Source organism: Rothia sp. HMSC061E04 (assembly GCF_001813685.1).
GTDB lineage: Bacteria > Actinomycetota > Actinomycetes > Actinomycetales > Micrococcaceae > Rothia > Rothia mucilaginosa.
Genome location: NZ_KV813705.1, coordinates 1,432 through 116,774 on the forward strand (window position 1 = coordinate 1,432; position 115,343 = coordinate 116,774).

A 115,343-nucleotide genomic window follows, 5' to 3' on the forward strand; every position below is an offset into this window, starting at 1 on the left:
CTTTATGCATCAAATATCTCTGCACCCGCGGAGGCGCCACCCCTGCAGAATTTGTACCATGGTTTAGTGTCTTCGACCATGGTTTTTAACTACGACCAAAGACGCTAACCTATGGCACGAATCCGTAACTCATGACCGGATCCCCATCTGTGACAGGTGGGAGGGCTACACGGCGAGCGCATACATATCGCGAAGTGCCTCTTCCGCCTCGTCGAGGGCGTATCCGCTCTGGCAGAGAGCGTCACAGCCGTTACCGTAGCGGAGGCCGGCGAGGAACTCGCGGTCGGCCACCTCCGGCAGGTACACCATGAGGTATTCGCCGTTGTCAGTGAAGAAGTCGTCAATGTTGGCGGCGTCCTGGCCGGAGTAGAAGGCGCGGAAGTCTTCGTCATTGTAGTAACCAACCGTGTACATGAGGGGCTCCTTTGGTCGCTCGGCGGAGTGGGTGAGAACGCGTCGTTGTTCTCTACCACCAAAGGTACGGGGCAGCCCTGACAAGATAAGGGGCTGCACCACCCTGTGCCAGAAAAACACCAAAAAATATTGGGTGACAAGGGGCTTTCTGGAGGCGCACTCCCCCGCCAAACTCCCCCGCCGCGCGGAAGATTAGGTGCGATGGGCCTGCTTCCCGTGCGCCGTTGCCCCGCCTCCCACACACCGGGCGGAAATTCGGTCATGAGTTACGGACTTCGACCATGGGTTAGTGACTCTGGGCTGGGGTTTTAACCCCCACCAAAGTCACTAACTCATGACCGAAAATCGGCGCTGTGCAGAGGGGCTAATCAGTAGCGTAGAGCCGGGTTGATGCTGTCCACCCCTTCCCCCGCTTAACGGCGAGAAGCCACATGTGTTTCGAGAAGCCACCAAAGAAGTGGCTTTTCGAAACACATGTGGCTTCTGGGCGAATTACCGCTGGTTACCGCGGACTACCACTGATACAGTAGGTTAGCGGCCGCCGAGGAACGGCATGAATCGGCCAATGTGCTTCTCCAGTTTATTCTGTACGCGCTGGCGTTTAACTGCGGCATCTTCAAGGTCAGGACCTCCCAAGGCGCCTCCAAAGAACGACATCTTACTCTTAATGAGACGACTAACCTTACCGATAATGCTTCGGTTTCCTTCACGCAACGCACGATTGACTACACGCCGAGTTTCTTCGCGCTTTAGCTCTTCCTCCTGAACGATGAAATCTTCTTCACTAACTCGACGTTCAGTTACGTAGATACGGAACCGCTCATGTACGTCTTCCGACCCTTCTGCGTCTACAGTCGGTTCAGTAAGGTACTTTTCAAAATAGTCTTCAATAATATCGCCGCTATTGCGCAGCTCATTATCACTGCGGACAGCACGATGAACTATCTTGCGAAACTCTTCAATGCGACGTTCAGTGTATTCCTGCGATTCTTTCTGATCCCTAGCATTATCACGCTCAGCACGCGCTTTGGCGACCAGCTCCAAGATAAAGTAGACGTCCATGTTCTGCTGTTTAAGCAATTCCACTTCAAAGGTTATCTGGTCGTACCAAGGATCAGGACCTAGCTCATCCCCTCCATCTGGGTTGGTAAGTTCGCCGTCATAATCACGTGCTTCACGTGCTTCTTCACGAATATCGTTATATTTACCCAGATAGCCTTGCATATCGTAGTCACTAATTAGCTGAGCACTTCCATCCCGAATAAATTCATCAAAGACTTCCAACTCATTCTGTAGGGTAAGTACCTGGTTAATGAGTTCAACGTAGCGTACTTTTTGTTCCGGAGTATCCGCAATAATATTTCCTCCAGTGTCTACAGGGAATTCTTCACGGAGCTCATCTACGACCTTACAGTACTCAATATGGGCTTCCTTATATGGGCGGGTAAGCACAATATTCCACGGAGTTTCCAAGCCACTTCCAGTATTCGCGCCAGCAGTATAGTCACCGTAGAGGGCAAAAGCATCATTCGTAGCTTCTTCCAAATCACGGAAACATACAATGTTTCCGGAAGGCTTAAGAGAGTTCAGAATTCTGTTCGTACGGCTAAAAGCCTGGACCAAACCATGACTCTTGAGATTCTTATCGACCCATAGAGTATTGACGGTCTTAGAATCAAAACCGGTCAGGAACATATTTACTACAATGAGCATGTCTAATTCGCGTGTCTTCATACGGCGAGAGACGTCTTTATAGTAATTGTCAAAGGACTTACCCTCAGCGCTGAAATTCGTGCTGAACATAGTGTTGTAGTCTTCGAGAAAGCCTGCCATACGGTTCTGTTCTGCGCTACCCGCGGTGGGAAATTCATAGTTTTCTTCCTCGCCGAAGGTGTCGAACAACTGCGAACCGTTGCCCTGCGTGTAGATGATGGCAACCTTCAACTTTTTGGCAGGGTCGAGTACACCGTCTGCGATACGTTCTTCTTGCAGGGTGTTGATGGTGTCGTAGTAGGTGCAGGCAGCATCGATTGAGGAGGTTGCCAGGATTGAGTTAAAACCGCGAACTGTTACAGTATAGTGTTCCCTGGATTTTGCACCAGTAACAGGATCAGTGATATCTCTAATCCGTTTAAGGTCATAATTACGACCTGCACGCTGATTAGTTTTCCGGTCATAGTTATCCAGAATGTAGGTTGCAATAGCCTCAATTCGTTGAGGGTTTTCAAGAGCTTCTTTAGATTGGAGGTACTTCTCGATATCCTTTGGATTTGGTTGCTCACTGCCCTCCATAATGCACTCTAATTGGTATGCGCTTTTCTCTTCATCGCTGTAGGTTGCATTTGTGATGGTGTACTCCATATGGAAAGGCAGTACATTTTTATCGTTGATAGCGTCCACAACGGTGTATGAATGTAGCCGGTCTCCGAAGATTTCTACGGTAGTGGTACCGGGGCCTCCTGCGGAATTTTCGTCGAAGATGGGGGTACCGGTGAAGCCGAACATGCTGTATTTAGTAAAACGCTTACGAATAGACCGGTGCATTGCGCCGAACTGAGAGCGGTGGCATTCGTCGAAGATGATAACTACACGCTGACGGTAGACAGGGTGCTTGGGTTCAGCAGAGATTAGGTTAGACAGCTTGTGGATGGTGGTGACGACAATGCCGGTTCCGCTGTCGGCGAGGCGTTCGCCGAGTTCACGGGTACTACCGGTGGAGCTAACGGAGTCTGCCTGAAAGTTATTGTATTCGAGCATAGTCTGGTAATCGAGGTCCTTGCGGTCCACGACAAAGATGACCTTTTCGACGAGCCCGGTTTCTGCCAGGCGGCGTGCAGTTTTGAAGCTCGTGAGGGTCTTACCGCTGCCGGTAGTATGCCAGATGTAGCCGCCGGCTTCCTTGGTACCGAGGCGCTTGGGGTCATTGTTGGCGATTTCGACACGGTTGATGATTCGCTCGGTTGCCGCAATCTGGTAGGGACGCATAACGAGCAGGTCTTCATCTACAGTGAGAATGCAGTATCGAGTGAGGATATTTGCAATAGTTCGCTTATTCAGGAAGGTACGGGCGAAAAGCATCAAATCACCAATACGGTTATTTTTTGAATCCGCCCAATAACTAGTGAACTCAAAACTCTTGCCCGCGGAGCCGCCGGAGGCTACCTTGCGGCTGGCTTTCCGCTGATCTTCGATGTGCTTGTGACGTACGGTGTTGGAATAGTACTTAGTGTCTACACCATTGCTAATAATAAAGATTTGGGCGTATTCGAAAAGACGGTAGGTATCTTGTTGAAAACCCTCTCCCTGGTAGCGTTCAATCTGTTGAAAGGCGCGGCGAATGGAGATGCTACGCCTTTTGAGCTCGATATGTACAAGGGGTAGACCGTTGATGAGGATGGTTACATCGTAACGGTTCAGGGTTTTGCCTTGGTCATCGGGTACACGGTACTGGTTGATGACCTGCATGCGGTTGCGTGCAGGGTTAACGGCATCGATGAGTATTATATTGCGTGGGGTACCGTCGTCGAGATAGAAGTTGATACGACGTTCCTCCTGAATGAGCTTAGCCTTCTCCAGGATGCCATCGTTATAGCGAGCAATATGCCGGTTAAGCAAGCGGTCAAATTCTTCGTCACTGAAGTGGAATCCGCTATTGGGGCCGTAAGCACCTTCTTCGGGGCGGGTGTTGAGGCGTTCGAGCTGTTCGCGCAGGTTGCGGATGAGTGCGGCTTCGTCGGTGAGTCGCGGTAAATATTCATATCCCTGGGCCCTAAGAACCCTAATAAGTTCGCGTTCAAGTTGAGATTCAGTTTGAGCTGAACTATGGAGGGTCTGTGCAGTCTTCCATTCATCATAACCAGGAGCCTTTTCACGGTCACCGATAACAGTATAGGTGTCGCTAGTGAGGACCCGGTCACGGCTACCTTCAGAGAGATAGGGGTAGTTGGGTACAGTTTCCACGGGGTACTCCTTTGTGTAGGGGTGGAATATGGACGGTTGGGCTCGGGGTTGGTGAGTGCGATTGAAGTGCGGAGCCCGCGCAGGGGTGGCGGGGTGCCGCCCCTGCACGGGGTGTGCGCGTGATGCGCAGTTTGATGCGCGGGTGGCTACTGGTTGTCGCCCTTGCGGGGGAAGGTAAGTAGCTGGTCACGGTAGTACTCGTACTGACTACGACGTGCGGCGAGCTCTGCGGGTAGACCCTCGGAGAGGCTCGTGGTTAGAGAGTCGAAGCGGTCGAGAATATCGACAATGCGCTGCTGCTCTTCCAGAGGCGGAACCGGAAACTCGATTTTCGCAAGGTTCTTAGGCGCAACATCAATAACCTTCGTACCGAAAGCATGACGCCTTTTATCCTTATTGAACCGGCCGGTTGCCATGTAATAAGAAATAAACTTTGCGCTCTGCTCGGGAGCCTTAATAACCGTTGCGTGACCGCCAGTAACGATGTCAGATTCTCCAACCCAAGCTACAGCCTTGCAAACATCTTCAAGGTTTTCACTCGTATTAGCCACAATGACATCACCGGGGTTAACTACAGCAAGCTTTTTCGCTTTGTCTTCCGGAACGTGCGCAATAACTTCTGCGGTTGCAGTACCAAATTTGGTGTAAATCTGACCGTAGTGAATTGCTCCTACACCGGATTCGGAAAAATCGGTTTTCGGCATACCTGAACCACGCACAAGCCGCGCAAAAGAGCCCAAAGGAACGCGGGGGCAGTCGAGGGCTTCGAAGAGCGAATCACGGTAGTACTCGTATTGCAGAGTACGCGCTTCCAGCTCCGCTTCCAGCTCCGCTTCCAGGTTCGTGAATTTGTCGAGAATTTCAACAAGCGCTTCCTGAATCTCCAGCGGCGGAACAGGAAACTCAAACTTCTTGAAACGCTTCATATCCACGCTGGCAAAGCTGGACTGCGTAGTATTCGAAAGGCACCAACGATCCAGAACAAACGAATAGTAGTAGAGGAATTTAGGCAACAGAAGGCTCTTGAACTCTTCCTTAGGGGTCAGAACAGTGAACCTCTGATTGCACAGAAAATCTACGTTGATTAGCGCATGCTCACCAATCGTTGCAGAAGTTGCCACGATGATTGAACCAGCGGGGAACATGCCACCCTTTTTCAAAGCGCTTTCATGAACGGACTGCATGGCTTCTGATAGGACTCCACCATTTTCACGGATGTCTTCCATGCGGAACCAGGGAACAGTTCCGTTCTCCCAATAGCTGCTGTTGGACTTAGACGGAGTATAGCCGTTACGGGTAGTGAATAGCTCCTCAATGGGGTAGAAATCCACCCCGTCCGGGCAGAGCTCAGCCACCAGGCGGTCAATATAATTCATCACGTCCGCCACGACTACTCGCCGCCTTCCAGGCGCGCCACAATAGCGTCAATCTCCACGCGCAACTGAGCCTGACGAGCCACAATACCCTCAATACGGGAATTCAGCTCGACAATATCCACGCGCTCACGGGTATCCTCCGGCTCAACCCAGCTCGACACCGCCAGGTTCGCCTCCTGCTCCAGCAGCTTCTCCACCGGAACCAGCGCTGAGAAGTGCTCACGCTCCTCACGAGCCGCCAGCACCTCCAGAATCTTCTCACGGTGCGCCTTACCCAGAATGTTCTGGTTCGTGCCCTTATCGAAGAGGTGCGAAGCATCCACGAACAGTACCGAATGGTCCTTACGGGCACTCTTCTTCAGAACCAGAATGCAAGTCGCAATACTCGTGCCGTAGAACAGGTTAGGGGGCAACTGAATTACAGCGTCCACCCTGTCCTCTTTCAGTAAATATTCACGAATCTTGCGCTCGGCATTGCCACGGTACAGCACACCTGGAAATTCGACAATCGCAGCCGTACCCGTTTCTTCAAGAGAAGCCAACATGTGCATCGTAAACGCCAGGTCAGCCTTCGACCTAGGTGCCAGAACTGTTGCCGGGGCATAACGTTCATCGTGAATTAGGGTCGGATCAGAATCGCCCTTCCACTTCGTGGAATAGGGCGGATTAGACACGATAGCATCGTAGAGGCCATAGGCCTTATCCCCAGCATTCTCCCTCGCTTCGAGGTTCCTGCGATGCTTCGGATTTATCAAGGTATCACCATGCGCAATGTTGAAACCGTTCAAATCAAGACCATGAAGAATCATATTCATGCGACACAGGTTATAGGTCGTCAGGTTAATCTCCTGTCCTACAAAAAGTGGCATCTCAACCTCGTCACCACGTTCTCGCAGGATGCGGGCAAACTTTAGCAACAGCGAACCTGAACCACACGCCGGGTCATACACGGTACTAATATCTTGGGGATTACGCCCGTCCATAGCAATCTCTGCCAGGAGCTCTGAGACTTCCTGTGGAGTGTAGTACTCACCTCCGCTCTTACCCGCATTCGCCGCGTACATACCCATAAGGAACTCGTATGCATCCCCGAAAGCGTCATTTGAACTCTCCGAATAATCAGAGCTAAGGTCCATCTTTGCCACAGCGTCCATAAGTTTTTTTAGAGTCTCATGACGAGCAGTAGCAGTCGCTCCCAATTTATTAGAGTCTAATACAAAATCATCAAAAAGACCTTTTAGGTTATTCTCAGAATAAATCTCCTCAGCTGAAGACTCGATTGATTTGAAAACCTTATGAAGGGTCTCATTGAGGTTATCATCACGCTGTGCAGCAGCATGTACTGAGGAAAAGAGCTCTGAGGGTAAGAGGAAAAAACCGAGATTCTTAATGACATCACGCTTACCCTCAGCGTCAATAAAACTATCGGAAAGCGCTGCATAATTGCCGCCGGACGAAGCATCGCTGAGATGCTTCACCAGACGCTCAGAGAGGTAACGGTAGAAAAGCATACCGAGCACGTACTGCTTAAAGTCCCAGCCGTCTACCGAACCGCGCAGGTCATTCGCAATACGCCAAATCGTAGAGTGCAGCTGCGCACGCTCCGTATTGCGGTTACGGTGTTCGTCAGTGGTAGCGGAAGAATCCGTAGACTGCGTCGTCATAGGGGCGGTCAACCTCTCATCAGTAATCGTTTCTACAGTCGAAGAAACGTCAAAAGTTCGGAACCAGTGCGGCCCCGGTCGTACACATGCGCCAGCGCCGGTCTAGATGCTGTACTCCGTGGGAGCGTTCGTAGCTTCAACAAGCCGTTTCGTACCCGGCGGCGCGAACTCTTTCAGTATACGGGTTCCTCAGACCCCGCACTCGCCGGTTCGTCATTATGGAACCCAACCCGTTTAACGGCGAGAAGCCACATGTGTTCAACACATGTGGCTTCTGGCCGTAGAAAAGTATTTATGCCTCCGAAGGTTTCGCGCCGGTCAGGCGGTACGCCTTGTACACGCCCGTCACGTTACGGACCACGTTCAGCACATGCTCCAGCATGAAGCGGTCACCCAGCTCCAGGGCGAAGCGGTCCACCACGGTACGATCCTCCGAAGTGTGTACGCGCGCATCCAGAATGTTCACGCCCGACTCAGAAATAGCACGAATCAGGTCGCTCAGCAGGCCCTTACGGTCCAGCGCCTCCACCTGAATCTGCACACGGTACGTAGCGGTCGGCGAAGACGCCCATTCAACCGTCGTCACGCGCGGCTCCTCGTCAGCGTTACGCATGTTCGGGCAGTCGCGGCGGTGCACCGAAATGCCGTTATAGCGGGTCACAATGCCGATAATGTCATCCGGCGGGACCGGGGTGCAGCAACGCGCAATCTTCGTCAGCACACCCTCAGCGCCCGGCACAATCACGCCGTTATCACCAATCGCCTTGCGGGTGGACTTCAGCAGCGTCTCGTCAAAGTCGCTGACCTCAACCTCGGGTGCCGGCTCGTCGCCGCGGTGCACCTCAACGAGGGTGTCAATGACCTGCTTCGGCGCAATCTCGTGCTCACCAATCGCACGGTACAGCGACGCCACATCGTTCTTATGCAGCAGCTGAGCCACCTGAGTCATAATCTCCGGGCTCATCATCTTCTGCAGCGGCAGCTCACTGTTACGCATGCTCTTAGTGAGCATCTCGCGGCCGGCGAGCAACGCCTCCAGGCGGCGTTCCTTCGCGAAGTACTGGCGAATCTTCGTGCGAGCGCGTGAGGAGCGAACGAACTTCAGCCAGTCCTCGCTGGGTCCGGCGTCTTCGTTCTTCGTGGTCATAATCTCCACGGTCGCGCCGGTGGGCAGGACCGTGTGCAGCGGCACGAGGCGGCCGTTGACCTTCGCGCCGACGGTGCGGTCGCCGACTTCACTGTGGATGGCGTAGGCGAAGTCCACGGGGGTGGAGCCGTTGGGCAGGGCGATTGCCTCGCCGTTGGGGGTGAGGACCACGATTTCGTCGGTGTCGAGGGTGTCAGCGAGCGACTCGTAGAACTTCTCCGACTCCGGGTTGGAGTTCGAAATCTCGGCAATGGACTGCAGGATGCCGACGTTCATCATTGCCGAGGTCTGAGTGCCCGGCTCCTTCGGGTCCTTCGCGGGCGCGCCGCCACGAGCTACGACCTTCTCGCCGCGCGATGCCGCCTTGTAGCGCCAGTGCGCCGCCACACCGTACTCAGCTTCTTCGTGCATCTTGTAGGTGCGGATCTGAATCTCAAGCGGCAGGTTACCCGGACCGTACACGGTCAGGTGTAGCGACTGGTAGTTGTTGTTCTTCGGGTTCTTAATGTAGTCCTTGAAACGGCCAGTCATCGACGGCCACAGGGACAGCACGTGGCCGAGCACCGTGTAGCACTCCGCCTCTTCCTCAACCATGATGCGCACGGCGAGGATGTCATTAATCTCGTCGAAGCTGCGGCCCTTCGTCTTCATCTTCTGATGAATCGAGTAGTAGTGCTTCGGGCGGCCCGTCACGGTCGCGTCGATGCCCACCTCTTTCAGGCGGTCCGTAATCTTGGTGCGTGCCTCGTTCAGGAATTTTTCGAGGGCGGGGGTGCGTTCGCCGACCATGCGCACCATTTCGGCGTAAATTTCCGGGCTCATGGCGGCGAAGGACAGGTCCTCCAGCTCCCACTTGATCGTGTTCAAGCCCAGGCGGTGCGCGAGCGGCGCGTAAATCTTCAGGGTCTCTTCCGCCTTCTTCGCGGCGGAAGCCTGCGGCACAAAACGCCAGGTGCGGGCGTTGTGCAGGCGGTCGGCAAGCTTGATGAGCAGCACGCGGATGTCCTTGCTCATGGACAGCACGAGCTTGCGGATCGTCTCAATAGAGGCGTTCTCGCCGTAGGTCATCTTGTCCAGCTTGGTCACGCCGTCGACCAGGTAGGCGACCTCCTCACCGAACTCTTCGGTGAGCTGCTCCATCGTGTAGTCGGTGTCTTCCACCGTGTCATGCAGCAGGCCGGCGGCGAGCACGGGGCCGGTCGCGCCCATCTCCGCAAGAATCGCGGTCACAGCCACCGGGTGGGTGATGTACGGGTCGCCACTCTTACGCTTCTGACCCTCGTGGCAGCGGTTCGCCACTTCGTAGGCGCGCTGCAGCACCTGGATGTCTTCGTCCGGGTGGTAGCGGCGCACGGCACGTACGACCGGCGCGATCATCGGGGAGAAACGGATGGTGCCGCCGTTCGAGTCGGAGGCTTCCATCTTGCTGCTGCGGCTACCGAAGACGAGGCGGTTCGGCACACGTCCGCCAGCAGCCATGACGCGGTGCGAGCCGCGTTTCTTCTTTGCGTCAGACGAATCAGTTTCAGGCAGAGGAATCGGGCCAGCGGGCCGAACCGCGGGCTTCTCGGCGGTCCCTGCAGGGTTCTCAGCGTTGGTGTTCACGGCAGGTTCTGCACTCATTCCAGGCTCCTTCGGGCTCAAGATAATCAGCCGCACACTCAGGTTCCTCATCGTTGAGGGCTATACCGGCCAAACCAGCCATCAGCAGGCTCAAACGCGAGCGCACAGTATCTTCACTTCTTATCCTACCCAGCGGTCTGGAACGCGCCAAACTATGCGACGTTTTAACACACCAGAGCGCGTTGTTTAGGAAATAATTGAGCACGCTAAAGGGGAGCCGACACCTTTCGGTATCGACTCCCCTATCGTTAGTAACGCCAGTAGCGCTGGCGGAACGTTGGCTAACCGTTCAGGTTCACGCGGTGAATCTCAATGGTTGCACGTGCCGGCTTCTTAGCGGGCTTCTCGGTTGCCTTCTCATCCTCGGTCGCCTTGTCAGCAGATTCCTCAGACTTGCTGGACTTTGCAACCTTCTCAGCCTCGGCGGGCTCCTCCGAAGAGTCACCCTCAGCATCGTCAGCATCCTCAGCGTCCTTGAAGCTGCCGCTCTCCACCTTCGCGGTGTGCTCACGAATCTGGGGCTCACCCAAACGCAGCGAAGCATACAGCGGCGCAGACACGAACAGCGTACCGAACATGCCCACCAGAATACCCACGAACAGCGACAGGGACAGGTCCTGCAAAGTACCCGCACCCAGGATGAACGCACCAATGAACAGGATCGCGCCCACCGGCAGCACACCCACAATAGCGGTGTTAATCGAACGGACCAGAGTCTGGTTCACCGCCAGGTTAATCTGCTCGGCAAAGGTCGTGTCACGGCGTTCCAGCACATCCTCGGTGTTCTCACGGATCTTATCGAACACCACCACCGAGTCGTATAGCGAGTAGCTCAGAATCGTCAAGAAACCAATAATCGCACTCGGAGTAATCTCGAAGCCGAACGCGGCGTACAGGCCAACCGTCACCACCACGGTGAAGAACAGACCTGCAATCGACGCCAGCGACATCTTCCAGGTACGGAAGTAAAACGCCATACCAATCAGCGCAAGCACCACAAACGCGACCAGACCCCAGAACGCCTGACGGGTCACATCCGCACCCCAGGTCGGGCCCACAAACGAAGAGGTCACGTCATTCTCAGAGACGCCGTAACCCTCCTGCAGAGCCGCCTTCACCTGCAGAGTCTCATCATCGCTGAGCTTGCTCATCTGGGCACGAATCGTACCCGGCGCAATATTGGTCACGCGAACATCCGAAGCGTCCTTCGCCTTCTCGTGAATAATGCGCTCACCCGTAGCAGTATCAACGTGCGCGGTCTTCGAGACCACGAACTCCGAACCGCCACGGAAATCAATACCCAGGTTGAAGCCGCCACCAACAGCCGGAATCAGAACCGAAACCGCCATCAGCACAGTAGCCAGCAGCAGCCACAGGCGGCGCTTACCTACGAAGGGGTACGAGCGGGCACCCGAATGCAGGTCATTACCGAAGCGGGCAAAAGCATTAGGTTTCACATCGGTAGCCATGCTTAGCTCTCCTTCTTCTCATCAGAAGCAGACTCGTCAGCCTCAGCGGCAGCACGCTCTGCACGGCGACGCTCAGCAATGCTCAGCTGCTTCTCCTCCGGGCTGCGGAGGCGACCGGCACCACGGTACAGCGGCGTAGCACCCAGCGACTCAGGCGACAAGCCCGAGTGGCGGTGACCCTCACCAAAGTAGCGGGTATTCGCCAGCAGAGTCAGCATCGGGTGGGTGAACAGGTACACGACCACAAGGTCAGCAATCGCAGTCAAACCAAGGGTGAACGCGAAGCCCTTCACCGAACCAACCGACACCACGTACAGCACCACAGCAGCCAGCAGATTCACAGCCTTCGACGCCAAAATAGTGCGGGATGCACGCTGCCAACCGTGGTTCACCGCCGACGGGATCGTGCGGCCCGCACGGATCTCATCACGGATACGCTCAAAGTAGACGATGAACGAGTCAGCCGTAGCACCAATCGCCACAATCAGACCCGCCACACCAGCCAGGGACAGGCGGTAGTTCAACGCCCAACCCAGCAGCGCAATCGCCTCATACGAGATGATGCCCGCAACAATCAGCGACGCAATCGTCACAAAGCCCAGCAGACGGTACTGGAACAGCGAGTACACAAACACCAGCAGCAGACCAATCAGGCCGGTCAGCAGACCCACACGCAGCTGCTCCGAACCCAGAGTCGCAGAAATCTGCTGCTCCGACTGGATCGTGAAGCTAATCGGCAGGGCACCGTACTTGAGCTGATCAGCGAGAGCCTTCGCCTCCTGCTCGGTGAAGTTACCGGTAATCTGCGGCTTACCGTCAGAAATCACTGCCTGCGACACCGGCGAAGACAGCACCTTGCCGTCCAGCAGAATCGCGAAGCGGGCACGCGGATCATTTGCGTTCTGTGCACGAATCGCGTTCAGGCGAGAAGTAATGTTCTGGAACTTCTCACGAGCCTCATCGTTGAACTGAATGTTCACAGCCCAACGGCCCGTAGTCACGCCCTGACCGGTCGTCTCCTGCGAGTGGCTTGCGGTAGAAATATCGCTACCGCTCAGCTCCACAGGACCCAGAATGTACTTCTCCTGACCGTCAGTGGAGCACGCCACCATCGGCTTAGTCGGGTCCGTACTATCGGCGTCCTCATTACGTGCCGCGGTGCAGTCCTTCGCCTCATACTGCTTGTACAGGTCCGCAGTAATCCAGTTACGGTCCGAACCATCAGTCGGCTCCGCAGAGGGCTTGGGCAGCTTATCGTCCGCAGTGCGGGCATCCTCAGCCACCGCAGTACCGGCGCCAGACAGCAGCACCGGGCGGAACGTCATATTTGCAGACGCCTGAATCAGCTGACGAGTCTCAGCGCTAATCGTTCCGGGAACCGAAACAACCACGTTATTACCCGAGCCGAAGGAGGTCGTAACCTCCGCCTCCGAAACGCCGGCACCATCAACGCGCTGACGAATAATCTCAACCGCCTGGTTCAACTGCTCCTGGGAGACGTTCTCATCCGAAGAGCCATTGACCTTCGGAGAAAGAATCATCTGAGTACCACCCGAAAGGTCCAGGGCGAGCTTCGGTGCCCAAGAACCTCCCGCGTAGGTGGTGCCGAAAATACCGGCAGCCATAACAGCCATGAGCAGGACCATCGAGAGGAGCGCCCCTCGCGCGGCTGCAAGCGGTGAACGCTTAGCCATAATGTTCCTTCTTCGTGTGAATAGTATTGAGTGTTCTACAGATTCCGTAACGCGAAAACCCGACGCCGCTCACTGGGCGCCGGGCTCATACGCTCTGAATTACTTAGCAGTATCAGAAGAGGTATCGGAAGCGGGAGCTTCGGATGCGGTAGCCTCGTACACGTCCTCGGTCAGGGGCGCTGCGGGGGCTTCCTCCTCGACGACGGCCATAATCGCGTTCAGTGCCAGGGTGATAACAACACCGTCCGCAATCTGAAGCTGCAGCTTGTTGTTCTCAAGGTCAGTGCTGACAACGGTACCGTAGATGCCGGAACCAGTCATCACCTGGGCGCCGGGGACGAGAGACTGCTGCATTGCGCGCAGTTCCTCCATCTGCTTACGCTGACGCTTCTGGGCAGAGAACATCATCCATGCCAGCAGCGCCATCATGGCGATCATAATCAGGAGGTTAAAATCCATGGTCTCACTTTCACATCCGCACCCGTGCCGCTCACCGCGAGGGTTGAGCGTACCAGAAGGTGTGGAATCGTAGATACAGTACGTATCCATCCTACGCGAGAGCATGAGCTTTAGCGCCCCGAACCAGCGTTTTTGTGAGGTTAACCTGAGTTTTGGACTCTCTCGGCGTAATTTTATGTCGCCAACAGAGCCGGGCAGAGCTCGATGGAGCCTGCAGAACCGGTAGAAGAGTGCCGCCCCTGCAGAAGAGTTGCCGCGCCTGCAGAAGAGATACTGCCCCTGCAGAAACCGGGGTACAGAGAAGCCCGCAGGAGGCGGATACCTCCCACGGGCTACTACAGTGTTATCAGCTAATGCGCATCTAGAGCTGAATCTCCGGGGCTTCCAAGCCGAGGTGCTCCCACGCCGCGGGCAGAGCCACACGACCGCGCGGGGTACGACCAATCAGGCCTTCACGCACCAGGTACGGTTCGGCAACCGTCTCCACGGTCTCCGTCTCTTCACCCACCGCAATGGCGAGGGTGGACAGACCCACCGGGCCGCCGCCGAACTTGTGAATCAGCGCCTCCAGCACGGCGCGGTCCAGACGATCCAGGCCGCGCGAATCCACCTCGTACATGTCCAACGCGGTTGCGGCATCGGTCGCGTTAATGCGGTCCACGCCGTTCACCAGCGCCCAGTCACGCACACGGCGCAGCAGGCGGTTCGCAATACGCGGCGTGCCGCGGGAACGACCGGCAATCTCGGTGAAACCCTCGGAGGTAATCTGCATATCCATCAGACCCGCACTACGGCGAAGCACCAGCTCCAACTCCTCCACCGAGTAGAACTCCAGGTGACCGGTAAAGCCGAAACGGTCGCGCAGAGGGCCGGGTAGCAGACCCGCACGGGTCGTCGCACCCACCAGGGTGAACTGCGGTAGCTCCAGCGGAATGGAAGTCGCACCCGCACCTTTACCGACCACAATGTCCACACGGAAATCTTCCATCGCCATGTAGAGCATTTCCTCAGCTGGGCGGCTCATACGGTGAATCTCATCCAGGAACAACACCTCACCGGGGGTCAGCGAAGACAGAATGGCCGCCAAATCACCCGAATGCTGAATCGCCGGGCCGGAGGTGATGCGCAGCGGCGCCTCCATCTCTGCCGCAATAATCATTGCGAGCGTGGTCTTACCTAGACCGGGAGGGCCCGACAGCAGCACATGGTCGGCGCTACGGCCACGCATCTTCGAAGCCTCCAGCACCAGGGACAGCTGCTGACGCACACGGCGCTGACCCACAAAGTCATCCAGGGACTTAGGGCGCAGTGCCGCCTCAATCATCTTCTCTTCAGGCTCTTCTTCCATCGCCACCAGGCGCTGGGCGGGAGCTGAAGACGCCTGAGTGCCGGGCACCTGACCGGGAAAATACCCGCCGGAAACCAGGGACGCCGCGGGCTGCGGCTCATAGGGATTCTGGCTCATAGAATTCTTCTTTCACAAAAGTTTGAGTGGGATACATCGAACAGGGCGCGCCGTTTAGTGGCGGCCCACCGTGTTCTGAGTACCCAAGGAGGCGAGCACACCGCGCAGAGCCACACCCACCGGCTCAGTCTCTGCGGCAGGGTTGTGCTGCACGTAAGCGTCAATAGCGGCGGAAGCGTCCTTCTCGCTCCAGCCCAGGGAGGTGAGAGCGTCAAGCACCTGCGGCTTCCAGATAATGCCCTGGCTCAGCGGCAGCTCATCGGTCTGGCCATCGCTGAGAATCAGCTTGCCGGCAAGCTCCAGCACAATACGGCGGGCCCCCTTCGGACCAATACCGGGAACCTTCGTGAACGCCTTATCGTCACCGGTCGCCACGGCGCGCTCCACCTCAGCGGCAGTGTGAACACTCAACACCGCCAGGGCAATACGCGGACCAATACCGGAAACCGAAAGCATCATATCGAACACTTCACGCTCGGCAGGCTCCGAAAAACCGTACAGGGTCATCGACTCTTCACGCACAATCATGGTGGTCAGCACGGTAGCTTCCTCACCGGTGCGCAGCTTGGAGAGAGTACGCGCGGTAGCGTACACAAGCATGCCGAAACCGTTCACGTTAATCACCGCATGATCAAGGCCCACCTGAACCACACGACCGGTCAGGGATGCAATCATTTCTCTCCACCTTTCAACACCGCGCCCAGGAATGAGGCTCGCGGCAGTGTGAGGGCACCGGGAACTCCGGCACCCACAGAACGCACTCCCCCAATTCAACGGGGAGACACTACAAGTATATTAGAATATTTCTTCTGAAATCAAGCATATATTCGAACTTCTTAGCGAATACATGCGAGCCAGCAGGAGAGGGCGCCAGAGCCCGCGAAGGCACCTTCTAGCGGCGGCGCCTCTAGCGGCGGGCGCGCGCCTCCGCCTCCATCCAGGCACGCTGCGCCGGAGTCAACGACCCACCACGAGGCGACTGCGCCGGGTGTGAACCCTGGTGAGTCTGCGTCTGGGCTGCCATATTGATACCCGAACCGATGCCGCCGCCACGCCAGCCGTGACAGATCGCAATCGCCAGGGCATCGGCAGCATCGGCGGGCTTCGGCATAGAATCCAAACCCAGAATGCGGGTCACCATGCGGCCCACGGATGCCTTATCGGCGCGGCCACTACCGGTCACCGCCGCCTTCACCTCCGAAGGGGTATGGAAGAACACCGGCACGCCGCGCATCGCCGCAGCAGAAATCACCGCGCCCGAAGCGTGCGCCGTACCAATCACCGTGTTCACCTGCTCCTGAGCGAAGATACGCTCAATTGCCAGGGCATCCGGCTTATAGGTGTCGAGCCAGTGGGAGGCGGCATTGAAAATCCAGAGAATACGCTGGTCCAGGGACTCCGCCGGGATCGTACCGGCAACACCCACGTTCACGAAGTGCGCCTTACGGTCGGCGGTCATATCGAGCATGGAGAAGCCGCAGCGGGTCAGGCCCGGGTCAACACCCATGATGCGGGTTGCGCCCGGCACACGCTCCACGGCGGCGGCGGTACGGTTCTCGCGCATGCTATCGCGTGCGGCAGTTTGAGCGGCGGCCATCATCTCCCCTTTCGACAAGCTCCCTCTAGAATCTCTAGATTCTAGCCCTTCAGAATCCTAGCACCCGGCACCGGGGCGTGCTACGAGAACGGCCATCACAAGCGCGGTCACCGCGTGAACAGTCACCGCGCGCCCCGCGAAAAGTACCCAGCGCATCCCCAAAATAGCCCCAGACGCTAAGAAGCCACTCCCCCAACCAGCCACCCTACGGCGGCTCGGTTAAAGGAGCGGCTTCTTCAAGCATCAGATATCAGAATCCGAGTGATTACTCAGCTTCCAGCTCTGCCATGACCTCAGCAGAAACGTTAGCGTTCGAGTAGACGTTCTGAACGTCGTCGAGCTCTTCAATAGCGTCTGCCAGCTTCATGAACTTCTTAGCACCCTCAGCGTCCAGGTCAACCTGCATGGTCGGGCGGAAGACCGGGTCGTCGTTGTTGTACTCCAGGCCAGCCTCGTCCAGTGCCTTACGGATCTCAGGCAGGTCGGTCGGTGCGGAAACAACGGTGAACACGTCGCCCTCGTCCAGAACCTCTTCGGCACCTGCATCCAGAACAGCCATCAGAACGTCGTCCTCGGTCAGACCGTCAGTCTTGGTGACCTCAGCAACGCCCTTACGCTCGAACAGGAACGCAACCGAACCCTGGTCAGCCATGGTGCCGCCGTTACGGGTCACAGCCAGGCGAACCTCAGACGCTGCACGGTTACGGTTATCGGTCAGACACTCAATGTACAGAGCGGTACCCTGCGGGCCGCGTGCTTCGTACATGATTTCGGTGTAGTCAATGGTCTCACCGGTCAGGCCAGCGCCACGCTTGATTGCGCGGTCAATGTTGTCGTTAGGAACGGAGTTCTTCTTCGCCTTCGACACAGCCAGGTCAAGAGCGGGGTTACCAGCAATATCAGCGCCGCCCATACGTGCTGCAACTTCAATTGCCTTAATGAACTTCGCGAAAGCCTTCGCGCGCTTGGCGTCGATAGCAGCCTTCTTGTGCTTAGTAGTCGCCCATTTAGAGTGACCGGACATTCGTATCTCCCTTAGTCAAAACCTCCGTGCGGGCACGGCGAAACGTCCCACGCACCGTACTGTACTCACATAACTATACCGTAGCGGAGGCGCACACCACTTCAGAAAGTGCACGCCACCGCCAGGAATAGGCTAGCGGGGGCGAGACGCAGCCGAAGCGCGCGCCTTCTCCACCAGCGAGTCGTCAATCGTGTTCGGCGTGAACTCGCCAAACTTACGCTGAGCCGCCTGCTCAATCAGGTAATCCGAAATCTTCGGGTTCTTCGGCAGAAGCGAACCGTGCAGGTAGGTGCCAATCACATTGTGCACGCGCGCACCCTCATGCGCATCGGTCACGTTGTTACCCTCACCCTTGGTGACGGTAGCCAGCGGGGTGCAGCCGGAACCCAGGTAAGTCAGGCCCGAGTGGTTCTCAAAACCAATCACGGTGCCGAACTCCTCAGACTCCTCAACAATGTTGCCGATCAGGCGGTCATCGCCGCCGACCGTGCGCGCATCAAAAATGCCGATACCCTTCAGCACCTCACCCTCACGGGTGCGGAATTCCTTGCCGAACAGCTGGTACAGGCCACAAATGACGAGCATCGGCACACCAGCCTCAGCCAGCGAGCGCAGCGTGTCACCGTTCGCGTGCAGGTCATCCTGAATCACGGACTGACCCGAGTCCTGACCGCCGCCACCCAGAATGATGTCAACATCTTCCGGGAAAGGCTGACCGGGGTTGTGGTCCAGAATCTGCACGTCAAAGCCGTGCGCCTGCGCGCGACGAGCCAACGCCAGGGTATTGCCCCAGTCGCCGTAAATGTTCATGTCGAGCGGGTACAGCTGCAGAATACGCAGAGTCTTACCGTTATTGGGGCCGGAGGCGGGGGTGCCCTCAAAAGTGTGAGTTGCCGTCATTAGGAAACCCTCTCAACGTCAGTGATCTTTGCGAGCTCTTCACGCAGAGCCAGCATTGCGGTGTAGGTGCAGAAAATACGCATGGGCGCGTTACCGCTGGAGGCGATGAAGCCCTTGAGCGCATCGACGAGGTTCTCGTTGACCTCGTCAACCTTCACGCCGTCATGCTCCAGGCGCAGCGCCATATCCCAGGCGCGCACACCCGAAACCATCTGCACGCCGGTCTTCTTCAAGCTGTCGAAGTCAACATCCCACAGCCAGGACACGTCACGACCGTCAGCGTACTGGTCGTTAATCGTGATCATGGTGGCGTAGTCGTCAGCGTTCGCGCTCGCCAGGGACAGGCGGAAACCGCTCGGGTTCTTCACGAGCAGCAGCTGCAGCGGGCGGCCGTTCACGTTCAGGGTCTCACCGCGACCGAAGGCGGGGGTAATCTTCGCCAGCTCCGCGATGAGCTTATCTTCGTTGAGCTTTTCGCCCATGACGGCGCGGGTCAGCGCCATAGCGCCAGCCGCGTTGAAGATGTTGTAGATGCCGTAGAGGTTGATTTCGCCGACTCGCTCTACGCCCGCCAGGTCGAAGGTTGCGGAGGTGCCGGAGAAAGCGGTCAGGGTGACGTCTGCGTCGGGCAGGGTTGCCTTCGCGACGGTGCCGCCGCGCATCTCATCGTCCGAGGGGAAGTACGAACGCAGGGACTCATCCAGGCCGTAGTACTTGACGGTCACGCCAGGCTGCACGTTCTCAGCGAGGGAGCGGATGCGCGGGTCCTCACGGTTGAGCACCACGGTGCCGGTCGTTGCGGAGGCGACGGTCGCCAGCATGCGGCGGGTCGTGTCAATCTCACCGAAGCGGTCCAGCTGGTCACGCAGAACGTTCAGCAGCAGAGCGTAATCGGGCTTGACTGCCTTCACGAAGTGCACGGCGTGCGCCTCGTCCAGCTCAAGCACAGCAATATCAGCATCAAGCTTGCCGCCGAGGGTCATCTCGCCCAGCAGTGCCGCAGCGACACCGCGCACAAAGTTCGAACCGGTGCGGTTAGTGAAAACCTTCAGACCCTGAGCTTCAAGCAGCTGCACAGCCATCTTCGTGGTGGTGGTCTTACCGTTCGTGCCGGAGACAACAACCACGCCGTAGGGCAGCTTCGCGAGCTCTTCAGCGACGAAGTCGGGGTGCAATTTTTCCATGACAAGGCCGGGGAAGGCGGAGCCGCCGCCGCGAAGCTTAGTCGCGGCGCGTACGCCCTGGCCGAGAAGACGAATGAGGGGTTTGGACATGCTTACCATTTTAGTACACGCACGCCAGCGGCTGAATGGCCCGCCGGGCTCGTTCGCTCATGCCGGACGGGGCGGGGTTACTGGGGTTTTGGTGCGGGGTTTGGTTCGGGCGGGGTGGGGTTTGGTGCGGGGCTCCGGCTAGGGCGAAGCGCCGGGGGTATTAGAACAGCGAGCCCGCTTAGAAGAGCAAGCCCGCTTAGAACAGAGAACCCTGCACCCTCACCCGCGTGAACTCCTGCGCCGGCTCCACCAGCACATTCCGCCACGCGGCAGTATTCACCAGGAACGCCGCGTCAGCATCGCCGGTGTGGGCGCTCAAAAACTGACCCGCCGCGCCCGTGCAGAAGAAGCCAGCCGCCCCGCTCTCAGTACCGGAACCACCCAGACCAGATTCACAGGGCGCCAGCGGTTCGGGCGATTGCGCGCGCAGAGCCGCATACGGGCGGTTCATGGCAAGCGACGGAATCCACGGCTCATCCAGGGCGGTGAGCGGCACCTCCGGGTCGGTACGTGCTAGTTCGGCGAGCGCTTCGCGGGCGCGGGCAACCGCCTCCTGATGGGCAACACGAAGCTGCGCACCGGGCAGCGGGTTCGTCCAGGCGCGGTACTTGCTCGCCACCTGCTTGACCTGCGGAATCTTCGCGAGGGCGGTCACGGCGTCCTCGGCGCGGCGAATGGCAAGGCCGTCAGGTGCAAGCGCAATGTAGGTGGCGGTGGCGACCGCCTGCTCATCCAGGCGGCGCGGGGTCGAATGCAGGGAGCTCGTGCCGACCTTGTGCGTGCCGTCCGGGAAAGTCGCGATGTAGAGGCGATGCTCCAGCATGGCGTAGGCGCGCATGGATTCGGTGAGCGTTCCGGGGTACAGGTGCGCGCTGTGCAGGGCGGTGAATTCGTCGCGGGCGGTGCAGCGCGGGCACTGCTGGCCACGCTGGATGCGGGTGCCCTCGGGGCAGGGTACGCGGCGGATTCCCGCAGATTCGGGGGCGGCGTTATTGCTCGTGCCGGTGGTGTATCCGGCGCAGTAGCGGTAGAGTTCCCCCTCGCTATCGCGCGGAATACGCAACCCCAGGTAGGCGCCGGGGGTCAACGGAATCTGGATGCGAACCCCGCTTGGAACGCCACGCTGCGCGGGGCTGCTTTCCTGATTAGGGGCACTCTCCCCCGTCATATGGGGCGCCCCCGCCGCTTGAGATGCCCGGTTATGAGCTCCTTCAGGGACCCCGCCGGGCACGACCGGTTCCACCTCAATGAGCGGGCGGCGGTTGGACCAGCGGATCTGCCTCCAGATGAGTAGTTGCGGCGCGCCTGCAGAATCACCGGCGGCGGGCACAGCGCTAAACTCGTCGAAAGCAGTCTCAAGCAGGTTGGGGTAGTCCATAGCATTCCACTCTAGCGGGTCTGGCGGGTTCTTTCTCCTGGGTTCTTTCTCGAGGGGTGCGGGTGCATCCGGGTATCACGTCTTCGGCGGCGCATCCTGGCGCAACGTCCCTGAGGGGCAAAAGCAGTGCCCTCAAAAAGCAAAAAAGAGGCCAGCGTCCTTCACGCTAATCCGCACCCCCGCAGTGTTGCCGTGCGTTCACGCACGACGGGGTGGATTCTCAGCTGAGGCGCTGACCTCTGTGGTTGAGGCAGGGCGTTCACCCTGCCAAGCCCGAAAGCGATCGGTGACCGCTATTTTTCGGTGAGCTATGCGGTGTTCATGGAAGCCGGAAGCTTCCCCGCAGCGTCGCTGCATTTAAAACTTTGCCATACATAGCAGACGTAACATCATTCAAATGAGCGTTAAACACCTAATCTACGCATTTATGAAGCAAATTTTTTCTGCACTGGTTTGCAAATTAAAGCAATTAGTGCAGATTCGCAAACTCACCAAGCCTCTCAACCAGTGCACCGAGCTATCTAGCTGAGGCGGGCAAACCCCTCCGCAATGGCCACACGCATATCATCCAGCGTGCGTGACATGGTCTTGGTGTGAGCGATAATCGGCAGGAAGTTCGTGTCCCCACTCCAGCGCGGCAGAATGTGCTGATGCAGGTGATCAGCAATGCCCGCGCCGCCCACCTTGCCCTGATTAATGCCAATGTTGAAGCCATCATTATGCGACACCTCACGCAGAACCTTCATGGCGAGCTGAGTCAGCTGCGCGATCTCAACGGTTTCCGCCTCGGTTGCATCATCGTAGAACGGGATGTGGCGGTACGGGCAGACCAGCAAGTGACCGGGGTTGTACGGGTAGAGGTTGAGAATCACGAAGGCATGCTTGCCGCGATGCACAATCAGCGACTCCTCATCACTGCGGCTGGGCGCAGTGCAGAAGGGGCAGGTCTTCTCGGTGTAGTCCTTCTGGCCACCGCTCACGTAAGCGGTGCGGTGAGGGGTCCACAGGCGCTGGAACTGGTCCGGTGCGCTGGGCAGCTCGAAGGAATCCTGCACCGAGGCTGCGGTGCCGTGCTCGGGGGTCATGTTCTCGCTCATAGTCCCATTCTATAGCCCGCACGCGGCAACGGGAACGCCTCATCCGTCATGCATGCCAGATATGAGATGACTCCCCCGGCAGTGCGCTTAGCCGTGAAGCTTTTCCAGGTGAATGATGCGGGTGGCACCCTCAAAGGTCATGGGTAAGCTCAGCACGCCGTCCTCCATGGTGAATTCCTTAGTTTCCTTGTTGGAGGCATATGGTGCGCGGGTCAGCTTCACACGGTCCACGTGAGAAACGTGGGTGAAGTTACCGTCTTTCGCTTCGAAAGTACCAAACCAGAAGGGGGTTGCCAGCTCTTCGTGGTTCAGGTGGTAGGTGACTTCAATAATGCCGTCGTGGATGACGGCGTCCATGTAGTTCTGAAGGTCGGCGGCACCCTGCTGAATCCAGGTGCCGTCCATGATTTTCTGCGAGCGCGCAACGGCTACCGAGGAAGGCATGGGTGCCGCGGTGGAGATGGTCTGCTCCTGAGCATCCGGCGTATAGCTACCGGCACCCGCCGGCGCGGGGGTCTCAGTGGGCTGAGTCGCGGTCGGGTGAATCGACGGGTCATGCGAGGCATTAACCGCCGCCTTAATTCCGGTGCTGTCATCGCCGGGGGCGGAAACGGCACTAGGCTCGACGGTTTCAAAAGCTGCGGGGTCAACAACCGCACTTGCGGAGGCGTTATTCGGTGCGGATGCGCACGCGGTGAGGGAGAGCGCGCCGAGTAGTGCGAGCGCGCTCAGAGTTGACTTAGGTGCCACGAACGTGTCCTAACAGAGTATGTGTTTGAGTGAGTTTGTGAGTTGAGTGGTGCCTCCCCGTGAGTGAGGTGGGGATACGACGACACCCCGTAGCGCATTGAGGCTACAGGGCGTTCGATAACCGGCACGGTAGATAGTTTATAGGCTCTGGCTAGGAGTTTCACCAGTAGCGGTCATTTTTAAAAAGATAGTTTGGTCACATTAGACCTTAAGTTGAGGGGTTTTTCACGCACATGAGCCCCAATTTGCACTCCGCGGGCTAATTTTGCCTCGACAAGGCGAAATATCTCGCACGGTGGCGTGGGTGGCAGTTTTCTTGCCTTCGTCTTGCCTTAACGTGGGCTCGGCACCCAAACCCACCGCCACAACGGGTATGCGGTGTGGGTTTGAGTGCCGAGCCTCAACCAAACTGTCATATCTGCGCTACCGCAACCGAGCCGCTACAGCCCGGTTACTGTCCGCAGGGTATTTGCGAGCGGACTACTGCTTGCGGGAACGTAGCGAGAACTTCTCACGAATAATCGTGAACGTCTGGCGGGTCTCCTCCAGCAGGGCGACCGGCTCCTGCTCGCGCACCGCAACCTCATGAGATGCCGAGGAGTCGGCAGGTTCACCAGCCCGCGCGGCGCCGGGCGCGGTGTTCGGGGTAGCCTCCGCAGAAGCTGCCGCAGCAGCACCCGGAGCGCCAGGAGTACCAGGGGCAGTAAAGCCCGCGGCGGCGCTGAAACCGGCGCGGCGTGCCGCCTCCGCCTCCGAAGGAACGGGGTGCACGCCCTCCTCATCTACGACCTCACGCAGCCTGCAGTCGTGGGCTTCACGGCGCGCATACTCACGAGCTAGCAGGGCGCGCAGCTCAGAAATCTCCTGGCGAAGATCGTCCACGTCAGCCTTGGTTGCGGGGTACTCCTGCTCCTCCCTGCCACCAAACTTTTCGATAATCCAGCTCGCGAGCGCACCGGTAGCAACCGCGACCAAGCCCCCGCCGTACAGCATGACGATCACGGCGATGACCCTGCCGATACCGGTGACCGGGTAAACGTCTCCGTAGCCGACCGTGGCGAGGGTCGTGAACATCCACCAGTAGGCGGTGGGCAGGTCACGAATCATCGCGCCCGGCTCGGAGGACTCCACCGAATAGATCGACAGGGCAAACATGATGATGAAGATCGCGGTGTATCCGAAGAGCTTCACCGCCAGCTCTGAGAGCCTCTTATATTGGCGGTTGGCGGTCATATAAATCATGGAGAGGAAGCTGACAATACGCCACGCGGGCAGCAGCACAATCGCCAGGTTCATCAGGTTATGCGTGATGAAGTAGAGTCGCCGCGGCGCCAAGTACAGGCGAATGCAGTAGTCGGCGGCGAATAGGCCCCACAGGATCATCTGAATGATGTTGAGGTACGCGTCGTACGGCTCCTGAATGCGTGTGCTCATGATGGGCGCGGCGAACGCGAGCAGGTACAGTACGGACGCCACGAACATGGGCGTGGAGGAGCGTTCCTCCCACGCCGCCAGGTTCTTCTCGCCGCGGTACTTGCTGAGCGTGCGGAACAGGCGGGTGCGCGGGGCGCGACGCGGCGGGTCCGTGACGGTGCGGGTGACCGTGCGGATAGTCGTGGTGTGCGTTTCAGGTTCGCCTACATCAATAATCTCGGCGTCACCATCGGGGTTACCCTGGGTGCCCGCTTTCTGGTCGCCCTTGCCGTGCGGGTGATGCGTGGTGCGGGTGATGCGACGCTCCTCGCGGTGCGTACCGTCCGGCGCGTCGGTGGTGGCGTATTCTTCGACGACCTCTTCGTAGTCGTCGGGGTCCAGGTCGGTGGAGTAGACGGAGTGGGTGCTGTCCAGGCGGGCGCTATCAATCTGCACGGCATCAACCTGTACTGCCTCCATGCCGGGGGCGGTAGCCTCTGCGGGGCTACTTGCTGCAGCACTAGTTTTGGCGGCACTGGATTCTGCCGGTGCCGACTGGGTATAACCAGCCTTCGTGGTATTCTCAGCGGCGGCTTCAGATGCGGTAGTTTCAGATGCAACAGTTTCAGGGCGCGCAGACGCACCCACCGGGCTGTTCCCCGGAATATTGCCCGAGGTATTCCCCGAGGTATTGGGTGCTGTGCCGTTCTTTACCGTGTTGTCTGTCTGGTTCTGTTCTGCCTTATCCATAGTGTGAATGATACTCCACGCCGTTGCGTTTGCGTTTCTATTTCGTTGCACTGTGACCTTGTGCTGTGACCTTTGGGCGGCGGTCTTTACACCGCGGTTTTGTGCACGATACTGTGTCGAAATCGGGCGGCGGTTCGGTTGCGGTGGAGAACCGTTCGGGTGCGAAGATGACGGTGTATTGTGCGGGTGTGGATCGTAAGGAGCGTAGTGTGCCTGCGGGTGGCCGCGTGTTTGTGGAGGATTTGGGGGTGCGTGCTTCGGCGGGTTCTCCCCTATTTTGTGGTGTGGTGACTTCTGATAGTACTGCTAGCTGGAATGTTACGGCCCTCGGCGGGCGTGCCTAAGAGCAGCTGCGGCGCTAATAAAGCCTGCACAAGGGAAAACAGGCACCTCTGGTAACGATTATCTTTTGTATTAGAGGTATATTAAGAACGGACTACCCGCCGTTATTAACCAGCCGTTATCAATCAATGGAGATACACCGATGACCGCTCAGTCGCCTGATACCACTGAGGTTGAACTTCCCAAGTTCTACGAATTCATTCCCGGTATTCTTGGCTATCTGTCTGACCGCATCCCTCGCACCAATAAAGAGATTTATAGCGCTGTAGCGGAGCGCTATCCGCTTTCTGATGAGCAGCTGCTACCCTACCTGCCGAACGGCAAGCGTCCCGTTTATGTGGACCGTATTAGTTGGGGTTTGACCTATCTCAAGATGTTCGGTGCAGTTGATTCCCCGCGCCGCGGTCAGCAGGTTATTTCTGACGAAGGCTTGAAGCTGATTGAAGCCCATCCTGGGGGCATCCCTGATGATGTCGTCGCACATATCGTTCGTTCCGCCCGCAGCACGCGTGAGCGTTCCCAGTCTGATAGTTCCGAGCAGGACCCGCAGGAAACCCCGAAGACCGTTGCCAAGACCGTTACCGTCACGACTGCCCCCTCTGAGGTGTCTGATAGCACCCCGCAGGAACTCATCGACGAAAGCATCACTCAGATTGAGTCCGCGCTGACGCACGACATTTTGGAACGCGTCCGCGCAATGTCTCCGACTGCTTTTGAGCATCTGGTGGTGGATGTTCTCTTGGCGATGGGCTACGGTGGCCCTGCAGGACGCGGCACCGTTACTCCGGCTTCCAATGACGGCGGCGTGGATGGAATCATTGACCAGGATGCGTTGGGTCTTTCAAAGATTTATGTCCAGGCTAAGCGTTACGCCAAGGACAATGTGGTGAGCCGCCCCGACCTTCAGAACTTTGTGGGCGCGCTGCACGGCAAGGCAACGCAGGGTGTGTTCATCACGTCGAGCTCCTTTACGTCTGGCGCACGCGGCTACGCGGAGGAACTTGGTAGCGGAATTTCTCTCGTTCTGATTGATGGTGAGCACCTGGCACGCTTCATGATTAAGTACGGTGTTGGTGTGCAGGTGGCACGTACGTACACCATCATGAAGCTTGATGAGGACTTCTTCGACGAAGCCTAAACATTACATAAGCGTGGGGTGGAAAGCATGTAGCTTTCTGCCCCACGCTTTCTTTTGGGTTAGCCGCTGGAATGTTACGGCACTCGGCGGCCGCGCCTAAGAAAAACTCAAACCAGGTTGAGGGAGGCGAGCGCGCCTCCACAGATGCGCGCGGGCAACCCCGCGAAACACCCCGGGAAGCCCGCCAACACGCGGCACACCCCGCCGCTCGCTTCGGTGTAAAACCGACACCCAGTATGGTGACAAGTAGTCGCCAAGCTTAGCCATAACTAACCAGAAAAGACGGCGTTCAAAGGAAGATACTGGAATAAAGACAGCATTCACACACCTGTCACCAGTAAGGAAGCAAGATTATGACCGTCGTGTCAAACACGTCCGAAGCACTCAAGTCCCCCTACGAAGACACCCTCAAGCGCCTGCTCTCTGACGCGCGCGCCGAGGCAGTCGAATCCAGCGTCTCCGAACTCGAACGCCTGGCAATCTCGCACGACGCATCCCACTACCTGCTCGTGCCCGCAGGCCTCATCCGCCCCGACTCCGCCGAAGACGTCGCCAACATCTTCCGCGCAGCCGGCGACCTCGGCCTGCCGCTCACCTTCCGCTCCGGCGGCACCTCCCTCTCCGGCCAGTCCAGCGGTGACGGCCTCATGATCGACACCCGCCGACACTTCAAGAAAATCGAGGTCCTTGAAGACGGCAAGAAGGTGCGTGTGCAGCCCGGTGCGACCATCATGATGGTCAACAACTACCTGGCGCCCTACGGCTATAAGCTCGGCCCCGACCCGGCATCCTGGTCCGCCTGCACCATCGGTGGCGTGGTCGCGAACAACTCCTCCGGCATGTCTTCGGGTACCGCCTACAACACGTACAACACCCTGGACTCCATGGTGTTCGTGCTCCCCAGCGGCACCATCATTGACACCGCAGAACCGGACGCCGACCAGAAGCTACGCTCCCTCGAACCTGAACTTCACGAGGGCCTGCTACGCCTGCGTAAGCGCGTCACCGAGAACCCCGAATCCATGGCGAAGATTCGCCAGCAGTACTCTATGAAGAACACCATGGGTTACGGCCTGAACTCCCTGGTCGACTTCGAAACCCCCGTGGACATTCTGCAGCACCTGCTGATTGGTTCGGAAGGCACCCTCGGCTTCGTCGCTTCGGCAACCTACCGCACCCTGCCGATTCTGAAGAACATTTCCACCGGCCTGCTCGTGTTCGACAACCTGATTGATGCTGCACGTTCCGTGCCTGAACTGGTTGCTAACAAGCTCGCTACCGTCGAGCTGATGGACGCCACCAGTATTCGTGTGGCTCAGCGTACCGGTCAGGCTGCGGAGGCGCTCGCCGCCATTGACGTGAAGGATCACGCCGCTCTGCTGGTTGAGTTCCAGGGTAACTCCGAGCAGGAGCTGAGCGACCTTGCCGCCGCTGCGGCACCCATGTTTAAGAGCCTGCCCGTGGCATCGCCCGTGTCGATGACCAGCAAGCTGTCTGAGCGTAACGCCCTGTGGGCGGCACGCCGCGGCCTGTACACCACCGTTGCGGGTAACCGCCGCTCCGGCACTAACGCACTGCTGGAAGACGTGGTTGTTCCTGTTGAGGTTCTGGGCAACACCTGTAGCGACCTGACCAAGCTGTTCGACGCACACGGCTACCAGGACTCCGTGATCTTCGGTCACGCGAAGGACGGTAACATCCACTTCATGCTGAACGAGCAGTTCCGCGACCCGAAGCAGCTGGACCGCTACCGCGAGTTCACCGAAGAAATGGTTCAGCTGATCCTTTCCGCTGACGGCTCGCTGAAGGCTGAGCACGGTACCGGCCGTATCATGGCTCCGTTTGTGAGCCGCCAGTTCGGTGAGGAACTCTTCGACGTGATGCGCCAGATTAAGCGCCTCATTGACCCGAAGGGCTTCATGAACCCGGGCGTTCTGCTGGTTGAGCCGGGCACCGACTACGTGACCGATCTGAAGGTCGCTGAGACCGTTGAGGAAGAAGTCGACCGTTGTGTGGAGTGCGGCTACTGTGAGCCGGTCTGCCCCTCCCGTAACCTGACTTTGACCCCCCGTAAGCGTATTGTGCTGCGCCGTGAGATTGCTGCCGCTGAGGCGAACGGCGACCACGAGCTCGCTGAGCGCCTGCGTAAGGAGTACGAGTACTACGGTATTGAGACCTGTGCTGTGGACGGCATGTGCCAGACCCGCTGCCCCGTGAACATCAACACCGGTGACCTGATTCGCCGCCTGCGTTCTGAGAACCAGGATAAGCTGGCCGCTACCGGCTGGAAGGTCGCCGCGCAGCAGTGGGGCGTCATGGACAAGGTCGCCGGCAAGGCCCTGACCGTGGCGAAGAAGCTGCCGTTCCCCGTGGTGCACGGCACCACCAACATTGCCCGCAAGGTCATGGGCGACGACATGGTTCCTTCCTACAAGAAGGACCTGCCGGTTGGTGGCCCGGCACGTAAGCCGCATAAGGACGCAACCGCTGAGATTGTGTTCTTCCCCGCCTGCGTGAACTCCATGTTTGGCGGCGTGGACGGCGACGGCAAGCACGACCCGGTCAACGCAACTCAGGCGTTCATCCGCCTGTGCGAGCGTGCGGGCGTGAAGTACCGCATCCCGGACAACATTGGTGAGATGTGCTGCTCCACCCCGTGGAAGTCGAAGGGCTTCACTGACGGCTACTCGATCATGAGCGACCGCGTGCTGAAGTCCCTGTGGGAGGCTACCGACGGTGGCCGCCTGCCGGTCGTGTGTGACGCTTCGTCCTGTACTGAGGGCCTTGAGGTGATGCGCGAGAAGGTTATTAAGGCGCTTGAGCACAAGATCGTGAACGGTCTGAAGCCGGGTGAGCCGGACTACTCGCGTCTGCGCATGTACGATGCGGTTCAGTTCGCCGCCGATAACATGCTGGACAAGCTGAGCGTGTCCGCTCCCCTGCCGTCGGTTGCTCTGCACCCGACCTGCTCCATGACTCACCTGGGTACTCAGCCTGCGTTTGAGAAGATTGCGAACGCGATGAGCGACGACGTGTACGTGCCGAAGCGCTGGGGTTGCTGTGGCTACGCGGGTGACCGCGGTATGTTGCACCCGGAGCTGACTGCGAGCGCTACCGAGGCGGAGGCTGCGGAGCTGAGCGAGCAGAAGCAGTTCGCCGCATACATTTCGGCTAACCGCACCTGTGAGCAGGGCATGACGGAGGCGACCGGCCACAGCTACCAGAACGTGCTGCAGCTGCTGGAACGCACCACCCGATAAAAGACTGAGCGCATAGCAACGATATAAAGAAGGGACCCGGCGGACTATCTTATGTGATAGTCCGCCGGGTCCCTTTATGCCTGCTTCCTTCTAGGCTGTCTTTAGGCAGTGACCAGGTGGGTTCCCAACGCGTTATGCGCAACTGCCTGCACCGGGCTCAGGTCGCTTTCTAGGACAACTGAGCCGGTCGGAATCATCTGTGCGTACTGCAAGAAAGTGCCGATTGTCAGGTCTTCGTGTGCGGTTTCTGGCTGGGTAACACCGGATGCGCTCGCAACGGTTGTTACACCGCGTGAGTCTTGCCCGAGGTTTCGGACGCGTTCGGCTTGGATAATCTGGGAGTAGAGCGTTCCGTTGATTTCGGTGACGATGATGACGGCTGATTCTCCAGCGATGTTACGGGAGCGGCGGAAAACGTCAGCGACTTTCTCGCCGGGTGCAGCGGGGATGACGTGGCATTCTCCTCCGGCACGTTGAGCCGCTAGGGTTACGAGTGCGCGGTGTTCTGGATTGCGGCGGGCAGACAGGTTGAAACGACCCGCAATACGAGCCCGCTCCTTCATCACTTCGATGCTTGCCATTCTTCATCCTTTCAAATGCGCCTTCTACGATAAAGGCTGTTGCTTCTTCGTAAGCGACGTTGCTTTCCATAATACTATTCAGGGGTCGGTTCTCTTCGACTATGTAATAGCGAAGGCACGGGTATACCCGCGCAAGCACCGTGCTTGACCGCCGCCGTCGCGCAAAAAGATTGGGAACAACTAGGTGCGAGTACAGGATTTCAAACGAACCCTAGTGCGCTACCGTAGACACACCATATGCACAGACACACAAAAGAGAGGTAGGGCTGACAATAGCCCTACCTCTAAGATGTTTTAAGATAGCACGGTTGACTAGTCATGATTCCTGAATGCAAAGAAGTACATGGTAGCCGATACCAAACCCATACCTAAGGAAATCATAAGAACGTTTGGTGAACAAAGATTTCCCATTCCCTGAATCACTGTCAAGAACAGACAGGAAAGAGAAAATACGAGGATAAAAGCACCGATGCTCTGAAAAATAATACTTTTCATAATATACCTCCTTGGTTGCTTATAATGCACCTCGGCAACTCCATGCAGCTACTGCCAGCTGAGCGGCCAAACCGGGAAGACCCCCAGCCCCCTTTTCTCAGTTGCAGCACCTATTTTCGACTATTAGATAGTCCAATAATCAATACCGCTATTGAGATGCCGTAGAGAATTCCAAGTACTAGGTCGCTGACAGTTGACACTGCGTTCAAGATAATTGCCAGGATCAAGAACAGCATCCCAACAGGAACATACTTATTCGACTTCATACGCTCGTGCTCCCTCAATAATCAACAGCGATACATCATTTTCAGGACCATCCAGCTACCCATTTTCTGAATGACTATGGACGTTCGCCTTACTACCAAGCTAGCACTCTGGGGCTAAAAACTAGCCCGCGACACAACCTTCTGCACTCAACCACGTTCCCCGCCCGCGCCTCCTCAAGGCACACAAAAACCACCCCCTCCGCAGCTTGTCGCCGAAAAGGGGGTGGTTTCTATATATAGGGTAAGTACAAGTCCGCCGGCTTAGCTAACCGCGGTCAACCGCAGTCAGCATCGCCGGCGAACCCGCATCCTAAACCCTTATTACTCAGCAACCTCGGTGCTGGGCTTGGGGTCTTCGTTCACGCGGTTGCGGATATGCTCCACAATACGTGCCACAGCCTCATCCACGGGCACGCCGTTCTCCTGCTTGTTGCCGCGGAAACGGAACGAAACAGCGCCGTGCTCCGCATCCTCACCGCCAGCAATCAGAATGAACGGAACCTTCTCAGTAGACGCAGTACGGATCTTCTTCGTGAAGCGGTCCGAACCGTAATCCACCTCAACACGCACGCCGTGCGCACGCAGCTTATCCGCGATCTCGGTCATGTAGTCGTTGAACGCCTCAGCCACCGGCACACCAATGACCTGGACCGGCGAGAGCCACGCCGGGAACGCGCCCGCATAGTGCTCAGTCAGCACGCCCAGGAAGCGCTCAATCGAGCCGAACTTCGCCGAGTGAATCATGACCGGCTCCTGCACGGTGCCGTCCGCAGCCTGGTACTCCAGACCGAAACGGCTCGGCTGGTTAAAGTCGTACTGCACGGTCGACATCTGCCAGGTACGGCCAATCGCGTCCTTTGCCTGAACCGAAATCTTCGGGCCGTAGAACGCAGCACCACCCGGATCCGGGACGAGCTCCAGGCCGGTCTCCTTCGCAACCTGCTCCAGAACCGCGGTAGCCTCCTCCCACTGCTCATCAGTACCGATGAACTTATCCTTCTTATCGCCCTCAGTGTCGCGGGTGGACAGCTCAAGGTAGAAGTCAGTCATGCCGAAGTCCTCAAGCAGGCTCAGCATGAACTTCAGCAGGTGACGCACCTCGTTCGGTGCCTGCTCCTTCGTCACATACGAGTGGGAGTCATCCTGGCTGATCATGCGCACGCGGGTCAGGCCCTGCAGCACGCCGGACTTCTCGTCACGGTACACGGTACCGAACTCGAAGAAACGCAGCGGCAGCTCACGGTACGAACGGCCACGAGAACGGTAAATCTCGTTGTGCATCGGGCAGTTCATAGCCTTCAGACGGTAATGACCGTTATCCAGCTCCATGGGCGGGAACATGCCGTCCGCATAGTACGGAAGGTGACCGGAAGTGTAGAACAGGTCTTCCTTCGAAATGTGCGGAGTGCTGACGTACTGGAAACCCTCCTGAATGTGGCGGGTACGCACGTAGTCTTCCATCTCGCGCTTAATCACGCCACCCTTAGGGTGAATCACCGGCAGGCCGGGACCAATGGTCTTCGGGAAGGAGAACAGATCCAGCTCACGGCCCAGGCGGCGGTGGTCGCGGCGCTCCGCCTCAGCGATGCGCTCCTTGTACGCCACCAGCTCGTCCTTAGTCGGCCATGCGGTACCGTAAATACGCTGCAGCATGGGGTTCTTCTCAGAACCGCGCCAGTACGCGCCACCGGCACGCATCAGGGCGTAACCGTTAGCGATCAGCTTGGTGTTCGGCAGGTGCGGGCCGCGGCAGAGGTCCTTCCAGACGGTCTCGCCGGTCTTCGGGTGCACGTTGTCGTAAATGGTGATTTCACCCTCGCCGACCTCCACGGATGCGCCCTCGGCAGCATCCGCACCAGAACCGGGGCCCTGGGTCAGGGAGAGCAGCTCCAGCTTGTACGGCTCGTTCGCCATCTCGGCGACAGCCTCGTCGTGGGTGACCACGCGGCGGCGGAACAGCTGACCGGACTTGATGATCTTAATCATCGACTTCTCGATCTTCTTCAGATCTTCCGGGGTGAACGGCTCAGCCACATCAAAGTCAAAGTAGAAGCCGTCAGTAATGTACGGGCCAATGCCCAGCTTGGCGTCCTTGCGGTACTCCTGCACCGCCTGCGCCATTACGTGCGCAGCGGAGTGGCGCAGAACGTTCAGGCCGTCCGGTTCGTGAATGAAAACCGGCTCAACGGAGTCGCCAGCAGACAGCTCGTGGGAGAGATCAACCAGCACGCCGTTCACGCGTGCCACAACGATCTTCGGGTCGTCAGCGAACAGCTCAGCGGCAGTCTTCGCGGTGACCTCGCGCTCCTCACCAGAAACGCTAATAACAATTGCTGAAGAATCAGCGGCAGACATAAGTCTCCTTAACTCAGGCGCAGCGTGCCACTCGGGGCGCCGCGGGTGCGCATACTATTCCGCACTGTACTGGTGCACGGACACACACCATCTTACAACGGCTCCCAGGCAACGCTCAGCTTGAGGGCAAACTAGTCCGCATGATGCTCACGCGTATGCTCATACACGTCAACCACAATGTGGCTAATATGGTCGTCTTTCAGACGGTAAATGGTGGTGCGTCCCTGCTGCTCACGGTCAATCACGTGAGCCTCACGCAGGATGCGCAGGTGGTGCGAGGCGAGCGGCTGCGAAATGCCCAGGCAGGTGTGCAGTTCGCTCACGCTGTGCGGGCGGTGCATCAGGTGGTGCGCAATCGCCAGGCGTAGCGGGTTAGCGAGCGCAGAGAAAATCGCCACGGACGGGCCGAACTGTTCCTCCCAGTCTTTGGGGCCGCTGCCTTCGAGGAGGGGCGCGTTGGTGGGCACCTCGTGGGCGTGCTCCGCGGTGTGCTCGGCTACGTGCTTCGCTACCTGCTCGGCGGCGTAGTGAGCGTGGGTGGTTTCGGTCTGGTCTGTGTGCTGGCTCTGAGTCATAGTATTTTCACCTTATGTACAGGAAAGGGGGCACGTCAAGGAAGTGACGCCTGTGCGGCGTGCTTTCTTGAGCGTGCCCCTCTCCCCTATGTGCACTAATACTGCAGGTGCGTCCGGCTAGCGGTTAGCGACTGCTACCTGCAGGTAACCTTCAGCGGACTTTACGCCCTTGTCGGTCACTGCGCGGTAGCGGACCAGCGGCGCGAAGCCCTGCTTATTCTTAGCGGATACCGCGATGCCCTGGGTGCGGTCAGGCAGGGTCACCACACGGTAGGTGCCGTATTCGTCGCTGTATGCGCTGACGGCCTGGCCGTGCTGGTTGAGCAGCTCCAGCTTCTTCACGGTCTCGCCGCGGCGGTACGCACCGAAGGATGCTTCGTCATTGTTCAGGACTGCCACGTTCTGGGTGGTGCCCGAGTACAGGGAGACGAAGTCCTCACGTGCGATGGGGCTGTTCTTGTCGACCACGTGCACCTTCAGCGGGATCGAGTACAGCTGCGCGGCTGCGCCCTTCTTCGCCTTCACATCGGACATGCGTGCGGGTGCCTTGCCGGTGCGGTTCACGGTGATGTTCGTACCGTTGTCGCGGCGCAGGTCCCAGGTGGTGCCGGTGACGTCGTGAGTGTTCAGGTCGATCGAGTAGGTGCCGGTCTTGCCGTTGGAGGCAAAACGGATGCCGGTCTCCGCGCTGGAGAACTGGCCGCCAGCAGTGTTGACCTTCTCCTTGTTGACCCAGCGGCTGGGGCGGAAGTTCGGGGTCTGCTGGATTTCCTGGAAGTTGTAGTCGCGGGCGTAACGGTAGTTCGGGGAGACCTTGTGCGACTGGTGTACGCTCTGCGCGACTGCGGTTTCGCCGGAGTAGACGGTAGCGTGGTGTTCGGCGGGCTGGTAGATCATGCCGGAGCCGGTACCGGTCTTACCGTAGGAGTCTGAGGGATACTTGAACTTCACGCTGGTATCTGCGCGGGCGGTGTTGCGGCCTGCACTGTTTTCAGCGGACTCGGTGTAGTTCACGGGCATCCACTGCACCTGCTGCCAGGGGAACTGAGTGCCAGTGAAACCGCTGGGCACAAAGTTCGCGAACATTGCCGCGAGCTTCGGGTCTTCCTTGTACACGTTCTTACCTTGGCGGGCGTAGGGCGCGTAGGAGCTTGCCGCCTCCAGGTTGAATGCGTTGGTGAAGAGATTACGGTCAGCGATGATGAAGCCGTATTCCTTCATGGCGGTCAGAATCATGCGGGAGAGCTGGTCATCGGCGTGGCCGGTGTTGCGCAGGTGCTCTTCCACGTCAAAGTTTGCGGGCAGGAAGCCGCGCTGGCCCGCACGGGGTGCGTTCGGGTGCTTGTTTACGTCGATCTTGCCGTCGGTGCCCTTCGCCGGGAAGGAGGAGGTCAGCGCTGCATAGTCAGCCGCGGTGATGGACACCATGTGGTTGATCTTGCCTGCCTTGAGCTCGTCCACACCGATCTGGGTGAGCTCGTTTGCCAGGCCCACCACGGAGGAGGTGCCGTTCTTGAGGGTCAGCCAGTAGTTGTCTTCGCCCACGCCGCCGAAGTTCGGCTTAGCGAGCATGTAGCCGCCGGAGGACACGTGGTAGGTCGCCGGGTAGTCAACCGCAACGGGGATGTCCACGGTACCGCGGGTGCCTGCGGGAATCTTGTAGGTAATGATGCCGGTGTTCGCGTCGATGGACGCGCCGGGTACGTTCTTTGCCAGGCGGAACTTCGCGCCGCGAGCAATCGGGTAGGAGGTGCGGGCGTTGCCGTATTTCGCGTCGATGCTCACGGGTGCGTTGATGGTGACGGTCTGGCCTGCGTTGCCGCGGCCGACGTTGTCGTACTGAATCTTTGCGCTCTTGGGGGTGGATACGTTGCCGCCACCCACCTGCACGCGGGCGGTGCTGGTGTAGGTCTGTGCGTCCGCATCCTTGACGAACTTGAAGTAGGAGCGCCAGATGCCGGTCGCCTCATCGTAGAGGGCGACGGACTGGTCGCCGGAGAGGCCGTGATCCTCGGCAAGCCACTTCGGGATCGGGACGCCGCCGGTGAGGATACGCTTGTTCTCTGCGTTGGCGTTGACGCGGTTGTCACGGGAGACGACCTCGACGTATTCCTGGTGCGGGTTGGCGGAGTTCACGGCGAGGGTCGGGATGTTCTCGTGGCCGCCGACGGTCTGGGCGCGGTCCTTCTTCACGGTGCCCGCGTTGATGGCGGTGGTGACGGGGTGGTTGCCCGCATCGCCGGTGTATTCGAGGAAGGTGCGGCTGATTTCGCTGCTGTTAGCGGCGACGGCTTCGGTACCGGTGAGCTTCTTGGCGGCGAATGAATCGCGGGCGAGCTTGCCGCTCAGGGGCGAGGTGTTCTCGGTGGTGGTCAGCTGCGCCTTGGTGAGGGAGGAGTTGACCGGTGCGAGGGTCGCGATGATCTTCGCCTGCTGGTCGGGGGTCCAGTGGCAGGTCGGGCCGGGTGCGACGTTGGTGATGTTCGCGAGGGTCGGCACGGTGCGGTAGCCTGCGTCGACGCAGGTGGTACCGGCTACGTTGCGAGTGGAGGCGGTTGCACCGAAAGTCGCGGGGAGGTTCGCACCGGTGATGACGGTTGCCAATGCTGCGGAGGCAGCGATGGTGGCACGGCGGCGGTTTGCCGGGCGCTGTGCCGGGTTTTTGAATGCAGTTGCGGTCATGTTTTTCTTCCGTTCGTGTCGGCTTGTTTGAGTGAGTGCGTTTGCATGAACAAACACGGACGTGAGTGAAATATTCATCTGAGGGTGTGCCCGGGTGGGTCCTGATCTTCTGGCAGGAATTCTCAGGAAACTCTCAGATAATCCCCATACCCTACATAGTCTTTGGGGTGACCGCAAAACGAGTTTGTGATTTTGGGCACCGATTTTTTGCTAAAGGTTCAGGTTTAGACTCATATTTCCTTACACTTTTGTGCATTTATTGGCGGTTGAAAACATAGAATTTGCGCCCAGGTGCTCAGGCTTTACTCCTAGTCAAGCGAGGGTGACGTGAAGAAAACGAAAAATGCGTACGGGAAACTAAACTTTAAACCTTGAAGTTCCCTGAAAGACGCACCAAAACCCCTGTTGAATTTCTCACACGTGACCACAATCTGGGATTCTGCACTGAGAGCAGATAGCATCTCATGCACCAGAATGAGCACCCAGCCACCCCTCAAGGAGCATTTTTCAGGCAATCACCACCCCGCAAGGGCACCCCTCACTTCACCTGGCGACCGCTCAAAACCCACTCAAAATCCTAAAATTTACGTAAAAGTTTAAAGTTTCTGTGTGTTTGACAGCATGTAACCATGCAAACGCGCCACTCCCCCACCTCGGTGCCGAATGCAGCTCCCAACAACGAATCCAAGCCGCCCACCGGGGGGATTTATCGACGCAAAAAGTACTCCGCATGTGCCTCAAAAACACATGCGGAGTGCATATATATTCACTTATAGCTGCCGCGGGTACACCCCGTAGCTGGTATCGGCAGCTCCCAGCGTGGGTTCACGTGGGTTCATTCGCACGAGGCGACCTCCACCCACCCGCTGGGCTACCCAGCTGCATGCCAGCCATCTGCTGGGCTACCAGATAGCTACAGTGCGCCCGCCTCCGAGCAGACATTCACCAGCTCACCAATGCCCTCAATGCGGGTGCGCACCGTCTGACCCGGCTTCAACCACTGACGCGGATACAGCGACAGGCCAACCCCGGCGGGGGTACCCGTCGCCACCAGGTCGCCCGGCTCCAGAGTCATGAACCGCGAAATATAGGACAGCAGCTGCGCCGGGGTGAACACCATATCCGCCGTCGTGCCGCGCTGACGCACCACGCCATCCACCTCGCAGACCAGTTCCAGGCCGGCAACCGGGTCAACCTCATCGGGGCTCACAATCACCGGACCGAACGGGGTCATCGCATCCCAGTTCTTGCCCTGGAACCACTCCGAGGAACGGCCCTGCCAGTCACGCACCGACACATCATTCATGACCGTGTACCCCATCAGAGCCTCAAGTGTCTGCTCCTCCGTGGCGTTACGCAGGCGAGCGCCCACGACCAGGCAGAGCTCAACCTCCCAGTCGATTTTCGTGCTGCCGGTGCCGTCATCGGCGGGCATACGGATCTGTTCACCGGGACCAATCAGCGCGTTCGGGAACTTCGCGAATAGCGCCGGGTGCTCGGGTACCTCAAGGTTCATTTCCGCGGCGTGGTCGCGGTAGTTCAGACCGGCGCACACAATCTTGCCGGGCTTATCCAGCGGGCGAATAAAGGGCAGGGAGTTCCACAGTTCCTCGCCGTGACCCATGACGGTCGCGCCGTTCTCCTTCAGGATTGCCACGGAGTTCTTTGGGTCGCCAAAGTTCAGGCGGAACCGGCTGTAGAAATTCAGTAGCGGGCTGAGCTTCGCCGGAAGCTCGTACACGGTCTCTTCGAAAAAGCAGACCGCGCGGCTGCCCTTCGAGTCTTTAATCTGCGCCCAACGCATGGATGCTCCTTCGCTTCAGGTGGGGGTAGTTCAGGGTGGGTTAGGGGTAAAAGTCAGGGATAAAAATGAGCGAAATCCGCCCTGCGAATCGCTCCAGCGAATCGTTCAGTGAGCCACTTCAGCGAAAACCGTTTTGGGCGTACACCTCAACGATGGCGTCTTCCAGGTCTTCCATGAGCAGCTCGGGGTTCGCATCCTGCGCCGCGCCAACCGTGGCGGGGTCCAGTTCCATGCCGAGGGCACGGTACACATCCGCTGTGACAGCCCGCAGGGGTGCAGAATCAGAGACCACGATGCCGGTGCTGAACCACCAGCCGCCGGTCACCACACGCTGGGCGGTGCCGACCAGTTTAATGCGGCCGCCACCTGCGGAGGCGGGAAGCTGCGCGTGCACCGAATACTCACCGGGGCAGTACTCCCCCGGAATTTCGCCCATGCGCGCATCCACGCCGACTTCGCGTAGCGCCTGCGCGTACATGGATCCGAACAGTTCGTAGCGTAGAGTGTTGCCGCTGCGGGCGTCGGAGGCGGGCTGAAAATGGTCCACAACCAGGCACCCCTGATGGTAGGCGGCGGCATGCCCGCCGACCTTGCGCACCAGCACCTCAAAACCGTGCTCGGCACACGCCGCGGAGGCAGCCGCGAAGCCGGGGTTCAGTTCGTCACGGCGGCCGAACGCGACCGTCGGGTTCGGCTGATACATGCGTAGGGTGGCTTCACGCTGCCCGCTTGCCACCTCGCGGAGCATCTGCACCGTCTGATCGTGGTGGATGAGGATATCGCCGGATTCGGGGCCGGTCTCTCGAATAATCTGCACGCTCCTATTCTACGGTTACGCCCGCCACAGCTCCTACGCCTCCCCACAATACGGAAACGCCCACCCGAGTAGCTAAAACCTAGCAATCCCCTACCCCCTCCGCTAGGGTAGAAGAAAGACCCAAAACACCTTGGAGGATGCCGTGCATCAGGACCAGCACATCACCGCCCAAACCACCGCGCTACCGCGCGTCAGCACTGAACAGCACACCAGCGCGGCGCTGACTGAGCCGCAGCCGCTCGACGCGTTCCCAGACGGTTTCCTCTTCGGAGGCGCCACCGCCGCCAACCAGTTCGAAGGCGCATGGAACGAAGACGGCAAGGGCCCCAGCCTGCAGGATGTGCTGCCCGCCGGCGGCCTGTACCCGCGCACCGCAGAACCCACCGAGGACAACCTCAAGCTGGAGGGCATCGACTTCTACCACCGCTACCGCGAAGACATCGCCCTGCTCGCGGAAATGGGCTTCAAGGTATTCCGCTTCTCCATCGCCTGGTCGCGTATCTTCCCCCGCGGCGACGAAGAAACCCCGAACGAGGCGGGCCTCGCCTTCTACGACCGCGTGCTCGACGAGCTCGAAAAGCACGGCATGGAACCGCTCATCACCCTCAGCCACTACGAAACCCCGCTGCACCTGGTCGAGCAGTACAACGGCTGGACCAGCCGCGAGCTCATCGGCTTCTACGAACGCTACGCCCGCACCGTGTTCGCCCGCTACGGCAAGCGCGTGAAGTACTGGCTGACCTTCAACGAAATCAACTCGATGCTGCACCTGCCGTTCATGTCCGGCGGCATTAACACCCCGGCGGATCAGCTCAGCGACGCCGACCTGTATCAGGCGATGCACCACGAGCTGGTCGCCTCCGCACGGGCTACCGCTGCGGCACGCGAACTGGCACCGGGCGCCCAGGTTGGTTGCATGATTCTTGCCATGCCCACCTACCCGCTCACCCCCGACCCCGCCGACGTACTCGCCGCCATGCAGACGGAACAGGCGAACTTCGCGTTCGGTGACGTGCACGTGCGCGGCGCATACCCCGGCTACTTCCTGCGTGCTCTGCGTGAGAAGGGCGTGGAGCTGAACATCACCAAACAGGACCGCGAGGACCTGAAGAACACCGTGGATTTCGTGTCGTTCAGCTACTACATGTCCACCTGCGCGACCGGCGACCCGGCACGAGGCGAGCGCGGCGAAGGCAACATCCTCGGCGGCGTGGCGAACCCGACCCTGCCCTCCAGCGAATGGGGCTGGCAGATTGACCCGACCGGCCTGCGCGTGGTCCTCAACCAGTATTGGGACCGTTGGCAGAAGCCGCTGTTCATCGTGGAGAACGGCCTGGGCGCCCGCGACGAACTGGTCGAGGTGAACGGTGAGCTCACCGTGGAGGATGACTACCGCATCGACTACCTGCGCCAGCACCTGCACGCGGTACGCGAGGCGATTGAGGACGGCGTGAACGTGCTTGGCTACACCACCTGGGGTTGCATCGACATGATTAGCGCCTCCACCGCGCAGATATCCAAGCGCTACGGGTTCATCTACGTGGACCGCAACGACGACGGCACCGGCACCCTGGCGCGTTACCGTAAGAAGTCCTTCCACTGGTATCGCGAGGTGATTGCCAGCAACGGCGCGGAGCTGTAACTGGTAAGGCTCTAGAAGTTGTTCCTTATACGGCGAGTCTAGACGCTAAACCCCGCGAAAATCCCTGCACGCTGAACCCCGCGCGGCTAACACGCGAAACTCAGCAGCAAAAAGCCCCCGAGATTCTAATCTCGGGGGCTTTCGCGCATATGCTGTTTGTCTAGTGCCTGTTATACCTAGCGCGGGCGGCTCTAGTCTGTAGGCAAATCTAGTCCATGGGTAGGTCGTTCAGGCTGGTGGATACGTACTCCCACCAGGTCGGCACCAACCCGGCATTCATCGCAACCCTCTGCGACAGCATGTGCGACGGGCTCGTACCGTAGAACGGCAGGTACCCTTCCGCCAGGGTCAGGCGTGCCGCATCACGCACCAGCACGCTGGCGATGCCTGCGCCACGCCAGGCGGGCAGCACATCAATACCAATCTGGCGCATAATCGGCGAATCGTCACTCAGGCCAACCATAGCAATAGGGTCTGCGAGCGCGGCGCTCTCCCCCGCCGCGGGTGCATCAGGTGCCTTAGATGCGTTCTCATCCACCGGGTATGCGGCGAGCACCAGCACATCCGGGCGGGTCACGCTAAAGCCCAGCGCGTTCGAGTAGCGTTTATCCCCGCGGAAGCGCTCAAACTGCTCAGCGTCCAGCAGCTCCACGCGCAGGTGGGTTACGCGTGCCTGCGCGTCCTGCGGGTCAACCTCAAGCGCACCCGCGGAGGCATTCGCCTCCCTGCGGATGGTGCGCTCGCTGGTGATTTCGGCGAGCAGCGCCGCCTTCAGCTCGGCGGGGTCAACGCGGCGCATCATACCCACACCGGGCACGGCGCACTTGACCTCCTGTGCCTGCACGCCCTCGGGTATGACCGAGTTCAGCAGGGCGCGGCCGGGCGTGTAGTAGATGCTCGTACCGCTAACCTGCTGGGTGTAGGGGGTGAGCAGTTCGTTGAGCTGGCGCAGCTGCGCGTAGTCGCCCAACCAGTTCGACTGGTCGCCGAGCATGTAGTCGATGGCCTTGTCCAGCACACGCGGATGCTTGGCGCAGAGAATGCCGACGCTCGCGTAGTTGGCGACGCGCAACTCCCAGATATCGTCGTTGCGGCGGCGTGCGGCACCCATCTTCTCGGAGGGAGGCTGCACGGTGGCGAGCAGCGGCAGACTTTCGGCTTCCGGGTAGTCGCGTAGCTCTTCGAAGGCGCGGCTAATCGAGCCGGGCGCCTGGCAGAAGTCCGCCTCAAGCTGGGTGTGCAGGATGTGCCGCGCACGGTCCGCGGTGGTCACAGCGCCACGGTTCGCAGCACCCCGGTTCACGGCGCCACGGGTTGCCTGGGCTCCCCGAGTGGGTTCGGTTCCTTGAGTTTCAGTCACGTAGGTTTCCTCTAGATCAAGTTCTTGACTAGTTCAGGATCTCAGCAAGGAACGCGCCGGTGTGCGAGCCCTTCACCTGAGCCACCTGTTCCGGGGTGCCCTCTGCGATGACGGTGCCGCCGCCGCTACCGCCTTCGGGGCCCATGTCGATAATCCAGTCGGCGCACTTGACTACGTCCAGGTTGTGCTCGATGGTGATGACGCTATTTCCCTTGTCAACCAGCGATTGCAGCACGGCGAGCAGCTTGCGGATGTCTTCAAAGTGCAGGCCGGTGGTCGGCTCGTCCAGCACGTAGATGGAGCGACCGTTGGAGCGCTTCTGCAGTTCGGTTGCGAGCTTCACGCGCTGCGCTTCACCACCGGAGAGGGTGGTTGCGGGCTGGCCCAGGCGAATGTAGCCCAAGCCCACATCCACGAGGGTGTTCAGATGGCGCGCAATCGGGGTGAATGCGGCGAAGAACTCTGCTGCCTCCTCCACGGGCATTTCGAGTACGTCGGCAATGGTCTTGCCCTTGTAGTGCACTTCGAGGGTTTCGCGGTTGTAGCGCTTGCCGTGGCAGGTTTCGCAGGGCACGTACACGTCCGGCAGGAAGTTCATTTCAATCTTCAGGGTGCCGTCGCCGGAGCAGTCCTCGCAGCGGCCGCCCTTGACGTTGAAGGAGAATCGACCCGGGGTGTAGCCGCGCATTTTCGCTTCGCTGGTCTCTGCGAACAGCTTGCGGATGTGGTCGAACACGCCGGTGTAGGTGGCAGGGTTCGAGCGCGGGGTACGACCGATGGGCGACTGGTCCACGTGAATGACCTTGTCCAGATGTTCCAGGCCGTCGATGCTCTTGTGGCGGCCGGGTACCTGCTTGGCGCCATTGAGCTTGTTCGCCAGGGAGGTGTACAGAATGTCGTTGACGAGGGTGGATTTACCCGAGCCGGACACGCCGGTCACCGCGGTGAACACACCCAGAGGGAAGGATGCGGTCACGTTCTTGAGGTTGTTTTCGCGGGCACCGTGCACGGTCAGCTGACGCTTCTTGTCCACGGGGCGGCGGGATGCGGGCACCTCAATAGTGCGGCGGCCAGCCATGTAGTCGCCGGTAATGGACTTGGTATTCTTCAGCAACTCCTCAAAACTGCCGGAGTGCACGATTTCGCCGCCGTGCTCGCCTGCGCCGGGTCCTACGTCCACGATCCAGTCAGCTTCGCGCATGGTGTCTTCGTCGTGTTCAACCACAATAAGCGTGTTGCCCATATCGCGCAGCTTGGTGAGGGTTTCGATGAGGCGGCGGTTATCGCGCTGGTGCAGACCGATGGAGGGCTCGTCGAGCACATAGAGCACGCCGACCAGACCCGAACCGATCTGGGTTGCGAGGCGGATGCGCTGCGCCTCACCGCCGGAGAGCGTACCGGCGGAGCGTGAGAGGGTCAGGTAGTCCAGACCCACGTCCAGCAGGAATTGCAGGCGCGCGTCAATTTCCTTGAGGACCTGCTCGCCAATCTTGGCTTCGCGGGCGCTGAGATGCAGGCCGCGCACAAAGCTAAGTGCGTCAGCCAGGGACAGGTCAGTAATGTCTGCGATGGACTTGCCGCCGACCTTCACGCCGAGGATGGTCGGGTTCAGGCGCGCACCACCGCAGGAGGGGCAGGCGACCTGGCGCATGTACTGTTCGTAGCGGTCGCGGGCGAAGTCCGATTCGGTTTCTTCATGCTTGCGCTTAATGTACGCCTTCACGCCTTCGAATCCGGAGGTGTAGCGGCGTTCGCGGCCGAATCGGTTGCGGTAGGACACCTCAACCTTGTAGTCCTTGCCGTCCAGAATGGCGGCGCGGGTCTTGGCGGGCAGGTCCTTGAAGGGGGTGTTCAGGTCGAAGCCGAGCTCCTCCCCCAGGCCCGCGAGCAGGCGCAGCCAGTATTCGGTGGTTGCTTTGCCCTGCGACCAGGGGGCGATAGCGCCCTCACCGAGGGTCAGGTCGGGGTTGGGTACGAGCAGTTCGGTATCTACTTCAAGGCGCGAGCCGATGCCGTCGCAGGCGCTACATGCGCCGAACGGCGAGTTGAAGGAGAAGGCGCGCGGCTCGATGGTGTCGATCTGCAGCGGGTGGTTGTTGGGGCAGGCGAGGTTTTCGCTGAAGGAGCGGGTGCGTTCGGGGTCGTCCTGCTCGCGGTCCACGAAGTCGATGAGTACGCGGCCGTCGGCGAGCTTGAGCGCGGTTTCGATGGAGTCGGTGAGTCGCTGGTGAATACCGTCCTTAATGACGATGCGGTCGACGACCACCTCGATGGTGTGCTTGTACTGCTTGGCGAGCTTGGGCGGGTCGGAGAGCTGCACGGTTTCGCCGTCCACGCGGGCACGCGAGTAGCCCTGGGTCAGCAGGTCCTTGAAGAGGTCTACGAACTCGCCCTTACGTGCGCTGACGACGGGCGCGAGGATCTGCAGGCGGGTGCGTTCGGGATACCCCTGCAGAATGTCCACGATCTGCTGCGGGGTCTGCTGGGTGATTTCTTCGCCGCATTCGGGGCAGTGCGGGTGGCCGATGCGTGCCCAGAGCAGACGCATGTAGTCGTAGATTTCGGTGATGGTACCGACAGTTGAGCGCGGGTTTTTGGAGGTGGACTTCTGGTCGATAGACACCGCCGGGGAGAGGCCCTCGATGAAGTCTACGTCGGGCTTGTCAACCTGTCCGAGGAACATACGCGCGTAGGAGGACAGCGACTCGACGTAGCGGCGCTGACCTTCCGCAAAGATGGTGTCGAAGGCGAGGGAGGATTTACCGGAGCCGGAGAGGCCGGTGAAGACGACCATCGCATCACGCGGAATGGTGAGGTCTACGTTCTTGAGGTTGTTTTCGCGGGCACCCTGAACCCGGATACTGGTCAGGTCGTTCGCTTTGAGTGCGGTGCTACCGTGTGCCGGGCGGGGTGTCATCGAAAATCCTTTCGTCTTATCTTCGAACTTAAATTCTACACCCTCACGCCTTTCACCAGCGGGATTATGCGGCGGGTGAAGGCATGAGGGTGCAGTACTTATATGAGGCGGACTGGCAGGCGCGGTTTACCAGCCGCGGGTTCCCCACTCTTCAAGGTCGGGGCGCTCGTCGCCGAGGGTGGTGGAGCGACCGTGGCCAGGCAGCACGATGGCGTCATCTTCAAAGCCACCGAAGAGCTTTTCGAGTACGTTGGAGAAGAGCTCACCGAACTGCTGCGGGGAGTCGGTCTTGCCCACACCGCCGGGGAAGAGAGTGTCGCCGGTGAACAGCAGGGTTGCGGGGGTACCGTCTTCCCAGGTGGTTTCGAGGGTGTAGACGATGGATCCGGGGGTGTGGCCGGGCACGTGCAGGGCGCGGATGACGGTGTCAGAGAGGTAGAAGTCGAAGCTTTCGCCGCCGGCCAGCTCCTCTTCGATGGTGTAGTCTTCCTGCTCCTTAATAGCGGCTGCATCAGCTGCACCCGCGGAGGTCACGGCACCGGTGAGGTGGTCGAGCTCCTTAATAGCGCGGATGTGGTCCCAGTGGCCGTGAGTAACGAGGATGCCGGTCAGACCGATCGCACGGGGCCTGATGGAGTTGAAGTCCTCTTCCTTCTCCATGACGCGCACGCGGCGTTCTTCGCCGTCTGCTAGTTCGAGCTGCGGGCAGTCCTTCAGGAGCGCATCGAGAGTGAAAGCGTAGAGTTCTTCTGCGTCGTCTGCGGGGTCGATGAGTACCTGCTCGCCGGTGGCGCGCATGGTGATGAGGTAGACACTGTTGTCCATCTCGGAGACACTGAACGCACGGACAGTCAGTTCGGGGTTCTCAAAGATGAGGGTGGGTTCGGGGTAAGTAGTCATAGTTCCAGTGTAGGGGTTGTGACCACACAGCATGCGCCTATGCGGTTCGCTCCCCTATCAGCGCATTCGGCGTTGAACGTGCGGGATACATGTACGGGTTGCATGTGCTGGATGCATGTATGGGATGCACAGGGAACAGATTCTGGAGCACACTCGGTACGGATTGGGTTCAGCGCGGATTAGGTTCCGACTGGACCCCGCCCGGTTGAGGGTTCAGTGAGATTCAAAAGTTAAACAGAGAAGCGACTGCGCATCGATACACAGTCGCTTCTCATGACACCCAGGGGTATCTATCACTCACTCAAACACAAGCAACCCGAGGACTTTGGAAATCTCACGATTACTTGATGACTCAATAGTAGCGAACTTTTTGGGGACTGTTTTACCACCCAATTTGGTACGGAGAGCCAGATTTGGTGACCTGCGCCTCATTGTAATCATTCCGTAATAAAAACAGGTGTTTTTTTAGGGTATCCATACATACCAATTTCATTTTTTTCGAATTTGTATGTGATTTATTTCACTCAAAATAATTTTAGAATTTCCCCCTTTTGGCACTTCGGTGCACCTTTAACTCAAGCTTCACGCTCGGCAATCCCAAAGGTTCAATACCCGGTTTTAGCCCGGTATTCCGCAGAAGTAGAGGGTTAAGGTGAAAGTACTTTCAAGTACTTGCAACTTCATAAGCAGGAAAAAATGCACCGCCCACTGTTCAAAAAGTGCACAAATATACACTTGGGGGAAAAATCAATTGGTCTGTTTCACCCCCTTTGGGAACCTTTGAAGATAGGGCTTTTATAACAAAACAATAACAATACCTCATCCAAAAGGGGTCCTAGAGCCACCCAAAAAAACATCTTTCAAAAAACAAAGCACCTAGTCAATACCATATTTTCACAAAATGTAAGACAGTGTGTCACTAAAAAATCAACCTCTACAGATTGTTTAATAAAACCTCACTTTCAAGCATAAATAGAGCCCAATTATTAACCAGCACGTACCAATCCCACCCTCAAAACAGGCGCACTAGAAGCCTCAATGAAAGGTTGAGAGACTCCTCCACTAGGAGTTTCAGGATCCTTCACTCCCCCGGTTGCAGCCCGGTTGCAGCCTAGTTTCACTCTGTTTTCAAGAGCTCCGCTCCCCAGCCCTCAAGCGTTGCACACCTCGTATTCGCCCCTCATGCTTCCATATATCTGGGGCAGAGCACTCCACAAAAGCACCATAGAGCACAGCAAAGGCGGCGCCCCTCCCTCACTGTGGGGAAGGAGCGCCGCCTCCACTAGCTATAAATCAGCTGGAACAGCTGCCTTAGGACAGGCCGACCATCACGCCGTTCTCGTCGAATCCGATGCGCTCAGCTGCGGGGCTCTTGCTCAGACCCGGCATGGTGCGCATGGTGCCGCAGATAGCGTAGACGTAGCCAGCACCTGCAGCCAGGCGAACCTCGCGCACGGGCAGGGTCCAGCCGGTCGGTGCGCCCTTCAAAGTGGCATCCGAAGAGATGGACAGGTGGGTCTTCGCGATAACCACGGGCAGGTGCGAGTAGCCCAGCTCAGCGAAACGCTTCAGCTGCTTAGCAGCGGCGGGAGCAATCGAAATGCCGTCCGCGCCGTAGACCTTGGTCGCAACCTTCTCGATCTTGGTCTCGATGGAGTCCTCAAGATCGTAGGTGTACTTCAGATCCGAAACGTCGTCACATGCCTCAGCAACCACGTCTGCCAGGTCGGTGGTGCCCTTACCACCCTCAGCCACACCGCGGTGGATAGCGACGCGAGCGCCAGCCTCCTCAGCGATACGGCGGATAGTCTCGTGCTCGGACTCGAAGTCGGTCGGGAACGCGTTGATTGCCACGACCGGCTGAACACCGAAGTTGCGCACAATCTCGATGTGCTTCTTCAGGTTCTCTGCGCCCTTCTCCACGTCGGAGGGGCTTTCCTGCAGCATGCCTTCGGGCAGGGGCTTACCCGGAACGATCTTGTACAGGCCGGAGTGGGACTTCAGGGAGCGCACGGTCACGACGAGCACTGCGGCGTCCGGCTTCAGGCCGGAGACGCGGCACTTGACGTTGAAGAAACGCTCCGCACCCATGTCGGCGCCGAAGCCAGCCTCGGTAATCACGTAGTCGGAGTACTCCAGGCCAACGTAGTCGGCGACCACGGAGGAGTTACCGGTTGCGATGTTGCCGAAGGGGCCCGCGTGAATCAGTGCGGGGGTGTGCTCCAGGGTCTGCAGCAGGTTCGGGTTGATTGCGTCTGCCAGGATGACGGACATTGCGCCGTCAGCCTTCAGGTCGGCTGCGGTGACGGGCTCGCCGTCGTAGTTCAGGCCGATGACGATCTTTGCCAGGCGCTCACGCAGGTCCTTGAAGGAGGTTGCCAGCGAGAGAATCACCATGATTTCGGAGGCGCTGGTGATGTCGAAACCGGTCTCGCGGACCACGCCGTCCATCCGTTCGCCCAGGCCCACGACGATGTTGCGCAGGGAGCGGTCGTTCATGTCGATAACGCGGCGCCACTCGATTGCACGCGGGTCGATGCGCAGCTCGTTGCCGTGGTGCAGGTGGTTGTCAATCATGGCGGCAAGCAGGTTGTGCGCTGCGGTGACGGCGTGGAAGTCGCCGGTCAGGTGCAGGTTCAGCTTCTCCATGGGAACGATCTGGGAGTAGCCGCCGCCTGCTGCGCCGCCCTTGATGCCGAAGGTCGGGCCCATTGCGGGCTGGCGCAGAGCCAGGATTGCCTTGCGGCCGGTCTGGGCGAAGCCCTGTGCGAGGGAGACGGAGGTTGCGGTCTTACCTTCACCGAGCGGGGTGGGGGTGACTGCGGTAACCACGATGTACTTGGAGCCGCGCTTGCGGGCGGTCTCTGCGTTGGTGGTTTCGTCGAGGAGGACCTTAGCGACATACTTGCCGTAGGGTTCAAGGCGATCTTCGCTGATGCCGTTGTCTGCTGCGATCTTGTTAATAGGCCAAAGATCGGCGGCAAGTGCGATTTCGAGGTCGGAAGGGAAAGGCTTCTTCGTCATTGTCATCCTTCGAGTTGTACGAATCATGCTCTTTTATTCTATGCCTTGGCTCACTCATTTGTCCCTCACCTCGCCGAAAGGTGGCAAATAAACTCAATTTTTAATGCACTAATCCCCGCAACCGGTGACCTCCGCTCACGTGGAGCGGCAGGGTCGGTGCGGGGATTAGTAGCGCATACACGCCGGGCTACCGGTACAGGAACCGGCGATACGACCGGCTATTACGGCATGGTCAGCAGAACCTTGGTGGCGGTACGCTGGTCCATTGCCTCGTAACCCTTAGCCGCCTCGTCGATGGGCAGAACCAGGTCGAAGACACGGCCGGGCTCAATTTCGCCCTTGTAAATCAGGTCGATGAGGGTCGGCAGGTACTTGCGCACGGGGGCGGGGCCACCCTCCAGGTGAACCTGCTTGCCGAAGAGCTTATCGGTGCCGATGGAGCTGTCGTGCGGCACGCCCACGAAGCCGATGTAGCCGCCGTGGCGTACGCAGCCGAGAGCCTGGTCGAAAGACTGCTGGGTGCCGACAGCCTCCGCAACGCCGTGTGCGCCCACGCCGTCGGTGAGCTCCATGACCTTGGCGATGCCCTCTTCGCCGCGCTCTTCCACGATGTGGGTTGCACCGAATGCCTTAGCGAGCGCCTGACGTTCGGGATTGCGGGACATGATGATGATCTTCTCCGCGCCGAGCTGCTTGGCGCCGATGACTGCGCTCAGGCCGACTGCGCCGTCGCCAACAACGACGATGGTCTTGCCGGGGCCTGCCTGCGCTGCGTCTGCTGCGTACCAGCCGGTGCCGAGCACGTCGGATGCCGCCATCAGGTGCGGGATCTGCTCTGCGGTGGGTGCGGCGGGGGTCTTGACGAGGGTGCCGTCTGCGAAGGGTACGCGGGCGTATTCTGCCTGGGTGCCGTTGGAGCGTGCGCCGATAAAGGCGTCGCCTGCTGCGATTGCCTTGAGGCAGCGGGAGGGGTAGCCTGCGGTGCAGGTTTCGCACTCGCCGCAGGAGATGCAGAAGGAGCCTACGACGAAGTCGCCGGGGGCTACGGTGGTGACCTCGGAGCCGACCTCGACGACTTCGCCGATGTATTCGTGGCCCATCGCCCGGTGGTCGACGGGCTGTGCGCCGCGGTAGGGCCACAGGTCGGAGCCGCAGATGCAGGATGCTGCGAGCTTGATGATGGCGTCGGTGGGTTCGAGGAGGGTCGGCTTCTCAACTTCGTTGACGACAACCTTGCCGGGAGCTTCCATAACAACTGAACGCATGATGTTCCTTTCAAATCTGCGTTGATAGTTAGTCGTATCAGAGTACGCCCCGCGCCCCGATATATCAATAATTTTTTATGCTACGGGGTGAAGGTAAAAATTCCGGCCATCGGAACAGCCAGAACCGGCAAAACCGCTCCCACTCCCCTGCTTCTCTGCCGATTTCACGCCAGATTACACCGGGGAAGCCTGGGCATCCCGGCACGCTAAATAGCCCGGTTAAACGGCGGAACCCCCGCGCATCCACAGTGGACACGCGGGGGTTCCGCTCGGTTTATCTCAGCCTCATAACTAAAGGCAAGAAAGGGGGCTCAGAAGTCCCAATCCTCACCCCCCTCTAAAACCCTGCCCAGCAAAGGCTTTCACCTGATTTTAAAATATTTTTGACCATAGTTACCCAAACAAAGCACCGGCAACTTTTTCGACGGCGTCTTGCTCCATCTCATCAAGCACATGCTAATACCGCACCAGAATGGATGTGGAAGACCATCACATAATATCTACCGCCATCTACAGACTAACACCCATAGCAAGAAACACAGTTCCGCGGTAGGCCTAGCACCATGCCCCTGCACCTCTTCTATAACTTTGCGAGACGGTGAATTTGTTCCAACATTGCAAGTCTACATTGAGCATAACGAAGTCATCGCGGTCGACGGTAAAGGCTACCCCCATTTCTGCCATAGGCATCAAAGCCTCAACCCTTTTAGATCCTGTCACTAGACGCAACTGTCTTTGTTGTTTGCAGTGTTCTCGTAGCATTGCCAGGAATGGTGAGGCAGTAGGATGATGCGTATGCTGGCTTTGTTTTTGGGTGGTTCTGTGCGCATGCCCCGTGTCTTTTGGGGCAATGTTGGGCGTGTACTTTTCCGCCGCTGGGGTGGCCAACAGTATCCTGTTCGCCCCCCCGTTGCGACAGGGTCTAATGATAATGACAGATGATTCTTTCAAGGAGGGGTGCAGTAGGTTGAGCCCGCTACAGGTTCAGGCTGGTGTGGTGGTAATGCGGGCGAGCCAAGCTTCGTTTGGAATCAGCTAGAGATTGTGTACGCGGGAGCTTTGATTTTCCCATCTTCTAAAGAAACCCGAAGTTTTGGCATAGGAAATCCTTTTCCTATTACAGTATTTAGGCCATTGTTTCTTCCTTGCAGAAAGTTCAGGGCGCTTTCATATACTTCGGCGTCGGATAGCTGGTCTGTGACTAAGTATCCTTTTATGGTCGGTCCCGCTAACAGATTCCTGATGTGATACACGTATTAGGCGACCTCTTGCCTTCGCCCACTGGTTTGCAAAGCTAGCGATTAGGGATCAAGGATAGCCAGAATAACCTCTGACATAAAAACTAACCTAACCCATCACCTTTAAGGTAATCTAGAAAAAAGTAATCATGAGACCTGGTGCACTTTGTGCACTCAAAACTCCTCTGTTGCGGTGTGCAACAGGGACAAAACATGCACGCCACGTACAAGAAAGGAGTGAAATCAATGACTGGTACAGCACCTGAACCAGTTGCGCACCCCGCCCCGAGACAGGAAGAACCTCTTGTCTATCAGGCCGCGCGACAAGAAGCAGACAAAATACTAGCAAGCTTCGGGGATGCTCTCACATTCCCCGTTGATCTCGGCGTTGTCTCTAATCTCATGTACGCACGCATGCGTCTTGATAACCAAATGGATGACATGTCAGGCATGATTGTCAAGAATCCTGGCATGCCCGCAGAAATTCTCATAAACTCCTACGACCACCCAACACGGCGCCGTTTCACTTGGGCACACGAGCTCGGTCACCTAGCCGAGCGCACAACCGTGGCAAGAGACTTTGAGTATTCCTTCGTTGACTGGCGTTCCACTAGCGGCGTTCGGAACTACACTGTTCACGAATTCTACGCCGATGAATTCGCTGGCGCCCTATTAATGCCAGCGTTTAAAGTGAAAGAGCTAAAAGAACAAGGAAAAAGCACCGTTGAGATGGCACGCTTCTTTGGTGTCTCCCCTGCTGCTATGGACATGAGACTCCACCGACTCAGCGTAGACCCAGAGTAAGGAAGATAAGCATATGGTAGCCGCTAAATCAGGATTCTTACAATATCACGATAGTGTAGCGAGACAGCCCATTTCGCAAGGTAGCACAGCCGATGTGTTACCAGATGAGCAGGCCCAACGAAAGCTGAAACTGACTAATGATGGAATAGAACAAAATCTGTGGCATCAGAAGATACTGTTTTACTTCATCATTGGAATTGTCGTTATTTCGGTTGTGTCCATCATTGTAGTTAACGCTGGTGCAGCCATCGGGGGTACGCATCTTGAAGCATCCGTACTGGTTTCTTTTAATGCAGCTATCGCGGTCCAATCCTTCCTCTTGCTTGGCGTCCTAGCACGGTCGCTATTCCCTACAGCACCAAAGGGTAAGCAAGACCCACAAGACAGTAACGAAGCGTAAAACAAGCAGAAGCCCCGACAACCACCATTGGTTGCCGGGGCTTAGACATTATTTAGATGTAGATAACCTCTGGTACTGGTTTGAGTACTGCGACCCAGCCTACACACAGCGATAAGATAGCGAAAAGCGCCCCACCTGTCTCCTTTGTGTAGGAGATATGTGGGGCGCTTCTTTTTGTATATCTGGTACGAGTGACAAGGCTAGTTCTCGACCATAGTTAAGTTCTGCGGCCTAGAATGGCCCTGAGTGTAATCCGTTAGAAGTCCCAGTCCTCGTCCTCGGTGTTCACGGCCTTACCAATCACGTAGGAAGAGCCGGAACCGGAGAAGAAGTCGTGATTCTCATCAGCGTTCGGGGACAGCGCCGACAGGATCGCCGGGGACACGTTAGTCACGGACGCCGGGAACATCGGCTCGTAGCCCAGGTTCATCAGAGCCTTGTTAGCGTTGTAGTGCAGGAACTTCTTAACGTCCTCACTCCAACCCACACCGTCATACAGGGAGTGGGTGTACGCCACCTCGTTCTCGTACAGTTCGTACAGCAGGTTGAAGGTGTACTCCTTCAGCTCTGCCTGACGCTCCGCGGACTCCTTTGCCAGGCCGCGCTGGAACTTGTAGCCAATGTAGTAGCCGTGCACTGCCTCGTCACGAATAATCAGACGAATCAGGTCAGCGGTGTTAGTCAGCTTCGCGTGCGAAGACCAGTACATGGGCAGGTAGAAGCCCGAGTAGAACAGGAAGGACTCCAGCAGAGTGGAGGCAACCTTCTTCTTCAGCGGGTCGTCACCGGTGTAGTAGGACAGAACAATCTTCGCCTTCTTCTGCAGGTGCTCATTCTCAGAAGCCCAGCGGAACGCCTCGTCAATCTCCTTGGTGGAGGCGAGAGTCGAGAAGATCGAGGAGTACGACTTTGCGTGCACGGACTCCATGAACGCAATGTTGGTGTACACGGCCTCTTCGTGCGCGGTCACAGCGTCCGGCAGCAGGGACACAGCACCGACAGTACCCTGGATGGTGTCCAGCAGGGTCAGACCGGTGAAGACGCGCATGGTCAGCTGCTTCTCTTCCTCGGTCAGGGTCTTCCAGGAGGGCACGTCGTTGCTCAGCGGCACCTTCTCCGGTAGCCAGAAGTTACCGGTTAGACGATCCCAAACCTCAAGGTCCTTCTCGTCCTCAATACGGTTCCAGTTGATAGCCTCGACCACGTGGTCGACGAGCTTCACCTTTTCACTCATTAGTAATTCTCCGATTCTTAAGGGGCGGTTATGGTCCCACGCGCGCCCAGCCAGTCGCGCAGGCGGGAGCGTGTTCACCGTAACCGCCCCTTCCAGTCTTTAGTTATAGTGTGCCAGCTCAGGCTGAATGCGTCACAGCATTCGGGCTAGAGCATGCAGGATACGCAGCCTTCAACCTCGGTACCCTCAAGAGCCATCTGACGCAGACGGATGTAGTAGATGGTCTTGATGCCCTTACGCCATGCGTAAATCTGGGCGCGGTTGATATCGCGGGTGGTTGCGGTATCGCGGAAGAAGAGGGTCAGCGACAGGCCCTGGTCCACGTGCTGGGTTGCCACAGCGTAGGTGTCGATGATCTTCTCGTAACCAATTTCGTAGGAGTCCTGGTAGTACTCCAGGTTCTCGTTGGTCATGTACGGTGCCGGGTAGTAGACGCGGCCGAGCTTGCCTTCCTTGCGGATCTCAATCTTCGAAGCGATCGGGTGAATCGAAGAGGTCGAGCCGTTGATGTAGGAGATGGAGCCGGTCGGCGGAACAGCCTGCAGGTTCTGGTTGTACATGCCGTACTGTGCCACGTCAGCAGCCAGCTGAATCCACTCTTCACGGGTGGGGATGTGGTGCTTAGCGAACAGTTCGCGGGTACGCTCGGTCTGCGGTGCCCATTCCTTCTCAATGTACTTTGCGAAGAACTCACCGGATGCGTACTTCGAGTTCTCGAAGCCCTCGAAACGCTGGCCGCGTTCCTTAGCAATCTGCATGGAGGCGCGGATTGCGTGGTAGGCGACGGTGTAGAAGTACATGTTGGTGAAGTCCAGTGCTTCTTCGGAACCGTAGTAGACGTGCTCGCGTGCCAGGTAGCCGTGCAGGTTCATCTGGCCCAGACCCACGGCGTGGCTCATGTTGTTGCCACGCTCGATGGAGGGTACGGAGCGGATGTCGGACTGGTCGGAGACGGAGGTCAGCGAACGAATCGCGGTTTCCACGGTCTTGCCGAAGTCGTCGCCGTCCATGGTCAGTGCAATGTTCAGTGAACCGAGGTTGCAGGAGATGTCCTTACCGACGGTCTCGTAGCCGAGGTCAGCGTGGTAGGTGGACGGCTCAGAAACCTGCAGAATCTCGGAGCACAGGTTGGACATGATGACCTTACCGGCGATGGGGTTCGCGCGGTTGACGGTGTCTTCGAACATCACGTACGGGTAGCCGGACTCGAACTGGATCTCTGCGATGGTCTGGAAGAACTCACGCGCGTTGATCTTGCTCTTGGTGATGCGTGCATCGTCGACCATTTCGTAGTACTTCTCGGAGACGTTGATGTCGGAGAAGGGAACGCCGTAGATGCGTTCCACATCGTACGGGGAGAAGAGGTACATGTCCTCGTTCTTCTTCGCCAGCTCGAAGGTGATGTCGGGGAGGACAACGCCCAGGGAGAGGGTCTTGATGCGGATCTTCTCGTCAGCGTTCTCACGCTTGGTGTCCAGGAAGGCGTAGATGTCGGGGTGGTGTGCGTGCAGGTACACGGCACCGGCACCCTGACGTGCGCCGAGCTGGTTTGCGTAGGAGAAGGCGTCTTCCAGCAGCTTCATGACGGGGATAACGCCCGAGGACTGGTTCTCAATCTTCTTAATGGGCGCACCGGACTCGCGCAGGTTGGTCAGGGCGAATGCCACGCCGCCGCCGCGCTTGGAGAGCTGCAGTGCAGAGTTGATGGAGCGGCCGATGGACTCCATGTTGTCTTCCATGCGCAGCAGGAAGCAGGAGACGAGCTCGCCGCGCTGCTTCTTACCTGCGTTGAGGAAGGTCGGGGTTGCCGGCTGGAAACGGCCGGAGATGATCTCATCGACGATGTCTTCGGCGAGCTTCTCGTTGCCTTCTGCCAGTAGCAGTGCGACCATGCAGACGCGGTCTTCAAAACGCTCCAGGTAGCGCTGACCGTCGAAGGTCTTGAGCGCGTAGGAGGTGTAGAACTTGAAGGCACCCAGGAAGGTCGGGAAGCGGAACTTCACGGCGTAGGCGCGCTTGAACAGGTTCTTAATGAACTGGAAGTTGTACTTGTCGAAGAGTTCCGGCTCGTAGTACTGGTTCTCGATCAGGTACTCAATCTTCTCTTCCAGGTCGTGGAAGAAGACGGTGTTGTTGTTGACGTGCTGCAGGAAGTACTGACGTGCAGCCTGACGGTCGGCATCGAACTGAATCTGGCCGTTCTCATCGTAGAGGTTCAGCAGTGCGTTCAGCTCGTGGTAGCTCATACCCTTGAACTTCTCGGGCACGCTCTTGCCGTTGTGGCTCGCACCGAGAGTTTCTAGTGCTGAGGGCAGTTTTGCGTCCAAAATGCTTCCAATCCTTCGTTGACTTTTTCTACATCTGAATCGGTGCCCATGAGCTCAAACTTGAAGAGCACGGGCACATCGCACTTCTTGGCGACAATGTCTGCCGCGATACCGAAGAGCGGACCAAAGTTGGTGTTGCCGGAGCCAATCACACCGAGCATGTGGTGGCGATTTTGCTCCACGTTCAGGAATTTAACCACCTGCGGGGGAACGTTACCGGCGCCTTCAGGCTTGCCGTAGGTGGGGACGATGAGCACGAACGGCTCATCAAGAATGAGGGTGTCTTCGCCGGTGCGCAGCGGCAGGCGGAGGCGGCGGGCACGAATCTTCTCCACGAACTTGTGGGTGTTACCGGAGATTGAGGAGAAGTAGACGATGAGTGGCTCTGTGTCATCCAGTTCAACCTCGGTCGCTCGACCCTCGGAGGCGTTGCGTGCGTCCAGAAGGATCTTCCGGATTTCTGCGTGCTCGTCGACGGGGTTGGGCGTGAGGGCGGTACTCAATCTGTACTCCTTATTCTCGTGTGCCGGTGTAGTTCCGTGCCGATTTTCCGTTTGTACGGGTTTCGGCAGGGTTGTTACGCTGCCAGAGCGTTGATCTTGTCGGGCTGGAAGCCGGACCAGTGCTCGTCGCCTGCGATGACGACGGGTGCCTGCATGTAGCCGAGGGACTTGACCATTTCGAGGGCCTGAGCGTCTTCGGTGATATCAACCTTGGTGTAGCTGATACCCTTCGCGTCGAGGGCGCGGTAGGTCATGTTGCACTGGACGCACTGGGGCTTGGTGTACACGGTCACTACCATGGGAGTGCCTCTTACTTTCTCCCGCTCGGGCGGGGCTATCTCGTGAATGAATCGGGCGTGTTTCGTCGGTGGTTCGCCACGTGTTGTTTACGGCGGGCGCTGTGCCGTCCGCTGCCCCCTCTTAGTGGGGCGTGGCGGTTTCCTGCACTGGGGGCAGGGCACCTAAAAGTGCCGTAGTGGTGGAACCGAGTATTAATACTACATCTAGTGTCGAGATTTTTCTGCACCACAAGATGATGTGGTGCGAGGGTCGTGTTTCATTCGATAAACCCACAGTTGAACCCACTTAAGAGGGGGTGTCTACAGCTTATCCACACCCTGCCGCGGGGCTAGTTCGCCGTATTTTCGCGGGGTGCGCTGGGTTATCCACAGGTGGGGTTTAAGTTGGACAGGATTTTTAAGGGTTCATTCGCCCGCCAAGTTGAGGTTCAGTTAACCTCATGTATGCGTTTGGGGGCATAAAACCCGGCAGATTCGGGCTTGATTTTAAAGAGATCTTAACTCTCGCCCATTCTTGCGCGGAACGGCGCGGTTTTAAAGCAGAATGGACTTTCTTAAAGGCGGGGGTTAACCCCCTTCGGGCGGGTTTAAGCTATGTGATTAAGGCTGTAGAAAAGATTTTTAACTCTTTTTCAGCAGCCGGTGTGTCGTGGGTTTAAGTTGGTTAATGCTTCTGGAATGGCAAAACCCACCGCATATACCGGTATTTCACGGTATTTGCGGTGGGTTTACTGGGTATCAGCGCTGGTTTTAGCAACCGGCGAGCAGTAACCGTCTAGAAATCGATTAGGCCCAGCTCGCGCAGCTTCTTGCTGAGCGTTACGCCGTCGGTGGCTTCAATCCACAGCGGCGAGCGCATCATCTGTTCGGCGCGGTAGTCGCTCCACACGCGGCCGGAGGCGAGCATGGTCTCCCCCACGGTCAGGTTGCGGATGACGATTGCCGCCACGTTGTCCGGGTAGCGTACCGCGAAGCCGTTGTAGATGTACGGGTCGCGCTGCCCGTCGTCACCGACGAGGATCCACTTCATCTGCGGAAATTCCTCGGCGAGGCAGCGTAGGGACTCGACCTTGTGGTTGGTTCCGGAGCGGAACCAGCGGTCGGGGGTGGGGCCCCAGTCGGTGAGCAGGAACGTGCCGCGCGGGTAGCCGTTGCGGCTGAGGAAGCGGCGCAGGGTCGGGGTGATGTTCCAGGCGCCGGTGGACAGGTACATGAACGGCGCATCCGGGTGGCTACGGCGGATACGGTCGGTCATGACCGCCATGCCGGGGGTGGGGATGCGTGCGTGCTCGTCGAGAATGAAGGAGTTCCAGGCGGCAACGAGGGGGCGCGGCAGCATGGTGACCATGACGGTGTCGTCGACGTCCATGATGACGCCGAGCTTCTGGCTTTCGGGAACGATGTAGACGCTGGTTGCTACGGCGCGGGAGCCGGGCACGTACATGATGACTTCGTGCATGCCGGGGTCCAGGTCGATGCTGAGTTTGACGTCGAGCACGCCGCCGCGGTCGGTGTACGCCTCATACTTGGTGCCGTCGATGACGATGGTGACGGGCGCATCGGACATTGCGGTTGCGGTGAAGGAGCGCCAGCCGCGCATGGGGTTGGCGGTGTCTTGGGTGCCTTCTACGACCTGTAGCAGGCGTTCGAGGTTGACCGTCTTGTAGAGTGCGCGGGCGATGATGCGGACCCAGCCGGGGTTTCCTTCGGAGGCGGCGCGGCCGTAGCCTTCGGTGGGCACGAGGATAGGCTCGCGACCGGCGGCGATGGCGCGCTTTTCACGCCACCTGTGTAGCCGGTCTGCAACACGGTAGCCGATGTTGACTGCCTCATCGGCAGCATCGTTCACAAGGTTGCGCAGTTCGTGAGTGCCCAAATTCTCCATCCCACTAGTGTAGCGGAGCATTACCGGCTTGCGGCTTTAGGATTTTGTGTTCTTATACCTAGTTTTTATACCTATTAATACTGTGGTGCTGAGCGCGCGGTGTGATGTGCACATTATTTAGGGTGTATTCGCTGTTCAGATTCGTTCCTTGCAGGTGGGCGCGTTATCCTGGAGAGTATGACCCACTCACAGCCTAACCGCCGACTTTTTGTGCTCGGCACTGCTATGCTTCCGCTGATTGCTGCCTGCTCGAAGAAGTCGAATGACTACGACGGCACCAGCGGTAATTTCACTCCGTATCAGGCTGGCGGCGAGACCTCCGCTGCTGCTACTCGCCCCGCGCCCACGAATTCGCCGACCGTTGCCGCTGCTGGCAACCCGGTTGATAAGCCGCGCGAATGGCCCGGCATCGGCAACTCCCTCATTGGTGACGGCAAGTATGTTGCGTGGACTGTTGATGACGGCGCAAGCCCGGAGGCGATTCGCGGCTACGCTGAGTTCTCGAAGCGTACAAATACTCGCCTGACCTTCTTCATTAACGCTTCTTACACCGGTTTTAAGGAGCATGTGTCGTTGCTGCGTCCGCTGGTTCAGAGCGGTCAGATTCAGGTTGCGAACCACACCTACAGCCACGCCGACCTGACCACCCTGGATGCTGAGGGCGTGAAGGAAGAGCTGCAGCGTAACGAAGACGAGATTATGAGCATGTTCGGTGTCTCGTCGAAGCCGTACTTTCGCCCGCCGTATGGCCGCTATAACGATGCGGTTCTGAAGGCTGCCGGTGAGATTGGTTTTACCCGCCCGGTCATGTGGAACGGCACTACCGGTGATGAGGCGAAGACGAGTGCCCGCGTGATTTACATGCGCTGCATCCGCTACATGCTGCCGCAGCAGATTGTGCTGGGCCACCTGAACTACGAGACGATCATCCCGATCCTGGATAAGGTGAAGGGCCTGATTGATGACCGCGGCCTGACTGCGGTGACGATTCGTGACTACTACGGTGACGCATCCGAGGAAGAGATTAAGGCGGCGGCTCCTTCGCCGACCGCGACCCCGGAGGAGAACACCCCCTCCCCCGAGGCAACTACGGAGGCGCCGGCCCCTACCCAGGAGCCGACTACTGAGGCTCCGACTCAGGCGCCGACTACCCGCTATGAGGATGAGGCAGCGGCGACCCAGCAGGCTACGACTGCACCTGCGGCGGCACCCACTACGGCTCCGCCGGCTCGTGCGACCGCCGCACCTGCGGCTACGACTGCTCCCGCGGCTACTGCCACTACCGCACCGGCGGCTGCCCGCCGATAGGGCGCGTATTTCGCGTGTGCTAAGCCCCCTTGACCCGGTTCCTGTACGGACATTCCTGTACAGAAGATTCTGTACGAACCGGCGCGAGGGGGCTTTGCCGTACCCGACGGGAATAACGCTGGGGAATAACGCTGGGGAATAACGCTGGGAATAGCCGGGAATAAACACGGCAGCCGGGGCGTTAGGTGAGCATACAGGCGGCAACGTGCCGCATCCGAGTATGAGAGGAATAGATAACATGCGTATTGATATTTGGTCCGATATTGTGTGCCCCTTCTGCTACGTGGGCAAGCGTAACCTGGAGCAGGCGCTCGCCGAGTTTGAGCACCGTGACGAGGTTGAGGTGGTGTGGCATAGTTTTGAGCTGGACCCGTCGGCTACGGAGCATCCTGCCGGTTCTCTGCCTGAGATGATTGCCGGTAAGTATCAGATGTCGTTGGAGCAGGCGATTGCGAGCCAGGAGTCGTTGGCGGAGCGTGCCCGCGAGGTGGGTTTGGATTTCAATTGGCGTCAGGCGAGGTACGGTAACACGTTTGATGCGCACCGTGTGATTCATTATGCGGCGGAGCAGGGTTTGGCGTCGGCAGCGCAGGAGGCGTTTAAGCTGGCGTACTTTACGCAGGGCCGTTCGGTGCAGGATCACGAGTCAATTCTGGATATTGCTTCTGAGATTGGCCTGGATACCGCCGAGGTTGAGGCGGTGTTGAAGAGCGACCGTTACGCGGCGGATGTGCGTGCTGATGAGCAGTTGGCGCGCCAGCTGGGCATTAATGGTGTGCCGTTCTTCTTGATTGAGTCGAAGTGGGCGGTCAGTGGTGCGCAGCCTGCGAAGATGCTGGTGCAGGCGCTGCGTCAGGTGTGGGAGGAGACTCACCGTGTTGAGTTTTTGAACCCTCTGGCGGGCGCGGCTGGTGACGCTGCGGGTGACGGCGATGCGGAGGCGGGTCCGTCCTGCGATATGAACGGCAACTGCTCCTAGCGGCGGCCCTGGCGAGAGCTGCCCCGGCGGGGCGCTACTCCCCTAACGCCCCCGGCTCATGCAGCCCCAGATATGGCGAAGCCCTCTTGTGCCGGTTCTTGGCTAAACCGGTACAAGAGGGCTTTGGCGTGCCAGATTGGCGTTTCTTCCCTTGTCGGAATGTTTGGGGGCTCAATATTACCTGCGGATGGGGCCGTTTTCATTTACACTTGAGTGTGTGTTCTACGGTGAACACGCTTATCCACTCACTTTATAAAGGAATATTGTGTTGAAAATTCACACCGCGACCGCTGGTGTTCTTGCGGGTGCTCTTGCGGGTGCTCTGCTGCTGACTGGTTGCTCTTCGTCTGTTCGCGCTCCGAAGCCTGTGCCTTCTGCGTCATCGTCGACGTCTGTTTCTGCTAGCCCTTCGGTTTCAGCTACTCCTAGTTCTTCTCCGAGTGCGTCTGCGACTCCTTCGGAGTCTCCTACCCCGACGGTAACCCCGTCTCCGGTTCCGACGACTGAGGAGCCCGTGCAGGCACCGGCTACTGAGGCACCTTCCGCGGAGGCGCCGGCGGCTCCGGTTTCTGAGGCTCCCGCGCAGCAGGCACCGGTTCAGCAGGAGGCTCCTGCTCAGGTTGCTACGGAGGCGCCCGTCCAGCAGGCGCCCGCACAGGCACCGGCGGCTGAGGCTCCCGCTCAGCAAGCTCCCGCGCAGCCGGTGCAGCAGGCTCCTGCGCGGTCGAGTGTTTACTACGAAACATGCGCTGATGCTCGTGCGGCTGGTGCGGCGCCCCTGCATCGTGGTGAGCCGGGTTACCGCCCGGGTCTAGATAAAGACGGTGACGGCGTGGCGTGCGAGCCGAAGAAGAAGCACTAAGCTTCTACCCCCAGATATGGCGAAGCCCCCTCGTACTATTTCTAGTATGAGGGGGCTTCTTAGTTTTTAGCGCTTCCAGGGCATGTTATCCCAGAACTGTCCCATCTTAGATTTGGGAGGCGTGAGCTTGCTCCTGTGAGTCTTAGCTTCAGAAGCCTGCTCATTAGCTTCTTCGTCCGCAGTTACCTCAGGGCTTGATTGTTCCAGCTTGGCCTTGAGCTTGCTCTGCGGAGTTCGAAGACGTGACGGACGCTCCTCGGGTTCCTCGTCAACGTAGTACCCGTACTGCGTTGAGCTGAAGAGGTTTGATTCGCGGAATTCGTTAACCGGCACGAAGAACGGTTGAGGTTCCGCAGGTTCCTGGTGCTCAGACTCCTCGGCCTCAGACTCCTCAGCTTCAGGTTCCTCAGCTTCGATAGCCTCATCAACCTCGAAATCTGCAGACTCTTCTTCCTCTTCAGATTCCTCGTCCGAGAAATCCTCGTAGTAGCTTTCGTCGTACTCGTCAGCCTCGGTATCCAAGTCTTCTGAGTCTTCCAGCTCTTCAACCTCTACGTCTTCCGATTCTTCGATTTCTACATCTTCTGACTCGTAGTCTTCTGCAACTTCGGAATCAGAATCCCAGGTACCTTCATCCTGTTCTTCGGTAATACCCTCCTGCTGCTTGAAGACCTCGATAACCTCGTTCTTGATGGTTTCAAGGAGTGCGCACATATCCTCATACGACTTGTGCTGCACCATCTCAACGCCCATACGTACCGTGAGCTCTTCCGCAATTTTACGTTTGATATCACGGGCAGAGACTCCCCTCTCCAAACCATAATCGGTGGGTGCACCCACAGAGTTTAGGGTTCGAGCGAGAGCCAACGCCAAATCGCGGTTCGTCGAGATAGAGGTTCGGTCAAGAATCTGGTTGAGGTCATCTTCCGTGAGGTAACCGCCCTCATCCATGACCTCACCCAGGAGGTCATAAGTCAGCCAGGTTCGACGTAGTACATGGCGGCGTAGGTTGCCGATATGTCGAACTTCCTTCGACGGAGCAAAACGTGCAAAAGCAGCCGCGGGAAGAACCCTCATACCGATAAACTGCCAGACCTCAATAGATTCAGCTTCACCACGAATCATGTGCAGGTTCTTGTGCAGAGCTTTACCAATACGGTGAGAGTACTCGTACTTCCACTTATCCCGATCATCGGAAAAGGCCTTAAGGCTATCGAGTTCCTCATCTATGATTCTGCGAAGTTTCTCCAGAATCGTCATCGGAATCTCGTTTCCGCCAATACTAAGAATTTCTAGGTTGGTGTCGATTTCTCCACAATCCACATTGCGTAGCGGGACCCCAGAATTCTTCCATTTGTCTAGATCCATCTCCGCGAGAGCATCATCCAGGCGGTAGTAAAGATACTGTTCTTCCTGCTCAGCAGGCGCCTGAGTAGGCTCAGGGCTAATTTCCTGCTGCGCAGATTCCACGTTCTGCTGAACCATATCTACTTCCATCCCTTCTGCATGTATCCGGTAATACCGTCAATCTTGCTCTGCACGGAATTCCAATCCCTTTTCAGTCCATCAATAAGTTCTGGAATGGTCATTGAGAAATTTTCTTTAATAATTCTCTGAGCGACCATTTGAAACTCTTCGCAATTTCTTTCAGTGAGTTCTTTCTGAGATGCATACAAAGAAGTATCGTTCAGATGAGAAATATAGATTTCTCGCACAAGAGTTGCCAAGAAATCTCGAGAAATAGCGGGTTCTAGAATTTCGTAATCCTTTTCTTCCCCCCGTACCAAAGCCTTACATACCGGGTGTTTCGTATTTACAAATACTCGCACGCATCGTGAATACAACGCCTCTGGATTATTTGCCTTACACCTTACGACCCAGGGCGCATCTTTATCCCACTCTCGCACTCGAGAAAAATCAAGCTGCGAGAACGGCATACCGGCACCCTTAGCGCTCAAAGACAGGCTGTCCTCTTGCACAGCAATATAGGAGGTTTCATCGGTGTTATATCCATCGATATTTAGAGCACCCGCCACTAGAGCTGCTCGAAGTTTCAGTTCTCCCGCAACCTTACGCCCAGGAATCTTGGCGTTAACAACCGCGACAAATGATTCCGAATCGAGCTGAACATCTCGGCTCTCTTCAATGACGCTCCAGTGGGTCGGTCTACACTGAACCTCACAAATCAGTCGAGGCAGAGACTCCTCATTGCCCAGTACTCGACGGATTCCTTCAAGACGTACTTTGACGGTGATGGAGAGTTCCAAATCAGTATCGTAATCCCAGTTGGAGGGCAACTTATCCGGGTCAACAATTTCGCCGTTCTGAGTACGAATATCCCATTCACCCCATTCCACTTCATGCGGGAAAAGGGTGAGATGAGGATATGCCTTTACGCGCTTACCTGCCATAGCTATTAGCCCTCCACCTCAAAAATATAGGTCTTACCCTTACGCAACGTGATGACCACAGACCCCTGGTTCTCCTCGGAATCATCAGGGCCGTCCCACTGCACATAAACATGGCCCGCCCTTTGGGTGTCGTTAGCATCGGGGCCCCAGCCTTCGCTCCAAGAAGGCTCAAGATCGTGAGAGTCCGTGTACTCCAGAGTCCTCTCATCACCGGTTGCGATAGAGACCTTGATACCGATACGCTGACCAGCCTTCCAAGCACTACTGCAGGAGAAGCTAATGAAATACTGAACGTAATCAGGGTTCTGCGGGTGAACACCAGTCATTGCTGCAGACTCAATCGATACCGAGGCACGACGAACAACGCCACCAGGGCGCTTTTTGTTCTTACCTTCGTCCTCGTCTATCAACTCAGTATTGACACCGCCTCCGGTGGACATAATCGGATTGAATCGAGCAAGCTTCTGAGAAATCTTCGACAAGGAGCCCAGCGACCCGCTATCGCGCTTAGTGTCCTTCGACTCAAACAGGCTCTTCAAACTCTTAGTGATATTTGAAGCAGCATAAACAACAATGTTTTTGTGCTTAGCGTTTTCGAGAGAGCTCGGGTTCCATTCGTCATGGGCTGGAGGTTCAGCCTCTCGGAAGGCAACATCCGTTTCAAGGTCGGGTTTGAAAACGCCGTACCAGGTGGCCTTCGAGTCATCCAAGTCATTTACCTTTCGGTACTGGACAACCAATTCAGCCTCATTACGCATCAAACACACAGTGTTTTGCGGATAGATGGACCTTTCAGCAGTGCTATCGTATGCACCTAGCACAATTTTAAGGTACCCAATGTTATAGGAGTCCCTTGTGCGTTTAAAAATGTAGCCCTTATACCGGAAAACTCCATCAAACGATTCAAAGTCAATATTTTTATGCTCTGACATTTTTCGGACATCAATAAGAGCCGAGCACAGCTGCTCAATTCCCTTATATTCAGGCTTATTCTTAAGGTTCTGAATCAAGACAGGATTATTGTTAATCCTGATATCCATAGACCTATTTCCATCTTCAACATCCAATTTGGGCCAAAGATGGTACATCACGATATTTTGAATCTTTTCGTGGGAACGGTCAATAATTTGATCCGGCTCATCCGGAATCTTACCTTCATCATCTGATACTTCCATAAGCTCCGCAGGCTTTGCATCAACGATAAGAATTGACGTGCCAGTTTCTCCGTCATTAAAGTGACGAGAGAAAATTTCTTTACCCAGCAGACGAGCACGTTCTCCCGTCAACGGGAGAATGTTACCCGTTCCCTTAACTGTCGGCCCCTCATATCCCCACCAATGGCGACCGGTGTAGTTTCGGCCGTCATACGTATATTCTTTGCCGAGGGCAACAGCAATAAGTCGGTAATCAATCTCGCCAGTTTTGGTCTTAAAGGCAGACCAGTAAATAACGGACTGAGACTCGCTCATATTGAAAGCAGCCGTTTTACCGAAACCGTATGAGCCGCCGTTACCTTGACCCTTGTTATCGCTACCAAGGTTCATCGTGAGGTTAACGAAGTTCTGGCTCTCCCCTTCCTCAACGGCTTCGTCAGGGCGGTCCGGGCCATCAAGACCGACGGTGCCGCGGTCCCAGAACTCCAAGAAGTAGACGTCGCCGCGGTTAAAAGTCTGATCGAGACCGGTGTACTTACTGTGGATCTCGAAACCAGCTGCAAATACATCGTTCCGCAGAGTGTTCAGTACACCCTGGTTGGCATACCGAACCAAGCAGCCGAACTCCGGCATGCGCCCTTCAAGGCGTGCGTCCCACGAGTTCTGAGCCATCTCTCGGGTCACCAGAGCAAGCGGGCTCAGATTGGGCCGGCCCAGGGTACGCGAGGCACCTCGAGCAGATATTGAACCAGTATTTTTAGGAAGGGGGAACCAGTTAAGGGTCATGGTGTTAACTCCTAGTCTGCAATATGCTGCGACTCTTTAGAGCACTAGTACATACTGTTAAGAACTCTGGGGTGGCATCAAATCGCCACCCCAGAGCATATTTACCTCAGTTATAGGTTATAAAATTTACTTGGAATCAGCCGTCGTAGTCACCTTCATCATCATCATCCAAATCAAGGAAAGAGTTATCTTCTTCCTGCTCTTCCTCATCAGGTTCAGGATCGTTAGTCTCGACTGCGACGAAGTGACCATCTCCAGAACCAGCTACCTGCGGCAGTAGAACGGCATGCAACACGACAGGAGCAGTAGCGTCCAAATCTCGACGGGTAGCCCTGCCCTCAGAAGGAGATTGAGGGTTCACTACATAGATAACCAGAAGCGGAGTATTTCCATTCAGATAACGAAGAGCGGGCCACTCCTTTTCCTTTACATTCTTAAATTTATCCGGGTCTTCCAAGATTCCTGCATCTGCAAGAATCTTGAGGTCCACAACCTCTGAACCAGCTACAGTAAGAGCACCCAAATCCGTAACCCCCGGCTCAGAGTTAATCTCTGCGCTACGGTTTGCCATACGAATATCAAGACCCGCAAAATTGCGCTGAATCATATTCTTCCTGGTACCGGAATAGATAATAACATTCCAGTCCTGATCAACATACTTGCCAATCCATTCAACCATTTTGCCCATAACAGTCTTATTATGCGAAGGATGAATCTCAAAATCTTTAAGGTACGTAAGAACGGTCTCTACAGGGACCCCCATAAAGAGGTAGCTTCCGTTATTCTTACCTCGCAGAGCCTCCTGACTACCAGAAATAGTGTTCACAAGCGACTCGAATACCTGAATATTGTGGTTCAGGACTTCGGTATTCTTCTCGTCAAAACGAGTCAGCTGATGCAACTTACCAGTGAAATCAAGATTGAAAACCTTTGCGTGGCGCATCTTGTTCGGAGCGGTCACCTGCAAAACACCAGGGTGGGTACGAATCTTCACTCCAACGGTTTTAGGAGAGTTACCCTTTCTGCGAATCTCTTCACGAATCTCTTCTTCCACACCGGCAAGGTGGCGGTAGTATGACTGGATACCACCGGTAGTCCACAAACGAATGAGATCTTCATACATAGGACGGAAACCAAACCAACGGCCCATCTGGAGAAGAGTATCGTAGGTCTTGCTCGTCCTGATGTAGTAGGAGCTAATGAGTCCTTCAAGAGTCAAACCACGGGCGAGAGTATTACCGCCGACAACAACATAGGTGGCTGGTGAATCTGCGATGTACTCCAAGCGTTCTTCCGAAGACCCGTTCTCCACAATGCACTTAGTCTCACAGATAGTCTCGTATACGGCAGGCTTCAGCTCATCCCATTCAGGGTAAACCGCTTCGGGGCGGACAGCCCGCATGCGAGCAACCTCGCGCTCGTACAGACCCTGCATGGCGTCGTTAATCTCAGACTGATCGTAGTTTTCTTGAAGCTCAGAGATGTAGTCCTTGATAATCTCATATGCCTCAAAATGTGTCTCTACCCTCTGGGAGAAGTGAATCAGCATCGAGCTGTGCTGCTTCTTCTGAGCACGACGACGGCGAAGAGCCGTGGCAATCATAAACCACAGCACTGCATTTTCAAGGCTAGGTACCATCTTAGGTGCATACACTGCACCTTCCTTTGCTTCCTTAGCGGTCGGCGGACGTAGAACCTTTGCATCATCCTCAGAAATAGGGCGCACCGCGTCGATATCCAGACCGTCATCAAGTGTACCGTCTGCATTTTCACTAGCCCAGAATGGGGTGCCGAAAATATGCGAAGCACCGATGTATCCCTTTGGCTGCTCTAGAGCATAAATAAAGTCAGAAGGGTACAGTCCGGGGTAACGCTCAATATCCTCACCTTCAGGGTTATCAGAATTACTAGACTTCACATGCTCGGTATAGCGCTCCTCATCATCAGGATTCATCAGCACGTTTGCAAACGGAGTTGCGGTATAAGCCACGTACGATCCCGTAGAGACCTGGTCCCAAATCTGACGGAGAAGACGATTAATACTCGAGTATTCTTCATTTTCCTTCGCAGTGTTGGGGGTTGCCTGGTCTGACTCATCATCAATGATAAGCACAGGCACATTATCCAGAAGACCTTTTTTGTTTGCTACCTCCAATTTATGCAGAAGGTTCTCCAAGCGACGAGGGTTCTTCTTCACAACGGCGAAGAAAACATCATTCTTATTTTTAAAACCCCATTGAATAGGTTTCCAAGAAATATCGCCGGTTACGTCAGTTAAAGCCTTGACACTCTTGTGCCCATCACAAGCAGACAGAACATCGTTATCCAAACGTTCCTGAGTCTGGCGACGAAGGTTGTTATACATGCCCGCCAAAACAATGACGAAACGGTAACCCTCATCAACTGCCTTGGCGATAACCGCCGAGAAGTTCGCAGTTTTACCAGACTGAACGTAGCCAACGACGAGTCCCTTACGCTTCAGATCTTTTACATTGGGATCTGCCAAAAATCCAACGACCTTATTGGATTCCCGGTGGATAGTCGAAGCACCTTCCTTGCCAATCTTAGCCTTGAGTTCCTCATGGAGGATAGACCAAATAGGGGTGTCAGGCTTGGTGGTATCATACCAAGATTCCTTCATTCCCTTAGCTTCTGTTGCTTGACGCTTCTGGATACTACGAAGTGCTTCCTCGTAGCTGGGAACGACCATCTCCTCCGTAACAACGCCTGAGTCAAGCAGCGCGTCAATTGCTAGGCGACATGCTTCTTCATACGAAATGTGCTCCCGGGCAGCAATGTCATAAATCCGCTGCTCCGGCTTGGAAATTTCCTCAGCCATTTTTCTCCTCATTGAAAACAGAAATGTGAGTGATTGCAGAAGCCGCTGATTGGCTTCCTCTGTGAGTTTAGCACTCGTTCTCACACGTCAGCGCAGGTTTTCGTCATTCCTAGCATTAATTTTTTTAAACGCGATTAGTAGGCCATACATCACACATAGCGCCCTATCTACCACATTCCGTCGCTGAATCCAGAATACGGGCTAAGCTGCTAAAATTAGTATTTTTATTTAAAATTTTCAGGTACACCTCAACACCCTGCGAGCACGCATAGGTACTTGATACTTTCTACACTCGGAGAACCTTATGGCTGAGAAGCACACATCACCCAAAACCTACAGAATGGGAGAGCTCTTCTGCGGACCCGGCGGCATTGCCCTGGGCGCACACAACGCCGCAGATAAGGTTCCGGGTGTCAAAATTGAGCATGCCTGGGCTAATGACTACGACCCCACGACTGCAGATACCTACCGCGAAAATACCCCCGGCGCTTCTGAAGAGACCGTGTACGTAGGTGACGTTCGCGAGCTCGACACCGACGCCCTACCCCCAATTGATGGTTTTGCATTCGGTTTTCCCTGCAACGACTTCAGCCTCGTAGGAAAAAAGAAGGGTCTAGACGGTACCTACGGTCCCCTCTACACCTACGGAATCAACGTGCTCAAGAGCCATAAGCCTGAATGGTTTGTGGCAGAAAACGTGGGTGGTCTTTCTGGCGCTAATGAGGGTCTTGCTTTCCCCTACATTCTGCGTGAAATGCAGCGTAAGGGGTACACCGTTGTCGCTCATAAATACCGCTTTGAGGAGTACGGTCTCCCCCAGGCTCGACACCGAATCATTATCGTAGGCCTACATAATGACCTTATTGCCAGCGGCAAAGAATTCAAGGTTCCGAAACCCACCACTCCCGAACCTTCGATGATGCGCACCGCTAAGCAGGCGCTTACCGAGCCTCCCATCCCCGAGTGGGCAACCAACAATGAGCTCACTCGCCAGTCTGAGGTAGTGAAGCAACGCCTCGCCTACATCAAGCCCGGCAAGAACGCCTTCAACGCTACCGATATGCCTGAGGAACTGCGCCTCAATGTGCGTGGTGCTAAGCTCAGCCAGATTTATAAGCGCCTGGATCCCAATAAGCCCGCATACACCGTCACCGGATCCGGCGGCGGCGGAACGCACATCTACCATTGGGAAGAGCCCCGCGCCCTGACCAACCGCGAGCGCGCGCGCCTGCAGACGTTCCCTGACTGGTACAAGTTCATCGGCAACAAGGAGAACGTACGTCGCCAGATTGGTATGGCGGTTCCTCCGGACGGTGCGCAGGTCATATTCGAAGCTCTCTTCAAGACTCTCGAAGGTATTTCCTACGAAAGCATTGAACCGAATATTGATGTAGATAAGCGCATTCGTGAACTTGAGAAGAAAGAAGGCACTCTTTTCTAGGTAAAAGGAGGACGTATTCCCATGGAATTTTACTCGTCACTCATGGGCGACAACCTCGCTGAGCTTGTTCTCCAATCGCCGTATCCTAAGGATGATTGCGCCGGACATGAGCTGTGGGCGGTCACCGGGTATATCTCGCGGACTACCATTCTCAGCGCGCTATACCAGGCTGATTTCACCCCCGGACGGCGTTCCAAGGAAGCCGGTCATTGGGGTGAGATGAGTAAGTTTACCCCCACCTCCACCACGCCTAAGGTTCATCTTCTGATTGGCATGGCGCGAGACGGTGCGGTAAGCATTACGACTCACGAAATCCTTAAGGGATGGGTCAAAGCTAGTCACGGGTACCTGGATATTCGTTACCCGGATCCTCGCGTCTCTCCCCTGGTGCATACTAAGCTCTACGCTTGGGCACAGAACGGTTCCTTCGATATTGCCTACGCTGGCTCGGCTAACCTGTCAACGGACGGCCTGAATATCGGTCGCAACGCTTCGGAATGTCAGCAGGAGAACATTCTTGTGCCGGTGTCGGTGGAGTATGCGGAGAACTATATCGATACGCTTTTCGGTGCTTCGCTAAGCTGCACCGACCCTGTGGTTGATTCTCTCTTCACCTTCCCTGAAGCACCCTCCGACGTCCTGGCGAATAAGTCTCTGCCTCCGGTTCCTTCGCTCCCCGAACCTGAGACGGAACGTGAAGAACGGTTGAAGGATTTCTCCTCCATCAAGCTGTACCTGTACAGCCACGCAGGTAAGGGCTCTTCGTACAACTGCGGTTCCGGCATTAACTGGGGTCTGCGAGATATCCGAGCCAATAAGGATGAAGCCTACTTTGCGGTTCCCGCGAACATTGGGCAGTCCAACTTCTTCCCTGTGAAGAACACTCCCATTGTGGTGCACTGCGATGACGGTGAAGACCTCATTATGCGTGTTGCCAGCGGTTCCGACCGCTGCGGTAAGGATATGTCGACCATCCCGAACTCCGAGCTTGGCTCTTATATTCGTAAGCGCATGGGCCTCGACGAAGGCACCAAGGTCGGCATTCGCGAACTGCTCGATTACGGTCGAACCTACGTCACCATCACCCGCACCTCCGAGGGTAACTACTACCTGGATTTCTCGCCCGAGACAGCGGAACCTGATGAGTTTGCTCTGCAGACCCCCGAGATTGTCAACGAGTTTTCCCACGAGGACGACTAGCACCCCCGGCTCATGCAGCCCCAGACATAGCGAAGCCCCCTCGTACTATTTCTAGTACGAGGGGGCTTCGTCATATCAGCCTCGTTCTATCAGCTCAGTCGGTGAGGCTAGCGCGGCTGGTAGGCGCGGGCACGCTCAGCACGAGCACGGCGCGCCTCCGCATCCTGCAGGACCGGCACCAGCATACGCACCACCTGGCCCATGCCACGCACCACCAAATTCAGCCACAAACCCACAGACCACACCGCCGCCACACGCGGATGCCCCGTGCGCACCCACCGCACACCCAGAAAAGACAGCGAGTAATACAGCAAAAGCAGCAGCGACTCACGGAAGCGGTGCACCTGCCGAAGGAGAGGATTCTGAGGAAGCTTCATCATGCCTCCCAGTATACCCACCGGAACCCCTCGCCGGGGCTCCCCCGCACTACCCGTAATAGTCACGAATCGTCACCGTCTTCAACCCGCGCCGATCCAACAACGCCCGAATACGGTCCAGCTCAGACACCACACCCCGATAATTCAAATGCCCAATCACAATATGTTGAGCCAACGCATACTTCTCCGCATAGGCATACACCTCAGCCGAAGAAATATTAGACGAATCCGCCAACGACCCGTACCACAGAACCGGGCGCGTAAAACCACACGACGCCGCAGCCGCCAACACGCGCGCATCATAATACCCGTACGGCGGGCGGAAATACGGCTTCGAAGACACCCCAAAAAGCCGCATAATCTCCTCATCATTACGGGTCAACTCCTGAACAATCTGCTCATCCGTCAGGCTCGTCAACGCCGCATGACTATACGTATGGTTCGCAATCTGCAACTGACCACTCTTCACCAGCGGCAACAACAGGTCACGATGCTGCCTAAACGCCGGGTACTGACCGTTGATAAAGAAGGTGAGGCGCGTGCCGGTACGGCGAGAAAACTCCGCGTAGGCGCGTACCACCTCCGGGTCGGCGCCGTCATCGACCGTCCACGCAATGTACTTGCCCTCACCGGGCAGGCCGGTCTGCGGTCCAGTCCAGGCACGAGCTTCGGGAATCGGGTTCGACGACGTCGCAGTCGCAGAAGCGGTCTTAGATGCCGCGGCGGTCGGGGATGGGGTACCCGTTGCGGAGCCAGATGCGGAAGGGGTACCCGCCGAGCTTGCCGAAGGGGTCGAAGAAGGGCTCGCCGAGGCACTGCCCGACGGGGTGTTCGACGGGGTACAACCGGTGAGGCCAAGACCCAGCACGCCGAAGCTCACCGCGCCTAGACCAAAGGTACCAACGTGTTGTAAGAGTTCCCGTCGCCCCATGGAGGCGCGGGCAGAAGCACCCGCCGCCGCCGCCTGGTCAGCGGTGGGGTTGACGATAGCGGACTGACGAGTAGTGATAGGTGTTTCTGAGTGTGGAACAGTGTTCATATTACGAGTGTATGATGAGACCACTGTTAGCTATCGAAAAATTCAAAATATTACTTAATGATTAACAACGGCACTATTAAAGAACCTTTATACACGTTCAGTCCACTCACTCACCGAAGACCACGCTCAGTACACTAAGCTACCCGCACGCCAGGTAATCCAGGTACAGCTCCAGCTACAGCGCAAGGTACAGCTCTAGGTAAGCACAGCAAGACCCCTCCCCCAGAACGCATTCACAACGCGCACGGGAAAGGGGCCTCAATATATAAGTTCACACAATCGTACAACCAAGTACGCGGAGAGAAACCTACTCAGACTCCGAAGCTTCCGGCTGTTCCGACTTAGCGGATTCCAATGCATTCAGCGCCTCCAGAGCCGCAGCCTCCGCAGCCTCTTCGGCGTCCGCCTCAGCCACACGCTCAGCATCCGACTCAGCAGAAGTCACCACCGCCGGGTTCGTCAAAACCTTCACACCCATGCTGCGCAGCGCATCCGTGTTCGTGATCGTCTCGTCATTATCAATCAGGTACACCTTGTACCCGTCATTCCGCAGACGACGCATCAGCTCCAGGAGCATGCTCTGAGCGACCTCATCCACCGCGTACACGCGAGTCACATCCAGGGCTACCTTGGAACCCTCCATCGGGGCTTCCACAATCTCACGGATCACGCGCTCCACACCCGCAAAACGGATACGGCCCTGCAACTGAATCAGGCGCATAGACTCATCGCCCGAACCGATCTGGTAGTTCGCACGCAACGCCGAACGAGCCACCGTCGGCACGTTCATCACGTGCATGCCCATGTCATCAGAGAACTGCTCGAACAGCTCTACACCGCGCACACTGTTACCGTGACCGTCCAGGCGCGGCGAGAACGTCGCCACACCCAGCTGACCGGGCACAGCACCAATAATGCCGCCGCCCACGCCGCTCTTCGCCGGCACACCCACCTGGGTTGCCCAGTCACCCGCAGCGTTATACATGCCGCACGTGAACATGACGCTCAGCACCTGACGCACCACAGTCTTAGGAACCACCTGCTCACCCGTCACCGGATGCACACCATAGTTCGCCAAAGTCGCCGCCATCAACGCCAGATCCTTAACCGTCACCATCAGCGAGCACTGGCGGGTATAACCCTGCACCGCCACAGTCGGGTCACCGGTCAGGATGCCGTGGCCGCGCAGCATGTGTGCAATCGCGTAGTTGCGGTGCGCGTGCTCCAGCTCAGACTCGTACACGCGCTCATTCACCGACAGGCGACGGCCCGCAAACGCAGACAGACCAGAAATGACGCGCTCCATGCGCTCGCCCTGAGTCGCACCGGGAGGACCAACCAGCGAATGGGTGGTAATCGCGCCCGCGTTAATCATCGGGTTCAGCGGCTTACCGGAGCCGTCCTCCAGGGACAGCTCGTTGAACGGCTCACCGGAAGGCTCCACGCCCACCTTCGCAAGCACGTCATCATAGCCGCGGTCCGCGAGCGCCAGGGCGTACACGAACGGCTTAGAAATCGACTGGATCGTGAACTCCACATCGGAGTCACCGGCGGCGTACTGCTCACCATCAACCATGGCGATAGACGCGGCGAGCTTGTCCGGGTCCACGGCGGCAAGTTCCGGAATGTAGTTTGCCAGCTCACCGGAGGTATCAGAAGCGACCGACTCGAGGGTCTCGGTCAGGTAAGTGGCAATAGGTGAATGCATAGTGTTCCGTATCTGCTGCTAATCGTGGTTGTTCTCGTCAAAAATTCTAGGATGCGCCCGCCCACTGTTCCGTTTCAGCTATTCCGTTTCAGCTGGGCTGAGGCGCTCATCGTTGCAGGCTACCGCGGCTACCAAACTAAAGAGCCAGCCAGCGGGCCTGTCAAAGTGTGCGGGTGAGGAGCACCTTTTGCTCCCTAAAGAGTGTATCTTTTGCGTGTTGAAGCCACCAAATATAACGGTCACTACTCCCCCGCTATTTCAGGCTCTGGTACCTGTTCTGGCTTGCTATTTCTGCTCTATCTACCGCGGCGGGCAGAACCGCCGACGAAGCCCGGGCAAAACCTATAGGCAAAACCTACGCGAGCCAGCCTATGGGGCACAACCTACGGGTGGCGAATCGAAGCCGGCTCACGACCACCCAACTCGGCAGTCTCCAACTGGAACGTCGAATGCTCCACCGACACCTCAAAATGACCCGCCACGCACGAACGGATACGGTCCAAAATCGCCACCGCAGACCCGTCATGGAAGCACGAATCGGCAACCACCACGTGCGCGGTCACCACCGGCAGACCGGTCGCCACCATCGAAGCGTGCACATCGTGCACCTCCACAACGCCCTCAACTCGCAGCATGTGCTCACGCATCGCGTCCAGGTCCAGGCCGTCCGGGGTGAACTCCATGAGCACCGCAGTCGTCTGCCTCATCAGACGCGCCGCACGCGGCACAATCAGCGCCGCAATCAGCAGACCGGCAAGGGCATCCGCCTGATAGAAGCCCGTCAGCCAAATCACGATAGCCGCCACAATCACACCCAACGAACCCAGGGCGTCATTGAGCACCTCCAGGAACGCGGCACGCATATTGAAGTTCGCGTTCCTCGCCGTAGCCAGCACCGCAATACCAATAGCGTTCGCCACCAGGCCAACCACACCAAAGATCAGCAGCTCGGTGCCGGGCACCTCCGGCGGGGCAAACAGGCGATGCACGCCCTCCACCGCCGTGTAGATACCCACCGCCAGCAGCAGCACCGACTGCCCGAGGGCGGCAAGCACCTCAATGCGGCGAAAACCCCACGTGCGGCGGGACGTTACCGGGCGCGTCATCAGCGAAGCCGCCGTGAGCGCCACCAGCAGGCCGGAGGCATCCGCCAGCGCGTGCGCCGTATCAGTCAGCAGCGCGAGACTTCCCGTGACCAACGAACCGATCGCCTGCGCCAACACAATAACGACCGCCAAGCTAAACGCAATCAGCAGGCGCGGACGCATCGAGGCGGCGTCCTCCGGGCTCGGGGCATGCGAATGATGATGCCCGTGGTGGCCGTGGTGGCCGTGGTGGCCGTGGTGTGCGTGCGCTCCCATGCGCTTCTCCTCAACTATGAATGCGTTGTTGACTATCGAGAGTTATCGGCAGATAGCAAAATCGCCCGATTCACAAGAACCGGGCGAAAAGCTCCTCAACCGAGGAAAACGTGGAGATAAGGGGACTCGAACCCCTGACCCCCTGCATGCCATGCAGGTGCGCTACCAGCTGCGCCATATCCCCATATTCTGTTAGTGACCTCAACGAGGCAACATGAATATATTACACACACCACGGACAACGATGCAAACCCGCACACCCAAAACTCCAAAAAAGTTCCCGGCGGGTAAGCAAGAGGGGCGGACCCCGCGGCGCCGTACAGCGCCAGCAGAGCCCACCCCTCATCAGCTAAAAATCAAGCAGAAGCCTACGCCTCATCCTGAGCGGGAATGATGCGTGCAGCGTCTTCCTCAGTCTCACCCTCAATGTCGAAGGGAGCCTCGTTCTCAACGCCCAGCTCAATACGCGGAGCCTCAGCCCACAGACGATCCAGAGCGTAGAACTCGCGGTCCTCCTCATGCTGAACATGCACGACAATATCGCCGAAGTCCAGCAGAATCCAACGACCCGAGGAACGACCCTCACGGCGGACCGGCTTCAGGTCAGCCTGCTCACGCAGAGCGTCCTCAACCTCATCCGCAACAGCGTTCACGAGGCGCTCATTGTGGGCAGAAACCACCAGGAAGCCATCAATCAAACCCATCGCATCGGATGCATCCACAGCGAACAGGTTCGTTCCCTGCTTCTCCTCCGCAGCGCGGGCGGCAATGCGCAGAGCCTCAATCGAGGACTGTGCAGCAGTCATATTTTCCTTCCTTGCCGGCAGAACACCCACCGGCAGCACCCGCAACAGGGGTGCATTGTTCACGGCCTACTTAGGGCCAAAAATCATAATCAGACCAACAACGACCAGGGCGAGCAGCAGCACAATCCACAGCCACGTCAGGGAGGCCTTCTGCGCAGGCTGCAGAACCTCTTCAGCCTTCTCGACAGCGCTCTCAGAAGCAGACTTTTCCTCAGCTTCCTTCGACGCCTCAGCAGAGACAGCCGATGCAGACTTCGACTCAGCCGGCTCAGACTCTTCAACCTCAGAATCCTCTTCGGACTCTTCAGCAGTCTCCTCAACCAGTGCCTCTTCGGGATCCTGACGATCCACCATGCGCTGCAGCAGCTCCTCCACCTCATCCGGGCTCAGAGCAACAGTCGGGTCACCGTCCACTGAATCCACGGTGTCACCAGCGGAGGCGCTATCCAGCACGCTCAGGTCAAGACCCTGCGCGTTCACTGCGCTCACGCGGGTGGGCAGCTCGTCTGCAGACTCTTCAACCTCAGCAACCTCAACAGTCTCTTCCTCAACGGAAGCGACCTCGGTCTGCTCAGCCTCAATATCAGAGCTGTCCAGCTCCTCAACCTTCGGCTCATCGCGCACCAGGTACTGGTGCAGCTCGGGTTCCGGCTTCTCCTCCTTGACCACGGCAATGACCGGGATCGAAGAAGTCATCGGGTTATCCACCGCGGAGGGGCTGGTCGCATCCACACGGTTCTGCGCGATCTCTTCGGGACGCAGAACACGCAGGCTACTGGTCAGAGGAGCAGGCTCGTGCAGCTTCTCCTCATCGTTCGCCTCAGTGTCAATCTTGCCCTGAGCCGCCAGCGCCGCAAAACGACGCTGAACAGCCAGAACCTGCGGGTCAATAGCACCCGCATGAATCACGGATCCCATGTTCTCAACAGGCTTCGCGGGCTCACCGCGGCGGGCTGCACGCAGGTACTCGGCAACTTCTTCACGGTAGCGGGCAAGACGGCGCGGACCCATCACCTTAGTAGGCGGCGGCACCTCAATGCCGTCCTCGGTCACGTACGTCTCGTAGAGGTACGCTTCGTCCTCGCTATAGGGCTTCGAACCCGTAGCTTCACTCATGTGTTCCCTCATTATTCGTCGATTGGGGTGCCTGCCCAGACTCATCCTTCACGCGGGGTAAGCCGTCACGGTACGCCGTCAAGGCGTCCTTCTTGTACAGGCCGTACTTAGCAATGTACTGCACCACACCATCGGGCACCAGGTACCAGATGGGGGCGTCTGCAGCTGCGCGGCGACGAATATCAGTCGAAGAAATCGCCATCGCAGGAATCTTCAGGGTCGTAATATGACGACCCTCAGCCAGCGGCGGATCCAGATTGTGATCGGGGCGGGTCACACCCACAAAAGTCGCCAAATCCCACAGCTTATGGGCATTGCGCCAGGTCATAATCTGGCTAATCGCGTCCGCGCCGGTAATGAAGAACAGGTCAGCATCCGGGCGCAGGGCGCGCAGCTCGTTAAGCGTATCAAAGGTGTAGGTGGCGCCGCCACGGTCAATATCAATACGGCTCACCGTAAAACGCGGGTTCGACGCGGTCGCAATCACCGTCATCAGGTAGCGATGCTCAGCGTCGCTCACGTGCCGCTCCCCCACCTTCTGCCAGGGCTGACCGGTCGGAACGAACACGACCTCATCCAGGTCGAACACGGCGGCAACTTCACTAGCTGCCACCAGGTGTCCGTGGTGAATCGGGTCGAAGGTTCCACCCATCACACCCAGACGCACCCGACCGGGAGTGCGCGGGGGAATCGACTCGGTGCTCGGAGCACCAAAATCAAGGTGAACAGGCTGGTCAGTCACAAATGCCGTCCTTGCTGGGGACAGAGACCGCACCACGGCAGCTAAAAAGCCACCACAGGTGCGGATGCGGGCAGGTACACAGAAGGTACGCAACACCGAAAAAGGTGCCCGCGTACATTCCCCTCTATGCTACCTGCTTACGGTCAAAAACACCGAAATGACGGGGGTGAGCTAAGCCGCCAGTGGAATACCCAGCCAGCACGCCCGGCCACAGGCTCACCTGCGTGTTCCGACACGCACATCCGGCGCGAGCGGCAACCACAGGACCTACAAGAAAACACCGCGCACAAGAAGGCGCCGCGCACCGGAGCCAAACCCCGGTACGCGGCACCATCAACAACTAACGCCTAGATATTAGTCATCAATGTTCGGCATGTCGATATTCTCGTCGACCTTGCCTTCCTTCAACTTCTTGCGGTACTCAACTGACTCGGTCCACACGCCTGCAGCGCGCTCGGACTCCAGCTCGGCACGAGCCTCCGCCTTCGCATCCATACGCTCCTTGTACTCCACACGCTTCTGCGCACGAGTCGGGCGAATAATCTCTTCCAGACGAGCATCCGTACCACGCGGGGAGGACAGCAGCTCAGCGCCACCGACCATGGTCGGCTCCCAATCGAAGATCACCGAGTTGTCGTTCTCGCCAATCACCACGGCGTCACCGGCACGAGCACCAGCCTTGAACAGCTCATCCTCAACGCCCAGGCGCGCCAGGCGGTCCGCCAGGTAGCCGACAGCCTCATCATTATTGAAGTCAGTCTGCTGAATCCAACGCTCAGGCTTCTCACCAATCACGCGGAACAGCGGCTCAAGGTTACGCTCCTCGCGGCGAATAGTGAATTCCTGCTTCTTCTTACCGCGGAAGCCCTTCGGGCGAACCACAGGAGCCTCAACAACCACGCGCTCCGCTTCCTTCTCGGCAGCGGCACGAGCCACGCGGTCCTCCTCCACGAGCTTTGCCATCGCAAAGATCAGGGACTTCAGACCCTCATGGGAAGCAGTCGAAATCTCGAAGACTTTGAAGCCCATCTCCTCAAACTCGGGGCGAACAAACTCAGCCAGCTCACGAGCCTCAGGAACGTCAATCTTATTGAGCACCACAATCTGCGGACGCTCATGCAGCGGCACGGTTACACCCGCAGTCGGGTCAACCTCATAGTTCTGCAGCTCACCGCGGATCACCTCAAAGTCACTGATCGGGTCGCGGCCCGGCTCCAAAGTAGCGCAGTCAATCACGTGCACCAGAGCCGAAGAACGCTCCACATGGCGCAGGAAGCGGTGACCCAGACCGCGGCCCTCCGAAGCGCCCTCAATCAGACCGGGAACATCCGCGACGGTGTAGCGAACATCGCCCGCCTGCACCACGCCCAGGTTCGGGATCAAAGTGGTGAACGGGTAGTCAGCAATCTTCGGACGCGCCGCAGAAATCGCAGCAATCAACGAAGATTTACCCGCCGAGGGGTAACCCACCAGAGCCACATCCGCAATGGACTTGAGCTCCAGAACAATATCAGCCTCTTCACCGGGGGTGCCCAACAGAGCAAAACCGGGAGCCTTACGCTTAGCCGAAGCCAACGCAGCGTTACCCAGACCGCCCATACCGCCACGGGCAGCAACGTACTCGTCGCCCACACGCAGCAGGTCAGCCAAAACATTACCCTCGCGGTCCTTCACCACAGTACCCTGCGGCACGGTCAGAATCAGGTCCTCACCGTTAAAGCCGTGGTGCATATCGCCACGACCAATATCGCCATTCGGGGCGTGCTGGTGCGGGCTGTGGTGGTACTCCAGCAGGGTCGTGGTCTGGTTATCCACGCGCAGAATCACCGCGCCACCATTACCACCGTTACCGCCATTAGGGCCGCCCAGAGGCTTAAACTTTTCACGTCGCACGGAGACGCAGCCGTTACCTCCGCGACCGCCAGATACATGCAAGACCACGCGGTCCACGAATTCTGCCACGGGTTCTCCTTATCTTGGAAAATCTTCACTTCGCCACCGCACGGCACACACCAATCATGCTGCGGATGCGGTAGCAGGCGCGACCGGGTTGGGGTGCGCCTCATCGTGGAGCCCAGCACGGGCGTCCACGGCATTGGAGGTCATAGCGAGAGGGGGTAGACTAACGCCTACCCCCTCTGCCCTAGCGGTGAGTATTACTCAGCTGCTGCCAGGATGTTAACGACCTTGCGGCCCTTGCGGGTACCGAATTCGACGGTGCCTGCTGCCAGAGCGAACAGGGTGTCGTCGCCACCACGGCCAACGTTCAGGCCGGGGTGGAAGTGGGTGCCGCGCTGGCGAACGAGAATCTCGCCTGCGTTGACGGACTGGCCGCCGTAGCGCTTAACACCGAGGTACTGGGGGTTCGAGTCACGGCCGTTACGGGTGGAGCTTGCGCCCTTCTTGTGTGCCATTCTGTATTCCTACCTTAGGGTTGAATTCCGGTCGTTTCGATTACGCGTTGATAGCGGTAATCTTGACGGTGGTCAGCTCGGCGCGGAAGCCCTGACGCTTCTTGTAACCGGTCTTGTTCTTGTACTTCTGAATAACGATCTTCGGACCGCGCAGGTCCTCAACCTTCTCAGCAACAACCTTGGCGGAAGCCAGGGACTTTGCGTCAGCGGTGACCTTGTCACCGTCGACGAGCAGCAGCACGGGCAGCTCGATGGTGCTGCCGGGCTCGCCTGCAACACGGTCAAGGGTAACGAGGTCGCCTACGGAAACCTTCTCCTGGCGGCCGCCAGCGCGTACAATCGCGTATGCCACTATGGGACTCACTTTTCTCGACAACTTGCTTCTTGAATCTCACACGAATGAGCAGCCTGCGCTTTCATTGCTGTGCGCCCTCCCCCGCCAATCGAATGACCGCGAACAAGAAGGAACGGCCCGTGCGTTCCGGCGGGATTGCCCGCCGAAGCCAACACGCGAGGCTCACCGGTGGTGTCTCTCTCCCGCACGTTCCAAACTCAGCCGAATACTCGACCGCACCGAAGACGATGCGGGTGGGAGCGGTGTCTCCCGCTGGCCCTGCGTCGATAGGGCTTCACTGAGATAAACACCAGTCCTTAAGGATACGGCATGATCTACGCGCCGCGCAATAGATAATTTTGCGGAACGCCCAAAGTCGGCACGTGATGCTACTCAACCTGCGCGCGCACCGTATATAAACCGCGCACCGCTCGGTTGCATAAATAACGCTGAGGCAGCCGCAGGTAGGCAAGCGCGCATAGACAGTCGCGCATAGACAAGCCCCGGCGCAGTGGATCACTCCACCCCGCCGGGGCTTGATATACACACACCATCGGAATTCCGATGATCGGAAGCTAAAGACTAATCGTCCTTACCTTCACGCTTAATGTCGGCAGCAGCAACGCCAATGCCGAACAAGACAGGAGCCAAAGCGTCATCAGCCACCGGAGCCACATCCGCAACAGAAGCGGAAGCAACCACGGAACCCTCAGCACGCTCGGAAACGTCCACGGTCACGACCTGAGCACCGGCACCGGCGCTCGAAGCCGCACGGCGAGTGCGACGCTTACGCGGGGTCGAACCGGGCACCTGAGCCGCAGGCTTCTGAGCCTCCTCAACCGGAGCCTCAACCGCTGCGGGAGCTGCGCCCACCACACCGGTCACAGCCGGAGCACCAATCACGCCGGTCACAACCGTGCGAGACTCAGACTTCTCAACCTTATCAGCCTTCGCGGGTGCCTGCTCGGATGCCACGCTCTGCTCAGCTGCCTTCTCGGCGCGCTTCTCATCAGCGGCGCGACGAGCACGGCGGCGGGACGCACGCGGAGTCTCGCGAACATCCTCAATGCGCAGGTCCTCACGCTCAACACGCTTGGACGAACGACGCTCCTCCGAACGATCCTCACGGCCCGAACGGAATGACTCACCCTCAGTGCGGGCAAGACGGCCAGCCTTCTGAGAAGCACGAGCCTTCGCCTCGCCGGCGCGAATCGCCTCAAAACGATCCGAGGAGCGGCTAAAGCGCGGGTCAAGCTCCGGGTCAACGTGGTGCTCGTCCTCCAGCGCACCCGCGCCGGAATCCTCCACAGCGGCGATATCCGCATCGGTCAGCTCGCGGCGCTGGCGGTTACGAGAAGACTTCTTCTCGCCACGCTTGGACGAACGACGCTCCTCAGAACGGTCCTCCGAACGCTCCTGTTCAGAGTCCTTCGAGGAATCCTCAGCGGACTCCTCCTCCACGCGGTCGAACGCGCTCGCCAGCTGCTCCAGGGAGAAACCGCCCTGCTCACCAATCCAGTTGCCCTCGGTGACCTCAGCGACCTTGTCCTCACGCTGAGCAACCTCCGCGTGAGCCTGCTCGCTGGCAGCCTCAGCAATACCCTGAATCTCCTGCTCAAGCGAAAGCTCAGCGGTCTCCGCGCGGCGCGAACGCTTGCGGCGCTTACGCTTCTTGCGGGTCGAAGCGGTCTCCTCCGAAACGTCCTCGCTCTGAGCGGATGCGGCAGCCACCGCAGCCATAGCGTTACGGCGCTCAGCCTTCTTCGACTCCAGAGCATCCTGCTTCTGCTGGTCACGAGAATCCTCACGGGCAGCGGCACGGCTACGCTTACGGTCATTACGCTCATGGCGGTGGATGTAATCCGACGCACCACCGCTACGACCGCTCAACGGCTGATCGTGAACCACCAGGCCACGACCGGCACACTGCTCACAGGGCTCCGAGAAGACCTCAAGCAGACCGGTACCCAGGCGCTTACGGGTCATCTGAACCAGACCCAGCGAAGTCACCTCAGCCACCTGATGCTTGGTACGGTCACGACCCAGGCACTCAATCAGGCGACGCAGAACCAGGTCACGGTTCGACTCAAGCACCATGTCAATAAAGTCAATGACGATAATGCCGCCGATATCGCGCAGACGCAGCTGACGGACAATCTCCTCAGCAGCTTCCAGGTTGTTCTTGGTGACAGTCTCTTCAAGGTTGCCGCCGCTACCGGTGAACTTACCGGTGTTCACGTCCACCACAGTCATGGCTTCGGTACGGTCAATCACCAGCGAACCACCCGAAGGCAGGTACACCTTACGGTCCAGTGCCTTCGCCAGCTGCTCGTTAATGCGGTAGTGGTCGAAGAGGTCGTCAGCGGAATCCCACTGCTGCAGGCGGGAAACCAGGTCCGGCGCCACGTACGTCACGTACGCCTCGATGGAATCCCACGCATTCTCGCCCTGAACAATCATCGCGGTGAAGTCCTCGTTGAAGACGTCACGCACGGTCTTAATCATCAGGTCGGGCTCCTGGTAGAGCATCTCCGGAGCCAGCACCTTGCGGGAGTTAGCCTTCTCCTGAATCTCTTCCCACTGCGCACGCAGACGGTTAATGTCGTGGGTCAGTTCCTCCTCAGAAGCGCCCTCCGCCGCAGTACGAACGATTACGCCAGCACCCTCGGGCAGCTTGTCCTTCAGAATCTTCTTCAGGCGAGCACGCTCGGTGTCGGGCAGCTTGCGGGAAATACCGGTCATCGAACCACCCGGCACGTACACCAGGAAGCGACCGGGCAGAGAAACCTGGCTGGTCAGGCGGGCACCCTTGTGACCAATCGGGTCCTTGGTGACCTGCACCAGAACCGAATCGCCGGGCTTCAGGGCGTTCTCAATCTTGCGGGGCGCACCGTCCAGACCGGTGACATCCCAGTTGACCTCGCCCGCGTACAGCACAGCGTTGCGGCCACGTCCAATGTCAACGAACGCAGCTTCCATGGACGGCAGAACGTTCTGAACCTTACCCAGGTACACGTTGCCAATCAGGGAATCCTGCTGGGTCTTGGACACGAAGTGCTCAGCCAGCACGCCGTCCTCAAGCACACCAATCTGGATGCGGCCGTCCTTCTGACGAACCAGCATCTGACGGTCCACAGACTCGCGGCGAGCCAGGAACTCAGCCTCGGTCACGATGTGGCGGCGGCGGCCCAGGGAGCGGGACTCGCGGCGGCGTACACGCTTCGCTTCCAGGCGGGTAGAACCGCGCACACCGGTCACAGTGTTGGATGCGTGAGAGTCAGCCAGGCGCGGCGCACGCACCTTGGTGACGGTCTCAACCTCATCATCGACGCCGCCCTCAATCTCAATATCTTCGGTACCGCGGCGACGGCGACGGCGACGGTGGCTCGTCACCTCAGCCTCAGCGGCAGCCTCCTCGCGGCGGCGCTCCATGCGCTCCTTACGCTTCTGCTCCTCGGCAGCGGCGCGGCGTGCCTCACGCTCCAGTTTGGCGGCAACAGCGAGCTCACTCAGTTCCTCCGGCTCGGGAGCCATGAACAGCGGCATCGCACCCATGGGGGTACGCGAGCGCAGCTCCTGCAACTTTTCGCGCTGCAGGTCGCTAATGGTCTTTACGGGCTCAGCCGGTTCCTCAGGCTCCTCAGCAGACTCTTCTGCGGCGGGCGCCTCAGGTGCAGCTTCTTCGGTTGCGGATTCCTCAGCAACTGCAGCAGCCTCGGCGGGCTGCTCTGCGGCAGCCTCTTCAGCCTTCTGCTCAGTATCCTCAGCAACAGGAGCTTCAGCGGCAGCCTCGGTCTTCTTAGCTTCCTCAGCCTTTGCGGGGGTTACGACCTCAACCTTGGCGGTCTCTTCCTTCACCTCAACGGCAGACTCAGCAGCGGGCTCAGCAGACTCAGCGGCGGGGGCAACAACTTCCTCCACCTTCGCGGTCTTCTCGACAGTCTCGACCTTAGCAGTCTTCTCCACAACAGCCGGCTCAGCCGCCTTCTTCTCAGCAGCCTCAAACAGGCTATCGAGGGTAGAAGCAACCTCGGTCTCAGACGCAGCGGGAGCGGCAACCTTCGGTGCCGGCGCGTGCTTAGCCTTAGCGTTACGCAGGTTGGTCAGGCCAGCCGCAATCGCCTCATCCAGGGGAACCTCAGGAGCTTTCTCCTTCTTCGGGCGACCCGGACGGCGGCGCTCAGTACCCTGCTGGGCGTCAGAGCTCTCACGAACATTCTTACGCAGAGTTTCACGGGTCTCTGCAGAGGCGTTCTTCTCCTCCGCGAGGGCGTTCAGCGCCTCAAAAACCCCAAGTTCGACGTTCTTCTCGTCAGACATTAATCTTCTTTCGTTACACCCTGCTCCGCACCGCAAGGATTTTAACAGCGCGCATACAGCGCAAAGCCTAGTTGCTGTCACCGCGGCTCAAGCCTCACCCTACGGTGCGCGTTCATCGGCGCTACCGGGCACTATCTCGTTCAGTGCTTCTGCCGTAGGGGGCGAGCGGGCGGAACGCAGAGCGCGCCGCGACGGTCACAGCCACCTCGCTCTCGAGCACGGCACGCTCACACCCTTCCTGGGTGCTCTGCCGGTCTTCGGGTTTCTTCGCCGAGGCGGGCGGCCCGCGCGGTGCGACAGTTATGCTCCGCGGCTTATAGCCGGCGCTCTTCGGGTACTCTCCCTCGATGCGTTGGTGGGGATCTTTATGCGCGTGCGGGGCGCACAAGACACCGTGTTCCATTATACCCGGTAGAGGGTACCTCTAAGCCACCCCGGCGCCCTATCCGGGCATCGCTCCCCCACAGCCGGATACACGGGCACCTTGCAGCAGGCACATTGCCGCGGGCACGCTGCGGCGGACGCATTGCGGGTACAGCAAAGCCGGGCGTGCCACTACGCACCACCCGGCTTCAAAAAGTTCTTACGAGGAGGGGCTAGTCCAGACCTAGCTCCGCATCGCGCGCCTCACGAGCCTGCTGAGCAAGCTTCGGGTCGGTCGGCAGGTACTCCGGACCGGAACCGGTCGCAAACGGAACGCCCAGAATGAAAACAAACGGAGAAACCACCAGCAGAATCACCCACAGCAGCGAGAAGTGACCGGCGGTCAGCAACAGCAGGGCAGTCAGAAAAATAACGGCAGCAACGCCCATTGCGGCAATTCCGGCAGTCTTCACGGTTCTCCTCGAAGGGGTATCAAGAATCTAGTGTCCAGCAGAACGGCAGGCAGTCAACGCCGCAGGCAAAACCCGCGGACGGCTCCGGCTGACGCCGCTCAAGAATATACCTGACCATTATACGCACCCGCGCCGCCTCCCCGCTGACTTCACGGCTCGGGTCACCGGTGCCTCCCCCGCTACCCGGCACCCCAGCCCGGCGTATTCTACCCGGCACGATCAGCCCGGTGTATTCTGCGCAGCCTCACCCACCCGCAGACGCAACAACGCCCCGGCACCAACAAGTACCGGGGCGTTGAAAGTTCGGGGCATCAGCCCTCAACTGCTTAGCGCATCATATTCACAATGACCTCAAAGAAGCGGATCACAATAATGCCAAAAATCAGGATCAGCCACAGGCTAATCGCAAACCACGACCAGCCGCGAGCGCTCTCACGCATCGACTGCGACGCCGGAATAACACCCGCCGAAATATTGCGGACCGTAGTCTTCACAAACAGCGTGATAGTCATAACCCACACGATCATGCAGAACAGGCACAGGGCGTTAATCTGGAACGTCGTCTGGTACCACAGCCACATAATGAATGCGGTCGCCGCCGCCAAACCAATGTTCATGCACACCCAGAACCACTTCTTGAAGCGTGCACCCGCCATCATCGCCGCGCCAATAGTCACCACAATCGAGAAGCCCACCAGACCAATGAACGGGTTCGGGAAGCCGAAAGCTTCCGCCTGCGGAGTGCGCATCACCGTGCCGCAGCTGAGCAGGGCGTTGATATCGCAGACCGTGGAGTGACCGGCATCAATGTAAATCTGCAGGCGCTCGTACACCAGAATCGCTGAAGAAATGAGTGCGATCAGGCCGGCGCCAACCAGCCAGAATCCGAGCTGTCGGTCTGAGTAGCCGCCCGGGGTTCCCGCGTGCCCGTGCTGCGCTTCTTTTGCAGCGCGGGTGGGCTCGGTAGTACTCGATGCGGCGGTACTCATACGACTCCTTTTAGATAGTGTTTCACGGTGGTACTTACCGGCGCGGCATAGCCAGCACCCCGGAAGCAGTACCCCATTTATCCTAGCCTCTCACATTGTTAAATAGCACGCCATTAGCTTCTACATTTCCTATATGACGCCTCAAATCATGCAAATAGGCGTGTTTTTGTGACGTACCTTAAACACAGAAAACCCCGGGAGGCGCCCGCAACGTAGCGGCGGGCGGAACCTTCCGGGGCATGGTGCGCATGTTTTCTATGGCATTCGCCTCATCCACGCGTGGCGGCTCCCACGGCAACTACCGTGGAGCGCACAGACGGCACGTTAGGGCAACGGGTGGGTGTACGACTCGTCAAAGAACAGTTGCTCCAGCTCCACCGCGCGGCTAAAGAACTCGCGGGCACGCTGCGCATCCGACGGGCCCACACGGTCCAGTTCGCGGCGCAGGAAATCAACCAGCTCACGGAACTCCGGGTAGTCGTGCAGGGTAATCCACTCGTGGTGCACAAAAGAGTCGGGGCGCTTGGCGGGAGCCTTCGACGCCCAATCCAGGTACAGGCCCTCGCAAACCATCAGCACCGACAGGATCGCCGCGTAGCTGCCGCTTGCCGCCGCGTCGAGGAAGAGACGCTTGAAGCCGGTGGTCGCCTCTGTATCGGGTATGGATTCACGCTGATGCTCCGTCACGCCCAGAGTCTCAAAACAACGCAGGAAGTAGGTGTTCTCGTCACCGGCAATTTCACCAGCAAACTGCGCCAACCGCAAGCGCCCAGAGAGAGTGTCTGCATTGGCGATTGCGCCACCAATCAGGGCGAGGAAGGTGTCCAAGAAACGGTAGTCCTGCACAAGGTACCCCGCCATAACCTGCGGGGCAATCGTGCCGTCAAAAAGTTCAGTCACAAAGCGGTGATTCGTGGCAGAAAGCCAGGTATCAATGTTCTCCTGGCGCAACGTTTCAGTGAACGAATCAGTTCCATTCACATCAGCAAAGGACGCGGACATAAGAGTTGCCTTTCGAGATAATGCATACCGTCGCTGGTATGCGTATGTGTGCGGGTGTGTTGGCGCGGCCTCAGGCGTTGGGGCCGGCGCCTCAGCGAATATAGCACCGTGACGCCAAGGCGCGCCAGGTTTTGGGGCCAGGTGCCCACAAATTTTCGTTCTTTTCGATTTTTGGGTGGGGTTGGGTGAGTGAAAGCGGGTGATGCCGGTTAAATTCGAGCGATTGGGGTTAGGTGAGAGCCCATGGGAACGCGTGAGAAATCATGCGTTCGAGTGGGAGCATGAGGGCAGCGTATGAGGGCAGAATCAAAAAGGCGGGGCACAAAAAGCGGAGGCACGAAAAAGACGGGGCGCCACTCCCCCAGCCGGTAAAACCAGCTCAGCCAGTACAACCAGCCAAAGGGCGGCACCCCGCCTTCTCATCAATAACCTCAGTGGGCTTTATTCGTCTTCGGAGTCATCATCACCGAAGAAATCATCGGTGTACGAATCGCCCAGCGGCAGACCCAGCGAATCCTCCAGCGAAGAACCCGCAGCAGACTCGCCACCCAGCTCAGCCATGATGCCGTCAAGCAGCTCATCCGGCTCAGCAGAGGCAGCCGCAGCCGCCGCGGCAGCCAGAGTCGAAGCCGACGCCGCACCCGCAGAACCCGCATAAGCACCCTCGGCGGGCAGCTCATCCGGCAGTTCCTCAGCCTCAGCGCCGGGGGTCTTCGCCTCCTCATGCGCAGCCAGCAGGGTACGCGCCTCACCTATGACAGTAATCGAACCGGTAATCAGCACACCCGCCGACTCCTGCTCAAAGAGGGCGTTCTCCATGGCGGTGGCAATCGCCTCGTCCAGGTGCTCAAACACCTCAATCGAGTCTTCGTCCAGACCCGCATCCAGCGCCAGCTCGTGCAGACGCTCCGGCGCAATCGCACGCGGCGAATCCGACGCGGCCAGGTACAGGCGGAACGTGCTGTCAGAAGCGTCAACGTACTCTTCGCGCATGGTCTCAAACATGCCCAGAGCATCCTTCTCGCCCAAAATACCGACCACAGAATGCAGGTGCGACAGCTTGAACGCCTCAGTCAGCGCAGCCGCAGACGCACGCACACCGTGCGGGTTGTGGCCCGCATCCAGGATGGTCAGCGGCTCGGTGCGCACAACCTCCAGACGGCCCGGCGAGCGCACCGTCTCAAACGCGGTACGCACCACGTCCTCGGGCAGCTGACGCTGACCGCCGAAGAACGCCTCCACGGCGGCGAGAGCCACCACGGCGTTCTGCGCCTGATGCGCACCGTGCAGGGACAGCGGCACATCCGGGTACTCGCCCGCCAGGCCGCGCAGGGTCAGCAGCTGACCGCCGACCGCAAGCTCACGGGAGACAATGCCGAACTCCACGCCCTCGAAGGCGAAGGATGCTTCCTTCTCGCGGGCGGAGGCGAGCAGTACGTCCGCCGCTTCCGGGTCCTGTGCCGCAGAAACCAGGAAGCCACCGGGCTTGATAATGCCGGACTTTTCGGTCGCAATCTCGGCGAGGGTTTCGCCCAGCATGTCGGTGTGATCCAGACCGATCGGGGTGACCACGGAAACCACGCCGTCGGCAACGTTCGTGGAATCCCAGGTGCCGCCGATACCGACCTCGAGCACCACCACGTCCACCGGCTCGTCCGCGAAAATCGCGAAGGCAAGCACGGTAACGGACTCGAAGAAGGTCAGGGCGGGCTCGCCGCGGGAGGTCATCTCCGCGTCCACAATCTGCAGGTAGGGGGCGATTTCCTCCCAAATACGCACAAAGGTGGCGTCCGGTACGGGCGCGCCGTTAATGCAGATACGCTCGGTGACGCTTTCGAGATGCGGGCTGGTAAAGCGGCCCACGCGCAGGTCGTGGCCGAGCAGCAGCGCCTCAATCATACGGGCGGTGCTGGTCTTGCCGTTCGTGCCGGTGATGTGGATGACCGGCGCGGCACGGTGCACGTCGCCGAGGATTTCGACGGCGCGCGCCACAGCGTCCAGGCGCGGCGCCATCTTGTTTTCGGGCGCTCGCGCCAACAGTTCACCGTAGACCCGCTCCACGCCCTCGGGGTCGGGAATTGCGGGGTAATTCTTCTCGCTCATTGTTCTCCTCACTGGGATAGCCGGCCGGTGCCGGCAGGGGCCCGCCGTGTGGCGGGATAGACGACGGGCCGCCCCGCCCAATCAAGGGGGCGGGACGGCCGTACGGTTCAGGCGTTTTATGCCTTGGCTACGCTAATGCTCAGCTCGGCTGCTTCGCTCAGCTGCAGGGACACGGCGAGGGTTTCGCCGGTCACCAGCGCTTCGTTGGTGCGCAGAGCTGCCAGAGTTTCCTCCGGTGCCGCGATGCTCAGGTTGATGCGGTCCGCAACGTTCAGGTCGGCGTCCTTACGTGCCTGCTGAATAGCGCGGATGGTGTCGCGGGCGATACCCTCGGCAACCAGCTCGTCGGTCAGCTCAATGTTGAGGACCAGGAAGCCGCCGGGCAGAACCGCAGCCGCAGTGTGCTCAGCACCCTCAGCGTCAGCGGCAACCACGGTTGCCAGCTCGTATTCGCCCTCTTCCAGATCCAGGCCGCCGTCCAGAGCTGCCACGCCGACCAGGACGGTACCGTCCTCGGTCACGGCCCAGTCACCGGACTTGGATGCCTTAATAGCAACCTGCACCTGCTTGCCCAGGCGCGGACCTGCCGCACGCGCGTTGACCTTCAGCTGCTGGGAGATGCCGTAGTCGGCGGGGTCGACGGTGTCGGCGCTGACGAGCTCCACCTGGCGCAGGTTCAGCTCGTCCTCGACGATGTTCGCGAAGTACTCCGCGCCCTTCTCGCCGAAAGCGGTGCCCAGGGCAGCGAACTGCTCGGGTGCGATTGCCACGGTCATCTTCTGCAGCGGCTGGCGCACGCGAATCTTCTTTTCCTTGCGCAGTGCCGAACCGGCGGAGCAGACCTCACGCACGGTCTGCATGAGAGCCAGCAGGTCGGACTCGTCAGCGAAAGCGGATGCCTCGGGCCAGTCAGCCAGGTGCACGGAGCGTTCACCGGTGAGGCCGCGGTAGATTTCCTCGCTGCTGAGCGGCAGCAGGGACGCGGCGACCTTCGACACGGTCACCAGTGCGGTGTAGAGGGTGTCGAATGCGTCGGTGTCTTCGTTGAAGAAGCGCTCGCGGGAGCGACGCACGTACCAGTTGGTCAGTGCGTCGGCGTACTGGCGCAGGGATTCGCAGGCGTTCCAGATGTCGTAGGAGTCCATCGCTGCAGTGACCTGCTCGATGAGTTCGCGGGTCTTGCCGAGGATGAAGCGGTCCATCACGTGCTGCGAGTCGTACTTGAGCTTTGCGCTGTAGCCTTCGCCGTTGTTGGCGGCGTTAGCGTACAGGGCGAAGAAGTGGTAGACGTTCCACAGCGGCAGCATGACCTGGCGAACACCCTCGCGGATACCCTGCTCGGTCACGATCAGGTTGCCGCCGCGCAGGATCGGGGAGGACATCAGGAACCAGCGCATCGCGTCGGAGCCGTCGCGGTCGAGGACCTCGGAGACGTCCGGGTAGTTACGCAGGGACTTGGACATCTTCTGACCGTCCGAGCCAAGCACAATACCGTGGCTGATCACGTTCTTGAACGCGGGGCGGTCGAAGAGCGCGGTGGCCAGTACGTGCAGCACGTAGAACCAGCCGCGGGTCTGACCGATGTACTCGACGATGAAGTCTGCCGGGTAGTGGTTCTCGAACCATTCCTGGTTCTCGAAGGGGTAGTGCACCTGTGCGTAGGGCATGGAGCCGGAGTCGAACCAGACGTCGAGCACGTCTTCCACACGGCGCATGGTGGACTTGCCGGTCGGGTCGTCCGGGTTCGGGCGGGTCAGCTCGTCAATGTACGGGCGGTGCAGGTCGGGTTCGCCGTCCTTGTTCAGGGGCAGGCAGCCGAAGTCTGCCTTGAGCTCTTCGAGGGAGCCGTACACGTCCATGCGCGGGTAGTTCGGGTCGTCCGAAACCCACACGGGGATCGGGGAGCCCCAGAAGCGGTTACGGGAGATGGACCAGTCGCGTGCGTTCTCAACCCACTTGCCGAACTGGCCGTACTTCACGTTTTCCGGGATCCAGTTGATCTGCTTGTTCAGCTCGTACATGCGGTCCTTGAAGTCGGTGACCTTCACGTACCAGGAGGTGATTGCACGGTAGATGAGCGGGGTGCGGCAGCGCCAGCAGTGCGGGTAGGAGTGCACGTAGGACTTCTCGCGGATCAGCACATCGTCTGCCTTGAGGGCGTTGATGATGGTGCGGTTCGCGTCGAATGCCTGCACGCCTGAAATCTCAGCCAGGGCGGTGGAGCCGGAGGCGGTGGGCTCGGCGAAGAGGTTCAGGAACTTTGCGCCTTCGTCGAGGGAGAGAATCACGGGGATGCCGTAGCCTTCACAGACCTTCTGGTCGTCTTCACCGTAGGCAGGTGCCTGGTGGACGATGCCGGTACCGTCACCGGTGGTGACGTAGTCGGCGACGAGAATCTGCCAGGAGGTTTCTGTGCCCCACTTTTCGGTGTCTGCGAAGTAGTCCCACAGCGGGGTGTAGCGCACGTGCTCGAGCTGGGAGCCGGTGTAGCGTGCGGTGACGGCTACGGCTGCGTCCTTTTCGGGCTGGTCGCCTTCGTAGCCGAGGTCCTTGGCGTAGGAGCCGAGCAGCTCGGAGGCAATCAGGAAGGAGCGGCCCTCAAACTTGCCCGCGCCGGGTACGACGGAGTATTCAATCTCGGGTCCGACTGCGAGCGCCTGGTTGGTGGGCAGGGTCCAGGGGGTGGTGGTCCATGCGAGTGCTTCGACGCCGTCGAGTTCTGCGGCGACCTTCTCGTCAGCACCGAGGGCGGTGTCTGCGGTGAGGCGGAATGCGACGGTGACGGTCTGGTCCTGGCGGTCCTTGTACACGTCGTCGTCCATGCGCAGCTCGTGGTTGGAGAGGGGAGTCTCATCCTTCCAGCAGTAGGGCAGCACGCGGAATCCCTGGTAGGTCAGGCCCTTGTCGTAGAGGCGCTTGAACGCCCAGATGACGGACTCCATGTACTCGACGTTCAGGGTCTTGTAGTCGTTTTCGAAGTCGACCCAGCGGGCCTGGCGGGTGACGTACTTTTCCCACTCGTTGGTGTACTTGAGCACGGATGCGCGGGCAGCGTCGTTGAAGTTGTCGATACCCATTTCGAGGATTTCGCGCTTGTCGGTCATGCCGAGCTGCTTCATTGCCTCGAGTTCTGCGGGCAGGCCGTGGGTGTCCCAGCCGAAGCGGCGTTCTACCTTGTGGCCGCGCTGAGTCTGGTAGCGTGCGACGAGGTCCTTGGCGTAGCCGGTGAGCAGGTGGCCGTAGTGGGGCAGGCCGTTAGCGAAGGGAGGGCCGTCGTAGAAGACGAATTCGTTTTCGCCGTTTTCGCCTGCGGGGCGGTTCTCAACGGATGCGGAGAAGGTGTTGTCCTTCTTCCAGTAGTCGAGGACTGCCTCTTCGAGTGCGGGGAACTTGGGCGATGCGGTGACGCCGCTTCCTGCGGCTTCGAAGGCGCTCGCCTTAGGGTAAACATGGGACATGTGTTTGTGCGCCCTTATCTGTTGTTCTCAACGCTGAGAGGTTGGGGCGACAGGGTACGTAGCACTCGTCGTCCGCACTGTTTCAGCGGGTGAGGATTGACATGACGGGTGCAAGGACGCCTGGGCATCGCTGACTTGCCCGGGTTGTGCCGGGGTCGGGATGCGGCGCGGTACCACCTTGCTTACTGATTTAACAGCTCAACGCACCGAACCCTCCCGGGGCTACGGGGTGCCGCGGTACATGTCCGCGATACCTAGCCACCGGAAGAGCGGCGCGTTGGGCGGGCATCAGTCGCTTATTACAGCTATATCGGGCTTAACCGTCCGGTTCTACTGGGACTACATCTCTTCCGCTAAGACACCCTCGCCGCAGCGATTGGCGGGTGCCCGCAGGTGCGGTCCGTTCTTCCGAATTGCTCGCCGGTGATGGCCGGGTCGTTGCAAACACTAATTAGTTTATGTGGCTTTTGTGTCTGTATGCAACCCCGCGGAGTGTGGGTTTGAATAGCACTTTTCCGATGCACCGATACTGGAGACACAAAACAGATTGGTTCTTCGTTCGGCGATATCTAGAGCGAGTAAGGGGAATAAGAGGTCTTGCACTACCCCGCACTCGGGCGTGTTTAAGGATGTATGTTTTTACATTCCTCAAGTATTGTTTTAAGTGGGTTTCGATTTTTTTGAGGGAGCCTGCGGGATTACTATCAGTACAACCACAAGATATGGGGTGAACACCGATGTAATTCCACTAGATATTCACCCCTACAAGTTTTCACCCCCTCAATATCCCGTGTGGGAACCGGTTTTCCTGGATGATTCAGCAATGCATAGCGAGTGAATAGAGTGCATATTCGGGGATTGCCGAGCGGGCTTCCCCTTGTTGAATCGGGTATTTCTCCTGGACTACTGAAAATCCCCTCGCATTCAGAAAGTTGAACCAACCCCCCCCTCTCCCCCATCTTTTACAAACACTGGGACGAGACTCTTTCGTTTTTCAGGCCATAAATATGACTGAAATCACTTAGCTCGACATGCACATACCCCCTTCACTGAGCAGTCGCCCCCATCAAATAGCTCCCCACCGACAGGGTGTACCCGCAATACTTTACAGTGATTGATATCTTGAGTACCCCATAGGCTCTCAGGGATTGCTAAGGTATCTTTTCGTGCATTTTGAACTCAAAATAGTCTAAAATGAATCGTGCAACACATCAATGATGATTCGATAGCATCTACCCTCTTCATCGGGGCGCGACCGCTTCTGCATCTAGTTCACCGTCTGCTACCACTACTTCATCAGTGAGCGCTTCAGCAAGTGCCAAGAGCAGCTCGTCCAGCGCGGCACGCGTACCCGTATCTGAGGATGCGCTTGTCGAAGGTTGGAAGAAGTACCCCGGTCCCCTGAAGCTGACCGGCGAGTACATGGGTGAGTACCAGCCCGCAACCGCTTCTTCCCCGGCGAAGAACGTACCCAAGCCCCTCAAGACCGTTCCGCACCGTGAGGAACCGACCTTCCAGGGTGCCTACGAGACGTTGCGCGCATACTACAGCGCCCAGATCACCGCACTCAAGGATGGACGCTACGCGGATCAGACGATTGAGCTGATCTACCCGGCTGATAAGCGCGCTATTGAAGAGGTCAAGGCAGTCAAGGAACTGTACGAGAAGAACGGCTGGTACATGGAGTTCACCTGCAGCATTATCATGCAGGATACGGAGCCTCGAACCGCATTAAAGAACGGTGACGGTTACGTAGAAATCATGATGGATGCCAAGTATTCTGCCACCGCCATTCATATGCCCGATGGCACCGAGCGCAAGGTACCGGAGATTACTCAGGTATCCATGCCGCACGTGATGCTCTACACCGAGGGTAAGTGGTGGCGAATTAGTAACCGCTATGCGGAGGAGCGTTTGAATGACGGCAAGGACTCTTCCTCCTCTTCTGGCTCCAGAGGTTCCAGCTCTGCCGGTTCTAGCGGTTCGCCGTCCTCGGGTCGCGGCTCCACTAAGGTCTAATTCCGGCAAGCTCTAATTCCACAGGTGTCTAATACCCACGGCCTACTACCCCCTCCCGAACCTCTCTCCCCTCCCCGGTCGAGAGTAAGGTCGAGAATAACCCCGTCTTATAATTCCAATCATCAATAACCCAAAGTCGTTGAGGTACAGTTACCCTGCACCTCACCGGCTTTGGGTTATTGTGCCTTAAAGACAATGTCCAGGGTTTTTTGACGAAGTTTTAAAACCAATCTTCTATAGTAAGAATTGGATAATTCATACCGCCGCAGTTCACGCTCCGGCACACCCGTATCCCGGTACCCCCTTTGTACCGCGCCCCATACAAAACGATGAGGCGGGTCCTTTCGTACGCATCACAGCGTTGTGAAGCGAGCTACCTCAATCAACCATTTTCAGGAGATACTATGTCCTTCCGGCCGAGTGCACACGCCAGCTTCTCTGCTAACGACCGAAACGGATTGACCCGCCGCACCGTTCTTTTTGGCAGTCTGACCGCCGGTACTTTGGCTCTAGCAGGATGCGCTTTCAACAAGGATATTCGCCCCACCGGTACCGGCGATACTTTCTCCGGCTCCCCGAGCTCCTCCGCTTCCCCCTCAGCTTCGGCTTCGGCATCCGCCTCTGCTTCGTCTTCGTCCTCGTCAAGCCATAACAGCGCGAAGATTATTCCGCCCACCGAGTTCTTGAAGGACTATAAGAAGTACATTGGCGACGTCAAGTACGAGTACAGGCCCGCCCTTGCGCACTATGTTGAGCCGACCGAAACTTCCCCCGCGAAGAACGTTCCGATTCCGGTCATTGATGCGGTGTCTCAGCGTACCGTCAGTCTCGAGGGCGCCTACAAGACCCTGGCTGCTTACCAGAGCGCGTACATTGCTGCGATGTACAACGGCGACCTGCAGTACCTCAAGGGTCTGGTTCACGGCGCTGACAGCGGCCTGGTCAACAACCTGAAGGCTATTGCTAAGCTCTACGCCGCGGGTGGTTGGACTAAGGACTACGAGAGCAAGCTGAGCATCCGTGACGATAAGGACGCGAAGGCTCTTGTCTCTACCGATTTGGCTGTTGTGGCGTTCCCCTGCCGGGATGTCGTCAAGGAATACACCATCTACCAGAAGGGCACGGGTGAGCCTCAGAAGGCAAGCACCCTGGACGTCGTGATCTACGTGGTGTACGCCGAGGGCAAGTGGTGCGTGACCAGCCGTGAGTACTTCGTGTCCCAGTACAGCGACCAATTCCGCAAGGTCTTTGAGGGTCCCTCCGCATCTTCTTCTGCAGGCAAGTCCGGTAGCTCTAGCTCTGGTAGTAACAACGACTTCAAGATCTAGGCTCTGAGAGCAACACCCCTGACGAAGCGGGGCGGGTATCAGTTGATACCCGCCCCGCTTTCGTATGTTTTTGTGCCGCCGCGCTACCGGCGCTACTGCGCCTGCGAGCGCCTCAGTCGCCCAACATCTAGCATTTGCACGCGCAGCAATAACAGCAGACACAGCAGCAGCCCCGCTCCTTGGCAACTAGGAAAACCAAGGTTGCGGGGCTGCGTAATACTATCTAGTGCACCGCCTCTAGGAGGTGGAACGCTCACGCAGACGCTCGTGAACCTCGCTCACAAAGCGGTTCTGATCATCGCGAGCATAATGCACGACCTCACCGATGACGGTAATAGCCGGCGCCTTAACCGATGCGCAATCTACCTGAGCGTTCTCAAGGGTCGTGACAGTCACGCGCTCCTTCTCAGAGAAACCGTTCTCAATGGTTGCCAGCGGCGTGTCAGCCTCAATCCCACGAGAGAGCAGAGACGCCACCGTATCGGGCAGGGTACGAACGCCCATCAGCAGCACCACGGTGCCCTGGGCACGCAGGGTCGCCTCAACCGCCGACACTTCGGTCTCGGACAGGCCGGAGTGACCAGAAATGACGGTGAAAATCGAGGATACCTTACGCAGGGTCACCGGAATCGCCGCACGCGCAGGAACCGCAATGGCGCTGGTAATGCCGGGGATAACCTCAGCCTCCAGGCCTGCGGCGATGCATGCATCCAGCTCTTCAGCGCCGCGACCGTACACGTACGGGTCGCCACCCTTCAAACGCACCACGGTCTTACCCGAAAGCGCGTAATCAATCATGAGCTGCTGAATGCGGGACTGCGGAACAGCGTGCTTGCCGGGAACCTTGCCCACATCAACAATGAGGGCGTTCGGCGCGTACTCACCATACTCCTGCGGGGCGAGGTGATCCAGAAGGACCACGTCCGCCTCACTCAGGGCACGTGCCGCACGCAGGGTCAGCAGGTCAGCGGCACCGGGGCCGCCCCCCACAATGTAGACCTTGCCGGGGTTCTCAGCAGGCTCGCCGGGCAGAAGAATGCCACGTTCCGTCACGCTATCGCCCAGGGTGTGACCGGGCGCCCCGCCCGCGAGAATTTCGTCAATAGTGGCGAACTCGCGGGGCGGGAACGGAGGAATCTTCGGGCACATACTACGCTGCCGGGACCGGGTTGAGGTCACTGGGCTTACCCACGGGAATCTTGGCACCGGTCAGCAGGACGGTGTTGGACTCGCCAGCTTCTGCCGCCGCAATTTCCTCGGGGGTTGCGGGGCGAATCTGCTCGCGCTCCAGCACGTACAGGTGCGAACCCTCGTCGCTGCCGTCGGGCTGGTTGATGAAGGCACGGAAGCGGCGCAGGCGGCGCTCGTCGCGCAGGGTTGCAGCCCACTCGTCCTCGTAGGAGTCAACGTGACGCTGCATATCGCGTTCCAAGTCCTCGCACACACCCAGGGAGTCCTCAATGAGGACGGACTGCAGGTGTGCCAGACCGTCGCCGTGCTCCTCATCCAGGTCCTCAAGCCAACGAGCGGTACGCTGCAGCTTGTCTGCGGTACGGATGTAGTACATCAGGTAGCGGTCAATGTAGCGGACGATGTCCTCGCTGGAGGCGTCCTTGACGAAGAGACGACCGTGAGCGGGGTTTGCACCACCGTTACCACCCAGGTACAGGTTCCAGCCGTTGGTGGTTGCAATCAGACCAACGTCCTTACCCTGTGCCTCAGCACATTCACGGTTACAACCGGAAACACCGAACTTGAACTTGTGCGGGGAGCGCAGACCGCGGTAACGGTTCTCGAGCTGGACTGCCATGCCGGTAGAGTCCTGAACACCGAAGCGGCACCAGGTCGAACCCATGCAGGACTTCACGTTACGCAGGGACTTACCGTATGCCTGACCGGACTCGAAGCCAGCATCCACCAGGCGTTCCCAAATGTAGGGCAGCTGCTCCAGGCGAGCACCGAACATACCGATACGCTGTGCACCGGTGATCTTCACGTACAGACCGAACTCTTCAGCGACCTCTGCGATGACACCCAGCTTCTTAGCGGGAATCTCACCTGCAGGAATACGCGGAACGACGGAGTAGGTACCGTTCTTCTGCATGTTTGCCAGCGCACGGTCGTTGGTCTCCTGAATACCACCGCGGCCTGCATCCAGGACGTAGGAGTTGCGGAAGGAGGAGAGAATCGACGCAACGGTCGGCTTACAGATAGCACAGCCGTCGCCACCGCGGCCGAAGCGTGCCAGCACGGAGTCGAAGTCATCCAGGCTGGTCAGGCGCACAGCCTCAGCCAGCTCAGCACGGGAGAAGTCGAAGTGCTCACACAGTGCCTTGGAGACGGCCAGACCCATCTTCTTCATCTGCTGTTCCAAAGTCTTCTGCAGCATCGGAACACAGGAACCACACTGGGTACCCGCGGTGGTGCAGGACTTCAGGGATGCAACATCGTGGTTGCCGTCAACGATTGCCTCGCGGACAGCACCGAAGCTGATGTTGTTGCAGGAACACAGGATTGCGTCGTCGGGCAGTTCGGTGTCGGGGATGCCGTCGCCGCCGCCAGCTGCGGTCAGGTAGACGTTCGGCTCAGCGGGCAGTTCGCGACCGAGCAGGGGCTTCAGGGAGTCGAAGGGAGCGGTGTCACCAACAAACACGCCACCCAGCAGGGTCTTTGCGTCGCCACTGGTCACAATCTTCTGGTACATACCGCGCGCGGGATCTGCGAACAGAACCTCGAGGCAACCCTCGGTGGTGCCGCGGCGGTCACCGAAGCCAGCAACCTGAACGCCGGAGAACTTCAGCTTGGTTGCAATGTCGAACTCTTCAACCTGAGCTTCTTCGTTGTCGTTGAGCAGGTTAGCTGCCACAGCGTCAGCCATAGCGTTAGCCGGTGCGACCAGACCCCAGGTGCGGCCCAGTACGCAGGCGACCTCACCGATAGCCCAAATGTGCTCGTCGGAGGAGTGGCATGCGTCGTTGACGAGAATACCGCCGCGCTCACCCAGTGCCAGGTCAGCGTCACGTGCCAGCTCGTCGTTGGGGCGAATACCGGCACCGAAGACCACCATGTCGGCGGGCAGGGTGCGGATTTCTGCATCCTCGGAGGGAGAATCTGCGATGGACACGGAGACGACGTTGCCGTCAGCATCCTTGTTGATGCCGGAGATGTACACGCCGGTCTCAATCTCAATGCCGGTTGCCTTGATCTGGGCGTTCACGGCGTAACCGCCGCCCTGGTCAACCTCAACGGAGAGCAGCCAGGGTGCCACGTCCAGGATGGTGGGCTCTGCGCCCAGGTCCTTCAGACCCTCAGCTGCTTCGAGGCCGAGCAGACCGCCACCGACGACAATACCGCGGGGTGCGCGGCCGAGGGTGTCCTGCAGGCGCTTGACCTCGGAGACCATGTTCTTCACGTCGTCAATGGTGCGGAAGACGTGTGCAGCGTCCGAGTTAAGAATGGGGATACGAACCGCGCGGGAACCGGTTGCGAATACCAGCACATCGTAGGGGTACTCGTTGCCCTCGGTGTCGGTGACGACGCGGCGGGTGCGGTCAAGCTTCTCTGCGTGGCAGTTGTTGACCAGGTTGATGTTCTCTGCATTCCACAGTTCGGGGTCACCGAGGGTCAGGTCCTTCTCGGTGTCCTTGAAAATCTTCTCGATAGCAACGCGGTCGTAGGGGATGTAGGGCTCATCGTTGAGGACGGTGATGGTGTCCGCTGCGCGACCGGCAGCTTCAGCGCCTTCGTGGTACGCGCGTACAAAACGCCACGCAGCGGGGCCTGCGCCGACAACGAGAATGTTGCGGGGAGTGTGCGACATGGATTTTCCTTCCTAGTTGTAATGCAGGTAGTTCATGGCACTTATCTACCCTCAGTGTGCGACTGGATCGTGCCCAGCATTGGAACTCCTAGTTTCCGTACCGTTGGGCTCGTACCTGATGCGTACCGAGTAGTTGGAGCGCCCGCTTCTTTAGAATGCATCTGAAAATTACGAAACATTTTTGTGTGGGATTATGTTGTTTTCTTCAGGCAGTCAAAAGGCGTTTTAAACTACGACTTTTATCGTACACTCTAGCGCGGGGTCGAAGCATCGAAAATCCGTATTTTTTGGGAAAATTTTCCAAAAAATCCGCGGAATACCGGGCTGAAATAGGGTATTCTTACCTTACCTGAAATTAAATTAGGTAAGGCTAATCTATAAAATTCAAGGTCGTCTTTTTAGGGTAAAAATAACCTTTAGCACCCTCCGCGCGCCCCATTTCCAAATGTGGGTTTCATAAGGTAAACTCCAAACAAAGAACACACGAACCGCTATTGTGTCCTGCACCCCGCGCGGCGCAGACCACCACTTCGAAAGGAAACCCCCATGGCTGAGAACTGGGTACGCATCTGCGCCGAATCTGACCTGGAAGAAAACTGGGGCGAAGTCGCCCTGGTCGACGGCTACCAGTACGCCATCTACAAGACCAAGCACGGCATCTACGCTAGCGACCACCTCGACCCGCACAGCCAGGCACTGGTCCTCGCACGCGGCATCGTCGGCGAGAAGAACGGCAACCCCACCATCACCTCCCCCCTCTACAAGGAGGTCTACGACCTGACCACCGGCGAGTGCGTCTCCGACCCCTCCTACTCCATCAAGGTCTACCCCGTAGAGGTCCGCGACGGCGACGTCTACCTCAAGACCGCCTAAGCACTCAGCCGTCTACGGCTCTCAAACACAGCAACACAAAAACCTCGGGAGAATCACCTCCCGAGGTTTTTTGTATGTGCTTTTAGAAGCCCCAAACTAAATTGGGCGAACAGCTAGGCGGCGTCCAGCTGCGCAATAGCCGCATCCATGCGGTCAATAAAGCACTCCGCCACCACGGCAGCAGAAGCACCACCCTGCGCGTTCACCAGCGGCGCGGCAACCTTCACCGGCACACCGGTCGACTCAGCATCACGGCGCATCTTACCGGAGAAGAAACCCTCCGCCAGCAGGTAGGTCGCAGCAAACTTAGGCTGATGCTCGGCAACGACCTCGTGGAACTTCGGATCAATCGCGGCAACGAAACCGTGATGCACCGGAACGTGCAACTCCTCAGCCAGCAGCTCAGCCGCACGGCTCATATCCGCGCGACCATCAGCACGAGAAGAACCCGCAGCACCCTGAACGACAGGGCCATCGCCGGGAGTCCAGCCAATTTCCTCCAGGCGGGCGCGGGTCAGTGCGGCAAGGCGCGCATCCGGGCCCAGAGACTCGCCAATACTAATACGCTCAATACCGCTATTGCGCGCGGCACGGCGCAAATCCACCTGAGTGTGGAAACCGGTCGACAGCAGAATCGGCACAATAACGCAGGACTCATCATTGGGTAGAGAGGCTGCGGCATCATCAACGCTGGGAGATTCCACATCCACATATGCGGCATGGATACGGTATTCCACGCCGTCGTTACGCTGCGCGAGCAGGAACTTGATCTGCTCACGAATCAGCGTAATAGCCTCGCGACCGGCGGCCGAGTCGGTGCCGTGCGAGGTTGCGATTACATTCAGAATAGTCATGTTTCCATTGTATGAAAGGAACACCCCGCTTCCCCACTCATGAACACGAGTGACGAAGCGGGGTGTTGCGCGAAAGCTAAATATTAGCTCTTGCGGCGGCGTGCCACAACCAGTGCGGTACCTGCAGCCAGGATGATAGCGCCAGCTGCTGCGGCGAACATAGCGCCGGATGCGCCAGTCTGTGCCAGCTTCGAGGAGGGGCTACCGGAGGTCGAGGAGCCACCTACGGAAGAACCACCACCGAGGGAGGAACCACCGTTAGAGGAACCGCCATTGGAGCCGCTCACACCCAAGTTGTCGGACGCGCCGGAATCAGCATCAGAACCGCCGTTGGAGCCGCCCTTGTGACCGGCAGTGTTCTGGTCGGCGGTGCTGCTCTCAGAAGCAGAAGCGCTCGCGGAAGCGGAAGCGCTCGAAGATGCCGACTCGCTCGCCGAAGCGGTCGCCGATGCGCTGCTGGAGCTGCTTGCGGAGCTCGATGCGCTCACAGAAGCAGACGCGCTAGCGGACTCGCTCGCCGAGGGGGTCACGGCGGGAACGCTCGGAACCGCGGTCGGGGATGCGCCCACCGATGCGCTCGGGGTTACAGAAGCGCTCGGTGCAACAGAAGGCACCACGGACGCGGTCGGCAGAGACGGCGAGGTGGGCTCCTCCGAAGGCACTGCGGTGGGTTCTGCGGTGACGCTGGGCTCAGCGGTTGCAGAAGGCTCCACGGTGGGTTCTGCAGTTGCGGAGGGCTCCACAGTCGGCTCTGCAGAAGGTTCTGCGGTCGCGGTGGGCTCTGCGGTAGCCGAGGGCGCCACAGTGGGTGCAACGGTCGGTTCTGCAGTTGCAGAGGGAACCTCGGTCGGAGCAACAGTCGGTTCTGCAGTCTTGGTGGGCTCTGCAGTCGGTGCCATGGTGGGAGCAACAGTCGGCTCAGCAGACTTAGAGGGCTCAGCGCTCGGCTCTGCAGTAGGAGCAACGGTCGGCTCGGGTGCCTTAGTCGGCTCAGCAGAGGGCGCCTCGGTCGGTGCAACAGTCGGCTCTGCAGGCTTGGTCGGCTCAGGTGCCGGGGTCTGTTCCGGTGCCGAGTTCGCTGCCAGACGGTTCAGCCACAGCTGATCCTCGTAGGTGTTCGGGTTCTCGAAGCTGGTCGGGTAGATAATATCGCCGTTGGGCAGTTCGAGAGCGTTGTAGCCGCCGCTCTTGTCGGTCTTGCGCATCGAGGAGAGAACCACCTCGTTCACCTTGTTCAGGGTGTCGTCCATGAACACCAGGCGGGAGCCGGAGGCGTCCACCACAACCACGTTGCCCGCGCGGGTCAGGAACATGGTGGCAACCTCGGTCTTCTCGAAGCCCTCAAGAGTTGCGGACTCGCGAACCACGCTGAAAGTGCCGTTCTCGTACTTGAGGATCTGCACCTTACCGCCGTACCAGTTGTTCCAACGGTAAATGTAGCCCTTGGGGCTGACCAGGGTCGAGGGCAGGGCGGTGGTGTACCCCTCGGGCGAGGAGTTCGGCACCAGGGACACGCCGTTGCTGCTCAGGTGCAGCAGGTGGCCCTTCTGGACTACGTTTTCGCCAGCCGCATCGTAGATGGAGGTCGACGGCGCGTACACGAAGCTGCCGTCGGGCAGCGGTGCGAGGGTCACGGTGTTGTTGGAGAACGCGTCGCCGTAGTACTCGTCGAGCGAGTATGCGTTCACAACCTGCGGGTCGATAGAGTCGGGTTTCGGCAGGGCCTGCGAGGTTGCCTTGCCGGATGCGTCAATGATGGTCAGCTTGCCACCGCCCTGACCGTCAATGCTGACGATGCCCCAGGTGTTGTTGGCGGGGTTGTAGCCGATTGCCTTGACGGTGGTGGTGCCGAGGTCTGCGTCGGAGTAGGTGCCGGAGGAGACGAGCTTGCCTTCGGCGGTCACGGTGTACAGCTCGGGCTTGTTGGTCTCGCTGCCGATGACGAGCATGCGGTTGCCGTCAGCATCCACCGCAAAAACGCCCTTGATTGCCTTCAGGACGCCGGTGTCGGTCATCTTCAGGTTGGAGCTGGTCAGCACGGTGTAGGTGGTGTCACCGCTGAAGCTCGGGGGTGCCACGTGCACGATGTGGTTCTGACCCAGACGTGCGGTGTTCTGGGGCTGGTTCACACCCGCGCCGGTGTTGTAGGACTCAGCGACGCTGTAGGCGCTCTTGGGGGTGTTAGCTGCGCTACCGTTGTAGGAGATGCTCAGCGGGTCGAGGCTGGCGCCTTCGTTGTAGAAGTCAGAGAAGGCGTGGTTACCGTCGGCGGTCAGGTTCGCGGAGATGCCGCTGATGCTGACCACGCCGTCCTTCTCGCTCTGCTTAGCGGTGCCGGTGCTCAGGGTCGCCATCTTGACTTCCATGGGGCCCTCGAACTTGCCGGAGGCGTAGTTCTTGGTGCGCACGGTCATGTAGAGGGAACCGGTGCCGTCAGCGAGGTTCAGTTCCACGCGGGGGTTGGAGAAGGTGAGGTTCAGGGCGCAACCGGTTTCGGGGTCCTGACCTTCGGCGCAGTGGCCGGTGAACCAGAGACGGCCGGCAGCCTGCAGGGTGACCTGCTTACCGTCTTCAGAGACGGTGGTGGAGGTCGGGGTGAAGGTGAACTGCTTTGCGGTTGCGTCCCAGGCTGCGCCGTCGGTCATTTCGCGGGGCATACCGTTGTAGGACAGGAAGGAGGCGCGCACGCCCCAGCCGAAGGATGCGCCAGCGGTTGCCTGGTCGCCTGCTGCGACGTTCTGGGCGGCAACGTTCTGGGCGGCGATATTAATGTTCTCGGCGAGAACGGGTGCCAGGGGCAGGGCAACAGCGCCAGCGACGGCGAGGGCGCAGGCTCCCTTGGAGAGGCGGGTGCCAGATGTGAAAATTTTCATTGGTGTGTATCCATGCTATCGACATTGTTAGGACAGGCTTACTATATCGATAGTGTGAGCATTTCTCAACATCAGATTCCAAGAAACCATTTTGTGACAGCGCACGCGAAATATACCGCACCACCTGCACCAATACCCTCGCACGCCGACGACTACATTCCGCCAAGGTAGAGCACTGAGGCAGTGCCTACTCCCCTAGCTTCGCTTCCCCAGACTCTCTTCACCTAGTCTCGCTTCGAAGAGTTAAAACGCGACATACCCAGGGCACCAAGAATCAGACCGCCACCCAAAGTCACCAAAATCGGCAACAGAGGCGAGGACTTCTCAACCCCGCGAGTAATTTGCGCCTCCGTTGCCTTCACACCATTCGGCAATCCAGAATCAGTACGAACCTGAGAGGAAGAACCGTTCAGAATCGCGGCACGGCGAGACTGAGCCGCCGAATCGGTACCCGAGGGCAAATTAGACTCGGGGGTCACCACCTCAACAGGCTGCGCCTCCCCGGTGCGGTACCCCAGCGCCGAAGAAGACGCGGTGGCAGAGCTACCGGCAGCGCGCGGAACAGAAATCGTGGCGTCATTAGTACCCGGAGCCATGGCAGTATCAGCCTGAATACCGCGGGTCTTAGACCTGGAACCCGCAGCGGGTGCATTCACACCGGATGCGTCCGCAGTCTCAGAGGCAGACGCGGAAGATACAGCAACCGGCTTCTCCTCGTTCACATACGAAGAACCGGACGATGATCCACCGCCCTCAGAGGACGCCTGAGTCACCGTAAAACGCACCGTATTGAGCTGAAGGTTACCGTCACCGGCAGCATCAAAAGCCGCCACCAGGTATGTCCTACCAATCTGCAGGGACGCGCCGGGCACGCCAATCACCGCTTCAAAAGCGCCCGCAGAAATAGATTCCGGGCCAACGTGCACAATGGCGAGCGCGTCACCCACGGTGTTGCCATTGGAGTCGATTTCCATGACGATCAGGTCGTAACCCTTGTCATTCTGGGGGAAGTTCGTGGCACGGACTGTGACCGGCTTCGTATCATCCTGAGAGTCACCCTGCGAGTCCTGAATGGACAGGTGCGCCTTGCCCTTGCGCTGGTTCATCGGGTCGTACACGCTATTGTCTTCGGAGATAACGTACTGGCCAGAATCTTTGTTCTGCGGGTTGTCTACGGTACGGCGAACCGCGTCACCGTTCGCATCGGTGGATGACGTAGCGGTCGGCGAAGGCAGGTTTACCGCCTCGGGACTTGGGGTAACAGTTGCGTCAGCGGTTTCTGCTTCTTCACGCTCAATATCGACCGGAGGTTCGGTGGGCTTTGCTTTGCCGTTGCGCGGATCGACGGCCTGAGCTAGACGCTTCCCATCTTCTTTAACAAAAAATTCGTAGGAGATGTTGTTGATGCTATCGGTCAGAACGATGACGTACACAACTTCTTTTTCCTTGGCGAGGCTCATCAAGAGGCTATATTCGCCCCCATTCTCTCCCTCGGATACCCGCGGGTTCTCAACAATGGAACCGCCGTATTCACCAGTCACGGTGTAGAAGTCGATGTCTACCAGAATGTCTGTAACGCTCAGCTCTATAGGGAATCCGTTCCACCGCAGCAGAAAACCGCCCTCTTGAAGCTGCGCCTGCAAGGTGATATTGGATGCCGCGTTCCACTTCTGCGCCTTCTGTTCTGCGTTGTGGCCAACGCTTTTGGGCGCCGCCGAATATGTGGTGACGGGGGGTTCAGCCGCAATGGAGGGTACAACAAATCCGCATTGAAGTCCCGCAATCAAAAGGGTTGCGGTGCCAACACGGTACTTTATTGATTGAGTGCTCATGCGGTACGTCTTTTCATGGTGGAATTGATGCGTGCTAACGGCATGTCTTCGTATGCTCCTGGGAGCCTCCATGGATGTAAGGTCCCGGAAAGGTCATACCTCACTCCGCCTCGCAATTTCTGCCGGTGAAGACATAGCAGTAACGCGCACCTATTTATCGGTTATTTCAACCCTATCACGAATATTATGGTTCGTTCACGCGAAATTAGATGCTTTTGAACACCCTGAACGCGCAATTCACTCCCATAATCTGCAACTACAGATTATGGGAGTGAGAGATATCTCAAGGCGTATATAAGGCAGGAACAAACGACCTGCCCGTAGACGCCTCTCACAAGCGTGCCAAGGGCATTAAGAACGCAGGATACCCCTGCGGTGAGCCGTCCACACGGCGCCAACCACCAGTGTCAGACCAACGCCACGAATAGCCCAGAACACCCTACCATGCTGAGCACCCTCTTCGCTGGTAGGAGCCGCAACAGAAACCGTAGCATTCACACTGTCCTGGCGGTCAGCGTTCGTATTGGACTGCACCTGGGTGGTGGTCGAATTCACCACGGCAGAACGGGTATTGGCTTCCGAGTGGATGACGGGCGTGAAGCCTTTATTGCCATTACTGGAGGTGGCATCACTCGCGGGTCCCTGGGCGACCGTGCCGGAATTTGCGGCAGCCGCATTAGACGCCGGATCAGAACGCATCAGGAAGGCAGCGTACACCGAGCCGCTCTTCAGCAGAGAACCAGGCATGCCGATAGCCACACTGAACTCGCCGTCCACAATGCTGTCAGGACTGATGCGGGTGTACGAGATGGCCTCGCCCTCAACGTTGCCGTTCGCGTCAGATTCAAACACCATCAGGTCGTAACCGCCTTTGTAAGCGGGCAGGTGCTTGGCGCTAATGGTCACGGGCTTAGTTTCAGAGTCGGAGCGGACCTCAGCGTATTCAACGCTCAGCTTCGGGGGAGTCTGGCTGTCGCGGGATGCAGTGGTGCTGCCGGGAATTTCCTGAACCTTCTGCATATGAGGGGACTCATCGGAAGTTTCAGCAGGCGCAACCTCGGAGGAAATCTCCTGGTTTCCGTTCTGCTGGTTTAGTGTCTGTTCATTCTTCTTTTCTTCTTCGCGGATCTTCGCCAGAGCCTTCAACTCATCAGCGGTCAACTGGTGGTTGCCCTCATTCTGATCCGCATACACCTCATCAGAGTCATCCTCAACCGGGATAGTGTGCGGCACAAGGGATCCATCAGAAATCATGAATTCGCCGTAGCCTGCGTCGGTGGTCACCAGATCCATGATGTTCATGGAGTAATAGCCCTTTTGAGGCATCTGTGGCATGTCGAAGGTAACGAGCATTGAGCCGTCATCAGCCCGCGCAATATGCATAGCGGACGGCTCGTAGATGTCAGATACAATAATCGTGCCAGAGGTGCTGTAGTGCTGCAACACCAGATAGACCTTGGGCACATCGCCCACATAGTCACCCTTATAAAAGGGGTACAAGCTTAAGAGTTACCTGACCGTCCTTGATAGATTGCACGCGAAAGAGCATGAATGTGCTTCGGAAGTCGAGTGATAGTCATGTGTGCCATTTCGATCGATGTAGGCGCAAAGCGTGGAATAGGGGCGGCTCACCGCAAGCCGGTGTTTCTATCCAAGTATTTGCGCATCAGTATGTCGGTTACATCCTAGCCCAACACGGATATTGCACTTATTATTGCATTCATATACTAAAACTTTATGTTGCAGCAATTGCCGACATAAAAGGAATTTGAACAGTTTACTGAGATATAAATAACGTAAAATTCGAATACTATAATATATCCCCAATAGTGCATCAAAAAGAGATTTTACCCGGTTCCCGATTACAGCAGAACCCAACGCCCAGGCACACAAAAGATGTCCCACCGAACACGCACCCCATCAGGGCGCACTCAGCGGGATGCCTCTCACTCAGTAGGCCACCTATAGAGAGTCACCTACACGCCTCACAGCGCGCAGAGTGTGCTGAATACTATTCAGCACCCAGCTCCTCAACACCCTCAAGGCGACGATGATACACGTTCACCGCCACAGCACTACCCACAAAAACCACCGAACCCAGCAGGGCAATACTCAACGGCAACGTACCCTCCGGCAGCGGTCCGTTATCCTGAGCGCTCGCCTTCAGTTTCGAACCGACAGAACCATCGCGCGACCTCGAACTACGAGTATAGAAACTACCCGAACCGTCAATACCCCCATTCTTCTGCGGAGAAGCAACAGTCGCCATTTCAGACTCCGAAGACTGATAACCCAGCAGGTTCACCACAGTACGACTAGGCAATAGCGTTGCATAACCAGACATAATCATCGTCTCAGGAGCCTGCACAGAAGTATCAGCCACAGAGCTTCGAGCCTGCGCAGTAATCGCACGAGCAGAACGCTGAGCCTCAACAATATAGCCCAGGGCACCCTCCACCGACGGGATCTTAGCAACATAATCAGCAGCAAGATCAGCAGGCTCAGCAACCATAGAAGGCGCAGAAGAAGCCGACGGAGCCACACGACGACTCGCATCAGAAATTACCGGACCCACCGGGCGGGTGCTAGATTCTGCAGGCTTCGGAGTGTGATTCACCGGAACAGCACGCTGAATCACGCTCACACCAAAAGCGGTGGTCGCCGTCAGCTGCAGCTCCTCAGTGGAGTCACCGCCCACCACAACCACACGGTAGCGTTTGCCGGGGTTCAACGCGGTGCCGGGAACCTTCAAATCAGTGGAGAAAGCACCATCAGCAACCTGCTGAGGATTCACGTGAGTAGTAGCCAGAGGCGAACCCACAGCACCACCATCAGCAGGCATTTCAAAGACCATCACGTCATAACCCAGGCCACTCTCCGCCACATTCCTAGCACTGACGCTAATAGGCTGAACGTCAGCCGACCCGCGCAACTCCGCAGTAGAGATTTCCAGAGTTGCTTCACGAGTCTCAGCGGGGGCACGTCCATCAGGGCGGTTATGCACCAGCAAACGGTCCTCAGTCACCTCGGCATCGGATACCGCTTCGGAAGCACTCGCAGAAGTACTCTTCGACGGCGCAGCAGAGGGAGCCGGGGCAGCCGTAGGACGGGGGCTGTCCTTTGCGGCGCTCGGGGATGCGCTCGGGCTTGCGGACACCGCAGGGGCGGGGTTCGCCTCCACCTTTGTGGCGCGGGGAACGCCGGGGGAGGTGTCCGGGAAGAAAATGTTCTGGCGGCTAGCTATAATCTCGTCGACTGTTACACCATGCTCGGGCATAAACTCGACGGAGACAGTCTCGCCGTTGCTCAGATTCTCAATTTCCACCATGTACGGCTGCTCAACGTTGAGGCGCTGGTGGATGCTCAGCTCCATGTTGCCTTCTTCATTCTTTGAGGCAGTCAGCTGAGCTGCGGGTACGGTCATGGTCACCACGACGCCATCTTCAATGGAGATGACGGACAGGCGAACCTCCACCTGATCCAAAGAAGTTACACCGCCGACCTGCAGGAGAGTGTAGTCGCCAGTCTGAGCCAGCAGATCCAAGGTGATGCTGTGCTGAACGACGTCGGCGGCAACGGCGAGCGGAAGTTCAGGCTTTTCAGACTGCTGAGTCTGCGCATAAGCGGCGGATGCAAAGGTGCCGGGAGCCAGAGTTGCAGGCGCGAGGGCGCCCCCCAAACCGAGGGTTGCGGACGCTACTAGCGCCGCGCCGCGAGCAGTTCGCTGCGTGGAAAACATGGTCACCTATTTTCGTGAGTGAGTGTGATGAATCGTCGCATGACTCCTGCGCCCAAAAGATTGGAAGTAGGCGCAGTATAACGGTTCTCTAATATCGGTGACCGGAGGCGCTTCACAGCGTTTCCCAACCCCGTGTAAACGAGGCGACAAAGAGTTACAGTAATGTATGCAACATCACCATAAATTATAGGCATAATCCTAGATAAACGTAGGCTTAGCCTTAGGAAAAGTTAAAGATGAAGGGGCGCCCAAATCCTATGATTCGGGCGCCCCTTCATCTTCGTGTATATTTTGCCCGTCGGACAATAATTCGCGTGGTTTAGCAGCGAGAGCTGAACTGCATCCCAGTACGGCGACGACGGCTCAAGCGCATACCGGCAAGCAACGACATCGATCCAACAGCACTAATAACCAGCACATTGGAAGCGCCGGTAGCGGCAAGCTGCTCACGCTTCTGCTCAGAAACAGCCTTCTGAGAACCAGAGGCCTGTGCCTTCCGCTCGCCACTCTTCTGAGCCTCGACCTTCTGAGCGGACGCATCCTGAGCACCGGTATTCTGAACCGCAACCGAAGTATCATCCTCCTGCTCGGTAGCGCTCTCCCCCGCCTTCTGCTGATCTGCCGCAGAAGCGGTAGCCTCAGAAGACGCAGAGGCTTCGGGTGCAGCAGCCTCAGCAGACGCGGTCGCCTCAGGCGCATTAACCTCAGGGGCAGAGCTTTCAGACTCCGACACCTCGGGGGTTGCGAGCGCATTACCCACGCCATCGCGGTCCACCTTGAAGCCACCGTTCACGATGCGTACGGCGCCGTACGCATCTTCCGCTACAGCACTCACACGGTAGGTAGTGCCGGGCTTAAGAGCAGCACCGGGAATCTGCACATGTGCGGTGAAAGCACCAGTAGAATCAATTTCCGAGACATCAGCCGAAGCAATGACGCCACCGGTTGCTACACCATATTCATCCACGGCGCTCACCATCAGGTGCACCGTGCCGGCACCCTCAAAACCTTGACCACGCAGGGTCAAGGTCTTCTCAGAGTCAGTTTCGGGAACAACGGTTTCTTCCACGTACAGGAGGGCGGCCAACACGGGGTTAGCTGTGTTGTCCTGAGACTGTTCGGCAGAGGTGTCACGAACACGGTCAAAGCGAGTGTTGCGCGGCAGGCTGTAGCGGCGGCCGGGGTTATCCTCGGGCAGTACGTGATCGAACTGCTGCTGTGCAGTGTGCGCAGATACTACGCTCTCAGACTGTGCAGCCGGCTCAGGCTGAACCTTCTCCTCAAACTGCTTCTTCTCAAGCTGTACCTGCTCAGCCATAGCGCGTTCAGCGGTTGCAACCGGCGTGGAGGCGTGCTCTACATTCCAACCATTCATGAAAGGAACCTCAACTTCCTGGGCAGTGTAGCCATTAGCGGCAGACGGCGCGATTTCAACACTGAGCACATAGCGCAGGCCGTCCTGGGCTCGCTGTACTTTTTCAAGCCTGCGACCTTCCACTTCAATACCGTCCAGGAGGGTGCCGTTCATAACGTCGGCACGCGCAGGAGAGGTAGCCAGCAGGATGCGGTTACCCTGGGTATCAAGGGCGTACACGTAGGTCACGACTTCAAAAGCCTGAACCCCACCAAGACCGGTCACCTTGTAAACCACCAGATTCTTATCCTGCGGGATTTCCATCTGACCAGAGAGAATCTGGACACTCAGGGGCTCATCCTGAGTATCTGCAGGCAGTAGCTCCAGGGGTGCGGAGGAGTTGTAGGATACGTCCTCCGTCGCGTAGCCCTTGCCGGGATCAACGACAGCGGTCGCGACGACGTACTGCTGATTGGGGTCGAGGGTACCTGCGGGCAGGGTCAGCTGGGTGCTGAAGCGACCATCCTCCACATCGAGTTCGGGCACGAGGGTCATCGCTACGGCGGAGCCGCGACCCAGCGCATAGAGGGGGTACTGGCGGTATTCGCTCACGTAGACTGCCACACCGTAACGCTCAACAGCACCGCCGGTGAAGCCTTCACCACTGACGGTGATGCTCTGGGAGCGTGCGGGGTTAATGACAACGCCCTGCTCTACGTACACCTGCGGGGAATTCTGGGTAGCGACGTTTTCGATGGGGGTTGCGTTTACCGTGGAGGGAGGATTATCGGGCTCCACCGTAGTTGAGGAGGTGGGCCCACCAGGATTCTGCACCTGCCCATCTGCGTGCGCGGCACCAACACCGGTGACGGTCAGGACGGAAGCAGCAGTAGCGGCTGTTGCTCGGGTTTTTGAGTGAGCGGGTTCGGGCATAGAACACACCTTTTTCTGTGAGTGTGAACGATACCCTTCGGTTGATGCCACGGGTTGAAGACGCACGGGTGTTTCTTCGGATCGAGTGTTATAACGTACGGACTAGTTATAACATTCATGTAGTGGTGAAAGTTACCACGAAGGGAATCGCTCTATTTATCGATAATTCCACACTAACAATACTTTTCCATTTATTGCGGTAAATACGCTTTACCTTCCAAGTATTTTCTTGTGCAATAACCCACATAGCATACTTTTCACCTTTCAGAACGCCATCAAGAGCACTCAAAATACATAGACTAGGCAAAACTCTTCAACTCTACCTTGAAGGTCAAAGTTTTATTGCATGCATATGCAGCTTTAATGGATTTGAGATAAAAATATTCTGCACATCCATGCATTTAATTTATTTCTTTTAAGTGAAAAAATTGCAGGTCACAGCGCTTTTTTCCCGCACATTGATTAAAAGCGTGCGTACCAATAACCACGCACAAAATAACCCAGCAAAATGATTCCGCCACCCCAGCCCAGCACCCTCAGTAATAAACTCCCTATGAATCGGTAAT

The 115,343-nt window shown here is 58.0% G+C and carries 77 protein-coding genes and 1 tRNA gene (1 of these 78 running past the window's edge); 14 read left to right on the forward strand and 64 right to left on the reverse strand.

What is annotated here, in order from left to right; genetic code table 11:
• Positions 1 to 165 precede the first annotated feature (165 nt).
• The 18 genes from HMPREF2927_RS05945 to HMPREF2927_RS06030 form a co-directional block, all read right to left on the reverse strand.
• Positions 166 to 414, reverse strand: a complete 249-nt coding sequence (locus HMPREF2927_RS05945; RefSeq protein WP_070686411.1) for a hypothetical protein — start codon at positions 412 to 414, stop codon at positions 166 to 168.
• Positions 415 to 945: 531 nt separating this feature from the next.
• Positions 946 to 4,374 (reverse strand): type I restriction endonuclease subunit R, encoded by a 3,429-nt coding sequence (locus HMPREF2927_RS05950; protein WP_070686413.1) that lies wholly within the window; start codon positions 4,372 to 4,374, stop codon positions 946 to 948.
• 146 nt (positions 4,375 to 4,520) lie between these two features.
• The gene (locus HMPREF2927_RS05955) at positions 4,521 to 5,750 is read right to left on the reverse strand and encodes a restriction endonuclease subunit S (protein WP_070686659.1); all 1,230 of its coding nucleotides are present in this window, start codon (positions 5,748 to 5,750) and stop codon (positions 4,521 to 4,523) included.
• A 14-nt stretch (positions 5,751 to 5,764) separates the two neighbouring features.
• On the reverse strand, positions 5,765 to 7,414 hold the full coding sequence (locus tag HMPREF2927_RS05960) for a type I restriction-modification system subunit M (protein ID WP_070686415.1): 1,650 nt from the start codon (positions 7,412 to 7,414) through the stop codon (positions 5,765 to 5,767).
• A gap of 292 nt (positions 7,415 to 7,706) precedes the next feature.
• Positions 7,707 to 10,184 carry a RelA/SpoT family protein gene (locus HMPREF2927_RS05965; RefSeq protein ID WP_070686417.1) on the reverse strand — a complete coding sequence of 826 codons (2,478 nt, stop codon included), beginning with the start codon at positions 10,182 to 10,184 and terminating at the stop codon, positions 7,707 to 7,709.
• Between the two features lie 281 nt (positions 10,185 to 10,465).
• Positions 10,466 to 11,653 (reverse strand): protein translocase subunit SecF, encoded by a 1,188-nt coding sequence (gene secF, locus HMPREF2927_RS05970; RefSeq protein WP_070686419.1) that lies wholly within the window; start codon positions 11,651 to 11,653, stop codon positions 10,466 to 10,468.
• Between the two features lie 2 nt (positions 11,654 to 11,655).
• On the reverse strand, positions 11,656 to 13,347 hold the full coding sequence (secD, locus tag HMPREF2927_RS05975; RefSeq protein WP_070686421.1) for a protein translocase subunit SecD: 1,692 nt from the start codon (positions 13,345 to 13,347) through the stop codon (positions 11,656 to 11,658).
• A gap of 99 nt (positions 13,348 to 13,446) precedes the next feature.
• Positions 13,447 to 13,806, reverse strand: a complete 360-nt coding sequence (yajC, locus tag HMPREF2927_RS05980; protein ID WP_070686423.1) for a preprotein translocase subunit YajC — start codon at positions 13,804 to 13,806, stop codon at positions 13,447 to 13,449.
• Between the two features lie 361 nt (positions 13,807 to 14,167).
• Positions 14,168 to 15,154 (reverse strand): Holliday junction branch migration DNA helicase RuvB, encoded by a 987-nt coding sequence (gene ruvB / locus HMPREF2927_RS05985; protein ID WP_172855776.1) that lies wholly within the window; start codon positions 15,152 to 15,154, stop codon positions 14,168 to 14,170.
• A gap of 171 nt (positions 15,155 to 15,325) precedes the next feature.
• Entirely contained in the window at positions 15,326 to 15,946 is a 621-nt protein-coding gene (ruvA, locus tag HMPREF2927_RS05990) for a Holliday junction branch migration protein RuvA (protein WP_070686425.1), read from the reverse strand.
• A 232-nt stretch (positions 15,947 to 16,178) separates the two neighbouring features.
• Positions 16,179 to 16,835 (reverse strand): crossover junction endodeoxyribonuclease RuvC, encoded by a 657-nt coding sequence (gene ruvC, locus HMPREF2927_RS05995; RefSeq protein ID WP_070686661.1) that lies wholly within the window; start codon positions 16,833 to 16,835, stop codon positions 16,179 to 16,181.
• Positions 16,836 to 17,133: 298 nt separating this feature from the next.
• On the reverse strand, positions 17,134 to 17,892 hold the full coding sequence (locus tag HMPREF2927_RS06000) for a YebC/PmpR family DNA-binding transcriptional regulator (protein ID WP_005508777.1): 759 nt from the start codon (positions 17,890 to 17,892) through the stop codon (positions 17,134 to 17,136).
• 132 nt (positions 17,893 to 18,024) lie between these two features.
• Positions 18,025 to 18,792, reverse strand: a complete 768-nt coding sequence (locus HMPREF2927_RS06005; RefSeq protein ID WP_070686427.1) for a type 1 glutamine amidotransferase — start codon at positions 18,790 to 18,792, stop codon at positions 18,025 to 18,027.
• Positions 18,792 to 20,075 (reverse strand): Mur ligase family protein, encoded by a 1,284-nt coding sequence (locus HMPREF2927_RS06010; RefSeq protein ID WP_070686429.1) that lies wholly within the window; start codon positions 20,073 to 20,075, stop codon positions 18,792 to 18,794. The genes HMPREF2927_RS06005 and HMPREF2927_RS06010 overlap by 1 nt, the downstream gene beginning before the upstream one ends.
• Before the next feature lie 187 nt (positions 20,076 to 20,262).
• Entirely contained in the window at positions 20,263 to 21,444 is a 1,182-nt protein-coding gene (locus HMPREF2927_RS06015; protein ID WP_070686431.1) for a hypothetical protein, read from the reverse strand.
• A gap of 521 nt (positions 21,445 to 21,965) precedes the next feature.
• Positions 21,966 to 22,541, reverse strand: a complete 576-nt coding sequence (locus HMPREF2927_RS06020) for an HIT family protein (RefSeq protein WP_070686433.1) — start codon at positions 22,539 to 22,541, stop codon at positions 21,966 to 21,968.
• A gap of 87 nt (positions 22,542 to 22,628) precedes the next feature.
• Positions 22,629 to 23,291 carry a hypothetical protein gene (locus HMPREF2927_RS06025; protein ID WP_070686435.1) on the reverse strand — a complete coding sequence of 221 codons (663 nt, stop codon included), beginning with the start codon at positions 23,289 to 23,291 and terminating at the stop codon, positions 22,629 to 22,631.
• 480 nt (positions 23,292 to 23,771) lie between these two features.
• Complete coding sequence (locus HMPREF2927_RS06030; RefSeq protein ID WP_070686436.1) at positions 23,772 to 25,454, reverse strand: potassium channel family protein; 1,683 nt, start codon at positions 25,452 to 25,454, stop codon at positions 23,772 to 23,774.
• A gap of 113 nt (positions 25,455 to 25,567) precedes the next feature.
• On the opposite strand from HMPREF2927_RS06030, the gene HMPREF2927_RS09050 reads away from it, so the two are divergent.
• The 3 genes from HMPREF2927_RS09050 (at position 25,568) to HMPREF2927_RS06040 (ending at position 30,194) form a co-directional block, all read left to right on the forward strand.
• Positions 25,568 to 25,798, forward strand: coding sequence for a hypothetical protein (locus HMPREF2927_RS09050; RefSeq protein ID WP_141744435.1), 231 nt, complete (start codon positions 25,568 to 25,570; stop codon positions 25,796 to 25,798).
• A gap of 140 nt (positions 25,799 to 25,938) precedes the next feature.
• On the forward strand, positions 25,939 to 26,934 hold the full coding sequence (locus HMPREF2927_RS06035) for a restriction endonuclease (protein WP_070686438.1): 996 nt from the start codon (positions 25,939 to 25,941) through the stop codon (positions 26,932 to 26,934).
• A 353-nt stretch (positions 26,935 to 27,287) separates the two neighbouring features.
• Positions 27,288 to 30,194 carry an FAD-binding and (Fe-S)-binding domain-containing protein gene (locus HMPREF2927_RS06040; RefSeq protein WP_070686440.1) on the forward strand — a complete coding sequence of 969 codons (2,907 nt, stop codon included), beginning with the start codon at positions 27,288 to 27,290 and terminating at the stop codon, positions 30,192 to 30,194.
• Positions 30,195 to 30,295: 101 nt separating this feature from the next.
• Here HMPREF2927_RS06040 and HMPREF2927_RS09280 read toward each other — a convergent pair whose 3' ends face one another.
• From HMPREF2927_RS09280 to HMPREF2927_RS06075, 6 genes are all read right to left on the reverse strand, one after another.
• Positions 30,296 to 30,775, reverse strand: a complete 480-nt coding sequence (locus tag HMPREF2927_RS09280; RefSeq protein ID WP_233992334.1) for a hypothetical protein — start codon at positions 30,773 to 30,775, stop codon at positions 30,296 to 30,298.
• Between the two features lie 1,082 nt (positions 30,776 to 31,857).
• Entirely contained in the window at positions 31,858 to 33,891 is a 2,034-nt protein-coding gene (gene thrS, locus HMPREF2927_RS06055; protein ID WP_070686444.1) for a threonine--tRNA ligase, read from the reverse strand.
• Between the two features lie 131 nt (positions 33,892 to 34,022).
• Complete coding sequence (locus tag HMPREF2927_RS06060; protein WP_070686446.1) at positions 34,023 to 34,466, reverse strand: ArsR/SmtB family transcription factor; 444 nt, start codon at positions 34,464 to 34,466, stop codon at positions 34,023 to 34,025.
• Between the two features lie 117 nt (positions 34,467 to 34,583).
• Positions 34,584 to 37,148, reverse strand: a complete 2,565-nt coding sequence (locus HMPREF2927_RS06065; protein ID WP_070686448.1) for a Rib/alpha-like domain-containing protein — start codon at positions 37,146 to 37,148, stop codon at positions 34,584 to 34,586.
• Between the two features lie 913 nt (positions 37,149 to 38,061).
• On the reverse strand, positions 38,062 to 38,952 hold the full coding sequence (locus HMPREF2927_RS06070; protein WP_070686450.1) for a fumarylacetoacetate hydrolase family protein: 891 nt from the start codon (positions 38,950 to 38,952) through the stop codon (positions 38,062 to 38,064).
• A 118-nt stretch (positions 38,953 to 39,070) separates the two neighbouring features.
• Positions 39,071 to 39,769 (reverse strand): lipoate--protein ligase family protein, encoded by a 699-nt coding sequence (locus tag HMPREF2927_RS06075; protein ID WP_070686452.1) that lies wholly within the window; start codon positions 39,767 to 39,769, stop codon positions 39,071 to 39,073.
• 142 nt (positions 39,770 to 39,911) lie between these two features.
• Between HMPREF2927_RS06075 and HMPREF2927_RS06080 the strand changes: the two genes are divergently transcribed.
• Positions 39,912 to 41,411, forward strand: a complete 1,500-nt coding sequence (locus tag HMPREF2927_RS06080; protein WP_070686663.1) for a glycoside hydrolase family 1 protein — start codon at positions 39,912 to 39,914, stop codon at positions 41,409 to 41,411.
• Between the two features lie 208 nt (positions 41,412 to 41,619).
• Here the strand turns inward: HMPREF2927_RS06080 and HMPREF2927_RS06085 are convergent, their stop codons facing one another.
• The 5 genes from HMPREF2927_RS06085 to HMPREF2927_RS06105 all read right to left on the reverse strand — a co-directional run bounded on the left by HMPREF2927_RS06085 (position 41,620) and on the right by HMPREF2927_RS06105 (position 50,877).
• On the reverse strand, positions 41,620 to 42,771 hold the full coding sequence (locus tag HMPREF2927_RS06085) for a GNAT family N-acetyltransferase (protein WP_070686455.1): 1,152 nt from the start codon (positions 42,769 to 42,771) through the stop codon (positions 41,620 to 41,622).
• A 28-nt stretch (positions 42,772 to 42,799) separates the two neighbouring features.
• Complete coding sequence (uvrA, locus tag HMPREF2927_RS06090) at positions 42,800 to 45,688, reverse strand: excinuclease ABC subunit UvrA (RefSeq protein WP_070686457.1); 2,889 nt, start codon at positions 45,686 to 45,688, stop codon at positions 42,800 to 42,802.
• A 126-nt stretch (positions 45,689 to 45,814) separates the two neighbouring features.
• On the reverse strand, positions 45,815 to 46,588 hold the full coding sequence (locus HMPREF2927_RS06095) for an MBL fold metallo-hydrolase (protein WP_070686459.1): 774 nt from the start codon (positions 46,586 to 46,588) through the stop codon (positions 45,815 to 45,817).
• Between the two features lie 1,311 nt (positions 46,589 to 47,899).
• Positions 47,900 to 49,612 (reverse strand): formate--tetrahydrofolate ligase, encoded by a 1,713-nt coding sequence (locus HMPREF2927_RS06100; protein ID WP_005508799.1) that lies wholly within the window; start codon positions 49,610 to 49,612, stop codon positions 47,900 to 47,902.
• A gap of 221 nt (positions 49,613 to 49,833) precedes the next feature.
• Positions 49,834 to 50,877 carry a zinc-dependent alcohol dehydrogenase family protein gene (locus tag HMPREF2927_RS06105; RefSeq protein ID WP_049327263.1) on the reverse strand — a complete coding sequence of 348 codons (1,044 nt, stop codon included), beginning with the start codon at positions 50,875 to 50,877 and terminating at the stop codon, positions 49,834 to 49,836.
• 1,484 nt (positions 50,878 to 52,361) lie between these two features.
• Here HMPREF2927_RS06105 and HMPREF2927_RS06115 point away from each other — a divergent pair.
• Both HMPREF2927_RS06115 and HMPREF2927_RS06120 read left to right on the forward strand, forming a co-directional pair.
• Positions 52,362 to 52,919 carry an ImmA/IrrE family metallo-endopeptidase gene (locus HMPREF2927_RS06115; RefSeq protein ID WP_070686463.1) on the forward strand — a complete coding sequence of 186 codons (558 nt, stop codon included), beginning with the start codon at positions 52,362 to 52,364 and terminating at the stop codon, positions 52,917 to 52,919.
• A 13-nt stretch (positions 52,920 to 52,932) separates the two neighbouring features.
• Complete coding sequence (locus HMPREF2927_RS06120; RefSeq protein WP_070686465.1) at positions 52,933 to 53,319, forward strand: hypothetical protein; 387 nt, start codon at positions 52,933 to 52,935, stop codon at positions 53,317 to 53,319.
• 256 nt (positions 53,320 to 53,575) lie between these two features.
• Here the strand turns inward: HMPREF2927_RS06120 and nrdF are convergent, their stop codons facing one another.
• From nrdF to HMPREF2927_RS06145, 5 genes are all read right to left on the reverse strand, one after another.
• The gene (gene nrdF / locus HMPREF2927_RS06125) at positions 53,576 to 54,553 is read right to left on the reverse strand and encodes a class 1b ribonucleoside-diphosphate reductase subunit beta (protein WP_049352870.1); all 978 of its coding nucleotides are present in this window, start codon (positions 54,551 to 54,553) and stop codon (positions 53,576 to 53,578) included.
• A 146-nt stretch (positions 54,554 to 54,699) separates the two neighbouring features.
• Positions 54,700 to 56,880 carry a class 1b ribonucleoside-diphosphate reductase subunit alpha gene (gene nrdE, locus HMPREF2927_RS06130; RefSeq protein WP_070686467.1) on the reverse strand — a complete coding sequence of 727 codons (2,181 nt, stop codon included), beginning with the start codon at positions 56,878 to 56,880 and terminating at the stop codon, positions 54,700 to 54,702.
• On the reverse strand, positions 56,853 to 57,383 hold the full coding sequence (gene nrdI / locus HMPREF2927_RS06135) for a class Ib ribonucleoside-diphosphate reductase assembly flavoprotein NrdI (RefSeq protein WP_070686469.1): 531 nt from the start codon (positions 57,381 to 57,383) through the stop codon (positions 56,853 to 56,855). The genes nrdE and nrdI overlap by 28 nt, the downstream gene beginning before the upstream one ends.
• A 74-nt stretch (positions 57,384 to 57,457) precedes the next feature.
• Positions 57,458 to 57,682 (reverse strand): glutaredoxin-like protein NrdH, encoded by a 225-nt coding sequence (gene nrdH / locus HMPREF2927_RS06140; RefSeq protein WP_005505794.1) that lies wholly within the window; start codon positions 57,680 to 57,682, stop codon positions 57,458 to 57,460.
• 775 nt (positions 57,683 to 58,457) lie between these two features.
• Complete coding sequence (locus HMPREF2927_RS06145) at positions 58,458 to 59,567, reverse strand: App1 family protein (RefSeq protein WP_070686665.1); 1,110 nt, start codon at positions 59,565 to 59,567, stop codon at positions 58,458 to 58,460.
• 177 nt (positions 59,568 to 59,744) lie between these two features.
• Here HMPREF2927_RS06145 and HMPREF2927_RS06150 point away from each other — a divergent pair, with 177 nt between their 5' ends.
• The 3 genes from HMPREF2927_RS06150 (at position 59,745) to HMPREF2927_RS06160 (ending at position 62,716) form a co-directional block, all read left to right on the forward strand.
• Positions 59,745 to 60,875: a polysaccharide deacetylase family protein gene (locus tag HMPREF2927_RS06150; protein WP_070686471.1), complete on the forward strand. Its 1,131-nt coding sequence runs from the start codon at positions 59,745 to 59,747 to the stop codon at positions 60,873 to 60,875.
• Between the two features lie 238 nt (positions 60,876 to 61,113).
• Positions 61,114 to 61,854 carry a DsbA family oxidoreductase gene (locus HMPREF2927_RS06155; RefSeq protein ID WP_070676579.1) on the forward strand — a complete coding sequence of 247 codons (741 nt, stop codon included), beginning with the start codon at positions 61,114 to 61,116 and terminating at the stop codon, positions 61,852 to 61,854.
• 265 nt (positions 61,855 to 62,119) lie between these two features.
• Entirely contained in the window at positions 62,120 to 62,716 is a 597-nt protein-coding gene (locus HMPREF2927_RS06160; protein ID WP_070686473.1) for an excalibur calcium-binding domain-containing protein, read from the forward strand.
• Positions 62,717 to 62,782: 66 nt separating this feature from the next.
• Here HMPREF2927_RS06160 and HMPREF2927_RS06165 read toward each other — a convergent pair whose 3' ends face one another.
• The 4 genes from HMPREF2927_RS06165 to HMPREF2927_RS06180 all read right to left on the reverse strand — a co-directional run bounded on the left by HMPREF2927_RS06165 (position 62,783) and on the right by HMPREF2927_RS06180 (position 69,906).
• On the reverse strand, positions 62,783 to 64,201 hold the full coding sequence (locus HMPREF2927_RS06165) for a DUF6339 family protein (RefSeq protein ID WP_070686475.1): 1,419 nt from the start codon (positions 64,199 to 64,201) through the stop codon (positions 62,783 to 62,785).
• A gap of 2 nt (positions 64,202 to 64,203) precedes the next feature.
• The gene (locus HMPREF2927_RS06170) at positions 64,204 to 65,127 is read right to left on the reverse strand and encodes a hypothetical protein (protein WP_070686476.1); all 924 of its coding nucleotides are present in this window, start codon (positions 65,125 to 65,127) and stop codon (positions 64,204 to 64,206) included.
• Positions 65,128 to 65,132: 5 nt separating this feature from the next.
• Positions 65,133 to 67,067: a hypothetical protein gene (locus tag HMPREF2927_RS06175; RefSeq protein ID WP_141754882.1), complete on the reverse strand. Its 1,935-nt coding sequence runs from the start codon at positions 67,065 to 67,067 to the stop codon at positions 65,133 to 65,135.
• 136 nt (positions 67,068 to 67,203) lie between these two features.
• Entirely contained in the window at positions 67,204 to 69,906 is a 2,703-nt protein-coding gene (locus HMPREF2927_RS06180; RefSeq protein ID WP_070686480.1) for a Z1 domain-containing protein, read from the reverse strand.
• 340 nt (positions 69,907 to 70,246) lie between these two features.
• Between HMPREF2927_RS06180 and HMPREF2927_RS06185 the strand changes: the two genes are divergently transcribed.
• The gene (locus tag HMPREF2927_RS06185) at positions 70,247 to 71,347 is read left to right on the forward strand and encodes a DNA cytosine methyltransferase (RefSeq protein WP_246827372.1); all 1,101 of its coding nucleotides are present in this window, start codon (positions 70,247 to 70,249) and stop codon (positions 71,345 to 71,347) included.
• A 21-nt stretch (positions 71,348 to 71,368) separates the two neighbouring features.
• Positions 71,369 to 72,547 carry a restriction endonuclease PLD domain-containing protein gene (locus HMPREF2927_RS06190; protein ID WP_083311212.1) on the forward strand — a complete coding sequence of 393 codons (1,179 nt, stop codon included), beginning with the start codon at positions 71,369 to 71,371 and terminating at the stop codon, positions 72,545 to 72,547.
• Positions 72,548 to 72,654: 107 nt separating this feature from the next.
• On the opposite strand, the gene HMPREF2927_RS06195 is transcribed toward HMPREF2927_RS06190, so the two are convergent.
• The 17 genes from HMPREF2927_RS06195 to ileS form a co-directional block, all read right to left on the reverse strand.
• Positions 72,655 to 72,927 (reverse strand): hypothetical protein, encoded by a 273-nt coding sequence (locus tag HMPREF2927_RS06195; RefSeq protein WP_246827374.1) that lies wholly within the window; start codon positions 72,925 to 72,927, stop codon positions 72,655 to 72,657.
• Positions 72,928 to 72,973: 46 nt separating this feature from the next.
• Positions 72,974 to 73,963: a polysaccharide deacetylase family protein gene (locus HMPREF2927_RS06200; RefSeq protein WP_070686486.1), complete on the reverse strand. Its 990-nt coding sequence runs from the start codon at positions 73,961 to 73,963 to the stop codon at positions 72,974 to 72,976.
• Between the two features lie 307 nt (positions 73,964 to 74,270).
• Positions 74,271 to 75,671, reverse strand: a complete 1,401-nt coding sequence (locus HMPREF2927_RS06205) for a glutaminase (RefSeq protein ID WP_070686488.1) — start codon at positions 75,669 to 75,671, stop codon at positions 74,271 to 74,273.
• Positions 75,672 to 76,054: 383 nt separating this feature from the next.
• Positions 76,055 to 77,032 (reverse strand): cation diffusion facilitator family transporter, encoded by a 978-nt coding sequence (locus HMPREF2927_RS06210; protein WP_070686490.1) that lies wholly within the window; start codon positions 77,030 to 77,032, stop codon positions 76,055 to 76,057.
• A gap of 111 nt (positions 77,033 to 77,143) precedes the next feature.
• Positions 77,144 to 77,216: transfer RNA gene (locus HMPREF2927_RS06215), tRNA-Ala, on the reverse strand.
• Positions 77,217 to 77,400: 184 nt separating this feature from the next.
• Complete coding sequence (rsfS, locus tag HMPREF2927_RS06220; RefSeq protein ID WP_005505774.1) at positions 77,401 to 77,838, reverse strand: ribosome silencing factor; 438 nt, start codon at positions 77,836 to 77,838, stop codon at positions 77,401 to 77,403.
• 66 nt (positions 77,839 to 77,904) lie between these two features.
• Positions 77,905 to 78,954 carry a sulfite reductase subunit alpha gene (locus HMPREF2927_RS06225; protein WP_070686492.1) on the reverse strand — a complete coding sequence of 350 codons (1,050 nt, stop codon included), beginning with the start codon at positions 78,952 to 78,954 and terminating at the stop codon, positions 77,905 to 77,907.
• A complete protein-coding gene (gene nadD / locus HMPREF2927_RS06230) occupies positions 78,947 to 79,696 on the reverse strand; it encodes a nicotinate-nucleotide adenylyltransferase (protein WP_070686494.1) in 750 nt (249 codons plus the stop codon). The genes HMPREF2927_RS06225 and nadD overlap by 8 nt, the downstream gene beginning before the upstream one ends.
• A gap of 354 nt (positions 79,697 to 80,050) precedes the next feature.
• The gene (gene obgE / locus HMPREF2927_RS06235) at positions 80,051 to 81,658 is read right to left on the reverse strand and encodes a GTPase ObgE (RefSeq protein ID WP_070686496.1); all 1,608 of its coding nucleotides are present in this window, start codon (positions 81,656 to 81,658) and stop codon (positions 80,051 to 80,053) included.
• Positions 81,659 to 81,852: 194 nt separating this feature from the next.
• The gene (rpmA, locus tag HMPREF2927_RS06240; protein ID WP_005505766.1) at positions 81,853 to 82,110 is read right to left on the reverse strand and encodes a 50S ribosomal protein L27; all 258 of its coding nucleotides are present in this window, start codon (positions 82,108 to 82,110) and stop codon (positions 81,853 to 81,855) included.
• A 40-nt stretch (positions 82,111 to 82,150) separates the two neighbouring features.
• Positions 82,151 to 82,462, reverse strand: coding sequence for a 50S ribosomal protein L21 (gene rplU, locus HMPREF2927_RS06245; protein ID WP_005505764.1), 312 nt, complete (start codon positions 82,460 to 82,462; stop codon positions 82,151 to 82,153).
• Positions 82,463 to 83,026: 564 nt separating this feature from the next.
• Positions 83,027 to 86,764, reverse strand: coding sequence for an Rne/Rng family ribonuclease (locus HMPREF2927_RS06250; protein ID WP_070686499.1), 3,738 nt, complete (start codon positions 86,762 to 86,764; stop codon positions 83,027 to 83,029).
• 596 nt (positions 86,765 to 87,360) lie between these two features.
• Positions 87,361 to 87,600 (reverse strand): nucleoside-diphosphate sugar epimerase, encoded by a 240-nt coding sequence (locus tag HMPREF2927_RS06260; RefSeq protein ID WP_070635093.1) that lies wholly within the window; start codon positions 87,598 to 87,600, stop codon positions 87,361 to 87,363.
• 326 nt (positions 87,601 to 87,926) lie between these two features.
• The gene (locus tag HMPREF2927_RS06265) at positions 87,927 to 88,589 is read right to left on the reverse strand and encodes a vitamin K epoxide reductase family protein (RefSeq protein ID WP_070686501.1); all 663 of its coding nucleotides are present in this window, start codon (positions 88,587 to 88,589) and stop codon (positions 87,927 to 87,929) included.
• Positions 88,590 to 88,913: 324 nt separating this feature from the next.
• Positions 88,914 to 89,591 (reverse strand): TenA family protein, encoded by a 678-nt coding sequence (locus HMPREF2927_RS06270; RefSeq protein ID WP_070686503.1) that lies wholly within the window; start codon positions 89,589 to 89,591, stop codon positions 88,914 to 88,916.
• A 441-nt stretch (positions 89,592 to 90,032) separates the two neighbouring features.
• Entirely contained in the window at positions 90,033 to 91,694 is a 1,662-nt protein-coding gene (locus tag HMPREF2927_RS06275) for a bifunctional folylpolyglutamate synthase/dihydrofolate synthase (protein ID WP_070686505.1), read from the reverse strand.
• Between the two features lie 116 nt (positions 91,695 to 91,810).
• Complete coding sequence (ileS, locus tag HMPREF2927_RS06280) at positions 91,811 to 95,152, reverse strand: isoleucine--tRNA ligase (protein WP_070686507.1); 3,342 nt, start codon at positions 95,150 to 95,152, stop codon at positions 91,811 to 91,813.
• Positions 95,153 to 96,451: 1,299 nt separating this feature from the next.
• On the opposite strand from ileS, the gene HMPREF2927_RS06285 reads away from it, so the two are divergent.
• Both HMPREF2927_RS06285 and HMPREF2927_RS06290 read left to right on the forward strand, forming a co-directional pair.
• A complete protein-coding gene (locus HMPREF2927_RS06285) occupies positions 96,452 to 97,171 on the forward strand; it encodes a DUF6318 family protein (protein ID WP_233992329.1) in 720 nt (239 codons plus the stop codon).
• A 404-nt stretch (positions 97,172 to 97,575) separates the two neighbouring features.
• Positions 97,576 to 98,499 (forward strand): DUF6318 family protein, encoded by a 924-nt coding sequence (locus tag HMPREF2927_RS06290; protein WP_070686509.1) that lies wholly within the window; start codon positions 97,576 to 97,578, stop codon positions 98,497 to 98,499.
• A gap of 237 nt (positions 98,500 to 98,736) precedes the next feature.
• Here the strand turns inward: HMPREF2927_RS06290 and cobA are convergent, their stop codons facing one another.
• Both cobA and nirB read right to left on the reverse strand, forming a co-directional pair.
• Positions 98,737 to 99,648: a uroporphyrinogen-III C-methyltransferase gene (gene cobA, locus HMPREF2927_RS06295; RefSeq protein ID WP_070686511.1), complete on the reverse strand. Its 912-nt coding sequence runs from the start codon at positions 99,646 to 99,648 to the stop codon at positions 98,737 to 98,739.
• Between the two features lies 1 nt (position 99,649).
• Positions 99,650 to 102,319, reverse strand: a complete 2,670-nt coding sequence (gene nirB / locus HMPREF2927_RS06300) for a nitrite reductase large subunit NirB (protein ID WP_070686513.1) — start codon at positions 102,317 to 102,319, stop codon at positions 99,650 to 99,652.
• A gap of 546 nt (positions 102,320 to 102,865) precedes the next feature.
• On the opposite strand from nirB, the gene nirD reads away from it, so the two are divergent.
• The gene (gene nirD / locus HMPREF2927_RS06305; protein ID WP_070615873.1) at positions 102,866 to 103,192 is read left to right on the forward strand and encodes a nitrite reductase small subunit NirD; all 327 of its coding nucleotides are present in this window, start codon (positions 102,866 to 102,868) and stop codon (positions 103,190 to 103,192) included.
• A 113-nt stretch (positions 103,193 to 103,305) separates the two neighbouring features.
• Here nirD and HMPREF2927_RS06310 read toward each other — a convergent pair whose 3' ends face one another.
• The 7 genes from HMPREF2927_RS06310 to HMPREF2927_RS06340 form a co-directional block, all read right to left on the reverse strand.
• A complete protein-coding gene (locus tag HMPREF2927_RS06310) occupies positions 103,306 to 104,046 on the reverse strand; it encodes a sirohydrochlorin chelatase (protein WP_246827375.1) in 741 nt (246 codons plus the stop codon).
• 83 nt (positions 104,047 to 104,129) lie between these two features.
• Positions 104,130 to 106,919: an HtaA domain-containing protein gene (locus HMPREF2927_RS06315; RefSeq protein ID WP_070686517.1), complete on the reverse strand. Its 2,790-nt coding sequence runs from the start codon at positions 106,917 to 106,919 to the stop codon at positions 104,130 to 104,132.
• A 224-nt stretch (positions 106,920 to 107,143) separates the two neighbouring features.
• Entirely contained in the window at positions 107,144 to 108,751 is a 1,608-nt protein-coding gene (locus HMPREF2927_RS06320) for an enoyl-CoA hydratase (protein WP_070686519.1), read from the reverse strand.
• Positions 108,752 to 109,102: 351 nt separating this feature from the next.
• On the reverse strand, positions 109,103 to 110,224 hold the full coding sequence (locus HMPREF2927_RS06325) for a hypothetical protein (protein WP_070686521.1): 1,122 nt from the start codon (positions 110,222 to 110,224) through the stop codon (positions 109,103 to 109,105).
• A 538-nt stretch (positions 110,225 to 110,762) separates the two neighbouring features.
• Positions 110,763 to 112,490 carry a propanediol dehydratase gene (locus HMPREF2927_RS06330; protein ID WP_070686523.1) on the reverse strand — a complete coding sequence of 576 codons (1,728 nt, stop codon included), beginning with the start codon at positions 112,488 to 112,490 and terminating at the stop codon, positions 110,763 to 110,765.
• A gap of 319 nt (positions 112,491 to 112,809) precedes the next feature.
• Positions 112,810 to 114,777 carry an adhesin gene (locus HMPREF2927_RS06335; protein ID WP_070686525.1) on the reverse strand — a complete coding sequence of 656 codons (1,968 nt, stop codon included), beginning with the start codon at positions 114,775 to 114,777 and terminating at the stop codon, positions 112,810 to 112,812.
• A 551-nt stretch (positions 114,778 to 115,328) separates the two neighbouring features.
• Positions 115,329 to 115,343, reverse strand: the 3' portion of a protein-coding gene (locus HMPREF2927_RS06340) for an NADP-dependent oxidoreductase (RefSeq protein WP_070686527.1). The gene runs 993 nt beyond the window's last position; the window shows 15 of its 1,008 coding nt (coding positions 994-1,008); its start codon lies off the right edge, out of view; the stop codon is at positions 115,329 to 115,331.

Excerpts from the sequence above, each read along its gene's own strand:
- HMPREF2927_RS05945 (WP_070686411.1), bottom strand. The coding sequence starts at position 414 with ATGTACACGGTTGGTTACTACAATGACGAAGACTTCCGCGCCTTCTAC.
- HMPREF2927_RS05955 (WP_070686659.1), bottom strand. The coding sequence starts at position 5,750 with ATGAATTATATTGACCGCCTGGTGGCTGAGCTCTGCCCGGACGGGGTG.
- HMPREF2927_RS05960 (WP_070686415.1), bottom strand. The coding sequence starts at position 7,414 with ATGACGACGCAGTCTACGGATTCTTCCGCTACCACTGACGAACACCGT.
- HMPREF2927_RS05965 (WP_070686417.1), bottom strand. The coding sequence starts at position 10,184 with ATGAGTGCAGAACCTGCCGTGAACACCAACGCTGAGAACCCTGCAGGG.
- secF (WP_070686419.1), bottom strand. The coding sequence starts at position 11,653 with ATGGCTACCGATGTGAAACCTAATGCTTTTGCCCGCTTCGGTAATGAC.
- secD (WP_070686421.1), bottom strand. The coding sequence starts at position 13,347 with ATGGCTAAGCGTTCACCGCTTGCAGCCGCGCGAGGGGCGCTCCTCTCG.
- yajC (WP_070686423.1), bottom strand. The coding sequence starts at position 13,806 with ATGGATTTTAACCTCCTGATTATGATCGCCATGATGGCGCTGCTGGCA.
- ruvB (WP_172855776.1), bottom strand. The coding sequence starts at position 15,154 with ATGGAAGAAGAGCCTGAAGAGAAGATGATTGAGGCGGCACTGCGCCCT.
- ruvA (WP_070686425.1), bottom strand. The coding sequence starts at position 15,946 with ATGATTGCATCCCTGACCGGTCGTGTGGTTCAGGTGGGCCTTGATCAT.
- ruvC (WP_070686661.1), bottom strand. The coding sequence starts at position 16,835 with ATGCGCGAGAACCGTACCGCCGCCGCCGTGGAGCGTGTGCCGGGCGCA.
- HMPREF2927_RS06000 (WP_005508777.1), bottom strand. The coding sequence starts at position 17,892 with ATGTCCGGTCACTCTAAATGGGCGACTACTAAGCACAAGAAGGCTGCT.
- HMPREF2927_RS06005 (WP_070686427.1), bottom strand. The coding sequence starts at position 18,792 with ATGACGGCAACTCACACTTTTGAGGGCACCCCCGCCTCCGGCCCCAAT.
- HMPREF2927_RS06010 (WP_070686429.1), bottom strand. The coding sequence starts at position 20,075 with ATGGTAAGCATGTCCAAACCCCTCATTCGTCTTCTCGGCCAGGGCGTA.
- HMPREF2927_RS06015 (WP_070686431.1), bottom strand. The coding sequence starts at position 21,444 with ATGGACTACCCCAACCTGCTTGAGACTGCTTTCGACGAGTTTAGCGCT.
- HMPREF2927_RS06020 (WP_070686433.1), bottom strand. The coding sequence starts at position 22,541 with ATGAGCGAGAACATGACCCCCGAGCACGGCACCGCAGCCTCGGTGCAG.
- HMPREF2927_RS06030 (WP_070686436.1), bottom strand. The coding sequence starts at position 25,454 with ATGGATAAGGCAGAACAGAACCAGACAGACAACACGGTAAAGAACGGC.
- HMPREF2927_RS06035 (WP_070686438.1), top strand. The coding sequence starts at position 25,939 with ATGACCGCTCAGTCGCCTGATACCACTGAGGTTGAACTTCCCAAGTTC.
- HMPREF2927_RS06040 (WP_070686440.1), top strand. The coding sequence starts at position 27,288 with ATGACCGTCGTGTCAAACACGTCCGAAGCACTCAAGTCCCCCTACGAA.
- HMPREF2927_RS09280 (WP_233992334.1), bottom strand. The coding sequence starts at position 30,775 with ATGGCAAGCATCGAAGTGATGAAGGAGCGGGCTCGTATTGCGGGTCGT.
- thrS (WP_070686444.1), bottom strand. The coding sequence starts at position 33,891 with ATGTCTGCCGCTGATTCTTCAGCAATTGTTATTAGCGTTTCTGGTGAG.
- HMPREF2927_RS06060 (WP_070686446.1), bottom strand. The coding sequence starts at position 34,466 with ATGACTCAGAGCCAGCACACAGACCAGACCGAAACCACCCACGCTCAC.
- HMPREF2927_RS06065 (WP_070686448.1), bottom strand. The coding sequence starts at position 37,148 with ATGACCGCAACTGCATTCAAAAACCCGGCACAGCGCCCGGCAAACCGC.
- HMPREF2927_RS06070 (WP_070686450.1), bottom strand. The coding sequence starts at position 38,952 with ATGCGTTGGGCGCAGATTAAAGACTCGAAGGGCAGCCGCGCGGTCTGC.
- uvrA (WP_070686457.1), bottom strand. The coding sequence starts at position 45,688 with ATGACACCCCGCCCGGCACACGGTAGCACCGCACTCAAAGCGAACGAC.
- HMPREF2927_RS06095 (WP_070686459.1), bottom strand. The coding sequence starts at position 46,588 with ATGACTACTTACCCCGAACCCACCCTCATCTTTGAGAACCCCGAACTG.
- HMPREF2927_RS06100 (WP_005508799.1), bottom strand. The coding sequence starts at position 49,612 with ATGACGAAGAAGCCTTTCCCTTCCGACCTCGAAATCGCACTTGCCGCC.
- HMPREF2927_RS06105 (WP_049327263.1), bottom strand. The coding sequence starts at position 50,877 with ATGCGTTCAGTTGTTATGGAAGCTCCCGGCAAGGTTGTCGTCAACGAA.
- HMPREF2927_RS06115 (WP_070686463.1), top strand. The coding sequence starts at position 52,362 with ATGACTGGTACAGCACCTGAACCAGTTGCGCACCCCGCCCCGAGACAG.
- HMPREF2927_RS06120 (WP_070686465.1), top strand. The coding sequence starts at position 52,933 with ATGGTAGCCGCTAAATCAGGATTCTTACAATATCACGATAGTGTAGCG.
- nrdF (WP_049352870.1), bottom strand. The coding sequence starts at position 54,553 with ATGAGTGAAAAGGTGAAGCTCGTCGACCACGTGGTCGAGGCTATCAAC.
- nrdH (WP_005505794.1), bottom strand. The coding sequence starts at position 57,682 with ATGGTAGTGACCGTGTACACCAAGCCCCAGTGCGTCCAGTGCAACATG.
- HMPREF2927_RS06145 (WP_070686665.1), bottom strand. The coding sequence starts at position 59,567 with ATGGAGAATTTGGGCACTCACGAACTGCGCAACCTTGTGAACGATGCT.
- HMPREF2927_RS06150 (WP_070686471.1), top strand. The coding sequence starts at position 59,745 with ATGACCCACTCACAGCCTAACCGCCGACTTTTTGTGCTCGGCACTGCT.
- HMPREF2927_RS06155 (WP_070676579.1), top strand. The coding sequence starts at position 61,114 with ATGCGTATTGATATTTGGTCCGATATTGTGTGCCCCTTCTGCTACGTG.
- HMPREF2927_RS06165 (WP_070686475.1), bottom strand. The coding sequence starts at position 64,201 with ATGGTTCAGCAGAACGTGGAATCTGCGCAGCAGGAAATTAGCCCTGAG.
- HMPREF2927_RS06170 (WP_070686476.1), bottom strand. The coding sequence starts at position 65,127 with ATGGCAGGTAAGCGCGTAAAGGCATATCCTCATCTCACCCTTTTCCCG.
- HMPREF2927_RS06175 (WP_141754882.1), bottom strand. The coding sequence starts at position 67,067 with ATGACCCTTAACTGGTTCCCCCTTCCTAAAAATACTGGTTCAATATCT.
- HMPREF2927_RS06180 (WP_070686480.1), bottom strand. The coding sequence starts at position 69,906 with ATGGCTGAGGAAATTTCCAAGCCGGAGCAGCGGATTTATGACATTGCT.
- HMPREF2927_RS06185 (WP_246827372.1), top strand. The coding sequence starts at position 70,247 with ATGGGAGAGCTCTTCTGCGGACCCGGCGGCATTGCCCTGGGCGCACAC.
- HMPREF2927_RS06190 (WP_083311212.1), top strand. The coding sequence starts at position 71,369 with ATGGAATTTTACTCGTCACTCATGGGCGACAACCTCGCTGAGCTTGTT.
- HMPREF2927_RS06195 (WP_246827374.1), bottom strand. The coding sequence starts at position 72,927 with ATGATGAAGCTTCCTCAGAATCCTCTCCTTCGGCAGGTGCACCGCTTC.
- HMPREF2927_RS06200 (WP_070686486.1), bottom strand. The coding sequence starts at position 73,963 with ATGAACACTGTTCCACACTCAGAAACACCTATCACTACTCGTCAGTCC.
- HMPREF2927_RS06205 (WP_070686488.1), bottom strand. The coding sequence starts at position 75,671 with ATGCATTCACCTATTGCCACTTACCTGACCGAGACCCTCGAGTCGGTC.
- HMPREF2927_RS06210 (WP_070686490.1), bottom strand. The coding sequence starts at position 77,032 with ATGGGAGCGCACGCACACCACGGCCACCACGGCCACCACGGCCACCAC.
- rsfS (WP_005505774.1), bottom strand. The coding sequence starts at position 77,838 with ATGACTGCTGCACAGTCCTCGATTGAGGCTCTGCGCATTGCCGCCCGC.
- HMPREF2927_RS06225 (WP_070686492.1), bottom strand. The coding sequence starts at position 78,954 with ATGAGTGAAGCTACGGGTTCGAAGCCCTATAGCGAGGACGAAGCGTAC.
- rpmA (WP_005505766.1), bottom strand. The coding sequence starts at position 82,110 with ATGGCACACAAGAAGGGCGCAAGCTCCACCCGTAACGGCCGTGACTCG.
- HMPREF2927_RS06250 (WP_070686499.1), bottom strand. The coding sequence starts at position 86,764 with ATGTCTGACGAGAAGAACGTCGAACTTGGGGTTTTTGAGGCGCTGAAC.
- HMPREF2927_RS06265 (WP_070686501.1), bottom strand. The coding sequence starts at position 88,589 with ATGAGTACCGCCGCATCGAGTACTACCGAGCCCACCCGCGCTGCAAAA.
- HMPREF2927_RS06270 (WP_070686503.1), bottom strand. The coding sequence starts at position 89,591 with ATGTCCGCGTCCTTTGCTGATGTGAATGGAACTGATTCGTTCACTGAA.
- HMPREF2927_RS06275 (WP_070686505.1), bottom strand. The coding sequence starts at position 91,694 with ATGAGCGAGAAGAATTACCCCGCAATTCCCGACCCCGAGGGCGTGGAG.
- ileS (WP_070686507.1), bottom strand. The coding sequence starts at position 95,152 with ATGTCCCATGTTTACCCTAAGGCGAGCGCCTTCGAAGCCGCAGGAAGC.
- HMPREF2927_RS06290 (WP_070686509.1), top strand. The coding sequence starts at position 97,576 with ATGTCCTTCCGGCCGAGTGCACACGCCAGCTTCTCTGCTAACGACCGA.
- cobA (WP_070686511.1), bottom strand. The coding sequence starts at position 99,648 with ATGTGCCCGAAGATTCCTCCGTTCCCGCCCCGCGAGTTCGCCACTATT.
- nirB (WP_070686513.1), bottom strand. The coding sequence starts at position 102,319 with ATGTCGCACACTCCCCGCAACATTCTCGTTGTCGGCGCAGGCCCCGCT.
- nirD (WP_070615873.1), top strand. The coding sequence starts at position 102,866 with ATGGCTGAGAACTGGGTACGCATCTGCGCCGAATCTGACCTGGAAGAA.
- HMPREF2927_RS06310 (WP_246827375.1), bottom strand. The coding sequence starts at position 104,046 with ATGACTATTCTGAATGTAATCGCAACCTCGCACGGCACCGACTCGGCC.
- HMPREF2927_RS06315 (WP_070686517.1), bottom strand. The coding sequence starts at position 106,919 with ATGAAAATTTTCACATCTGGCACCCGCCTCTCCAAGGGAGCCTGCGCC.
- HMPREF2927_RS06320 (WP_070686519.1), bottom strand. The coding sequence starts at position 108,751 with ATGAGCACTCAATCAATAAAGTACCGTGTTGGCACCGCAACCCTTTTG.
- HMPREF2927_RS06330 (WP_070686523.1), bottom strand. The coding sequence starts at position 112,490 with ATGTTTTCCACGCAGCGAACTGCTCGCGGCGCGGCGCTAGTAGCGTCC.
- HMPREF2927_RS06335 (WP_070686525.1), bottom strand. The coding sequence starts at position 114,777 with ATGCCCGAACCCGCTCACTCAAAAACCCGAGCAACAGCCGCTACTGCT.